Below are 102,556 nucleotides of genomic sequence, written 5' to 3'. Positions count from 1 at the left end.
ACCGACGAGACCTGGTTGAGGAACGCCAGCTCCTCGGTCTTCTTCCACGCCGTCAGCATCGCCGACGTAGCGTTGTAGTTGACCCGCTCCTGCCGCACCCATGCCTCCGTGCGGGCGGCGAGCGCCAGGTTGTAGACCTTCCGCACGCAACCGAACGTGCGCGACAGCTCGGCTGCCTGCGCATCAGTCGGATAGAAGCGGTACTTGAACGCCCGCTTCACACGGCTCGTGGTCACGCTCACAAACTAGTGATGCTGCGAGTTAAGATCAAACCTGCGGGTCACAGCACGGCCTTTCGCCCTGGGGGCGAAACTCCGCTCCTTGCCCTGCTCCGCAGGAGTCCGTTTCCTCTCCGCCCTGGAGGGCGGAGTATCCACGGAGGAATCCGATGAAACGGGTCGTCGAGCGCCTCTACGCCTGTTCCAGCATCCTCAACGACAAGGACCAGTACGCGTACTACGGCCGGGTCGGCGGCTGTCTGATCACCGGGAACGAGGACGGGGTTAAGCACTGTGCCATGAACCTGCTCTACAGCCTCCAGCACCTGGGCTACACGATCCCTCCGCAGGCCGACGCGGGCTGGATCGGGGAGGCGGGGCCCGGCCCCTCGTACCTGGACCCGGGATCGGGCGGTCCGGAGAACGACTTCACCAACCGCAACACCTCGTTCATGGCCTGGAACCTGATGCACCTCGCCGCGATGCTGAAGCGTGCGGGCGGCATCCCGGCCCATGGCAATCAGCGCTCGGCGTGGGATGCGGGCTGCCGTTCGGACGCTCCCAATCCGGAGCACCGCTGACCGTGCCCCGGCCGCGTGCGGGGGCGCGGGCGGGCCGGCCCGCGCCCCCCCCCCGGCGGTCGTCAGTGCTGCCCGGCCGCCGGCTCGAGGACGAAGACCGGGATCTGCCGGTCGGTCTTGCGCTGGTAGTCGGCGTAGTCGGGAAACGCCTCGACCGCCCGCCGCCACCACAGGGCCTTCTCCTCGCCCGTGGCCTCACGGGCGTTCATGTCCCGGCGGTCCGGGCCGTCCTGGAGTTCCACCCGGGGGTCGGCCACGATGTTGTGGTACCAGACGGGGTGCTTGGGGGCGCCGCCCTGCGAGGCGACGACGGCGTACGTGCCGTCGTGCTCGACCCGCATCAGCGGGGTCTTGCGGATCTTTCCGCTCTTGGCCCCGCGGGTGGTGAGGATGATGACGGGCATGCCCCGCATCATCGTCCCCTCCGTCCCTCCGGAGCTCTCGAACAGCTCGACCTGATCGCGGACCCACTGCGCGGGGCTCGGCTCGTACTCTCCCTGGAGAGGCATGGAATCTGTCCCATCGTCGACGTTCGGACACGCGGGCGCGCAGGCTCACGGGCCTGCGGACACCCGCGTGTCCTGCTGCTCGAAACTCTCGCACCATTCCGGCCGGAAGGCGCCCGGGACGGGCCCGCGTGCCGCGGCCACTAGGGTCTTTCGTTCGGATCAGGCCGGATCAGGGAGCGTGCGCACCAGACCCCGCGAGCCCGGCGTGATCCAAGCGAGAGGCCCTGGGTGGCGTCCTCAGGGGTGCGGCGGCCGCAGCCGCAGTTGCAGCATGGCCTCGAACCGTGCCTCCGGGTCGTTGAGATCGATGCCCGCGACCACGGCCAGCCGCTTGAGCCGGTAGCGGAAGGTGTTGGGGTGGATGTGTACGGCGGCAGCGGCGGCAGCCACATCGCCGAAGGTGCTCAGCCAGGCGTCCAGGGTGTCCGTGAGGGCCGTGTTGTGCCGGGCGTCGTAGGCGCGCAGCCGTATGACGGGGCCGTCCGGCAGATCGTCCTCGGCGGCCATCCGGTCCGTCAGCTCCTCCAGCAACGAGGCGGCGTAGACGTCCGACAGCCGGGCCGCCCTGCGCTGCGTACGGCCGGAGCCGAGGACCCGCAGCGCACGGTCCGCGTCGGCGCGCGAGCGGCGCAGCTCCACCGGGCGGGCGGCGAGCCGGCCGATCCCGATGACGGCGGGCACTCGGGCCCCGATGCGGCCGAGGAACGCCTCGGCCACCCGTAACCCCTGTTCGTCCGAACTGGCGGGCAGGACCGCGTAGGTGACGGGGCCGAGTGTGGCGGCGGCGGTACGGGGGTGGATCGCGGCCAGGTGCAGGGTGAGCGCCTCGGCGACGCGGTGGCCCGCGGCCACCCGGTCGGGCGCGTACTGCTCTCCGGTCACCGCGAGCGCCAGTACGCAGGCCGGCTGCGCGGACAGGCCGAGCCGTACGGCGGCCTGCGGTGCGTGCGTACCGCCCTCCAGGACCGTGGCGAGCAGATCCGCGCGCAGCCGGCGTTCGACGTCCTCGCCCGTGCGGCGGCGCAGCAGGTGCAGGGCCGCCACCTTCGCCGCCTCCTGGAGGGCCTGTGTCCGGTCCGCGCTCAGCGGTCCGTCGACCACGACCCAGATCGAACCCAGGATCTCGCCGCCCGCGCGGACGGCGATCGCGACCCGGGGCTTGTCCGAGATGCCGTCGACGTAGACGGGTTCCTCCTTCCGGTAGAGGGCCTGGAAGGCACCGCGTTCCTCCAGGGCGCGCAGTTTCTCGGCGGGTACCTGGCGGTCGAGTACGGTCGCGATCCGGTCGTTGTCGCCCTCGTCCTGCCGGCTGGAGAAGGCCAGCACCCGCCCGCCCCGGTCCTCCACGGTGACCGGGCCGTCCAGCAGCCCGGCCGTCGCGTTGGCCAGGGCGAACAGGTCCCCGGCGAGCGGCTCGGCGCCGTCGGCCTCGTCGGGGCCGCCCACCGTGCCCAGTTCGTCGACCGCGAGCAGCGACCGCAGCAGCGCGGCCACCTGGGCCCAGGACGCGCCGGGCGTCAGGCCGAGCACGGTCAGGCCGGTGCGGGCGGCCGCCTCGGACACGGGTCCGTCCACCGGGACCGGGGAGCGGACCACCACGGCCGCCGCGCCGAGCCCGGCGGCCGTGTCGACCAGGGCGGCGACCGGCCCGGCACCGTACACACCGACGCCGAGCACGACCGCTCCGGGCAGCCGCGCCGGTTCGTCCAGGGGGTCCTGGATCAGCACCCCGCTGACGGTGCGGGCCGGGTCGGCCTCCCCGGCCACCACTTCGATCAGGGTCGACCCGAGATCGTTGAGGATCCGGCCGAGCACGGCCCGCGGCTGCTCCGTCATCTTCACAAGGTAATTGATCGGATTCCGTGGACGGCGGGGCCGGCCGGCCGGGGGCCGGGGCCGGTCATCGGCCGATCCATTCCGTCGACGCGGTCACCTCGGCCAGTTGCCCGGGGACCGGGGAGATTCCGAGGCCGGGTCCTCGCGGCACGTCGAGATGGCCGTCCCGCAGCACGAACGGCTCGGTGATGTCGGTCCGGTAGTACCGGTCGGACGCCGAGGTGTCGCCGGGCAGGGTGAAGCCGGGCAGCGCGGCGAGGGCGACGTTGGCGGCCCGGCCGAGGCCGGTCTCCAGCATCCCTCCGCACCAGACGGGGACGCCGTTCGCGGCACACACGTCGTGGATCCGCCGGGCCTCCAGATAGCCGCCGACCCGGCCCGGCTTGATGTTGACGACCGAGCAGGCGCCCATCGCGATGGCGTCGGCCGCCGAACGGGCGGACACGATCGACTCGTCCAGGCAGATGGGGGTGCGGACCTGCCGGGCGAGTTCCGCGTGGCCCCTGATGTCCTCCTCGTCCAGGGGCTGTTCGATCAGCAGCAGCCCGTACGGGTCGAGCCGGGCCAGTTGTGCGGCATCGGCGAGGGTGTACGCGGTGTTGGCGTCCACCTGGAGCAGTACGTCGTCGCCGAAGCGTTCCCGGACCGCGCGCACGGGGGCCACGTCCCAGCCGGGCTCGATCTTCAGCTTGATCCGCAGATAGCCCTCGGAGAGGTAGCCGTCGACGGCATCGAGCAGTGCCGGGATCGAATCCATGATGCCGACCGACACCCCGGCCGGCACCCGGTCGGCCGTCGCGCCCAGCCACTGGCCCATCGACAGGTCGTGGGAGCGCAGCCAGGCGTCGAGGACCGCGGTCTCCAGGGCGGCCTTGGCCATCCGGTGGCCCTTGAACGCGGCCAGTGCCGGGGCGACCGCCCAGGGGTCCAGGTCCGGCGGGGCGGCGAGCGCGGGGACGAGGTAACTGCGCAGCACGTCCGCGGCGCCCGCGGTGTACTCCGAGGAGTACAGCGGATCGGCCATGGTGACGCATTCGCCGTAGCCCTCGTGGTCCTCGGTCTCGACCCTGACCAGCAGGATCTCCCGGGTGGTCATCGTGGCGAACGAGGTCCGGAACGGTGCGACCAGCGGCATCGCGATCCGGCGCAGTTCCACACCGACGAGTTTCATGCCTGACTCTCCTGATGTCTGTCGATCACGTACCAGCCGTCCCGGGTGAATCCGGTGACGGTGTGCCCCTCGGCCATCAGGCCGCCGAGTACCTCGCGCAGCGCGTACCGCCATTCGCGGGCCAGGGGCGGGTCGGTCCGGCGCAGTTCCTCGGCCTCGGCGGGGATCCGGACCAGGACGGTGTCGCCGTCCTGCCGCCCGACGACGGGGCTGCCGTCGGGTTTGGCGTCCAGTCCGACCACGGTGCGGGCACCCGCGCCGTCGACGGTGACGATGTGGGGTGTGCCCGCGGCGGATCCGACGGCGTGCTCGCCGGTCAGTTCCCAGCGCACCATCAGCCGGTCCGTCTCGGTCCCGGCGTTGACCTCGTCCCGCATGGCCCCGTAGAAGTCGGCCAGGTACTCGCTGGGTGCCGCGCCCAGTTTGGCCAGGTTGAAGTAGGCGTTGCGGCTGATCAGCGGGTCGAAGGTCCAGGTGACGGTGGTGATGGAGCGGGCCAGGGCCCAGGCCCGCTGATGCTGTTTGACCGCGAAGCCGACACTGCGGCCCCGGACGCTGTCGTCCACCCCGGCGATGTGCGAGTGGAGTCCGGCACTGGCCAGGAAGCCGAGGCAGAATCCGATCATCCGGCCGCCCCGGCCGACTCCGACGACATAGCTGCCGGAGTGGGCGAAGACCCGCAGCAACTCCGGGGTGATCAGCGGGTTTCCGGGGTCGGGGCGCCAGATCCGGTCCAGTACGCGGCAGGCCTCGTGCATCTCGTCCAGGCCGTGCAGCTCTCTGATGGTGACGCCCGCGCGCTCGGCGGCCAGGTCCGCGGCGGCCGTCGCGGCGGCCGCCTGCGCAGCGTTCACGGTCCCACCTTGCCGGGGCCGGCCGGTGACTTGCGCAGTAGCGAGGCCACCAGGGAGGCCACGAGTGCGGCGCGACGGGGCAGTTCGGCGACGATCACATGCTCGTCGTCGGCGTGTGCCCCGCCGCCCACCGCCCCCAGGCCGTCGAGCGTGGGCGTGCCCGCTCCGGCGGTGAGGTTGCCGTCGGAGCCGCCGCCGACCGCTACGCCGCGCAGGGCGCCGAAACCCAGCTCCGCGTAGTGGTCGCGGGCGAGTCCGAACAGCTCGGCCGAGGCCGTCGCGGGCAGCGGCGGCCGGTCCGGGCCGCCGGAGAACGTGAGCGAGGCGCCGTCGAGCACCGGCCGGAGGGCGTGCACGGCACGGTCCACCCGGTCCTGTTCGGCGGGCGTCGCCACGCGTACGTCGACCATCAGCCGGGCCTCGTCGGGCACCGTGTTGCGCGTGGTGCCGGAGGAGGCCACGGTCGGTGTCACGGTGGTGCCGGCCGCCGGGTCGGCGAGGGCGGACAACGCGAGGACCTGGTGGGCCAGTTCGGTGGTCGTGTTGACGCCCTTGTGGGGTTCCAGGCCGGCGTGCGCGGCGCGTCCGGCGATGGTCAGCCCGTAGCCGGACATCCCCTTGCGCTCGGTCTTCAGCGCGCCGCCCTCGCTCGCCTCCAGGACGAGCACGGCCCGGGTGCGGCGGGCCTCGGCCTCGATCAGGGCGCGCGAGGTGGGGGCGCCGATCTCCTCGTCGCCGGTGAGCAGTACCGAGACCCCGTCCAGGTCGTCCAGCACCGACAGGGCGTGGAACAGCTGCGCCACACCGGCCTTCATGTCGAAGCAGCCGGGTCCGGTGAGCCGGCCCCCGGCGACCTCGAAGGGGTGGCCGGCCAGGGAACCCACCGGCCACACCGTGTCGAAGTGGCCGAGCAGCAGAACCCGGTCGCCGGAGCCGAAGCGCCAGCGCAGGGCGGGCCGTCCCGAGCCGTCGATCCACTCGGGCGCCGCGCCGGTCAGCCGGGTGCCGATCCCGGCGGCGACGCGGGCGCACTCGGTGACCGCGGCCAGGTCCTCGCTGGGCGACTCGGTGCGGACCAGCTGCTCCATGTCGGCCAGCAGGCCGGGCAGTCCGGCCTCCAGGGCGGAAACGATCGCGGTCACGTCAGCCCACCTTGGGAGTGGCGCGGCCGCCGTGGTGGATGTACGGAGTGCCGTCGTCGAGTGTGTAGAAGACGACCGGGACCCAGAGCTCGAATCCCGGCCGCTGCACGACGAACAGGCCCGGCTCGACGGGGTGCAGCTCGTACTCCTTCTCCGTGTCCGGGGCCAGCTCGGCCAGCGGTCCGGTGATCCGGTCCACCATCACCAGGCCGCCGTCCCGCTCCACGATCTCCACCCGGCTGGAGAGCCGCTGGTACACGCCGACGTAGTCGGCGGGGTCCACCGCCACCGGTTCCGTCGCGGGCTCGATGGTGGTGCGCATCGTCACCCCGGCCAGCTCCCGGACGATCTCCGCGTACACGTCCCGGTAGAGGCCCGAGGTGTCGCCGCCATTGGTGAGCAGGCAGATCGCCAGCTCGGCCTCGGGCAGGACCCGCAGGTAGGCGTTCTGCCCGATCGTGCCGCCGTCGTGCCCGTACACCCGGTGTCCGTCCCAGGTGTCGAGGAACCAGCCGAGTCCCCAGGCGTCGCCCAGGATGTGCGGGTCGGGGATCTCGACCTGCGGAGTCTGCATGGCGGCGACGGACTCCTCCGAGAGGAGCTTGGTGCCGTCACCGGTGACGCCCTTGTCGAGGTGCAGCCGGGCGAACTCCAGTACCTCGCGCGGTGTGGAGCAGATCAGCCCGGCCGGACCGGCCGAGCGCATCAGCCCCCACATCGGTGCCTGTGCCGGCGGGCTCCCCAGGTGCCCGATGGCGGCGCGGAAGCGCAGCACCTCCTCCGGCAGGGTCGCGGTGTGTGTCAGGCCGAGCGGCCGGTACAGGCGCTCGCGCATCAGCTCGTCCCACTGGACGCCGGTGACGACCTCCAGCACCCGGCCGAGCAGGGTGAAGCCCGCGTTGCAGTACGACATGGTGGCGCCGAGCGGGTGGTTGGGGGTGACGTCGCCGAGGAGGGCGACGTACTTCTCCAGGCAGTCGTCGCCCCGGCCGGTGTCGGTGAAGAGGTCGCCGTCGATACCGCTGGTGTGCGTCAGCAGATGACGGAGCGTCACACCCTGGGTCAACTCATCGTTCGCTAGCCTCAGTTCGGGAAGTACGGAGACGATGGGGGCGTCCAGTTCGAGCACGCCCTCATCGACCAGGGCCATGGCCACCGTGGTGGTCCAGACCTTCGAGATCGAGCCGATCTGGAAGAGGGTGTCGGTGGTCGTCTCGATCCCGGCCTCGGTGTTGGCCAGGCCGGCGGCGGCCTCGGCGACGATCTCGCCGCGGTGCAGGATCGCGAGACCGGCGCCGGGGACGGAGTGACGGGCGGCGAGTTCGGTGAGCCGGGTGGTCCAGCGGGCTGACAGCTCGGTGGTGTCGGTCATGTCGTGCTCCGATTCCGTTTCGTTCAGCGGTTGGTGTGCATGGTGACCCATTCGACAAGCCTGCGGGAGTAGTCCTCCCGGTGCGAGGGCCGGCCGTCCAGGAGGAAGAGATGGGAGCTGCCGGGGTACACGACCAGCCGGGCCGGTACGTCCCGGGTGCGCAGCGCGTGGAACCACTGTTCGGCCTGGCCCACCGGGCAGTTCGCAGACCTGGGCGACGACGGCGAGGTCGTGGGAGATCAGCAGCAGCGCGGCGCCGGAGTCCTCGCGCACCTCGGCGAGCAGATCGAGGACCTGTTGCTGGACCGCCACGTCGAGCGCCGTGGTGGGCTCGTCCGCGATGATCAGTTTCGGCTTCCCCATCAGTCCCATCGCGATGACGGCGCGCGCCGCGGCCTGCGCGCGGCCCGCTCCCAGGTGGACCTCGGCCACCTCGGCGAGCTGCCGGCCCACGCGCAGGGCCGGGTTCAACGAGGCCATCGGGCGGGGGCGATCTCGCCTATGCGGGTGGCCGGCCTGCCCTTGCCGCCGGTGGCGACGTTCCCCAGCTGCCGGAGATCGAGTACGGAGACCAGGGCCTTGCGTGCTGCGAGGTCGGCGGTCGGGCGGCCGACCGCCGGCACCGCCGGCGGACGTGCCGCCGCCGCACGCGGTCGCGGTGCCGACCAGGCCGAGCGCCGTGACCACCGCGGCCGCCGCCCGGGTCCTGCGGGCCCTTCTGTTCCTGGTCTCCGTGCCTGCGGTGCTGGCCATGGTCACCTCCGAGGGAGCGGCACTCCGCTGCCGAGTGAGGGAACATTAGGCAGCGCCGGACCGGCTCCGAGTGGTGGCGCCGCACGAAAAAAGGGGCCTCCGACGGTGCGCCGCGCCGAAGACGGACCCGAGGACCCGGTGATCGCGGACGGAGTGGTTCCGGCGGCGGGAAAACCGATCGCGACGAAGATCCGTTACGTGAAAATCTGTGGCGCATGACTGCACAGCACCAGATCCGGGCCGACTACGACGCCCGGACGGTCGTCGTCTACCAGGCGTACGCTCCGACGGTCGCCGGTCCGGCCCTGCGGGAGAACAGATTCGTGCCGCCGTTCTCGTTCAACCGGATGACCTGGATCAAGCCGTCGTTCCTCTGGCTCATGCACCGCAGCAACTGGGCACAGAAGTCGGGCCAGGAGCGGATTCTCGCGGTACGGATCACCCGGGCCGGATGGGAGGAGGCGCTCTCGCAGGCCGTGCTGACGACGGCCGACCCGTCAGCTGTCGCCAAGTCTCCCGTGCATGTCCAGTGGGATCCCGAGCGCTCGCTGCGGGGAGCCGCGCTCAACCACTACAGCATCCAGGTCGGGGTGGGACGCGGTCTGATCCGTACGTTCGCCGAGGAATGGGTCGTCGACCTCACCGACGTGACGCCCCGGGTCCAGAAGATCGCGGCGCTCAGACAGAGCGGCCGGTCCGCGCAGGCCCAGCGGCTGCTTCCGCCCGAGCGGATCTACCCGGTGCCCCCGGCCGTGGCGAAGAACCTTCGTATCGACGCCTGAGACCGCGACGCCCCGGTACGCACACCCAAAGGCACTCGTCGGCCTCACCGGGCTACTGCATCACCTGGAGCGGGTGTGCGCGAAGGAACGGTCGCAGGAGTAGACCTGCATGGTGCAGCCGCGGCCGATGGTGATCCACGTGGGCTCCTGCGGCTGCGGGTAGACCGCTCCGGGCGCCATGGCTGCGGCTTCGTCCTCGACGGGGCACCAGTACCGTTCGTTGTCCGGGAGCAGCGTAGTTGCCGCTGCCCCGGCCCGGCCCACCGGCCCCGTCCCGCCGAATGCCCCTACAACGGGGGCTCGGCGAAGAGTTCGAGCAGCCAGCGCGCACCCTCCGCGTCGCCGGCACCGCTGGACGCACCGGGAAAGAGCCGTCCCCAGGAGCAGGCCCGGCCGATCGCCCCGAGCCGCCAGGCCAGACTCAGCCCACGACGCAGCTCGGCCGTGGTGCGGCCGTCGCCCGTCCACTGTTCGAGGTAGGCGTCCCGCAGCCGGGGCAGCGCCTCGGGCCCGAACCGCTCGCGGGCCGCGCGGGCGGGGACGAGGAAGCTGCAGAAGGGGTGGGCGACGGCCGCGTCGCCCCAGTCGAAGAACGTGAAACGGCCCGGTTCCGGCGCGAAGAGCTGACCGTCGTGCAGGTCGGAGTGGTCGAGCGTGTCCGCGATGCCCACTTCCGCGAGCTCCTCGCACCACTCGACGAGCCGGGGCCGCAGCTCGCCCAGGGCCCCGCGGTCGGCGGGCTCCAGTGCGGTGTTCCCGGCCACGATCCGGTCGAAGGTCTCCGGGAGTGCGGCGGTGCGCGCGCCGGGGACACCGAGCCGTTCGATCTCGTCGGCGTACGGAACGAGTGCGCGCTGCATCCCGGCGTACTGCCGCAGCGGTTCCTCCCAGGCACGCGGATCGACCGCGGTACGGTCCGCCGCCGAGTCGAGTGCGTCGCGGAAGATCGTGCCGCCGTCCGGCAGCAGCGACCAGCCCCGGTCCGTGTCGACGGCGAGCGGCCGCAGTACGTACCCGGGCACCCAGCGGGCTAGTGCCTCGGTCAGCCCCGCCTCGAAGGCGCTGGCGGGCGGGTTGGCCTTGAACCACACGGCTTCGCCGCCCGCGACGGACATCCGCACCAGCACGGACCACGGCCTCAGTCTCACCTTCCGTGGACCGGATTCGCACAGCCCGTGTGCGACGAGCCCGCGCTCCGCCCATCCGAGGGCGTCCGCCCGCCAGTCCTCCCGCTCCCAGGGCGTCACCGCGTCCGGGTACTGCCCTCGGTCCACCACCGCCGTATCACTTCGCATCGCGCCATCCCATCACCGGGCCGGTCCGGCCTGCATCCGGGTTTCCGGCGGTGGTGCGCGGTGCGGCGGTGGGCGACCGGCCCGCTGCCGCACCCACTATTGCGCGCCGATCATCGCGAGACCGTCGATCGCCGCCGGGGACAGCAGTGACTCCTCCGGTCCCGGCAAGGGCATCCAGCTGACGGCGGAGGTGGAGTCGTCGGACTTGGTGACCGCGAGCGGTCCCGGTTTGAGGTCGACCAGGTAGAAGAGCCCCACGAGGTGCCAGTTCACTCCGAGCCGGTGCGCGCTGTACGAGCGGGCGTCCACCAGCCGGGCCTCCAGGAGTTCGAGGCCGGTCTCCTCGTACAGTTCACGTGCCAGCGTCTGACGCGGCTGCTCACCGGGATCGATGCCTCCGCCGGGCAGGTGCCACAGCCCGGGCATGAAGACCGGTGAGCTGTCCGAGAGCCGGGTGAGCAGCAACTGATGCTCCACGACAGCGATCGCATACGCCGATATGCGTGAACGTACGTCACTTCCCATGCGTGCCCTCCGGCCATCGAGGTCCACGGCCCCGGCCGAGCCGTACGGATCAGCCTATCGATCACGCGGCGGAGCCCGGAAGGGGCGCCTGTCGGCTCTGCCGACTACCGACGCTCCAGCGCTCCCCGGACGAAGGCGGCCTGCCCCGCGTGCTGCAGATCGTCCGAGATGACGCTGATCAGACGCACCCCGAGACTGACCGGTGGCGACCATGCCTCGTCGACGATGCGGTCCAGGGCCCCGTCGTCGAGCCCCCGCACGAACTCGACGGTCCGGTCGTGTACCGCGTCGTGGTACCCGAGCAGCAGCTCCGCCGAGCGCACCTGCACCGACGCGACATCGGCGCTGCTGTGTCCGTACCCGGTGGCTTCCTTCGCGAAGGGCAGATCGAAGCGGGAGGCCCAGTCCTCGGAGAACCAGACCTGCTCGACACCGGCCGCGTCGGAGACGTGGTCGTCCTGGATCCGGGTGAGATGCCATACGAGCCAGCCGATCGAGTTCGCACCGTCGTCAAGACGAGCATGGAGGTCGGCACGTGAAAGGCCCTCGACCGCCGAGTGCACCGTCTCCCGGACGCGGGTGAACGCGTCGGTCAAAAGGTCAGCACTGTTCATGCCCTCACCATCACCGCTGCGGGCTCTCTCCCCCGCCATCGACACGCACCGTGCGCCGCCATCCGCGTAGGGTGGCCGCATGCTCTGACACCTGCCCGGAAGCCGGGCGCCGCCATGGCCTCCCTCGTACCCGCACCATTCCGGAACCGACGAAGGAGAGACCCATGAACGGCTCCCGCCCCATCGACGTCCCCGACGCGTTCGCCGCGTCCTACGGCGAGAACGGTGGTGCGTCGGCCCGTGCCTGGATCGCCGCGCTGCCCGGACTGGCCGCGGACTTCCTGGACCGTTGGAGCCTGCGGCTGGACGGCGCCGCGGCACACGGCATGGCCTCGCTCGTGCTGCCGGTGACCCGCGCGGACGGTACGCCCGCGGTGCTGAAGCTCCAGCAGGTCACCGAGGACAACATCAATGCCGCGCCGGGCCTGCGGGTATGGAACGGCGACGGCGTGGTGCACCTGCTCGACCACGACCCGGGCACCGGCACCATGCTGCTCGAACGGCTGGACGAGGCGCGGCCGCTGTCGGCGGTGGCCGAAGACACGGCCGCCGTGCAGATCCTCGCCGAGCTGCTGGCCCGCCTGGTCGCGGTGCCCGCTCCAGCGGGCTTTCGGCAGCTGGCCGACATCGCCGCGGCCATGCTCGACGAGGCACCGCGCGCCGTGCCGATGCTCCACGACCCGGCCGAACGGCAACTGGTGCGCACCTGCGCGTCCGCGGTGAGCGAACTCATCGGCGAACCGGGCGACCGCCTGCTGCACTGGGACCTGCACTACGACAACATTCTCGCCGGACAACGGGAACCGTGGCTGGCCATCGATCCCGAACCCCTGGCCGGTGACCCCGGGTTCGAGCTGCTGCCGGCAATGCACAACCGCTGGGCCGAGGTGGTGGCGACCGACGATGTGACAGGCGCGGTGCTCCGCCGCTTCGACCAGCTGACGGAGGTGCTGGACCTGGACCGGCAGCGGGCGACCGGCTGGACCCTGGGCCGTGTTCTGCAGAACGCGCTCTGGGACATCGAGGACGGGAAGACCGCCCTGGACCCTGCTCAAGTCACCATCGCTACGGTCCTGTTGAACCGGCAAGGGCAGGGACATCACCGCTACTGAACCTGATTGGGTGATGTCGGGTCGTTCGCCTCACAGCGTCTGAGTGGGGTCGGTGGCTGTGGGGTGTGAGATACGCGCAGGGCGGCGGCTCGACCGATGCCAAGAGTGCTGCGAGGGAGCGGATCCGGCTGGATGCGGTCGGTCGCTCCGAGAGCGGAGCGACCGACCCGACATCGCCCAATCAAGTTCAGAAGCGGCGTTCCTTCTCCGTCATGGTCCGTGCCTCGATCCGCTCGGCGGGGGCGAGCGGCGGGAAGACGCCGTGGGTCCGGGAATGGGCCATGGACCACGCTTCCGGGACCAGGATTCGCCGGGCCTCCTCGGCGCTCCCGGCGAGCGCGATCGTAGCGGCCACGACGACATAGGGTTCCGCGGCCCAGGGACTGAGCTCACATCCTTGTTCCGCCCGGGGCGCGTCAGGATTCCCCCGGCTCCCGTACCGTGTCCTGCCGGTACGGGAGCCGGGGGAACGGAAGCGGGCCCTCGCGGGCTCACTTCAAGGGGTAGATGTCCCCACTCGCCATGCCGCTGACCTGCTCACTCTCCGATTCGATCCGGCGGGCCTTCTCCGTCAGGCGCCGACGTTCCTCGGGGTCGGTGGCGCGCTCGGCTTCGTCCTTCAGGCCTTTCGCCTTGGCCCGCATCTGCTGCACGCGACTGCTGAGTTCGTCCGAATCACTCATGGTCACTCCTTGTATGTGCGGGACCCCTCACGGGTCCGGGCCCCGCCTGTCCGGCCCCCGGCCGGTGGGTCAGCATCGGGACCGGTGCCATGGACACCTGGACACCTCGGCGCGTGACCAGCGGGTCCTGGCGCTCAGGAAGCCGAGACCGATGCCCATCATCCAGAAGTCCTTGGCCAGCGGGGTACCGGCCTCGGTGGGCCGGAGGCTTCCGGGCTCCCGCATTCCGGGAACCCGCAGATACAGACCGATCAGGCCTCCGGAGAACCCGGTCAGCGCCAGCCCGGCCAGCCGGGTCGGCACAAAAGGGGCGAGCAGCGTTCCGCCGACCGCGATCTCCGACCAGGCGAGCAGCCGGGTGAATCGCTCGGGTTCGATCTTCTTGAGGAAGGGGTAGGCGACACAGGCCATGCCGTGCAGGCCCTCGGCCGTCTCCGCGTCGGCCTTCAGTATGCCCAGACCGGAGTTCAGGATGAACGCCCCGATGGCGAGGCGAGGGGGCACATCACGCGGTTCGAGAGTCGTCATGGGAGCCTCCGTCCCGTACTGGGCCCCTCGTCGAGCTTAGCCAGTAGGTGCCGGTGGCGCTTCACAAGAAGTGGGGCCCCGACTGCGGGCCCGGCGTCGCCCCGTCCGCCGGACGTGCCCCGGATCAGGCGCCCGGGCCTGATCCAGGGCTTCGGACGAGCCGTGGTTCCGGATTCAATGATTCAGTCCGCAGTGGGCGCTTCCGCCGCGGCCGCGTTGCCCACCACCGTGACCTGCTGTCCCCTGCTCGTGGTCCGCGAGGTGGTGCTCAGGCAGCTTCCGGACGACGGGTCGGTGACCGCGGGAAGGCCCCCCGTATGGGCCACGCCCGCCTCGGCGCCGACCGGCTTGCCGTACGTCACCGTGATCCGCCGGCCGCAGCCCGCCGAGAGGTAGGGCTCGATGAAACCCTGATCGACTTCCGTTGATCACGGAGCAACCTCGGACGCGCGACCGTCGTCTTGATCCACAGCGAAGCGGTTCACCGCGAGCGACAAGCCACGTCCGTCCCCTCACGAGCAACCCGGGTCCGTCCACCAGGTAACTATGCATTGCATGTATACATTGAGTGCATAGTCGTTCCTGTACCGGTCGATCCGATCCGGCCGCGCACGAAAGGCCCCCATGCACAGCAAGGCACTGGCGCCCGAGTACCAAGGCGCCCTCACCAAGATGTCGGTGAACTCCTCTCTCACAGACGTACTGGCAGAAGGGGTACGTCACTTGAGGGAGGCCGAGCTCTCCGGTTCGCCACAGGAGGTGGCCCGGTGCGGGCTCGCCGTCGCCGAGGCGCACCGCCGGCTCGGCAACGTGGCGGAGGCCGATCGGGCCTGGAAGGCCAGCTACCGGTCCGCCCGCTCGGCCGGTGACCTCGGGGCGATGGCCTGGGCACTGTGGAGCGGCGGGACGCTGGCCAGGCAGCGTGGTGAACTCAGGCTTGCCTTCAGGCTGTTGGGGCTCGCGGCCGACATGGGCAAGCGCGGCGGGGACATCGTCGCCCGCGGCTACTCCCTCGCCGGCCTTGCCGAGACCGGCCGAATACAGGGCGACTACGAGACCGTCGCCACGCTCCACGAACAACTGCTCGCCGAAGCACGCGCACGCGGCGAGGCACGGCACACCGTGTGGGCGCTGGAGGGAATCGCGCAGATCCACCGCAACACCGGCTCGCTCGACACCGCCCTGGCCATGTTCGAGGAGGCGGCCGAGCTGGCCGGCAACGCGGACGACCGGCGCGGCCGGGCATGGGCGCTGCGCGGCATGGCCGACATCATCTCCCTGCGGGACGGCGATCCGGAGCGCGCCCTCGCCCTGCTCGCGGAGGCCGAACTCACCTGCCGCGAGATGAACTTGTCCAGTGCGCTCGCCTACAACCACAAGATGCGTGCCAATGTCCTCTTCCGCGCCCACCGGTACGAGGAGGCGCGCGAGATGTACGAGGAAGCGCTCGCGGAGTTCCGCGCCATGACCGAACCCCGGGGTGAGGCGCTGGCCCGGCTCGGCCTCGTCAAGTCGCTCGCCCGGCTGGGCCGCGACCGGGACGAAACCGCGGCCGATCTGCACGAGTTGCGCCACACCCTCAACCGGATCGGCCTGCTCAACGCCCGGGACATGGTGGACAAGGCGTACGCCGAACTCGGTGTGGCGCCGGTCGACGGCGACACGGGCGGGGAGAGCTGACGACGATGACACCACCGCCCGCAACCCAGCAGGCCGCGGCGCCGGAAGTGCTCGCCCGCTGCCGCGACCTCGTGCGCCCGGCGCTCGCACAGGCCGTAGGGCGCCTGCATCCGTGGCACGCGGAGATGGCCGCCTTCTCCCTCGGGTGGGACGCGGCGGACGGCAGCCCCGCCCCGGGGTCACAGGGCAAGGGGATCCGCCAGGCCCTCACCCTGCTCAGCGCCGAGGCCGCCGGGGCACCGGCGCAGGACGCGGTGGTGGGAGCGGTCGCCGTGGAGCTGATCCATGTCTTCTCCCTCCTCCATGACGACATCATGGACGGCGACGAGACCCGCAGGCAGCGCGCCACCGTGTGGAAGGCGTACGGCACCGGCCCGGCGATCCTCGCGGGCGATGCGCTCTTCGCACTGGCCGTGCAGACCCTGGCCGACTCGCCCGGGAGGTACAGCGCGACGGCGGTCCGGCATCTCGCCGGAACACTGACCGACCTGGTCCGCGGTCAGGCCGACGACCTGCTCTTCGAGTCCCGGCCGTGGAACGGGCCCGAAGCGGTGCAGCCGCACGAGTACCGGTGGATGGCCGAACACAAGACCGGTGCGCTGCTCGGCTGTGCGGCGGGCCTGGGCGCGGTGCTCTCAGGCGCCCAGGCCCCCACCGTCGACGCGCTCGCCCGTGCGGGCCGGCACCTCGGGGTGGCGTTCCAGGCGGTGGACGATCTCCTGGGGATCTGGGGCGACCCCGAGGCCACGGGCAAGCCCGTGCACAGCGATCTGCGCCGGCTGAAGAAGACATACCCCGTCCTCTCGGCCCTGGCCACGGACGGTCCCGCCGCACGGCGGCTCGCCACGCTGCTCGGCACCGGGAATCCGCTCGACGACGCCGACGCCCGGCGGGCGGCCGAGCTCGTCGAGGAGGCCGGCGGACGCTCCGCCACCCTGGCCGAGGCCCACCGGCAGCTGGACAGCGCTCGGCGCAGCCTGGAGAGCGTTCCCCTCGCCCCGGCCGCGCTCGGCGAAATCCTCGCGCTGCTCCCGTTTCTCATCGACCGCACCCGCTGACCCGCCGCCTGGCTGCCCCGGGCCCGGCCGCCGGTTCCGTCGCCTGCTCGTCGTCAGCCGGTGAGCCTGCCGACGAGCTCCTGCGCGACGGCCGCCGGGGCCCGGGGATGGAGCACCTCGACGCGATGGACCAGACGAGGCGCGGAGAGCCGGATGCCGACCGTGCCCGGCAGTGCGGCGGCGAGGGAGAGGGGCAGGGCGGCCAGACCGTGACCTGCGGCGACGAGCACCCCGAGGCCGTACACATCGGTTCCGCCGTACGTGAGGTGCGGGCGGAACCCGTCGGTGTTGGCGGCGGCGCGCAACTGGCCGAGGGAAACAGCGGTGTCGGGGGCGTCGATCCAGTGGGCGTCGGCGAGGTCGAAGAGGCGCAGGGAGCCCCGATGTGCCAGCGGGTGGCCCGCGGGAAGGAGGACGGCGAGGGGCTGCTCGGCCACGGCCAGGCCGGTCATGGGCCCTGCATCGGGCACCGGCAGCGGGTCGCTGGGGGCTGCCGCGCCGTCGATCAGGCCCAGGTCCGCGGCGCCGGTGAGCACCGCCTGCGCCACCGCTGCCCGTCCGAGTACCTGGACGTCCACCGCGAGGCCCGGCGTGTCGGCGCGCAGACGGGCCAGGTCCCCGGCGACGGAGGGCGTGAGGGCCACGGGGCCGCAGGCCAGGGTCAGCCGGGTGGGGTGCGCCCGCCCGACCCGGGCGACATCGGCGCGGGCCGCGTCGATGCGGAGCAGCAGCGGTGCGGCGTGTTCCATGAGCCGTTCGCCCGCCGCTGTCGGCCCTACGGGGCGGCGCTCCACCAGCCGGGTGCCGAGATCGTTCTCCAGGGCGGCGATGTGCTGGGACACGGCGGACTGGGTGTATCCCAGTGCCCGGGCGGCGGCGGAGAAGGAGCGGTGTTCGACGACGGCGACGAAGGTACGCAGCAGATGCGGATCCATGTGCATCAGTATCGCTAATGCTGGATGCACTGATCATCGTTGGACGTGATGCGGAAGCTGCGTTTCGATGGGGCTCATGACCCACACCGCACGTATCGCTCTGGTCGGCGACCGGGATCCGGCCGTCCGCTCCCACACCCGCGTCCCCGTTCTGCTGGACTCCCTGCGCAACCGCGACGGCCTGGACCTCGACGCCTACTGGATCCCCACGCAGGAAGCCGCGGAGGGCGTCGAGGGGTTCGACGCGGTCTGGATGCTGCCCGGGAGCCCGTACCGCAGCGAGGCGGGGGCGCTCGCGGCGATCCGTACCGCCCGCGAGGAAGGCATTCCCTTTCTGGGCACCTGCGGGGGCTTCCAGCACGCCCTGCTCGAGTACGCCCGCAATGTGTGCGGCCTGGCGGGCGCCGGTCACGCCGAGAACGCGCCGCTGACGGCCGCCGAGGACGCGGTGGTCGTCCCGCTCGCCTGCTCGCTGGTCGGCCACGAGGGTACGATCGAGCTCACCGGCGGCTCGCGGGCCGCCCAACTCCTGGGCGCCGAGCGCACGATGGAGCGCTACTACTGCAATTACGGCCCCAATCCGCACCATCTCGACCTGCTGCGCTCGCACGGGCTGCGCTTCATCGGCATCGACGACGCGGGCGAGGTCCGGATCGCCGAACTGCCAGCACACCCCTTCTTCCTCGCCACCCTCTTCCAGCCCGAACTGCACGGCGACGGCACCCGGCCCCACCCCCTGATCAGAGGACTGGCCGAGGCCGCTGTCCGGCATGCGGAGGGCTCGCTCTGATGTGGAGTACGGAAGGCACCTCACGGAGCTGGAGAACGCGTGCGACGGCCGTGGTCGCCGCCTATCTGCGGGCCTGCACGGTCCGCGACGCCTACGCCACGAGCCCGCTCGCGCCGGCTCCGGACGCCGCGCTGACCGCCGCCCGCACCGATGCGCCGCTCGTCGGGCGTTGCCCGTGAGCGCTGTTCACCGGGCGTCGTGGAAGACGAGGCCGAGGGTGCGGCGCCGGCCGGAGCGGACGGTGCTGACGCCGTGCCGCATGGGCGCCTTCGACCAGCCGCGCCGGGCGGCGACCGGCCGGTCACGGGTGGTGAAGACCAGCCCGTGGCTCTGGAGCAGAGCGGTGGCCGATCCACGTGACTGTGCGCGGGGGCGCTGTTCGGCCATGGCGGCAGCCGGTCGGATTCGCATGCCCGTTCACGTATCCGCACACGTGTGATCGCCACTTCCTGAAAGAGGATCAGGAGCCTATTCTGCTGCGTCGACCGCAAGAACGACGGAATGGATGTGGGCATGAGGGAGCAGTTAGGGGCGGGGGACTCCCGTCGGGCCGGCCCGTACCGGCTCGTGGCCGCGCTGGGACGCGGCGGGATGGGCCGGGTGTTCCTGGGGCGGTCCCGCGGCGGCCGGCTCGTCGCCGTGAAGGTCGTCGACGCCGGACTCGCGGGGGACGAGGAGTTCCGGCGCCGGTTCGCGCAGGCCGCGCAGGAGGCCCGCAGGGTCGGGGGTTTCTACACCGCCCAGGTGGTGGACGCGGACCCGGACGCCGACCCGCCGTGGCTGGCGTCCGCCTACATCCCGGGCCCTTCCCTGGATGAGGCGGTACGCGCGCACGGCCCGTTGCCGTACCAGGCTGTGCGGGTGCTCGGCTCCGGTCTGGCCGAGGGACTTGCCGCGATCCACGCCGCGCGGCTCGTGCACGGCGGCCTGAAGCCGAGCAACGTGATCCTGGCCGACGACGGTCCGCGGATCACCGACTTCGCCCTGGCGCGGGCCCTGGACGCCGCGCATCCGTCGATGACGGTCAGCGCCGAGCACGGTGCGTTCCTGTCGCCCGAGGCGGCGCGCGGGCAGCATGCCGGGCCCGAGTCCGACATCTTCTCCCTCGCCGGGGTGCTCGTCTTCGCCGCGACGGGACGCGGTCCCTTCGCGGGCGCGGTGGGGGCCGAGGTGCTCCATCGCATCGTCAATGCCGAGCCGGACCTCACCGGTGTCCCGGAACCGCTGGCCGGGCTGCTCGCGGCGTGTCTGGCAAAGAGTCCCGAGCACCGGCCGGGCCTGGACCGCCTGCTTGAGCAGCTTGCCCCGGCCGGCACGCAGGGCCCCGGGTGGCTGCCGCCGCCGGTCGCGACCATGGTGGACGAGCAGCGGACCGTCCCGGCGGCGGGCACCATGCGGCGGCGGGCGTTCCTGGCGGGTGGAGTGGCGGCGGCCGCGGCCGCGGCGGTCCCCGTGGGGATCTGGCTCGGCTCCGACTCCGGTTCGGGCTCCGGTGACGGGAAGGGGGCGCCGGGGAGCGGGGCGAAGGACGGGGAATCGGCCAAGGGGAAGCCGGCCGCCGGCCCGAAACTCACGCCGACCGAGACCATCGACATCGGCAAGACCGACGCCTCCATCCACCTCGCCTACAGCCAGGACGGCAAACAGCTGGCCACCGGCCTCAAGAGCAGCGTGACGCTGTGGGACTCGGCTTCCCGGTCGAAGATCGCCACGCTGACGCCGAAGGCCGAGGGGTTGCTGGCCCACTGCGTCGCTTTCGGCGGCGACGGCCTGCTCGCCCTCGGGTATCTGAAAGCACCGGCCCGGGACAACGACTTCCAGACGGGCGCCGGCGGGGTCACGGTCTGGGACATCGCCTCGCGCGAGGAGGTCGCGGTGCTCACCGCGCCCGCCCTGGGCAGCAGCCTGTACCCGATGCAGTCACTGGCGTTCAGCCCGGACGGCAAGACACTGGCCGGAGCCCGGAGCGGGCCGCCCGACAGCTTCGGCGAGGTTCCGCTGTGGGACGTACGCTCCGGGAAGAGAATCGAGGACCTGGTCGTCGGAGCGGGGAAGGGCAACCGGTACTTCGCGGTGCGGAGCGTCGCGTTCAGCCCGGACGGCAAGATCCTGGCCGCGGGCTACGGGGGCGGTCTCAAGGGCGGAGTCGTCCTGCTCGACACCTCGTCCTGGTCGCCGATCGCGACGCTGCCGCTGGACGGCACGGATGCCTTCGGGGTGACCACCGTCGCGTTCGGCCCGGACGGCAGGACGCTGGCCGCGACCTTCGGCGGTCTCGCTCTGTGGGACGTCGCCGCACGGAAGCTGACCGCCAGGATCGGCACCGCAAACGACCAGATCCAGAGCCTGGCGATCAGCCCGGACGGCTCCGTCGTGGCCGGGGCCGGCGGGGCCGGCGCGGTGCAGGGGCACATCGGTCTGTGGGACCTGGCGTCCGCCAAGGAGATCGTCTCCGTCCCGGCGGGCCGCAGCGGCGTCGGCGACGTGGTCTTCCACCCCGACGGCCGTACCCTCGCCACGGCCTACACCAATGCCAAGATGCTCTCCACCGTGCAGTTGTGGGCCGTCGGGTGACCGACCCGATGGCGACCGGGGACCCGCGCCGTGTCGGCCCCTACCGCCTCGTGGGCAAGCTCGGACGCGGCGGCATGGGGCAGGTGTTCCTCGGCCGGTCGCAGGGCGGCCGGATGGTCGCGGTGAAGCTGGTGAACCCGGAACTGGCCGAAGACACGGAATTCCGGCGGCGGTTCGCCCTGGAGGCCGAGGCGGCCCGGAAGGTCGGCGGCTTCTACACCGCCCAGGTCGTGGACGCGGGCGTGGACGACGACCGGCCGTGGCTGGTCACCGCCTACATTCCCGGGCCGTCCCTCCAGCAGGCGGTACGGACACACGGCCCACTCCCGTACTCGGCGCTGCGGGTGCTCGGCTCGGGCCTGGCCGAGGGCCTCGCCGCGATCCACGACTGCGGCCTCGTCCACCGTGATCTGAAGCCGGCCAACGTGATCCTGGCGGACGACGGGCCACGTGTCATCGACTTCGGCATCGCCCGTGCCCTCGACTCGGCGCACCTGACGGCATCGGTGATCGGCACGCCGGGCTTCATGTCGCCCGAGCAGTGCCTCGGCCGTGAGACCGGGCCCGCCTCCGATGTGTTCGCCCTCGGCTGCGTCCTGGTCTACGCGGCCACGGGGCACAGTCCGTACGGGCAGGGCAGCGCGGCCGCGATCCATTACCGGACCGTGCACGAGGCCCCTGACCTGACAGGCGTGCCGCCCGAACTGGTCCCGTTCCTGACGGCCTGTCTGGCCACGGAGCCGGAGCTCCGCCCGACCGTCGCCAAGGCCCTGGAGCACCTTGCCACGTCGACGGACGACACGGAGTGGCTCCCGGCGGGTGTGAGCGCGATGGTGCGCGAACGCCGCGAGGAGACGAAGGTGCTGCCGCCCGACGAGATCCCCTCGGATCCCGGGACCGGCGGCCCGTCCCGGCGGCGCGGACGGATCGCCCTGCTCGCCTCCGGCGGCCTGGTGCTGGCCGCGGCCGCCGTCTGGGGTGCGGTGGCCTGGCTCGGCGGCCCGGACCGGTCGGACGACAACGCCGCCGGCCACGGCAGCCCCCGGGCCACAGGCAGCAAAGGACCGTCCGCCGGAAGTACCGACCCCTGCGACATCATCGACCGCGACATCATCCAGGAGAGCGTGCTCGTGGACACGGGCACGCCGGGCGGGTACAGCAGCGGCTCGGAGACCATGAGGTCCTGCAAGTGGCAGACAGCCCAGTTCGGCGACCCCGACACCGACATGGACGGCTACTACACGCTGGTGTACGCACCGAGCCGTATCGAGGTGATCAGCAAGGACCGCCGCCGCGACTCGGTGGACCTCTCCGGCATCCCGGACGCGCAGGCCTACTCCAACGCGGCGGAGACCGGCTGCGAGGTGTCGTGGCCGACGTCCTTCGGCTACGCCGTCGTCTTCGGCACCGAAGGGGACAACATCCTCGGCGGGGACTGCGTCTTCGTGGCGAGGTTCGCCCAGGCGGTCTATCCGAAGGTTCCCGAGTAAGCGTCCACCTCGGCCAGTTGGCACACTTGGCCGCCCCGACTCGGCCGATCCGTCGGCGGGCCGGTCCCCCGTATCCCCGGGGCGGCCGCCGCCTGTGCCGCCTGCACCTACTAATTCGTATTAGTACCTTGACTTTCTTCATCGGCGGGTTCGAAGCTGAGCGCCACCCACCGTGAGCACGCATGAGTGAGGACGCCATGAGTGAGATCACCCGCAGAGGGTTCGGCCGCATGGCCGGACTGGCCGTGCTGGCCGCAGGATTCACCGCCGGGACGGGAGCGCCGAGCGAAGCATCTGCCGCTCCCGCCCCCGCTGCGACCCAGGAGCCGTTCGAGTTGCGCCGCCTCAGTTCGTTCGATCAGCGGCGCTACTTCACGTACCCCACCCACAACGGCTTCGTCGACGCCGACCGCATCGTGCTCGGTCAGCGCGAGACCGGGGCCACGAGTCTGTGGGAGGTGAATGTGCGCTCCGGTGAGGAGCGGTTCCTGGCGCGGTTCGCCACCTCGGCGGGCGACCGGAATCCGTTCGTCTGGTGGAACATCCACTCCGGACGCCTCGTCACCTGCGCGGAGAACGCGGTCTGGCTGATCGATCTCGACCTGGCCGATCCGGCGCCCGTGAAGCTCTACTCACCGCCGCCGGGCCGCGCGCTCAGCGTCGTCGTCAATCTGCATCCGGCGGGCGACCGGGTGCTGTGCAGCCACTACCCGGCACCGATCACCGCAGGCCCGACCGCAGCGGTGGAGATCGAGCTCGGCGACGGCCGGGTCAGAGAGGTCTTCTCGGGGGAGGTGTTCGCCACGCACTTCCAGTACAGCGCCCACGATCCGGAATGGATCGGCTACGCGCTCGGCGGCAGCATCCACTCCTGGGCCCTGCATCCGGTCCACGCGCCGCACGGCAAGATGATCTGGGACCAGGCCGCTGCCGGCGTCCCGGTCGGCACTCACGGCGTGTGGAAGTCCCGCGCCGATACCGGGTGTCTCGTCGTGGGCATCGGCGGCAGCTCGTCGGGGTTGTGGATGGTCCACCCGGACGACCGGCCGGACCGGCTGCTGGCGCCGGGGCCGTCGGGCGCGAACGGTGCGTACAACCACTGCGACATCTCCGCCGACGGCCGCTGGGCCGTGACCGACACCAACGGTCGCAACGGTTCGGCACTCGGGCAGGTGGGTTCGGTGGCGCTTGTCGACCTGACCGGCGTGCACCCACCGCGCACACTCGGCCTGGCGGGCTGGGGCTCCGCTCATCCCGGCCATCCCCATCCGGCCTTCTCGCCCGATGGCCGCATGGTCGCCTACACCGACACGGAGGCCGCCACCGACCGCACCCGCGTGGTGCTCTGCGACTCGCGCGGCAGTTGGACGCCACGTCCGCTGGACTGGACGGCGGAGGCGGAGGAGCTCGCCCTCACCGTGTCGGGCGGCCGCGCCGAGGTCTTCGCCGACGCCCAATGCGGCGCCGGTCATGGGCTGTTGTTCACGCCGGCCGCCACCGGCAACGCACTGACCGTCGAATTCCGGCAGCCGGGACCCGGTCTGCGGACCCTGCGCCTGCGGGTGAAACGGCACTATTCCCGGGGCATCTACCGGCTGTCGGTGAACGGCACCACGATCGGTGATCCGATCGACCTCTACAGCCCGGTCATGACCTACGCCGAGCCGGAGTTCACCCAGGTACCCCTGCGGGCGGGAACCAACACACTCCGCCTGACCCACCTCGGACAGCACCTCGACAGCACCGGCGTCCCCGGGTCGTGTGCCATCGACCGGATCGGCGTGCGGCGACCCGACTAGGACGTGTCCGGCCGGTCATGTTGCTGGTCAGGGGTGCGAACGTGTCCAGGACAAGCGTGAGTAACCATCGGTGCCGCAGGACCGGCGCTCAAGCGCGGCGTCCAAGCCTTCGGACGCGGCATCCGGACCTGGCCGGCCGACTGGAACGAGCAGCCACGGCCCTGCGCCCGGACGGAGGCCGCAGACGAGATCATCGGCAAAGTCGCCCACCACTGCCGACGAATCCCTGACTCGGGTCACCAGCTGCTCAGGCCGGGTTCGAGGGGGCGCGGGCGGCGATGGCGTCCAGCATCAGGTCCAGCGCGAAATGGAAGTTGGCACCGTCCTCCACCGAGGCCAAGTAGGGCGCCGCCGCCGCGATATGGGGGTGGGTGGCGGCAGGTACGACCGCGTACTCGCCGGACCAGGCGGACTCGTCGCCGCGGCGGGTGTGCGCGTCGAGCGTGCAGTACGTGGCGTCCATGCACGACCAGGCCAGGACGGAGTCCACCAGCGCACGGTAGTGGCGCACCGCCTCCTCGGGTGAGAATCCCGCGTCGGACAGCGCGGTGAGGGTCATCTCGATGACCCTCATCTCGGCCGGGCGCCGCGTGATGCGCACCGTGGCGAGCACGGCGGCCCGCGGATGCGAGAGATAGACCTTGTGGATGCGGATGAACAGGCCGCGCAGCGTCTGCCGCCAGTCGTCGGAGGGTTCGAGACCTTCGAGCCCCTCCTCCAGCAGATGGTCCGCCACCGCGAGCAGCAGATCGTCCTTGTTGCGGAAGTGCCGGTAGAGGGCAGTGGGGTCGGCGCCCAGCTGGGCGCCGATCCGGCGGAACGTCAGGGCGTCAGCTCCAACGGTGTCCATCAGTTCGAGGCACGCCTCCACGATCAGCCGAGGGCTGAGCGACGGCCTCGGACGGCCGGATTCGGCGCGCTTCCCCCCGGCCGCCGCGGCCCGTTTCCCCGTACGTGACTCCACTGCGCACTCCCCTCGTTCCGGTCGGCCCAGCCCCATTCTGCCGCCCGTCGCACCCCGGTACGCCATACCCTCGGAACCCATGAGTCAACCGCGTTGTCATCACCGTTGACTTTGCTGTCGTTTCCCTGCCACGCTGCCGCCACCCGTACCGCACCCGGCACATCGCACCGCCCTGTCAGAGGCAAGGAGACACCCATGCCCGGTCACCCGCCCCCATCGCCCGCGCCCGGCACCGCGACCGCGGCCGCCCCGTCGGGACACCCCGTGGCACTGCCCAAGGTGCTCGGGGTGCTGGACGGGGTCGTGCTCTCCCTGTCCAACATCAGCCCGACCTTCAGCATCGGCGTCGGTCTGGGCATGATCGGCGCCTCGGTGGGCGTGGGAATCCCGGCGGCCTTCCTGCTGGGTCTGCTGCCGATCCTCGGCATCGCGCTCGCCTACACCAAACTGAACCAGCGCGAGGCCAACTGCGGCACGGCGTACGTGTGGGTGGGCAGAGCGGTCGGGCCGATGCCGGGATACATGATCGGCTGGGTCACCGTCGTCACCCAGGTGCTGTTCCTGTCCTACGCCATCCCGCTGATGGGGCAGTACACACTGCTGGCGGTCGACTCGATGGGACTGCACCGGGTGGCCGGTGTGAACCTGGCCGACGCTCCGGTGTTCGCCTCGATGGCGGCGGGACTGGCCCTCGCCGCCGGTCTCACCGCGCTGGCGATCCTCGGCGTCGAGGTCGCCGCCCGATTCCAACTGGTCCTCATCAGCCTTGAGTTCGTGGTGCTCCTCGCCCTCTTTCTGTGGGCCGTCGTCGCCGGGCACGCGGCCTCCTTCGACCTCGACTGGTTCTCCCCCACTGTCTTCTCCTCGCCCTCGGTGATGGCGATGGGGATCCTGCTGGCGGTGTTCATGTACTGGGGCTGGGAGACCGCGTTCTCGGTGACGGAGGAGAACGCCGACGCCCGCACCTCGGCGCGGGCCGGGATGTGGTCGCTCGCGGCGGTCGCCGGACTGTTCCTGTTCGCGGCCGTGGCCTTCCAGCGCGCCCTGACTCCCGAGGAGCTCGTGGCCAACGGGGAGCGCGGCCTGCCCTACATCGGGGAGATGGCGGCCGGGGGTGTCGGCCGGGCGGTGACCACCCTCGTCCTGCTCTGCTCCATCATCGCGTGTGTACAGTCGGTGCTGATCGGCTCCGCACGCCAGACGCTCGCGATGAGCCGGGACGGAGTGCTCGGTGCCGGCTGGGCGGCGCTGCACAACCGCCGCCGTACCCCGCACGTGTCGACCCTGCGGATCGCCGCCGTGTCCGCGGTTCTGGCCCTGCTGTCGGCCGGTCTGGGCAGTCTGCAGGACATCATCGTCGGATCCGTCACCTCCGTCGGCATCCTGATCTCCCTCTACTACGCCTTCGCCGCGCTGGCCTGCGCGATCACCTTCGCCCCGGACGCACGGCGGAACCCGCGCATGCTCGTCGTCACGGTGCTGGTGCCGGTCGTGTGCGGGCTCGCGCTGCTCGGGCTCGGCTGCTACATGGTCTTCAGTCTGTGGACGTCCTGCGACCACTTCGCGTTCGCCGCCGACAACGGCCGCTTCCTGACGCTGGTGCCGATGGTCATCCTCGTCACCGGAGTCCCGGCCGCCCTGTGGGCCAAGTACCGGCGGCGCGCCCCCTACTTCTACCGCGATCCGGCGTCCGCACCCCGGACGCCGGAGGCACCCGTGCCAGCCGGAGGCTCCGCGCCGGCCATGTGACGCACCGGCGCACCACACCCCACCGTGCGGAACGGGTCCGCCCGCCTCCGCCGTTGCCCGACCATGAACCAACACCGCAAGGAGTACCACCCGATGAGCCACGCAGATCTCGTCTTCACCTCAGGCTCCGTGATCACCATGGATCCCTCGCGCACCGGCGCCACGGCTCTGGCGGTGACCGGGGAGCGGATCAGCGCGGTCGGCGGTGAGGAGGTGCGCGAGCTGATCGGCCCGGACACCCAGGTCGTCGACCTGGCGGGGCGGGCGCTGCTGCCGGGCTTCCAGGACGCCCATGTCCACGCCGTGTTCGGCGGCCTGGAGCTGGGCACCTGCGATCTGACGGGAACGACGGACCCGGCCGAGTACCGCCGCAGGATCGCAGAGTACGCGGCCGCCCACCCCGATCGGCCCTGGATCACCGGTGGCGGCTGGTCGATGGAGAGCTTCCCCGGTGGCCTGCCGACCCGGCAGATGCTCGACGAGATCGTGCCCGACCGGCCCGTACTGCTGGCCAACCGGGACCACCACGGCGCCTGGGCCAACACCCGGGCGCTGGAGCTGGCCGGTGTGACCGCCTCGACCGCCGACCCCTCGGACGGACGCGTCGAACGCGAAGCCGACGGCACCCCGTCGGGCATGCTCCAGGAGGGCGCGGTGGAACTCGTCGGACGCGCCGCGCCCCGGCCCACCGTGGACGACCTGGTCGACGGTCTGCTGCGTGCCCAGCGGCTGCTGCACTCGTACGGCATCACCGCCTGGCAGGACGCCCTGCTCGGCGAGTACGGCGGGCACCCCGATGTCTCGGCCGCCTATTTCACGGCGGCCGGGCGCGGGCTGCTGACCGCCCGGGTCAACGGCTCCCTGTGGTGGGACCGGGACGCCGGCGCCGAACAGATCCCCCGCCTCGTCGAGCTCCGCGAGACCCTGCGCGAGGGCCGGTTCCGTGCCGACACCGTCAAGATCATGCAGGACGGCATCGCCGAGAACCACACCGCCGCCATGACCGCCCCGTACAAGGACTCCTGCGGTTGCGCCACGGCCAATTCGGGCCTCAGTTTCGTCGACCCCGGGGCGCTGCGCGGGTACGTCACCGAGCTCGACTCCCTGGACTTCCAGGTCCACTTCCACGCGCTGGGCGACCGGGCCGTCCGCGAGGCGCTCGACGCGGTCGAGGCCGCGCTGGAGGCCAACGGGCCGCGCGGCAACCGCCACCACCTGGCCCACCTCCAGGTCGTGCACCCGAACGACGTGCCGCGCTTCGCGCGGCTCGGCGCGGTCGCCAACCTCCAGCCGCTGTGGGCGGCCCACGAACCGCAGATGGACGAGCTCACCATCCCGTTCCTCGGCGACGAACTCGCGGCCTGGCAGTACCCCTTCGGCGACCTGCACCGCACCGGTGCCCCGCTGGCCGCCGGCAGCGACTGGCCCGTCAGCTCCGCCGACCCCCTGGAAGGCATCCATGTGGCGGTCAACCGGATCGTTCCCGGCGGGGACCGGCCGCCGTTCCTCCCCGCTCAGCGACTCGACCTGACGACCGCCCTGCGCGCGTACACAGCGGGCTCCGCGTACGTCAACCGGCTCGACGACACCGGCGTTCTGCGGGCCGGCCATCTCGCGGACCTGATCGTTCTCGACCGCGACCCCTACTCCGTGGACCCGGCCGAACTCGCTTCGCTGCGCGTCGAGGCCACGTACGTCGGCGGGCAGCGTGTCTTCGGCGCCCCGGCCCAGGAGTGAGGCGAGAGGTGGTGAGGGGCGAGGTGGTGAGGGGCGAGGGCCTGGCGTACCTCGTCGAGGGTGGTGCACCCGGACGGGTCCAGGCCGTGGGTGAGTTCGGCGCCCATGACGGGGTGGATGTGGCCGTCGACGAGCCCGGGCGTCACCACGGCGCCCTTGAGGTCGATCACCGTGGTCGCCGGGCTCCCGGTCGGCATGGCGGTCGCCGCCACCGTCTACGCGGTTCCGATGCGCCGCCGCCTCGCTGCGGCCGTCTCCCGGGCCACCGACCGGACGTAAGCGATACGCTCGTTGTGTAAGGCACGCGTTCCGATCGCGGAGGCTGCCATGAGGGAGAACATCGAGTACCCGACTCCATCCCAGGCCGAGGGCGAGAGGCTGGACGAGGACCGGGATCCCGCCGACGAGCGACACCCCGCCACCATGCGCACCCAGCCGTCCCAGGCGGAGGGCGAGCGCCGCGCGGAGGACGAGGAGTCCTGACAGGGCCGGATTCCGTACGCCATCCCTTCCGGCCGACCGACCGGACCGGTCAGTCGGCCGGACCTCGGGGCCCTGACCCTGGCCCTCGGCGGGCAGGCGCGGCACCTGTCCGGCCATGGCGAGCTCGACGAGCTGCCGCACCGTGTCCTCGGGCGCGGGCGCGGGGACAGGCCTGGGAACAGGGCCTCCCCGGCGGCCGGCCGACCTGGGGACGCGCGGGCCGGGCGGCGCTCGACCGTGTCATGGCCTCCGGCGGTTAGGGTGCCTCGCCCGCGCGGTCGACGGCGGCCCTGGTGAGGACCGCGGAGGTGCCGACGACGGTTCCGGCCGGGCCTGCGTCACCGGCTTCGGCGAGGACCGTGCGTTCACCGAGGAACGCGTACGTGGTCCGGTCGAAGACCCACTGCGTCTGCTGCCCCTGTGCCGTGCGGGCGACGGCGACGCCTTCGCGTCCCGTGGCGTCGTCGGCCGCGCGGATCACCGTGACCCCGGGGATCTTCGCGGCGGCCCGGTAGAGCGCGGCGCCGACCTTCGGCGGCGCCCAGGTCTCGGCCAGCAGGTCACCGATCGCGGTGAACGCCCGCTGGTCCGGGTCCTGGCCCTGGCCCCGGGTCTCGTCCCGGATCAGTTTCAGCAGGGCGTCGGGGTCGGTGGGCAGCGATGCGACGTAGGTGTGGGTGGGGTTGCCGACCGACGGGCCGGAGGCGTGCAGGGTGCCGGGGCGGGGCGTCGCCCCCGGGCCGTCGAGGGTGCCGACCGGTCCGTCGGCGCCGAGCCGGGTGCCGGGCTCGTCCGCCTCGCGCAGCAGGCCGGGGCGGCTGCCGTCGGCGGAGAGCCACACCTGCCGTGTGTGCACGGGAGGCATCGTCACGGGGCCTCCCCCGGCGCTCTGCGCGGCGTAGGCGACCTTGCTCTCGATGTACACGAACTGGTCGGTGCGGACCGCCGTCCGCTGCTCGGTGGCGGCGGCGAGTGCGATGCGGTCGAGGAGGCGTGTCGCTTCGGTCGTACGGGGGGCGCCGCCGCCCACGACCCCGGCGGGGCCCCGCCGGGGTGTGTCCGGGAGGTTCACCACCACGACGCCGCCGACCGCCAGGGTGCAGACGACGGCCGGTGCCAGGACCCGGAGCAGCCGTCGGCGCGGGCGCGCGGCCCGGCGAGCGGGCCTGGCGGACGGTTCGGTGCGGGCGGCCTCGGCCAGCAGTGCCTGCTTCAGCAGCAGTTCACGGTCGGGGGTCAGGCCGGGGACCGGCGGCGGGGGCAGCAGACCGGTGAGGGCGAGGCGCTCGTTCTCCTCGGAGGCGTGGTCCGTGGGGTGTCGCGGGGTGGCGTTCATCCGTGGTTCTCCTGGCGGGGCGAGCGGGCCGCGGGGATGCGGCCCGGTACGGGCTTGTCGGGGGTGGCACCGGGTGCGCTGCCCGCCGCCGCGGCCGGGCGGCCGGCTGCGGACCGCCGGGAACGCGCGCGTGTGGATCGGGCCTCGGCGTCGGCGAGTTCGCGCAGTCGGGTGCGGGCGCGGGAGAGGCGTGACCGGACGGTGCCGACCGGTACGCCGAGTGCCTCGGCGGCGGCCGCGTACTCCAGGCCTTCCCACACCACGAGGGTGAAGACCTCCCGGTCGTGGCGGCGCAGCCGGGCGAGTGCGGTGTGGGCCGCACGCAGTTGCTCGGAATCCGCGAGGTGTGTGACGAGGTCGTCGACGAAGTCCGGCACGGAGCCGCGTTCCGGGACGCGGGCGAGTGCGATGTCCCGGAGCCGGCGTGAGCGTGCGCTGCGGCGCATGATGTTGGTGGCGATGCCCAGCAGCCAGGGGCGCAGGCTGTCCCCCTCGGGGTTCAGCTTCTCCCGGCTGCGCCAGGCCTCCAGGAAGGTCGTCGAGACGACGTCCTCGGCCTCCGCCCAGTCGCCGGTCACGCGAAGGGCATAGCGGTACAGCACCCGGGAGTGCTCGTCGTACAGCTCTCCCAAGGCGCCGCGGTCCCCGCGGCGGAAGCGATTCCTCATGAGTGATTCCACACTCTGCTCTGCCACGTCCGTTGCGCCGGTTCCCGTGACGTGCACCACACGGGCTGTCCCGGGTCCGTGACCTCGCATCCGATGTGACGCGGCTCACGGGAACTCCGTCCCCCGGCGGCGCAGTGCAGGTCATGAACAATTCTTCCCTGCCCCGCCGCAGCGTGCTGCGGACCATGGCTCTCGCCGTGGCCGTGGTCGGCAGCGCGACCCCCGCACTGGACACCGCCGCTTTCGCCGCGGAGCCGCAGACGTACGCCCTCACGATCAAGCACCTCGACCGCACCGGCCGGCCGACGGGGTCGTACGAGACCACCGTCACGGGGATCTCCGGTGCGGGTGCCGACGAGGCCGTCCAGCCGTACGACGCCTCCGGCACGGTCACCGTGCGCCTGCCCAGGGGCCGTTATCTGCTGAACAGTTCGCTGACCTCCGGCGACGGTGCGGGCGGAACGGACTGGATCGTGCAGCCGCGCCTGGACCTGGACCGCGACACCACCGTCACCGTCGACGCGCGGACCACGGCCCCCGTCGACGTACGGCCGCTCGACTCCTCGGCCCGCTTCCTGCACAGCGCGATGGTCGTCGAGGTCAGGCACCAGGGCACCGAACGGCTCGTCAACCTGATCTCCTCCACGGCGAATCTGCGCGTCGCCCACCTGGGCCCCGCCGCCGAGGCCGGTTCGGTGAGCCAGTGGTTCGACGCGTACTGGACGTCCGCGAGCGCCGACTACGCGCTCGGCTACGTCTTCACCGGCACCCGCGCCCTCACCGGGCTCACCCGGCACCCTTCTGCCAAGGACCTCGCCACCGTGAAGGTCCTCGGCGCGGCCCGGCCGGGCACCGCGGGGACCGGCTCCGTCGGCCTGCAGCCGAGTACCGGACTGACCGTCGGGGTCTCCCAGGCCCTGGCCACTCCCGGCACCGCCACCTACCTCGTGACCCCTGAACGCGGCGCCTGGGACATCACCTACATGGCTCCCCGCGCGCCCGGCACGGCGGCGAACCGCTACTCCGCCGAGGGCGTCGTCGTGCGGGCCGGAAGCACCACCACCCACGTCTTCGACAACGCCGTCTTCGGCCCCGGCCTCACCGACCGCCCCGGCGTCGTGCGCGACGGCGACAAACTGACCCTCGACGTACCGCTGCTCATGGATGGCGGCGGCCATGTGCCGTCGTCTCCGCCGTACGCCTCTGCCTCGACCACGCTGCACCGCAACGGCGTGCTCGTGGGTACGCAGGCCGACGCGCCCGGGCGGGCCGAGTTCACCGTGCCGCCGGGGCAGGCGACGTACCGGCTCACCAGCACGGTGAAGCGCACCGGTGCGCCCGGCACCGCCACCCGTGTGACCACGTCGTGGACCTTCGCCTCGGCTACGACCGCCGGTCCGGCACCGGTCCCGGTGAGTGCCGTTCGGTTCTCCCCCGCGCTCAGCCCCACCGGCACCGCCCCGGCGGGCACGGCGCTCCGTGTCCCGGTCGCCGTGCAGGGGGCCGCCGCGAACGGAAACGTCCGCTCGCTGGCCGTCTCGGTCTCCATGGACGGCGGCTCCTCGTGGACCCGGGTGCCGGTCGAGCGCGACGCCGTCACCATCCACAACCCGGGCACGGGCACCGGCGTCTCGCTGCGCGCGGAACTGACCGACACCGGCGGGCGCACCCTCACCCAGACCGTCGTCGACGCGTACCGCACGGAGTGATTCCACCACCCGGGGATCTTGACTGAGGCCCGTCAAGGGCTGACCATCGCCGGGCCGGACAGTTTCTCCGGCCACACCCACTGGGACCTCAACCTGTCCGACCGGGTGGTGCGCCGGGTCGTCCCGGGCACCGGCAACCTCGAAGGGTTCACCGTGGTGAACACCTCGGCCGCCCAGGTGCGCTGGATGGACGACGGCAAGGGCGGCGAGGTCTCCCTCGGCGGTGCCTTCGACCAGGGGCTCCAGGTCGAGGTCGGTCCCCACTCCGTCGTCATCGAGGCCCGTGACTTCACCACTGGCACCTGGCTGAAGCAGCTGACGGTTCCGCTGCACACCAGCGCCTGATCCGGGCATCGGGGCCTGACGCACCGTTGGGCGGATGCCGGGCCGACGACCGGCCCGGCATCCGCCCGGGTGCCCGAACCCGGTGCTCAGTCCGGCAGCCACGCCCGCCAGACGGACTCGTTCTTCCTCACCCACCGTTCCGCCGCTTCCTCGGGCGACAGTTTCCGGTCCGCGATCAGCAGCGCCACCTCGTTCTGTGCCTGTGTCGTCCAGCGGAACTTCTTCAGGAACTCGGCGGCACTGCCGCCCCCGTCCGCGAACCGGGCATTGAGGAACTTCCGCAGCGGAGTGTGCGGGTACGCGCACGCCACCTTCTCCGGGTCGGCGTCGCAGCCCTCCTTGTACGCGGGCAGCTCCACCTCCGTCATCGGGACCTGCTCGAACAGCCACTGCGGCTTGTACCAGTAGGTGAGGAACGGCTTCTTCTCCTTGGCGAACTGCTTGATCTGCGTGATCTGCGCCGCCTCGGAGCCGGAGAACACCACCTGGTAGTCCAGGTCCAGATTCCTCACCAGCGCCTTGTCGTGGGTGACGTACGAGGGCGAGCCGTCCAGGAGCTGGCCCTTGCCGCCGCTCTCCGCGGTGCGGAGCCGGCCGGCGTACTTGTCGAGGTTCTTCCAGTCCGTCACGTCCGGGTTGGCGTCGGCGAAGTACTTCGGTACGAACCAGCCGATGTGGCCGGTCACTCCGAGTTCGCCGCCCGGCGCGATGGTCTTCTTGTCCGCGACGTACCGCTGCTCCTGCTCCGGGTGGCCCCAGTCCTCCAGGATCGCGTCGACGCGGCCCTGGCTCAGCGCGTCCCAGGCCGGGACCTCGTCGATCTGGACGGTGTCGACGCGGTATCCCAACTCGTGCTTGAGCAGGTATCCGGCGACGGCCGTGTTGGCCTGCGCGCCCACCCACGACTGGACGGAGAGGGTCACGGTCCTGGTGCCGTGCGCGTCGGCGTACGGGGACGACTGCCTGGTCATGTCCGCCGCGCCGCAGCCCGTCAGGGCCAGCAGCCCGAAAGCGGTGGCGGCGGCGATGGTGCGTCTACGCATTCCGGCTCTCCTTCCCGGCAGGCTGTGTGACCCGGTCCAGCATCAGCCCGAGGCACACGATGGCCGCGCCCGCGACGAGACCGGCCGCCAGGTCGCCCTGGGCCAGCCCGAACACCACCTCGTAGCCGAGCGCACCGCCACCGACCAGGCCGCCGATGATGACGACGGCGAGGACGAGGACCACGCCCTGATTGACGGCCAGCAGCAACGCTGGCCGGGCGAGGGGGAGTTGGACCTGGCGCAGCTGCTGCCAGCCCGTCGCTCCGAGCGAGCGGGACGACTCCATCGCGACCGGGTCCACGGCGCGCATGCCCTGTGTGGTGATGCGGACGACGGCGGGCAGTGCGTACACCACGGCCGCGGCGGTGGCGGGTGCCCGGCCGACGCCGAACAGCGCGACCACCGGGATGAGGTACACGAACTGCGGCATCGTCTGGAAGACATCGAGCACGGGCCGCAACAGCCGCTCCAGGCGGGGGCTGCGGGCCGCGGCGACACCGGTGGCGACACCGGCGAGGAGTGTGACGGCGACCGCGGCCAGCACCTGCGAGAGGGTGTCCAGCGCCGGTTCCCACACCCCGAGCACCCCGATCGCGGTCATCGCGAGCACGGCGGTCAGCGCGGTGCGCCAGGTGCCGATGAGCTGGGCGACGACCCCCACCAGGAGCAGTACGGCCCACCACGGCAGCCACTGCAGGCCGTCGCGCACCGGGTCGAGGACCCCATGGGTGAAGCGGGCGGCCCAGTCGGCGGTGCCGCCGATCACGGGGATCCCTGAGTACAGATGCGCGGTCATCCAGTCGACGGCGCGGTTGACCGAACCCGCGATGTCCACCGTCCAGTCGTCCGGCCACGACAGCCGGCCGGTGAAACGGCCGACGAGCGCGACGGCGACCGTACCGGCCGCGGCGACGGCCCAGCCCAGGCCGGTCCCCCGGGCGGGCGCGGCACCGATCCGCTCCCCCGCCGCGCCGGTGACACGGTCGAGCACGACGGCGAGCAGGACGACCGGCACACCGGCGGCGAGCGCCGCGCCCACATCGACGGAGGCGAGGGCCTGGTACACCCGGTCGCCGAGACCGCCCGCGCCGATCACGGACGCGATCACGGCCATCGAGAGCGCCATCATGATCGACTGGTTGACGCCGAGCAGCAGTTCCTTGCGTGCCAGCGGGAGCCGGGCGGTCAGCAGCCGCTGCCGGCCGGTCGCGCCGAGCGAGGCGGCGGCCTCCATCACCCCGGCGTCCGCGCCGCGCAGGCCGAGCGCGGTCAGCCGGGCCATGGGCGGGGCCGCGTAGACGACGGTGGCGAGGACCGCGGCCGGCACGCCGATGCCGAAGACCAGCACGACCGGGAGCAGATACGCGAACGCGGGCAGCACCTGCATGGTGTCGAGCACCGGTCGCAGTGCCCGGTGCACACGGTCGAAGAGTCCCGCGGCGAGCCCGAGCACTGCTCCGAGCAGCACGGACGCGGCGACGGCGACGACCATCAACGCGAGGGTCTGCATGGTGGGGACCCACATGCCGAGCAGCCCGCACACGGCGAACGCGGCGACGGCGGTGAGCGCCGGGCGGAGGCCCGCCAGGCGCCAGGCGACGAGGCCGGCGGCGGCCGTGACCCCGGCCCAGCCGGCGGCGAGGAGCACCAGATAGACGGCACGCACGGACAGCACGACGGCGTTGCTGATGTGGCCGAAGAAGTACAGGAAGAGCGGGTGGCTGTCCCGGTTGTCGATGATCCAGTCACTGGCGTCGCCGAGCGGTCCGGACAGGTCGACGGCGAGGCGTGCGGGCCAACTGCCGCCGCCCAGGAGTACGGCGCCGAGGAGGAGCGCGACGAGGGCGGCGCCCCCGATGAGTGCGCTGCGGTGCCGGGCGACGACACCGGTCAGCGCCGCGCCGGCTCCGGCGGCAGGAGTGGCGGTGGTGCTCATCGGGTCCGCCTCCCCGTCGTGTCCGCCGTACGGGCAAGCACGCTCGTCCGCGCGGGGCGCGGGCCCGGCGGGCCCCAGGTGGTGTGCGCGGACATCAGGCCGCCTCCTTCTTCGGGGCGAGCCCCGCGACCACGCCGAGCAGGTCCGCGTGGCCGACCACGCCCAGGCAGCGGCCGTCCTCGACGACACGGGCGGTCCCGCCGCTGCGGACGACGGCCTCGATGGCCTCGTGGACCGTCGCGTCGGGGGCCAGCTCCGGGCCGTTGTCCGTCTCGGCGGGGCCGGCCGGGCGCATCGCCGACCGCACGGTCATGACCTGTTCGCGCGGCACGTCGCGGACGAAGTCGCGTACGTAGTCGTCCGCGGGGGCGCCCACGATCTCCTCGGGTGTGCCGAGCTGCACGATCCGGCCGTCCCGCATCAGCGCGATCCGGTCGCCGAGTTTCAGCGCCTCGCCGAGGTCGTGCGTGATGAAGACCATCGTGCGGCCCTCCTCTCCGTGCAGCCGTACGATCTCCTCCTGCATGTCGCGCCTGATCAGTGGGTCCAGTGCGCTGAACGGCTCGTCGAACAGCAGCACTTCGGGGTCCACGGCCAGGGCTCGGGCCAGCCCGACCCGTTGTTGCTGGCCGCCGGAGAGCTGGGCGGGGCGGCGGTGTTCCATGCCTTCGAGGCCGACCTTGCTCACGAACTCCGCTGCCCGTTGCCGCCGTTCGACGCGCGCGACTCCCTGGATCTCCAGCCCGTACGCGACGTTGTCCAGGACCGACCGGTGCGGCAGCAGCCCGAAGTGCTGGAAGACCATCGCGGCGCGGTGGCGGCGCAGTCGGCGCAGCCGGGACGCGTCCATCGACAGCACGTCCTCGCCGTCGATGGCGATCGAGCCGGCGGTCGGCTCGATCAGCCGGGTCAGGCAGCGCACCAGCGTCGACTTGCCGGAGCCGGACAGGCCCATGACAACGAAGACCTCGCCCTTGCGGACGTCGAACGACACATCGCGCACGGCGGCGGTGCAGCCGGTGCGTTCACGCAGGGCGGCCGGGCCGAGTGCGGCGAGGTCCGGATCCGCCGGCACGCGGTCGGACTTCGGGCCGAAGACCTTCCACAGCTCGCGTACGGAGAACACGGGCGGCCCGGAGGGAACAGGCGGCTCGGAAAGGACCGGTGGCTCGGTGTTCATCAGGCGTTGCCTCCCAGCAGGTCCGCGCACTTCTCCCCGATCATCAGCACGCCGATCATCGGGTTGACGGTCGTCATCGTCGGGAAGACGGAGGCGTCGGCGATCCGGATGCCGTCCAGGCCGCGGATCCTCAGATCGGGTGACACCACGGCCAGTTCGTCGTCCGCAGCACCCATCCGGCAGGTCCCGGCCGGGTGGTAGACGGTGTGCGCGACCTTGCGCGCGTACTCGCCGAGCTCCTCGTCGGAGGTGAGCCCGGGCCCCGGGCAGACCTCGCGCCTGAGCCAGCCGGCGAGCGGTTCCTGCGCCGCGATGCGACGGGCGATGCGAATGCCGTCGACGAGGGTGCGGCCGTCGTAGTCGTCCTCGTCGGTGAAGTACCGGAAGTCGAGGGCGGGCTTGACCTCGGGGTCGGCGCTGGTCAGATACAGCCGCCCGCGACTGCGCGGCTTGGGGATGTTGGGGGTCATCGACACTCCGTGCGGCGGCCGCCGGTAGCCCAGCCGTTCGGGGTTGTCGGTGAACGGGATCTGGTAGAAGTGGAACATCAGGTCCGGCCCGTCGGCCTCCGGGTCCCTGCGTACGAACAGACCCGCGTCGCTGTCCATCGCGGAGTTCTCCGGTATCGGCCCGTCGGTCTCCCAGACGATGACCGACTCGGGGTGGTCGAGGAGGTTCTCGCCGACGCCCGGCAGGTCGTGCACGACGGGGATGCCCAGCCTCTCCAGGTCGGCGCGGGGCCCGATGCCGGAGTGCAGCAGCAGCCGGGGCGTGTCCACGGCGCCCGCGCACACCAGCACCTCGCGCCCGGCCCGTACGAGGTGCTCCGCGCCGTCCTTGGTGCGCACCCGCACACCGGTGGCCCTGGTCCCCTCCAGCTCAAGGCAGAACGCCCAGGTCTCCAGGGCGATATGAAGGTTGGGACGGTCCAGGAACGGGTGCAGATACGCCACGGAGGCCGAGGAGCGCTTGTTGTTCTCCGGGTGGTAGGCGAGGTCGAAGAAGCCGACGCCCTCGTGGAACGGCTCCTTGTTGAAACCCTCGACGCGCGGTACGTCCAGTGCGGCCTGTGCGGCGTCGACGAAGTCGCGGGCGATGGCGTTCCGGTCGGCCTCGTCGACGGGGACGATGTTGTTTCGGAGCCTGGCGAAGTACGGGTCCATCGACGCCGCGTCCCAGCCCTCGGCGCCCGCGTCGGCCCACTCGTCCCAGTCGGCAGGCAGGGGCTTGAAGGCGATGAGGGTGTTGTGGGACGAGCAGCCGCCGAGCACCCGGGCGCGGCTGTGGCGGATGTGCGAATTGCCGCGGGGCTGCTCGGTCGTCGGGTAGTCGTAGTCCAGTTCACCGCCGAGGAGGCCCATCCAGCGGCGCAGGGTGAGGACGTCGTCCCGCCCGACGTCGGTGGGGCCGCCCTCGATGACGGCGACGGTGGTGTCCGGGTTCTCGGTGAGCCGGGAGGCGATCACCGATCCGGCGGTGCCGCCGCCGATGACGACGTAGTCGTAGACGTGGTTCTCGTTCATGTGCTCGTTTCCCTCTGCTCCGTTGGGCGCGGTTGCTTCGGTTGCGTGCGTTGCTTCGGTTGCGCGCGTTGCGCCGGTTGTCTGCGTTGCGTCCGTCGCGTCACGTGCGACATGTGCGTGGCGTCCGACGCCTGCGCCTCAGCCCGCGAACCAGCGCACGGGGCGCGGAGCGAGGTTCTGGTAGATGTGCTTGGCCTCGCGGTACTCGGCGAGTCCGGTCGGGCCCAGTTCGCGGCCGATGCCGGACTTCCCGAAGCCACCCCATTCGGCCTGCGGGAGGTAGGGATGGAAGTCGTTGATCCAGACGGTGCCGTGGCGCAGCCGGCCCGCGACGCGCCGGGCGCGGCCCGCGTCGGCGGTCCACACGGCGCCCGCGAGCCCGTACTCGGTGTCGTTGGCGAGGGTGACGGCCTCGTCCTCGGTGCGGAAGGTCTCGACGGTCAGTACGGGGCCGAAGACCTCCTCGCGGACGACGCGCATCCGGCGGTCGCACCGGTCGAGGACGGTGGGGCGGTAGAAGTAGCCTGGGCCGTCGGGCCGTTCGCCGCCGGCCCGGAGCACGGCTCCCTCCGCGAGGGCGGATGCGACGAAGTCCTCGGTCTTCGCGAGCTGTTGCGCGGAGACGAGCGGCCCGCACTCGACGCCCGGGTCGGTGCCGCGGCCGAGGCGGATCTTCCCGGCGCGGCGGGCGAGTTCGGCGACGAAGCGCTCTCGCAGCGGCTCCTCGACGATGAGGCGGGATCCGGCCGAGCAGACCTGGCCGCTGTGGATGAAGGCGGCGTTGAGCGCCTGGTCGACGGCGGTGTCGAAGCCCTCGTCGGTGGCGCAGGCGTCGGCGAAGACGACGTTGGGGTTCTTGCCGCCGAGTTCGAGGGCGACCTTCTTGACGGTTTCGGCGGCGGCACGGGCCACCTTCGTGCCACTGGCCAGACCGCCGGTGAACGACACGAGGTCGACGTCCGGGTGTTCGGCGAGACGGGCGCCGACGGTGTCACCGGCGCCGGTGACGATATTGGCGACGCCCTGGGGCAGTCCGGCCTCCATGAGGAGCCCTATCAGCGCGACGGTGGTGAGCGGGGTGATCTCACTGGGCTTGACCACGAAGGTGTTCCCGGCGGCGAGCGCCGGGGCGATCTTCCAACTGGCCTGAAGCAGTGGGTAGTTCCAGGGGGTGATGAGCGCACACACGCCCACGGGCTCGTGGACGACGACGCTGTGGATCTCGTCGGACCCGGCGTCGACGACGCGTCCGCCGCTCTCGTTCATGACGAGGTCGGCGAAGTAGACGAAGGCGTCGCGCACACAGTCCACGTCGACGCGCCCCTCTTCGAGGGTCTTGCCCGCGTCCCGGCTCTCCAGGGCGCCGATCCTCTCCCGGTCCCGCTCCAGCAGTGCCGCGACGCGGCGCAGCAGGGCGGCCCGCCCGGCAACGGGCGTACGCGGCCAGGTACCTTCGTCGAAGGCGGCCCGCGCCGCGGCGACGGCGTCATCGGTGTCGGTGACGCCGCCCTCGGACACAACGGCGAAGACGTCTGCGTCGACGGGGTCGATGATTTCGCGCGTGGCACCGGAGACGGCCGAACGCCACTCTCCGCCCACGTGAATGGTCTGTTGTGGTGCCGACACGTCGTGTTTGGCCCTTCGGTTCCGGTTTGCTCTGCGCGCCGGTAACACCCCGGCGAGCTGGCCGCCTGCCCCGGGTCCGAAGAACCATGCCCTGATCACGACGGAAAGTGACCCGCCTCACCTCGCACCCGGGTCCTGGCCCGTCGCGCAGTTCGGGTGCGCGCAGCCGCAGGTGAGCCGCGCGATCGGCACCGGGGGCGGTCCTCGGCCGCCCCCGGGAACCGGCCGGCTCGGCTCCGCCGTTCCCCCGGAGTTGCGCGGTGGGCCATGGACGCCGCCATCGCGACGACTGCCGCTGTGGCCTGGCCGACTCCGAGCGCTGCCAGGTGCCGAGGCACGCCGGAAAGGTCCTGCTGCCACGATGGACAGGATCACTGCGCCGAACCGACATCCGTTGGGCTTTCCACCGTGGACAGATTCGTCCTGAAGGACACGGACTTCGCCGTCGACCGATCGGAGTCATCGGTTCAGGTGGCACCGGACGGCACGGTGACGATCGAGCTGTGGGGAGCCGCCGAGGCCCTCGACGCGCAGTGTGACACGAGCCCGTTCGCCTGCGCGATCCATCCGTCCCGGCTCTGCCTCACGGCGGTTCCCGTCACCTGGACCGGTGACGTGGCCACCGTGAGGTTCGACGACAGCATGGCCGACCTGTACGACATCGGGCTCTACCTCCATGAGCACGGCGACATCGTCGGCGAACTGACCCTCGACCCGGCCCGCACTCTGCGCATCAGGGGTTCGGCGCAGGTCAACGGACGCGCGGAATCAATGGATGTGCAGGTGGGCCTCCCCATGCCTCCCGAGTAGAGGGAGGCCCGGGGGCCGCCGCTCCGCCGACCGCCCCAGGCCGACAGGGCCTAGCGTCGCGGGTCCGAGGCAACGGCGGCGGAGTCGACCGCGGCGAGCCAGGCGTCGGCGATGATCCGGTGGCCGAGGGGGGTCGGATGAACCCCGTCCCGGGCCAGCTCCGCGGCTTCCTTCGTCTCCGCGGCGTGGCGCAGCGCGAGGTCCGCGCGGACCACCGTGGCTCCGTTGGCCGCCGCGGCGCGAAGGACGGCGTCGGTACGGGGCGTCAGGTCTTCGAACCAGCTTTCCTGGTCCGGGGTGACCGGGAGCAGGAAGGGGGTGATGACGACCAGTTGTGCGGACAGCTTCCGCACGGTGTCCGCGAGGAGTCCGTCGAGGCACGCCTCGAACTCGCCGATGGGACTGGCGAGTTGGCTGTCGTAGAGCCGCCAGGTGTCGTTGATGCCGATCTTGACCGTGACCACGTCGGGCCGGTGGTCGATGACGTCGGTGGCCCAGCGGGCTTCGAGGTCGTACACGCGATTGCCGCTGATGCCCCGGTTGAGGACAGCGGGGACGGGGCCGTCGCCCGCCCTGGCGCGCAGGGTCCGGGCGATCTCGTTGACATAGCCGCCACCGAGCGATGCGGAGTCACCGCGGTCGCGGCCCGCGTCGGTGATGGAGTCACCGACGAAGAGGAGTGTGTCGGTTTCCTTGATGTGCATGTGTGCCGTCCTGATATCGGGTGTCGGTAGGGGCGCCGCTCAGCGGTGAGCCGCGACGCGCCGCAGCGTATCGGCCTCGCGCGAGAGCACGTCCGGGTCGTCGCCGGGCACGAACTCCAGAAGCGCCTCCATGGGGACACGCCGTTCGTTCAGCAGGCCGAAGACCCCGGCCCACAGGCCCTCGCGGTCTGCCAGCCGAAGTCGGTGGTTGCCCGGCCACCAGGAGAAGACGTGCACCGCGCTGACCCGGTCGACGAGCGCGGCGAGGCCCGCCAGTGCCTCCTCGTCGGGAACGTCCTGCGGCGGCTGCCAGTAGGTACGGAGGTTGTCCGAGCCCACCTCGTCCAGCAGCCGGACGGTGGATTCGACGGTGTCGGTGAGGGTCTTCGAGTGGAACTCCAGCGCGAGCTCCAGCCCGTGGTCCGCGGCGGTCCGAGCCGCTTCCCGCAGGCGGGCGACGGTCCCGCTCCGCTCCTCGGGTGTGGCGTCCCGCGAGCCGGCCCCGCCCGCCCAGACCCGCACCCGCGGAGCCCCGAGGAGCACCGCGGCGCGGGCTGTCGCGGGAAACTCGGCCGCCTCGTCCTGTGTGGCGCGGAAGTAGGAGCCGTACGAGCAGCAGGTGAGCCCGTATCCGTCCGAGGCCTCGCGGGCCGCGCGGACGGCGTCGGGGTCCTCCGGGGGCGCGTGCACGTCCGCTCCCCACTCGATCACTTCCAGGCCCGCGTCGGCGGCGCGGCGTGCGAGTTCGGGCGCGGGCAGCCGCCGGAAGGTGACCGAGCACAGCCCCGGCCTGATCACGGGCGTACCCGGCCCGGTCGGTGGACCGCCCGGAACGCCGTCCGCCATGCCGGACCCCCGCTCCTCGTGGCCGTGGCTCCCCCTGCCTGTCACAACGCTTCCTTCCTTCGGCCGTCTCGCGGCGTCTCCTCCCCCGCCCTTGCCGGGCGGTTCCGGTCCGCCCGCCCGGGCGGGCGGACCGGATCACCGGTGAGTTCTCACGATGCGTTCGGACCCACGTCCGCGGTCGTGAGGGGGTGACGGAGCGCGGCCGCGGTCGAGTACTCGTCGGCGCCGATGTCCCGCGTGGTGCCCCGCGAGTCGCCGTCGATGTCGTCGGCCACGGCCGGGCTCGCCAGCGTGGCGGCGCCGATCGCCGGGCTGCCCGCCGACAGCCGGGCCACGCCGTCCTGGCCCGTCGCCAGCTTCGGGTCGACGCGGGTGTAACCCCCGGACGGGATGTTGCCGTTGGCCGCCGCACCCCACAACATGTTGGTCTGCCAGGTGAAGTTGGTGGTCGTCCCCATCGCGACGAGGCTGCCGGAGTCGCCGGCCAGCAGGTTGTCGGCGATGACCACGTCCCGGGGCTCGTACGTCCGGGTCTCGCCCGAGAGTGTGCTGGAGTTGCCGATCAGGGTGTTGTGCACGATCACCGCGCGGTCGCAGGCGTCGTTGCCGCGCCGCTCGTCCTGCGTCTCGCCCGAGTTGTGGTCGCGGGTGGTGCCGCTGCCGACGACCAGGGCCCGGCCCGACAGCCCGCTGAGGTAGTTGTTGACGATCAGGTGGTCGTTCCCGTACAGCCGCACACCCTCGCTGCCACCGATCAGGTAATTGCCCTCCACCCTGGAGCGGTTGCCGTGGCGGAGCACGATTCCGCCGCGGCTGTCGCGGATGGTGTTGTAACGGATGGTGTTGTCGGAGGACTTGACCGAGATGGCCTCGGGGTCACCATTGGCACGCTCGAACAGGTTGTACTCCACGACCGCGTGGGCGCCGGACAACGCCCGACCGCTGACGCCGAGGCGGATCGACTCGCCGCCGTTGTCCCCGGAGAAACTGTGGTCGGAGAAGTGGTTCCTGAAGATGTGGATGTTCTGGGCCATGGCGGTCGAGCCCGGGCCGTCGACGACGAGGAAGATGCCTGCGGTGGTCTTGTCGTGGAAGTGGTTCCGGTCGATCTTCGTGTCGTTCGCCCGTACGACGAGCCAGTACGGGTCGCCGGAGTCCGCGTGCTGGAAGTCGTTGCGGGTCAGCCGGATCGACGAGCAGTCCGCCGGGATCTCCATCGTGGTGCTCTGCCGGAAGGCGAAGCCGCTGACGGTGACGTTGCTCGAATTGGCGAAGACGAAGCTGCGTTCGCCGCGCAGCACCGCGCCGCCGCGGCTCTTCGAGACGATGGTGATCTGCGCGGCGCTGGTGCCGTTCTTGCCGGAGACATTGATCGCGCCGCCCGCCGGAACGGTGTAGGTGCCGTCGGCCACGACGATCCGGTCGCCGGGTGCGGCGCCGTTGATCGCGCTCTGGAGTTCGGCCAGGGAGCCGACCGTTGTGTCGGCCGCCGAGGCGTCGGCCGACATCGAGGTGCTGAGGGGCACGGCGGCGAGTGCTGCCACCGCGGTGCCCCTGAGGAACGTGCGTCGTTGCATGATGCCTCCTGTGGCGACAAGTACGTGACGGGCCGGTCCGTACAGCCCCCGCGCTGGACGTTGCCGGCCGACCGGTGGTGGTGGGGACAGCCGGTGGCGGACCGGACCGGCCGTCCCGCTCGGGCGGGTGATCAGCGGGCGTGCGGACCGACGTCGGCCGGGGTCAGTGGCCGGTGCCTGGGTGCCCGCTTCGCGTACTCGTCCGCGCCCACGTCCCGGTGCCGGCCGCGCGGGTCGCCGTCGATGTCGTGGGTGACCGGTGACCGCCTGAGTGTGGCCGCGCCGATCGCCGGGCTGTCCGCGGCCAGCCGGGCCACGCCGTCCGGGCCCGTCACCAGCTTCGGGTCGACGCGGGTGTAGCCACCGGCGGGGATGTTGCCGTCGGCGGCGGCACCCCACAGGATGTTGCCGGACCAGGTGAACCGTACGGTGTTCGCCATCGCGACCAGCTCGCCCGAGTCCCCGACGAGCAGATTGTCCGCGACGGTCACATCGCGCGGCTCGTGGGGGCGCTGACTCTCGCCGGAGAGTGTGCCCTTGTTGTTCACCAGGGTGTTGTACGCGATGAGGACCCGGTCGGGTGCGTCGTTGCCGCGGCGCGCGTCGGGCGTCTCGCCGGGCAGGTGGTCGCGCTCCGAACCGCTGCCGATCACCAGGGCCCGCCCGGACAGACCGGCGAGATGGTTGTTGACGATCACATGGTCATTGCCGTAGATCCGCACCCCTTCCGTGCCGGCGACGAGGTGGTTGGCCTCCACCCGGTTGCGGTTGCCGTGCCGCAGGACGATCCCGCCGAGGCTGTCGCGGATGGTGTTGTGCCGGATGACGTTGTCCGAGCTCTTGACGGAAATGGCCTCCGGGTCGCCGTTGGCGCGCTCGAACAGGTTGTACTCCACGACCGCGTGGGCGCTGGACAGCGCCCGGGGGCTGACGCCGAGCCGGATCGGCTCTCCGCCGTTGGACCCGGCGAAGGTGTGGTCGGAGAAGTAGTTCCTGAACACATGGACGCGCTGTGCCATCTCCTCCGTACCCGCGCCCTCGATGCCGAGGTAGATGCCGAGCGTGGACTTGCCGTGGAAGTGGTTGTGGTCGACCTCGCTGTCGTCCGCACGCACCATCACCCAGTGCAGGCCCTCGATGTCGGCGAGCTGGAAGTCGTTGCGGGTCAGCCTGATGTGCGAGCAGTTCGGTGGGATGTCCAGGGTGCTGCTCTGGCGGAAGGAGAAGCCACTGATGGTGATGTGGCTGGACGTGTCGAGGACGAAGCTCTGTTCGCCGTCGAGGACGACGCCGCCGCGGGACCGGGCGACGACGGTGATGGGCGCGCGCTCGGTGCCCTGCTTGTTCCGGATGGTGAGGGGGCGGCCCGACGGGACGGTGTATCTGCCATCGGCCACGACGATGCGGTCACCCGGTCGTGCCCGGTCGATCGCGGCCTGGAGCTCCTCCAGCGAACCGACGGTGGCCGGGGCCGGGGCCGCCGTCGCGCTCGCGGTCAGGAGACCGCCGGTGGGGACGACGGTCAGCGCCGCCCCTGCCGCGGTGGCCATGAGGAACGTGCGGCGTTGCATGATGCCTCCGTGAGTGTGGTGGTGGATCGGGAGCCGGGCCCGTCCCGGCGGTCGGCCGCATCGGCCGACCGCCGGTGAGTGGTCGGTGGGCTCAGCCGTCGGCCGGGTCGGCCGGAGTGTCCAGGAACAGCTCGATGACAGGCACGGCGGTGTCGGGGCGCTGGACGGGGATCTCCAGCGTGAGCGTTCCGACGGGCTGCCCGCCCATTTCGGTGTTGAGCGCGGCCCGGTCCGGGTCGATGTGGACCTGGGTGATCTCGGAGGCGTCGTTCAGCAACTGGGCGTAGCGCACCCGGCCGGCGAGTCCCGGCAGGTGCAGATGGCGCAGCGGCCAGGCGAACAGGTGGACGTAGAGCCGGTCGCCGCGCTGGGTGTAGCGGCATTCGGCGGGTGCGGTGTACGGGGACGGGCCGCAGCCGCGGACCGACCGCTCGTGCAGGTCCATCCACCGGCCGATCTCCCCGAGGACGGCGACGGCACGCGGTTCGAGGTCTCCGCGGCCGGTCGGGCCGACGTTGAGCAGCAGGTTGCCGCCCTTGGAGACCCCGTCGACCAGCATGCGGATCAGCAGGTCGGCGCTCTTGTGGTCCAGGTTGTCGCGGTCGTAGCCCCAGCTCCCGTTGAGCGTCTGGCATGCCTCCCACAGCACGGGGCGGCCGTCCTTGGTCATGGGGCCCGAGGGCTGGTATTGCTCGGGGGTGATGAAGTCGCCGGGCAGGCCGGTCCGGTCGTTGACGAGGATGTGCGGCTGGAGTTCGCGGACCATCGACAGCAGCTTCGGGGAGTCCCAGTCGTCCGCTCCCTTGCCGCCCCACCAGATCCGGCCCGCGTACGAGAAGTCGAAGAACAGGTAGTCCACGCGGCCGAAGGACGTCAGCAGCTCGCGGACCTGGCCGTGCAGGTAGCGCTGGTACTCGCGGATGTCCCGGCCGGCGGCCGCGGCCTTGAACTCCTCGTCGTCGCGCTGCGGATGGGTTCCGTCCACCGGAAACGACGGGTGGTGCCAGTCGATGAGGGAGTAGTAGAGGCCGACCTTGAGCCCTTCGGCGCGGCACGCCTCGACGAACGGTCCGACGAGGTCGCGGCCGTGCGGGGTGTTGGTGACCTTGTATTCGGTGAGGGCGCTGTCCCACAGGCAGAAGCCGTCGTGGTGCTTGGTGGTCAGGACGACGTACCGCATGCCCGCCGCCCTCGCGGCCCTGGCCCACCGGACCGGGTCGTAGCGGTCGGGGTCGAAGTGGTCGAAATAGACCTGGTACTGCTCGTCGGTCAGCTTCTCGCGGTTCTTGACCCACTCGTGCCGTGCGGGGAGCGAGTACAGGCCCCAGTGGACGAACATGCCGAACCGGTCGGTGGTGAACCAGGTCGTGTCCGGGGCGGGCGCGGGAGCCGGGGTCTCGGCGCTCGGGGTCATGGGGGCATCGTTCCTTGTCGTCGGCGTCCGGTGGCGTGTTCGGTGCGCCGCCGGAGGGCTGGTGGTACGGGGGTTCGTGTGCGGACGGCCTGCCGGTCAGCCCTTCAGGGCGCCGGAGGACAGACCGTGCACGAAGGAACGCTGGAAGAACAGGAAGACGATCACGGAGGGGAGCAGCGCCAGCAGGGAGGCGGCCATCACCACTCCGGGAGTGACGGCGGGGTCGATCCGCAGGGTCCGCAGCGCCAGCGGGAGCGTGTACGAGGAGGAGTCGGTGGAGACCAGGAGGGGCAGCAGGTACTGGTCCCAGATCATGGTGAAGCCGAAGACTCCGATGACCCCGAGTGCGGGCTTGCACATCGGCAGGATGATCTGGGCGAAGATGCGCAGGTCACCGGCGCCGTCGATGCGGGCGGCCTCTTCGAGTTCCCGGGGCACGTCCTTCATGAACTCGGTCATCACGAGGATGGAGAATCCCCAGGCACCCAGCGGGACGATCATTCCGGCCAGGGTGCCGATGAGGTTGAAGTGGACGACCGGCAGGTCGGAGAGGATCACGGACAGCGGGAGGGCCAGGATCTCCTCGGGCAGCATCAGCGTCGCCAGGATGGCGACGAGCACCAGCGTCATCCCCGGGAAGACCTTCCTGGCCAGGGCGTATCCGGCCAGTACGGAGACGGCCACCTGGAGCAGCAGGCCGAAGCCGACCACGAAGAAGGAGTTCAGCAGGTACGCGAGCACGCCCTGGTCGAAGGCGATCCGGAAGTTGTCCAGGGTGGCGCCCGAGGGGATGACGCTCAGCTGTGTCGGGTCCTTGACCTGGCTGAAGGCGCTGACCAGCAGGGCCAGCAGGGGCCCTGCGAAGACGATCAGGACCAGCAGGTAGGTGACGGCCTTCAGGATCCGCCCGCCCGGACTCCTGCTCTCCGTCAGGCCCAGCGCGGTCTCGGTCGGCGCGTTCATTTGCTCTCTCTCCGTCGCAGCAGGTGGACGACGACTGTCAGGATCAGCGTCGCGATGAACAGCAGGACGGCTCCCGCCGCGCCGACGCCGAGTCTGTTCTGCTCCAGCCCGAGCTTGTAGATCAGAGTCATCACGACCTCGGTGGAGCCGTCGGGCCCACCGTTGGTGAGCAGGAAAACCTCGGTGAACACGCGCAGTCCGCGGATCGCGGCGAGGATGAACAGGATCGAGAACACCGACCGCAGTCCGGGCACCGTCACATGCCAGACCCGTTGCAGTCTGGAGGCGCCGTCGACCTTCGCGGCCTCGTACAGACCGCGGTCCACGCTGGTGAGGCCGGCGAGGAAGATCATCATGTCGTAGGGGGCGCCCCGCCAGATGCCGGTGAGCATGATGGAGGCCATCGATGTGTCGGGGTCGTTGATGAATCCCGAGGGGCCCAGTCCCACCAGACCGAGGATGGAGTTGAGCATGCCGTCCGACGTCGGGTGGTACATGATCCGCCACAGTTCGGCGACGACCGCGATCGGCACCACGACCGGCAGGAACGCCGCGGAGCGCACGAATCCCAGCCGGCGCCCCTGGCCCTCCATCAGCAGCGCGAGTACGAGGCCGAGGGCCATCGAGCCGGCCGTCTGCCCGGCGGCGAGGACCACGGTGTGCCAGGCGGCCTCGCGGAAGCCGTCGGACTGGAGGACCGTGGAGTAGTTCTCGGTGCCGACCCACTTGTTGCCGAGGTAGGGCTGGACGTCCTGGAAGGACATGGTCAGCGCGCTGACCATGGGGATGAACTTGAAGTACAGGAAGAGGAGCAGTGCCGGGGCGAGGAACAGCCACGGCGTCCACCACCGGCCCGCCCGGCGGTCGTGCCCCCGGCGGCCGGCGGCCCCGCCGGCCGCGCGGCCCGATTTCCGGGTGGCGGGCCCGGCCGCCGGGGGGGCGGCCGGATCCGCCTGGTCAAGACTCATGACGCGGCGATTCCCTGTTCCTTGAGGATGTCGGCGAGCTGCTTGTCGAGCTCCTTCAGCTTGGTCCCGGTGTCCAGACCGCAGTCGGCCATCAGCGCGTTGACGCTCTCGGCGGTCGTCTGCCGCACCGGGGTCCAGTTCGGAATGGACGGCGCGTACCGGCCGGATTCCTGGTAGATCTCGGCGTAGGTCTTCCAGCGGGGGTCGGGGCGGACCTTGGAGATGTCCACCGTCTTGTTGACGGGCAGCTGCACGGTGAAGCCGGTGTCGCCCGCCATGCCGGTCTTCTGGCCCTCGGCGGAGATGGCGAAGTCGGCGAAGGCGTCCTGGCCCACCATGTTCTCGGAGCCGGCCATCAGGTAGACGGACCCGCCCTCGGCGAGCACGGTGGCGTCCGTCGGCCCCTTGGGCATCGGCACCACCTCGTACTTGTCCTTGCCGAGGGTCTCGTCGAAGCGGGGCAGCAGGTACGGTCCGACGACGAACATGCCGGTCCGGCCGGCCTCGAAGGTCTCGTTGGTGGGCGGGGTCTCCATGGTGACGGCGCCCGGCTGGATGACCTTGGACTTGCAGCCGAGGTCGCGGAACCACTGCACGGCCCGGACCGATTCCTCCGTGGTCATCGCGGGCTTGTACTTGCCGTCCCCGGTCTCGGTGATGAAGTCTCCGCCCGCGGCCCAGAGGAAGTTGGAGAAGTACCAGGAGGCGTATCCGCGCTTGGTGGACAGCGGGGCGGCGAGGCCGTACGTGTTCTTCTTTCCGTCGCCGTCGGGGTCCTTGGTGGTGAACGCCTCGGCCATCGCGGCGAAGTCGTCCCAGCTCCTGGGGACTTCGAGCTTCAGCTTCTCCCGCCAGTCCTTGCGGATGAGCAGCGCGGACGCCTGTGCCGAGTACGGCAGGCCGAACTGCTTCCCGTCCACGCTCTTGCCGGAGTCCAGCCCCTGGCCGACCGCCTGCTTGCTGTTCTTGATCTTGTCCAGGTCGATCTCGCGCAGCAGGCCCTGGCTGTGCATGGCACCGAGCTGCGTCACATCGTTCATGACGATGTCAGGCAGGTTCTTCTGCGCGGCGCGCTGCTGCAGCTTGGTCTCGAAGTCGTCGAAGATCGCAGTGACCTTGACCTTGTAACCCGTGGCCTTCTCGAAGGCGGCAGCGAGTTTGATCGCTCCCTGCTCTCCCGGTCCGCCCGGTGTCGTCCGGGTCCACAGTTCGAGCGGTGCCTTCGAGTTCTGCTTGGCATCCACTCCCGCAGGCCCCGATGTACAGCTGGTGAGGACCAGTGCGGAAGCGAGAACACCCGCACCGATCCACCGCGATCTCTGCATGACAACTCCTGTTTTCGCCGCATCACAGCTGGCCTGGAAAGCGCTTGCTGGGACGCTAGCTGTGCCCGAATCCTTCGGTCAATAGTCCGATGAATGCAAAAGTCTCGCACCGACCCACAAGAGCCTTGCCGGGCACATCCCCGCGCTCGACCCCCACCACCCGACACCTCCACAGCAGGACCGAACACCATCGACCACACTGCGAAAGCACCTGGTGTACCGGTAGTTTGGACGTCCAGGGAGAAGACTGGCCGCCCGCACGCCGAGCACATCCGAATGCGACAGCGGCCGGGACAGCAAGCACCGGATGACCGAGCTTCACCCGAGGCCCTTTCAATCATCCGATGTATCGTGCTGCAAGCACGCTGGCCAAGGCAACGAACAAGCAGCGCCAATCTTCAACATCCGGTCAGACATTTCCCCACGCGCCCGATCAGGGCTCACGGGTCGATTCGCTGATGGTCTGTCAGCGAGGAGCTGAGGAGCGTTACGTCATGAACGAGCCGGCACGCAGGCCGACAGCCCTGTTGGTCATGGAGGAAGAACGCAGGGCGGACGTCTACCCCCCTGAGGTCCTGACCGAAGTCGAACGTCTCGTACACCTGCAGGGCCCTCCCCTCACGCGGGAGCAACTCGACGCGGATCCCGATGTGTTGCGGCAGGTGGATGTCCTGCTCACGGGCTGGGGTGCGCCCGTACTCGATGCCGCCCTCCTCTCGCACGCCCCTCGGTTGCGGGCGGTCCTCGTCGCCGCGGGTTCCGTGCGGCACCTGACCACACCCGCGTTCTGGGCGCGTGGCATCCCGATCGTCTCCGCCGCCCCGGCCAACGCGATCCCGGTGGCGGAGTTCACCCTCGCCCAGGTCCTCCTCGGGCTGAAGCAGGTCCACCGCATCACCCGGGAGGTGGCGAACAGTCGTCGCTTCCCCCACAACCCCCAGGTGCCGGGGGCCTACCGGTCACGCGTGGGCCTGCTGGGGCTCGGGCACATCGGCCGTCTCGTCGCGTCCCACCTCGGCCGTTTCGACATCGAGGTCCTCGCCACGGATCCCCTCGCCTCCCCGGACACCGCCCGGCGGACGGGCGTCCGGCTCGTCGGTATCGAGGAACTGTTCGCCACCAGCCAGGTCGTCAGTCTCCACGCCCCCCTCCTGCCCGAGACCCGCGGCACGATCGGGGCACGGCTGCTGAACTCCCTGGGGCCGGGCGCGACGCTGATCAACACCGCGCGTGGCGCGCTCGTCGACGAGACCGCCGCGGCGGAGGTCCTGCGCGCCAGACCCGACCTCACCGCCGTACTCGATGTCACGCACCCGGAGCCTCCCGCCCATGACTCGCCACTCTTCACCCTTCCCAACGTGGTCCTGACACCCCACCTCGGCGGTGCCCTCGGGGCCGAACGTCATCGTCTCGGAGAGCTTGTGCTCGACGAACTCCGACGCTTTATACATGACCAGCCTCTCCAGTACGCCATAGACCCCGCCCGCGCGGCATCGCTGGCCTGAGGCCGCGGAGGCCGTCGCCGCAGGTGCGGCCCCGGTGCGGCGGGGCCGCACGCGCGACGTCAGCGAAACGTCAGCGAAACGTGCGTGGAACGTCAGCGCGGGACGGGAGAGTTCGGGGCCGGTCGAGCCATCGGCTCCGGCTCATGACGGCGCGCCCGGGTTCGCCTGTCGGTGTGTTCACGTGCCGGTGTTTTCGTACGTCGGTGTGTTCACGCGTCCCGGCGGGTCGGCCGTCGGCACAACGCCGAAGGAGTCGGTCATCGACCTCAGGAATTCGCGATCGGCACCGACCGGGCGGTGTGGACGCGCTGGAACGACACCTGCCGGGCACTGGACCACATGGTCGTCCATGGGTGGAGTGGCGACGAGCGGGGTCACCGTGGAACCACTCCCCCACGACACCTTCTCCGCCGTCCTCACCAGCACCGACGGCCGGCGGTGGGAACGCCTGCGCCACAGCCATCCCGACGGTGTGTGGTCGGACAGCTGGGAGCCGTACCGGGGCTGACCAGTGGCCCGGCGCGACGGTGTCCGGACCACTCGGCCGTGTCGCGCACGGTCGGCTACGGAAGATCTGTCAGTGCGGCCTCCAGACATATTTGCCGCCGCCCACCCACCGCACCACGTCGAGGTCGTCGAGGTCGTGGACCTTGATTCCTGCGGCCGATGCGGCGCTGAGCACATCCATCATCGATGTTGCGGCGCTGACAACCTCCCCGTCGATCTCCACCAGACGGAAGGGCGGATCACCGGGCTGCACTCCCAGCACGGTGATCCTGGGCATCGAGATATGAGGACTGCCACTTTCGGTCATGCGTAGATCGCTTCCACGTCACGGGCGACACTATGCCCGGCGGCGGTGTCCTCGGCGCCGTGTCACTCGTACACACGCTTTCCCGAGCGGCAGCAGGAAACAACCGAGTACGGCGATCGCCGCCATCCGGGGCACAAGGATGTGGGCCGGCACGAAGAACAGCCGGACGGCGGCCGGGCCCCGGCCGCTGCTGCGGCCGGGGCCCGGTCGTATGCCGCTGTCGGGTGGTCCGGTCCCGGGAGGTCAGTCCTCGCCCTCCAGGTTGCCCTCCGTCTCCAGGTACGCCTGGCGCAGCGCTTCGAGGACCGCCGGGTCGGGCTTGGCCCACATGCCTCGGGACTCCGCCTCCAGGAGGCGTTCCGCGATGCCGTGCAGGGCCCAGGGGTTGGCCTGCTGGAGGAACTCGCGGTTGGTCGGGTCCAGGACGTACGTCTCGGTGAGCTTGTCGTACATCCAGTCGGCGACCACGCCCGTCGTCGCGTCGTAGCCGAAGAGGTAGTCGACGGTGGCGGCCAGCTCGAAGGCGCCCTTGTAGCCGTGCCGCCGCATCGCCTCGATCCACTTGGGGTTCACGACCCGGGCGCGGAAGACCCGTGAGGTCTCCTCCACCAGAGTGCGGGTGCGGACCGTCTCGGGGCGGGTGGAGTCGCCGATGTACGCCTCCGGGGCGGTGCCGCGCAGGGCGCGGACGGTGGCCACCATGCCGCCGTGGTACTGGAAGTAGTCGTCCGAGTCGGCGATGTCGTGTTCGCGGGTGTCGGTGTTCTTGGCCGCGACCGCGATCCGCTTGTACGCCGTCTCCATCTCCTCGCGGGCCGGGCGTCCGTCGAGTTCGCGTCCGTAGGCGTAGCCGCCCCACACCGTGTAGACCTCGGCGAGGTCCGCGTCGGTGCGCCAGTCGCGGGAGTCGATGAGCTGGAGCAGACCGGCGCCGTACGTACCGGGGCGGGAGCCGAAGATGCGGGTGGTGGCGCGGCGTTCGTCGCCGTGGCCGGCCAGGTCGGCCTGGGTGTGGGCGCGTACGTGGTTCTGCTCGGCGGGCTCGTCCAGGGAGGCGACGAGGCGGACCGCGTCGTCGAGCAGGCCGATGGTGTGCGGGAAGGCATCGCGGAAGAAACCGCTGATGCGCAGGGTGACGTCGATGCGCGGGCGGCCGAGTTCGGCCGGCGGGATCGCCTCCAGGCCGGTGACGCGGCGCGAGGCGTCGTCCCAGACCGGGCGGACGCCGAGCAGGGCGAAGGCTTCGGCGACGTCGTCACCGGCGGTGCGCATCGCGCTGGTGCCCCACAGGGACAGGCCGACCGAGGTGGGCCAGTCGCCGTTGTCGGTGCGGTAGCGCTCCAGGAGCGAGTCGGCCAGGGCCTGGCCGGTCTCCCAGGCGAGGCGTGAGGGTACGGCCTTGGGGTCGACGGAGTAGAAGTTGCGGCCGGTCGGCAGGACGTTGACCAGGCCGCGGAGCGGGGAACCGGAGGGTCCGGCGGGGACGAATCCGCCGTCCAGCGCGTGCAGGGTGTGGTCGAGTTCGTCGGTCGTGGCGGCCAGCCTCGGCACCACCTCGCGGGCCGCGAAGCCGAGGATGTCGGCGACCGCCCGCGGGTGACCGGCGGCCACCTCGGCGACGGCGTCCGGGGACCAGTCCGCGTCCTCCATCGCCTGGACCAGCGCGCGGGCCCGCTCCTCGGCCTCGTCGGCGGTGACGCGGGTCGCGGCGGACTCGTCGAGTCCCAACGCCTCGCGCAGGCCCGGCAGGGAGGCCGTGCCGCCCCAGATCTGGCGGGCGCGCAGGATCGCGAGGACGAGGTTGACCCGGTCGGCGCCGGCCGGGGCGCCGCCCAGGACGTGCAGGCCGTCGCGGATCTGGGCATCCTTGATCTCACAGAGCCAGCCGTCGAGATGCATGATGAACTCGTCGAAGCCCTCGTCCTCCGGGCGGTCTTCGAGTCCCAGGTCGTGGTCGAGCCTGGCGGCCTGGATCAGGGTCCAGATCTGTGCGCGGATCGCCGGGAGCTTCGCCGGGTCCATCGCCGCGATCTGGGCGTGCTCGTCCAGGAGTTGTTCGAGGCGGGCGATGTCACCGTAGCTGTCGGCGCGTGCCATCGGCGGTACGAGGTGGTCCACGAGGGTGGCGTGGACGCGCCGCTTGGCCTGCGTCCCCTCACCCGGGTCGTTGACCAGGAACGGGTAGATCAGCGGGAGGTCGCCGAGGGCGGCGTCGGGGCCGCAGGCGGCGGAGAGGCCGGCGTTCTTGCCGGGCAGCCACTCCAGGTTGCCGTGCTTGCCGAGGTGGATCACCGCGTCGGCGCCGAAGCCGTTGTCGTCGGCACGGGCGGCGATCCAGCGGTAGGCGGCCAGGTAGTGGTGCGAGGGCGGCAGATCGGGGTCGTGGTAGATCGCGATCGGGTTCTCGCCGAAGCCGCGCGGCGGCTGGATGAGGATGAGCAGATTGCCGTGGCGCAGGGCGGCGAGCACGATGTCGCCGTCCGGGTTGCTCGACCGGTCCACGAACATCTCGCCCGGGGCGGGGCCCCAGTGCTGCTCGACGGCTTCGCGGAGCTCGGCCGGGAGGGTCGCGTACCAGCGCCGGTAGTCGGCGGCCGGGATGCGGACCGGGTTGCGGGCCAGCTGCTCCTCGGTGAGCCACTCCTGGTCGTGACCGCCCGCCTCGATCAGCGCGCGGATCAGCTCGTCGCCGTCGCCCGACACGAGGCCGGGGACCTCCTGCGTACCGAAGTCGTATCCCTCGGCGCGGAGTCGGCGCAGCAGGGCGACGGCGCTGGCCGGGGTGTCGAGGCCGACGGCGTTGCCGATCCGGGAGTGCTTGGTCGGGTACGCGGACAGCACGAGCGCGATCCGCTTCTCGGCGGCCGGGATGTGGCGCAGCCGGGCGTGGCGCACGGCGATCCCTGCGACGCGGGCGGCGCGCTCGGTGTCGGCGACGTACGCGGGCAGGCCGTCCTCGTCGATCTCCTTGAACGAGAACGGCACGGTGATCAGGCGGCCGTCGAACTCGGGGACCGCGATCTGGCTGGCGGCGTCGAGCGGGGAGACCCCCTCGTCGTTGTCTTCCCAGTCGGTGCGTGAACCGGTGAGGCAGAGGGCCTGGAGGATGGGTACGTCGAGGCCGCTGAGGACGCCCGCGTCCCAGGACTCGTCGTCGCCGCCGGCCGAGGCCTCGGCGGGCCGGGTGCCGCCCGCGGCGAGGACGGTGGTCACGATCGCGTCGGCGGCGCGCAGCTCTTCGATGAGCTCGGCCTCGGGGGTGCGCAGCGAGGCGACGTACAGCGGCAGCGCGCGGGCGCCCGCGTCCTCGACGGCGCGGCAGAGCGCCTCGACGAACGCGGTGTTGCCGCTCATGTGGTGGGCGCGGTAGTAGAGCACGGCGACGACCGGGCCGTCGGTGCGCCGGGGGGTGCGCTCCAGCGGGCCCCAGGAGGGTGCCGGGGCGGGCGGTGCGAAGCCGTGGCCGGTGAGCAGCACGGTGTCGGAGAGGAAGCGGGCGAGCTGGTCCAGGTTGGCGGGCCCGCCGTGGGCCAGATAGGCGTGGGCCTCGGCGGCGATGCCGATGGGGACCGTCGAGGCGGCCATCAGCTGGGCGTCGGGGGCCTGTTCGCCGGTGAGGACGACGACGGGGCGTCCGGTGGCGAGCACTTGGTCGAGGCCGTCCTGCCAGGCGCGTACGCCGCCGAGGAGGCGTACGACGACCAGGTCGACGCCGTCGAGGAGCTCGGGCAGGTCCTGGAGCGGGAGCCGGGAGGGGTTGGCGTAGCGGTAGGAGACCGGGCCGTCCGAGGCGCGGGCACTGAGCAGGTCGGTGTCGGACGTCGACAGGAGCAGGATCATGCGGCGTCGGGCCTTCCTCGGGGTGTCCACGCCCCGGGCGGTGTCGGAATGAAGCTCCCCTGCTCGAACGGGTTCGAGGGTTCGGGGAAGGGAGTTCCTGACTTGCCAGGCCGTGGCCGGGCTCACAGTGGCGGGACCGTGCCGGAATCGCACCGGACTTCCTCCCCTGTCGCCGTCTGTGGCGACGACGTGCCGGATGGCTCGTCAGTAGGCATAGTAAGGGCCGGTCAACTGATGGAGGACATACGGATCCGGTCGGATGGTCGGTATGCTCGCCGCCATGCCCCGACCTGCCACTTCGCCTTCACCGCCGGGAGACGCGTCTGCCCGGGACCGCGGTGACGCCTGCCCCGGCACGCTGCGGCTGCACCGGGCGGACGACGGCGCGCTGGCCCGTGTCCGGGTTCCCGGCGGTCTGCTGACGGCGGTGCAGGCGCAAGCGCTGGGGGCGCTGTCGGAGAGTCTGGGCGATGGTGAGTTGCATCTCACTTCGCGCGGCAACGTCCAGTTGCGCGGGCTGGGCCCGGACTGCGGAGCCGAACTGGCCGACCGGCTTGGCGAGGCGGGGCTGTTGCCCTCCCCACGCCACGAGCGGATACGCAATATCGTGGCCTCGCCGCTCTCGGGGCTCGACGGCCTGGGAGCGCGGGACGTCGGCCCCTGGCTGTCCGAGCTGGACGCGCTGCTGTGCGCGGGCGACGGGACGGCGGGCCTGTCGGGCAGGTTCTTGTTCGTGCTCGACGACGGCCGTGGCGATGTGGACGCGCTGGGCGGCGATGTGACGCTGCTGGCGCAGGGCGACGGAACGGCGCTGCTGCGGATCGGCACGGCCCCGACCACCGCACGGATACCGGGCGCACGGGCGCCGCGGGCCGCCCTCCTGGCGGCCGAGACCTTCCTGGAGCAGGCGTCGGGCACCGGCGCCTGGCGTGTGCCGGACCTGCCCGGCGGCGCCGGATCCCTCTTCGACGAGGTCGTACGACGGTTGCGGGAGGCGGGGCCCGGCACCGTATCCACCGAGGACCGCGCCTGTCCGCGGAGCTCGGACGGCCCCGCCCCCGGCGTCGTGACCGGCCCGCAGGACGGGGCCGCGCTGTCGGTCGGCATCCCCCTGGGGCGTATCGCCCCGGCGCAGTGGCGGTCGCTGACGGAAACGGCCCGTCACCGGGGCGGCGGTGCATTGCGGCTGACACCGTGGCGCGGGGTCGTCGTTCCGGGGGTGGAGCGGCGGCAGGCCGCCAGGTCGCTGGAAGAGCTGGGGGCCACCGGTCTCGTCGTCGGACCCGACTCCCCCTGGACAGGGGTGGGTGCCTGTATCGGCCGGCCCGGCTGTGCGAAGTCACTGGCCGATGTGCGGGCCCAGGCCGCGGCCCCGGTGGGGGACGCGGGGCTGCTGCCGGTGTACTGGTCCGGTTGCGAACGCCGCTGCGGGCACCCCCGCGGCGAGTGGGTCGATGTCGTCGCCACCCCCGACGGGCACCGGATCTCCCTCGTTCGGGGCGAGGAGCGGGGCGCCCCCGTGAGCGTTCCCGACAACCCCGGCGTTCTCGCCGCCGCGGTGGCCGCGGCCCGCCGCACACACGGCTGACCCCGTACGCCCCACTCCCCTGTACCCGACGTTGCACGCCCGAGGAAGAGAGCGAAAGCACTGTGCACCAGTACGAGAAGGACGGACCGGCGATCTATCGCCAGTCCTTCGCCACGATCCGCGCGGAGGCGGATCTCGCAGGCCTGCCCGCCGATGTGAGCCAGGTCGCGGTCCGCATGATCCACGCCTGCGGGATGGTCGACCTCGTCCGTGATCTCGCTTTCACTCCGGACGCCGTCGCCCGCGCCCGCGCCGCTCTGCGGGCCGGCGCGCCCATCCTGTGCGATGTGGCCATGGTCGCCAGCGGTGTCACCCGCAAGCGGCTGCCTGCGGACAACGAGGTGGTGTGCACCCTGTCCGACCCGGCGGTGCCCGGGCTCGCGAAGGAGTTGGGCACCACGCGCAGCGCAGCCGCCCTGGAGCTGTGGCGCGACCGGCTGGAAGGCGCGGTCGTCGCTGTCGGGAACGCACCGACCGCGCTGTTCCGGCTGCTGGAGCTGATCGAGGAGGGCGCGCCGCGCCCCGCCGCGGTCATCGGCGTGCCGGTCGGCTTCATCGGTGCCGCCGAGTCCAAGGACGCCCTGGCCGCGCACCCCTCCGGGCTGGAGCATCTGATCGTCCGAGGCCGTCGCGGCGGCAGCGCCATCGCGGCCGCCGCCCTCAACGCGATCGCCAGCGAGGAAGAGTAGACGTGAGCGAGCAGAAGACGGGCCGGCTGTACGGGGTCGGGCTCGGCCCCGGCGATCCGGCTCTGATGACCGTACGGGCGGTGGAGATCATCGCCGAGGCCGATGTCGTCGCGTACCACAGCGCCCGGCACGGACGGTCCATCGCCCGGTCCATCGCGGCGAAGCACATCCGTGCCGACCATGTCGAGGAGCAGCTGGTCTACCCCGTCACGACGGAGACCACGGACCACCCTGGCGGGTACCGGGGGGCGATGGAGGAGTTCTACGCCGAGGCGGCGGCCCGTCTGGCGGCGCACCTGGACGCCGGGCGCACGGTCGCGGTGCTGGCCGAGGGCGACCCGCTCTTCTACGGCTCGTACATGCACATGCACAAGCGGCTCGCCGACCGCTACCCGACCGAAGTGATCCCGGGCGTCACCTCGGTGAGCGCGGCCGCCGCGCGGCTCGGGACCCCGCTCGTCGAGGGCGAGGAGGTGCTGACCATCCTGCCCGGCACCCTGCCTCAGGAGGAGCTGACCGCCCGTCTCGCCGCCACCGACGCCGCCGTGGTCATGAAGCTGGGACGTACGTTCCCCGCCGTGCGCCGCGCCTTCGAGACGTCCGGTCGGCTGCCCGAGGCGCGTTACGTGGAGCGCGCCACGATGGCCGGGGAGCGCGTGGGCGAGCTGGCCGAGGTCGACGCCGGCTCGGTGCCGTACTTCGCGGTCGCGGTCCTGCCCAGCAGGGTCGGAGCGGCGCGTCCCGAACGCGCCCCGGAGGGCGGCGAGGTGACCGTGGTCGGCACCGGACCGGCCGGGCCGCTGTGGCTGACCCCCGAGACGCGCGGGGCGCTGGCCGCCGCCGACGACCTGGTCGGCTACACCACTTATCTGGACCGGGTGCCGGTCCGGCCGGGGCAGGTGCGCCACGGCTCGGACAACAAGGCCGAGTCGGAGCGTGCCGAGTTCGCCCTCGACCTGGCCCGGCGCGGACGGCGGGTGGCCGTGGTGTCCGGCGGCGACCCCGGGGTCTTCGCCATGGCGACGGCCGTCCTGGAGGTGGCCTCGCAGGACGAGTACGCGCAGGTGCCGGTGCGGGTGCTGCCGGGGGTGACGGCCGCCAACGCCGCCGCCGCCCGGGCGGGTGCGCCGCTGGGCCACGACTACGCGACGATATCGCTCTCCGACCGGCTCAAGCCGTGGGAGGTGATCGCGGAGCGGCTGCGCGCGGCGGCGACGGCTGATCTGGTGCTCGCGCTGTACAACCCCGGTTCGCGCAGCCGTACCTGGCAGGTCGGCAAGGCCCGCGACCTGTTGCTCGAACACCGCTCGCCGGACACCCCCGTGGTTCTCGGCCGCGATGTGGGCGGGCCCGCCGAGAGCGTGCGGACCGTACGGCTGGGTGATCTCGACCCCGCCGAGGTCGACATGCGCACGATCCTGCTCGTCGGGTCCTCGCAGACCCGCTGGGTGCGGCGCGGTGACGGGCAGCAGATCGTCTGGACGCCCCGCCGCTATCCGGAGGCCTGAGCCGGGGCGGCCGCCGGCTACCTGCGGTGGAGGATGTGCTCGCGGAGCCACTCCACAGCGGGTTCCGGGCCCTCGACGACCGGGACGCCCTCGGGCACGGGCGGCCGCCGCACCACCACCACCGGGATCCGCGCCTCGCGGGCCGCGGTGAGTTTGGGGGCCGTGGCGGCGCCTCCGCTGTCCTTCGTGACGACGACGTCGATGCGATGACGGCGGATCAGCTCGCGCTCTCCGTCCAGGGTGAACGGGCCCCGGTCGAGCAGGACCTCCATCCTGGCGGGGTACGGCGGTTCGGGGGCGTCCACCGAACGCATCAGGAACCACAGCTCGTCCAGTCCGGCGAAGGCGGCCAGCCCCATCCGGCCCGTCGTGAGGAACACGCGCCGCCCCAGCGCGGGCAGGGCCGCCGCCGCCTCGGCGAGGGAACCGGCCGCATGCCAGTCGTCGCCCTCGCCGGGCACCCACCCGGGCCGGCGCACGGCGAGCAGGGGAACATGGGCGGCAGCGGCGGCAGCGGCCGCGTTGAAACTGATCGTCCCGGCGAAAGGATGGGTGGCGTCGATGAGCGCGTCCACCTGGTGCGTGCGCAGCCATGCGGCGAGCCCGTCGGCTCCCCCGAAGCCACCGATGCGGACCTCGCCCGGCGGGAGCCTCGGGCCAAAGACCCGTCCGGCGAGCGAACTCGTCAGCCCGACGCCGGCCGGGAGCACCTCCACCAGCAACTCGGCGAGGCGACGGGCCTCCGTCGTGCCGCCGAGTACGAGTACATGCATCGGATCCATCCATGGGTGAGACTGAGGGCGGGCGCAGCGCCCAGTTGAAACACACCGGTCTGCGGCCCGGCTGGACCACCGGCGCCTGTGCGACCGCGGCAGCGACTGCCGCGTACACGGCCCTGCTGACGGGCGACTTCCCCGACCCGGTGACGATCACCCTACCCAAGGGGCAGACGCCCGCTTTCGCGCTGGCGGTGGAGGAGCTGGCCGAGGGGCGGGCGACGGCCGGGGTGGTCAAGGACGCGGGCGACGACCCGGACGTGACGCACGGCGCTCTGGTCCGGGTGACCGTACGGCGGCTGCCGCCGGGATCGGGTGTGGTGTTCCGGGCCGGGCCCGGCGTGGGCACGGTCACCCTTCCCGGGCTGCCGCTGGACGTCGGGGAACCGGCGATCAATCCCGTGCCGCGGCAGATGCTCCGCGACCACATCGCGCGGGTCGCCGCGGAGCACCGGGGTTCGGGGGACGTCGAGGTGACCGTGTCGGTGGACGACGGCGAGGAGATCGCCCGCTCCACCTGGAACCCGCGCCTGGGCATCCTGGGGGGTCTGTCGATCCTCGGCACGACCGGTGTCGTGGTGCCGTACTCCTGCTCGGCGTGGATCGACTCGATCCGTCGCGGTGTGGACGTGGCCCGCGCCGCCGGGCACACCCACGTGGCCGGGTGCACGGGTTCCACCTCGGAGAAGACCGTGGTGGCCGAGTACGGGCTGCCGGAGCTCGCGCTGCTCGACATGGGGGACTTCGCGGGCGCGGTGCTGAAGTACGTGCGCCGTCACCCGGTGGACCGGCTGACGGTCTGCGGCGGGTTCGCGAAGCTGTCGAAGCTCGCCGCCGGACACCTCGATCTGCACTCCGCGCGGTCCCAGGTCGACAAGCCCTTCCTGGCCGAGCTGGCCCGGCGGGGCGGTGCGGACGAGGCCCTGGCCGCCGAGGTGGCGGTCGCGAACACGGGTCTCGCGGCGCTCCGGCTGTGCCTCGCTCGCGGTGTGCCGCTCGGGGACCTGGTGGCCGTGGCGGCGCGGGACCAGGCGCTGTCGGTGCTGCGGGGTGCGCCGGTCGCCGTCGACGTCATCTGCATCGACCGGGCGGGCGTGGTCGTCGGGCGCAGCAGCGTGCGCTGACCGGCCGCCCGGCCGATGCGGTGGCGCCGTCAGCAGACGTGGCGTTCGCGTCCGGGTGAGTAGAGGTGGCTGTCGCGGAACTGCTCGGCGCCCAGGGTGCGGCCGACCATGATGACAGCGGTACGGATCACGCCCGCCGCCTTCACCTGCTCGGCGATGGTGCCGAGGGTTCCGCGCAGGACGACTTCGTCCGGGCGTGAGGCCAGCGCCACGACGGCGGCCGGGCAGTCGGCCCCGTAGTGCGGCACGAGTTCCTCTACGACGCGGTCCGCGTACCGGGCGGCTAGGTGCAGCACGATCAGTGCACCGCTGCGGCCCAGCGTGGCCAGGTCCTCGCCCTCCGGCATCGCGGTCGCGCGATGGGCGATCCGGGTCAGGATGACGGTCTGGCCGACGGTCGGCACGGTGAGTTCCCGCTTGAGCGCCGCCGCGGCGGCCGCGAACGCGGGTACGCCGGGCACCACTTCGTAGGGCACCCCGGCCTCGTCGAGCCGGCGCATTTGCTCGTTGACCGCGCTGAACACCGAGGGGTCGCCCGAGTGCAGCCGGGCCACGTCGTGGCCGGCCCGGTGCGCGGCCGTCAGCTCGGCGGTGATCTGGTCGATGTCGAGCTGGGCGGTGTCCACCAGGCGGGCGTCCGGGGGGCATTCGGCGAGCAGTTCCCGGGGCACCAGGCTGCCCGCGTACAGGCAGACCTGGCAGGAGGCGAGCGTGCGGGCGCCGCGCACGGTGATCAGGTCGGCGGCCCCCGGGCCAGCGCCGATGAAGTACACGGTCATCTGTTGTCTCCTGGGTCTTGCGCGGGCTCTGTCGAGCGTTCCGCTTCGGTACTGACTGAGGGTTTGCGTACGGACCACTGGGTGACGGGCATGGCCTGCCGCCAGCCGGTGAAGCCGCCGACCGGCACGGCGTGCGCGACGGCGAGCCGGACCAGTTCGCCGCCGTACCTGCGGTGCGCCCCGGCGAGCAGTGCCTCGGACTCCAGCGTGACCGTGTTGGCGACCAGGCGTCCGCCGGGCGGCAGGGCATCCCAGCAGGTGTCGAGGAGGCCGGGCGCGGTCAGTCCGCCGCCGATGAACACGGCGTCGGGTGTGGGCAGTTCGGCCAGGCTGCCGGGGGCCCGGCCGGTGACCACACGCAGGGCGGGTACGCCGAGGCGGCCGGCGTTGCGCTCGATGCGTCCGGCCCGTGCCGGGTCGCGTTCCACGGTGATCGCGCGGCAGGACGGGTGGCTGCGCATCCATTCGATCGCGATGGATCCCGAGCCTCCGCCGATGTCCCAGAGGAGTTCGCCGGGTGCGGGGGCGAGCACCCCGAGGGTCGCGGCCCGGATGTGCCGCTTGGTGAGCTGGCCGTCGTGTTCGTACGCCTCGTCGGGGAGGCCGGGGACGGCGCCGAGACGCAGTGCTCCGGGCGTGCGCCGGCAGTCGATCGCGATGATGTTCAGCGGGTCGCCCGGTGGGTGCGGCCAGTGGTCCGCGGTGCCCTCCACACACGCCTCGTCCGCTCCGCCGAGCTGTTCGAGCACGAGCAGCCGGCTCGGGCCGAAGCCCTGTTCGCGCAGCAGTCCGGCCACCGCGGCCGGGGTGCCGGCGTCCGCGCTGAGGACCAGTACCCGTCGGCCGTCGTGCAGCGCGGCGGCCAGCCGGGCGGCGGGGCGGCCGACCAGGGTGACGACCTCGGTGTCCTCCAGCGGCCAGCCGATCCGGGCACAGGCGTAGGACACGGACGACGGGTGGGGCAGGATCCTCGGCACACCGGCGCCGAGCACCTCGATGAGGGCCCGGCCGATGCCGTAGAACATCGGGTCGCCGCTGGCGAGTACGGCGATCCTGCTCCCGGCGTGTGCGGCGAGCAGGCCGGGGACGGCAGGCCGCAACGGCGAGGGCCACGGCACCCGTTGTCCCCGGCAGGCCTGCGGGAGCAGGGCCAGTTGCCGCGCACCGCCGATGAGGACCTGTGCTTCGACGAGCGCCGCGCGTGCCGCGCCGGTCAGTCCCGCCCATCCGTCGGCGCCGATTCCCACGACGGTCACCGCAGGTGGGAGGGGTTGTTCGGGTGGAGCGAGAGTCACGGCCGGTACCTCGGTGTTCAGGGAATGACGCAGCCGAACTCTACTGTCCGGCCATGATCGGGCATTGGCCAGGTGGCCACCCCCGTACTCTTATTGCATATCACTCGCAATTAGCCATGAAGTGCAGGAGTGTGCTGTGGGGTCTCCGGTGGTGCTCGGGATCGAGTCGTCGTGCGACGAGACCGGGGCGGGTCTCGTCCGTGACGGGCAACTGCTCGGGCACGCGGTGGCGTCGAGCATGGACGAGCACGCGCGGTTCGGCGGAGTCGTTCCGGAGATCGCGGCCCGTGCGCATGTCTCGTCGCTGACCCCGGTCGTGTCCCGGGCCCTGACCGGGGCGGGGCTGCGCATGCGGGACATCGGCGCGGTCGCCGTCACCACGGGCCCCGGTCTGTCGGGGGCGCTCCAGGTCGGCCTGGCCGGTGCGAAGGGACTCGCGTACGCGCTGGGCGTGCCGCTGTACGGGGTACACCACCTGGCCGGGCATGTGGCAGCCGACACCCTGGAGCACGGCCCGCTGCCCGATCCGTGTGTGGTCCTGATCGTGTCCGGCGGGCACACCTCCCTGCTGCTCGTGCGCGACCTGGCCCGCGATCCGATCCTGCACCTCGGGGACACCCTCGACGACGCGGCCGGCGAGTGCTTCGACAAGGTCGCCCGGGTCTTCGGACTGCCGTATCCCGGTGGTCCGGCCATCGACCGGGCGGCGTGCACCGGCGACCCGGGCGCGGTGGCCTTCCCGCGTCCGCTCACCGGGCCGCGCGACGCCCCCTATGCGTTCTCCTTCTCCGGTCTGAAGACCGCGGCCGCCCGCTGGGCTGAGCAGCACCGGATCCGCGGGGCGCGGCTCCCGCTGGCGGACGGGGCCGCCGCGCTCCAGGAGGCCGTCGCGGATGTGCTGACCCGAAAGGCGGTGGCGGCCTGCCGTGTGTACGGCGTGGGCACACTGGTCGTGGTCGGCGGTGTGGCCGCCAACTCCCGCGTACGGGCGCTGGCGGAGGAGCGGTGCCGGGAGGCGGGGATCACCCCGCGCGTGCCGCCGCTGCGGCTGTGCACCGACAACGGCGCGATGATCGCCGCGGTCGGGGACCTGCTGGTCCGCGCGGGTGCCCGGCCGGCGCCGCTGGATGTGTCCGTCGATCCGTCGGCCCCACTGGAGTACGCCGCGCTGCATCCGGTCGCCCGCGCCGGTGCCGGGGCGGCGTGACGCCCGGACACCGGTGCGCGGGGACGGGTCAGAGACCGACGTTCCTCAGGTACGCGGCAAGTGAACTGATCGCCGCCGGATTGCGCGGGCTCTCCACCAGGTCGGCGTAGTCGAGGACGACGATCCGGTCGTTCTTGATGGCCGAGACGTTCGCGAGCGGCGGATAGGACTTCAGGAACTTCTCCTTCTGCGCCGCGCCGGTGTCACCGTAGTCGTTGATCACGATCACCTCGGGGTCACGGTCGACGACGGTCTCCCACCCCACCGTCACCCAGCTGTCCTTGAGGTCCTTCATGACGTGATCACCGCCCGCCTTGGTGATGATGTCGTGCGGCCCGGCGAAAGCACCGGAGGTCAGCGGCTTGTCCCGCCCGTCGTCGTAGAGGAAGACCCGCGGCCGGTCGTCGCCCTTCGGTGCCTTCGCCCGGGCTTCGGCCACCTGCTTGCGGAATTTCGCGACGAGGGCCTCCGCGCGGTCCTCCACATCGAATATCTTTCCCAGGTTCCGCAGATCGGTGTAGAGCGCGTCGAGCGGTGCCATTACCCCGCGTGCTTTGCCCTGGCCGTTGCGGCAGGACTCGCTCAGCAGATACGACCCGATGCCCACTCTCCGGAGCTCGGCGGGAGTGAAGCCGTCTCCCTCGTTGAATCCGTAGTTCCAGCCGGCGAAGACCAGGTCGGCGCGGGCGTCGAGGACCAGTTCCTTGTTGATGCTCTCCTTGGAGAGCCACTTGGTCTTCTGGTATCCGTCCTTCCAGGGCACGGACGTGAGGTCGCCCTTGTCCTCGGGCATGACGTATCCCGCCATGTGGTCCTCGAGTTCGAGCGCGAACATGATCTCGGTGATGCCGACGTCGTTGGTGACCACGCGCTGCGGGGCCTTGTCGAAGGTCTTCTTCTCCCCGCAGTTCTCGATGGTCACCGGATAGTGGCCCGCGCCGGCCCGAGCGCCGCTCTCCTCTCCTTGCCCGGAGGGCATTTCGGCACCGCAGCCGGTGAGGACCAGGGCGGCGGCGAGGGCGAACACGGCAGGGCGTACAGGGTTCGGCATGACAGCGGTGACTCCTCAGGAATCGGATCGTGCGGGACGGAGACGGTCGAAGAGCAGCTGTACGGCGCCGGTCTCCGGATGCGGGACGCGGTGTGCCCGTACGCCGAAGACCTCCGCCAGCAGGTCGGCGGTGAGCACGTCGTGCGGAGCGCCGGACGCGACGATCCGACCGCCGTCGATGACATGGAGGAGGTCGCAGTGGAGTGCGGCGAGGTTGAGGTCGTGCAGCGCGGTGAGGACGGTCAGTCCGCTGTCGCGCACCAGCGCCAGTACTTCCAGCTGCTGGGCGATGTCGAGGTGGTTGGTCGGCTCGTCGAGCACCAGCAGCCGAGGCCGCTGAGCCAGCGCGCGGGCGATCAGCACCCGCTGCTTCTCGCCGCCGGAGAGCGTGAGGAAACCGCGGTCGGCAAGGTGGCCGGCGCCGACTCCCGCCAGCGCGGTCTCGCACGCCTGACGGTCCTCGTCGGTGGCCCGGCCCATCGACGACTGGTGCGGCAGCCGCCCCATCGCCACGACCTCGGCCACCGTGAAGTCGAATTCGGTGGCCGCCTCCTGGGGAAGCGCGGCCAGCCGACGGGCGCTTTCGCGTGCGCTCATGGCGTACAGGTCCTCGCCGCCGAGCCGTACGGTGCCGCCCGAGGGGCGCAGGGCCCGGTAGACGCAGCGCAACAGGGTGGACTTCCCACTGCCGTTGGGCCCGACCAGGCCGACGAGCTGCCCCTCCCCCGCTCCCAGCGTGGCCTCGTCCACCAGTCGCGCACCGGCGATCTCGACCGTCAGGGCATCGATGTCGATCCGCATCACGCGCCTCCGAAGGTGTACGAGCGGCGGCGCATCAGCAGGACGAAGCACGGTACGCCGATGACCGCGGTCAGCACGCCGACCGGCAGTTCGGCGGGCGCCAGCACCACACGGGAGAGGATGTCCACCCAGATCAGCAGGACGGCGCCCGCCAGTGGTGCGACGGCCAGCAGCCGACGGTGGTCCGCGCCGACCAGCATCCGTACGGCGTGCGGCACCATCAGTCCGACGAAGCCGATCGCACCGCTCACCGCGACCACCGCCCCCGTGACGGCCGCGGAGACCAGGAACAGCTCCTTGCGCAGCCGTCCCGCGTCCACTCCCAGCGCGGCCGCGGTCTCGTCGCCCATGGCCAGGGCGTTCAGCCTGCGCGCCGACCAGGCAAGATGGGCGAGACCGCCGAGTACGGCACCGGCGGCGATCGGCACGGAGGCCCAGTTGGCTCCGCCGAGGCTGCCGAGCATCCACATCATCGCGGAGCGGGCGGCTTCACCGCGCTCGGCCGCGAACACCATGAACGTGGTGACGGCCGAGAAGCCGTAGTACATCGCGGTGCCCGTCAGCACGAGCCGCAGCGGGGTCAGACCACGGGCGGTACGTGCGATCGCGTACACCAGCATCATGGCGAGGAGCGCGGAGAGGAACGACGCCGTGGACAGCGCCCAGATGCCCAGTGTCCCGAAGGCGCCGAAGATGAGCACGGCATTGGCGCCGACGGCCGCGCCCGAGGAGATGCCGAGGACGAAGGGGTCGGCAAGGGCGTTGCGGACCATGGCCTGCACGGCGACGCCGATGGCCGACAGACCGGCCCCGACGACCGCGGCCAGTACGGCACGCGGAAAGCGCAGTTCCCAGACGATGGTGTACGCCGGGACCTGGTCGGGGGCTATCCGGCCGCCGGTCAGCCCGGCCCACAGACAACGCAGCACTTCGCCCCAGGAGAGCCCCGACGCCCCGATCCCCGCTCCGCAGACGAGGGAGGCCAGGAGCACGGCACACAGGGCGGTCAGGACCAGCGGCAGTGACACGCGCCGGCACGGCGGCGCGGGCCCGGCTCCGACACGGGCCGTGCGAGACGGCACGGCGGTTCTACGGACGAGGGGTGTGGCCACGGGCGGATCGCTTTCGCCTCGGGCCGTGCACCTACGTGATCAAAGGAGCAGCCCGGACGCGGAGCGCCCTGTGCAGCACCACTCGCAGTCCACGGCGAATCGACAGGAGCCTTCACCGCCGCGGGTAATCGGGCTTACGGGTCCACGTATCGGGCTCCGCCTACCGTTGCGGGTCAGCGCCGGATTTCGACCGGACTTCCCCCGCGGGGCGCTTGCAGCTTAGCGCGAATGGGATGACGCACCGTCAGAGGGAGGCCCCGCTGCCGCCTCCCGCGTGGGTCTGCTCGGCCGCGACGTCTGCTCACCTGCCTCACGCGCCCTGCGCGCCGTACGGTGCGCCCGGTCCAGCACCAGCATCAGCAGCGCCGCGCCCCCCCGCGAGACCGGCCCCGGCGATCTGCTGCGCCCCGCCGCCCCCGGCCTCGGCCATCGCACCGGCGTAGCCGATACCCGTCATGCTCAGCAGGCCCGCGGACGCGGACCCCCGACGCGCCCCGGACGGCACACCGCCCAAGGACCGGGAAGCGGGACAGGATCGCCGTCCCGTACTGACGGCGGGGATCGCCGGCCTGCTCCGGGTCCAGATCGAGGTTGGCCCCGTAGACCACGTGCATGTGCAGCCGGTCGGCGAGCCATTGGGCCTGATCGGCGAAGTCGCTGCGCGAGGACCAGTGCCGGTCGACCTCCTGCCGGTCGACCTCCTGCAGGCCGATGACGTCGGCGCCGGTGTCCTTGACGACGCCTGCGATGCGCTTGAGGTCCAGGACGTCGTCGGTCCCGGCACCGTGGTGGATGTCGTAGGTCGCGACCGTGAGGTTCCGGCCGGAGGGTGCCGCCCAGGACGCGGGGCGACGACCGTCGAAACAAGAGCCACAAGGGCGATGAGCACGGATGAACTGCCACGCAGGTCCTACGTCGTCTGCGCCGCGGCGGGCCGGGCGGGGGCCCGCTCGATCACGACGTGGACGATCAGGGCCACGGCGAGGCCGCTCACCGCGTCGGAGAACTCCGGTGCGAACCAGTGGACGAGTCCGCCCGCGGCGGCGCCCGCCGCCCAGGCGATGAAGGCCACCTGGCGCACCGCGGCCTCCGGGCGGCCCGCCAGGTGGCGGCGCGGGACGACCTGGTCGCGGACATGCTGGTGATAGTCACGGATGGTGACTTCGTCAGCGAGAACTGGAGGGATGCCCGAGCAGCGGGACATTCTCACCGCATCACCGGAGGAGATCTCCCGGCTGGCCTTCGCCGAAGGGCCGATGAAGCCGAAGGTCGACGCCGCCGTGCGGGCCGCCCCGGCCGGTGCTTGAAGGGCCGCCGGGGCCCGGGGTCCGGCCTGCCTTGATCCGCCGGCCGGGCCGTACCGCTCAGCCCTGGTGCTTGCGTCGCACGGCTGCCGCGTTGCGACCCGTCACCAGGTGTTTGCCTGCCAGCTTTTCAACCCGAGCGACATCACGCTCCGCGATCGCCTTGTACAGGCCCTCGTGCTCCTGCGCGACGCCCGTCAGGTCGTCGTGCTGCCCCAGCAGCCAGCGCATCCTGCTGCGGAGGGCGGCCTGGAGCTCGTTCAGGAGTTCGTTGTCGGCCAGCGCGGTGACCGTCTCGTGAAAGTCGGCGGCGGCCCGGTGGGCACATACGGCATCACCCTTCTCCGCCGCCTTCAGCTCCGCTTCGAGATCCGCGCGGAGCTTCTCCAGCCCCGCACGGGTGCGCCGTTGGGCGGCGAGCCGGAAAGTCAGCGTCTCCAGGGCCGCACGGACCTCGTCGAGGTCTTCGACGTCCGCCGGTGTGAACTCCCGTACGACGGCCCAGGTTCGCGGCCTGGGTGTGACCAGCCCCTCGGTGACCAGCGCCTTCAGAGCCTCTCGGACGGGCAGCCTGCTCACACCGAGCTCCGCGGCGAGCTCGCGCTCGACGAGTTTGCTGCCCGGCTCACGCACACCCTCGATGATTTCGTCACGCAGCTGGCGCGTGACCCGCTCCGACTCGGGCTCGAAGTCCCCAGACCCTGTCATGTCCTCAATTCTCTCATCACTTGACGTCCGTATTCGGCATGCCGACGGCGGCGCTCTCGTAGGTGCTCCCCCTGTGCAGCAGGGTCGCGACACGGGCGGGCAACGGAGGGTCGAGGGGAATGGCAGGCTGGGTGTGGCGAGCACGCATCGAACCGGCAGGGGGAACGGATGTCGGGATCGGAATTTCCGCCTACGCGCGTGGCGGGCCGGGGGCGCGGTTGGTACCGGGGCGACTGCCATGTGCATTCGGTGCACTCGGACGGCAGGTTGACACCGGAGCAGCTCGCGGCCGGTGCCCGTGCGGCGGGGCTGGATTTCCTGGCGACCACCGAACACAACACCTCCGAGGCGCACGGCGTCTGGAACCGGCACATCGGCGACGATCTGCTGGTGATCCTCGGCGAAGAGGTCACCACCCGGACCGGGCACTGGCTGGCGTTGGGTATCCACCCCGGACAGGTGGTCGACTGGCGGTACGGCCTGCGGGACGAGCGGGTCGGCCGGTGTCTGGACGAAGTCCATCGGGCCGGTGGGCTGTGCGTGGCGGCCCATCCGCACGCACCGTACGCCTCGGGCACGTTCATGTACCCGTACCAGGGGTTCGATGCGGTCGAGGTGTGGAACGGGCTGTGGAGCTCGGACGAGCCGTGGAATGCCGACAACGAGGCGGCCCTGGCCGAGTGGGGTCGCGGCCTGGCCGCGGACGTCCACCGGGGACGGTGGCGGCCGGCGATGGGCAACAGCGACACACATCTGGAGGACCGGATCGGCATCCCGCACACCGTCGTGCTGGCCGAGGATCTGAGCGTCGACGCGATCCTCGCCGGAATCCGGGCCGGCCGGAGCTGGATCGCCGAATCGGCCGCTGTCGAGCTGTCGTTGACGGTCTCGGCCGGTGGCCGTAGCGCCGGGATCGGCGAGCGGCTGAAGGCGGGAGACGCACCGGCCGAGGTACGGGTGGACGTACGCGGTGTGCCCTCCGGGACCGTCAGTTTTCACACCGAGCGGGGGAGGGCGCACCACGCGTCGTTGCCCGCATCGGGACCGGGCACCGTGGAGTGGCGCACCGATGCGGCGGCGTCCGCTTTCGTCCGGGTCGAGGTACGCCGTCCCGACGGGCGCATGGCGGCGCTCGGCAATCCGGTCGTCCTGACCTGAACGAGTCACACGGTCCGGCCGATCGGGGGGCGGACCGTGCCCGGTCAGTCCATGGCCGGTCGCTCCGCCCGGGTGAGGTGTCGCCACAGGAAGGTGTGCACCAGGGCCTCGTTGTGGGCGGACTCTTCGTTGTTGCTGGCGCCCGCGTGGCCGCCGCCGGTGTTCTCGTGGAACAGGACCGGGTGACCGAGCTCGCGCAGCCGTGCGGCCGCCTTGCGGGCATGGCCGGGGTGGACGCGGTCGTCACGGGTGGAGGTCGTCAGCAGAACGGGCGGGTAGTCCCGGTCCGCGGTGAGCTGGTGGTACGGGGAGATCTCGCGGAGATGGGGACGATCGGCCCCGGTGTCCGGGTTGCCGTATTCGGCGGTCCAGGATGCGCCTGCGAGGAGCTTGTGAAAGCGGAGCATGTCCAGCAGCGGCACCTGAACGACGATCGCGCCGAACAGGTGCGGGTAGCGGGTGAGCATCGCGCCCATGAGCAGCCCGCCGTTGCTCGCTCCCGTGGCGCCCAGCATGGCCGGGGTGGTGATGCCGCGCGCGACGAGGTCCGTGGCGACGGCCGCGAAGTCCTCGTAGGCCCGAGGCCGGTCCGCGCCCAGCGCGGCCTGGTGCCAGTCCGGTCCGTACTCGCCGCCGCCCCGGATGTTCGCGACCACGTACGTGCCGCCGCGCTCCAGCCACGCCCGGCCCGTCACCGCGTCGTAGGAGGGGGTGAGGGAGACCTCGAAGCCGCCGTAGCCGTAGAGCAGGACGGGGCCGGGGCCGCCGGGGGAATGAGCGGGGCCGATCACGAAGTACGGCACCCGCGTGCCGTCCAGGGAGGTCGCGAAGAACTGCTCGACCGCCAGACCGGCCGTGGCGAAACGAGCCGGAGTCTGCTTGAGGATCTCCGAGTCGGCGCCGATCCGCCCGTGGTGGAGCGTGGGCGGCTGCAAGAACCCCGACACGTCCAGGAAGTACTCGTCGGAGACGTCCGGGTCCGTGTCCACGACCGTGACCGCGGACAGCGCCGGGACGTCCGCGAGCGGGCTGCGTGCCCACGCGCCTCCGGGACCGGGGGTGAGGACCTCGATGCGGGTGCTGACGTCTCTCATCGTCTCCAGGACCAGATGGCGGCGGGTCCAGGAGTACCTGGACAGAGCCGTCCGCTCGTCCGGGGTGAACAGCACCTCCACGGTGCGGTCGCCCGCCAGGAAGGCGTCGAAGTCGAACGCCAGCAGGGAGCCCGCCGGCTGTCCGAGCCAGTCGGACTTCGGATGCACGACCAGATGGCGGCGATGGGCGTGGGCATCCGCGTCGTCGGGGACGTCGATCCTGACGAGCCCGGCGTCCGGGGTCAGCAGGAACATCTCGCTGCGGAAGAAGTCCAGCCACCGGGCGACGAAGTCCCGCTCGAAACCGGGTGTGGTGTCGTGCCGGCTCCAGGCCGCCACGTCCCCCGTCCCGGCCTCGAAGACCTGGGCGGCCTCTTCCAGCGGCGTGCCGCGTCGCCATGTGCGGATCGTACGCGGATAGCCGGCGTCGGTCAGTGAGCCCGGCCCGAAGTCCGTGCCGATGAAGACGGTGTCGGTGTCGGCCCACTCGATATGCGTCTTCGCCTCCCCCACCTGGAATCCGCCTTCGACGAAGGACCGGGCGGCGAGGTCGTACTCACGGACCACGACGGCGTCACCGCCGTCGCGCGACAGACACACCAGTGCCCGGCCGTAGTCCGGGTGGCGCACCCGCGCACCCGCCCACATCCACTTCTCGCCCTCCGCCGCGGCGAGCGCGTCGACGTCGAGAAGGACCTCCCACTCGGGGGCATCCTTGCGGTACTGCTCCGGCGTCGTACGCCGCCACACCCCGCGTACGTGCTCGGCGTCCTTCCAGAAGTTGTAGAGGAACGCTCCGCGGCGGACGGCGTAGGGGATGCGGTCCGAGGCGTCCAACACCTCCCGCAGGCGCTCCTTCAGGGGCGCGAACCCGGAGTCGGCGGCCAGTGCCGCCTCCGTCTCGTTGTTCCGCTCGGCCACCCATTCGAGCGCGGCTTCGCCCTCGACGTCTTCCAGCCACAGGTACGGATCTTCATCAATCACAGACCGCATTGTGCAGGCACGCGGCGCGCGCCGGAACCACATCCCCTCGTGCCGCGCCGGGCGCGAGGGCTCACAGCCAGCCGCGACGGGCCGCGATCACACCGGCCTGGAAACGGTTGGCGGCGCCGAGGAGCTCGTGCAGACGGCTGATGCGGCGGCGCATCGTGCGGACGGACCAGCCGAGCTGGCGGGCTATCGCCTCGTCCTTGAGGCCGCTGACCAGGAGGGTGAGTACGAGTCGGTCCTCCTCGCTCAGGGGGTCCTCGGCGGGGGCGTCGAGGGGCAGGGCCTGTTTCCAGCACAGCTCCCAGTAGTCGGTGAGGGCGTCGAGCAGGGTGGACGGCCGGATCACCGCGGCGCGGACGTCGTCGAGGTCGAGGGAGAGCGGCATCAGGGCCAGCCTGCGGTCGGCGATGGCGAGTTTGATGCCGAGTCCGGGCAGGACGCGGGCCTGTTCGCCGTGCCGGACCAGTTCGCGGATGTCGCCGAGGACACCCGGCCACTCCAGGGCCTCGGGGGCGTAGACCGCACGGTAGCGCACGCCGCGGCCGAGCGCCGTCGCCTCCACCGGGTTGGAGGTGGTCAGGGCGTACGGCGGCCGGTCCAGGGTCATCACGTCCTCGTGGGCCTCCTGCTGGAGGCGGACGAACCAGCGGCCGAGCGCCTCGCTGCCGGTGGTGATCTCCACCTCGTCCTCGTCGCTCGCGCCGGTGCGCGCGGCGGCGAACAGCCGGGACAGCTCACCGGCCGCCGAACGCACCCGCTCCAGCTCGTTGCTCCTGGCCCGCACCAGGGCCTCGACGGCGGCCCCCGGCTCGATCGCGGCGTACCGGCGGCGGGTGCCGGCGAGCCGGCCGACCAGCCCGTGGTCGCGGAGCCGGTCCAGCGCGCGGGCGATGCGCTCGGCCGAACAGCCGAGATCCGCGGTGAGTTCGGCGGGCGCCGCCGTACGCCGGGTCAGGACGGCGCGGTAGACGCTCTCGTCGAACGGGTCGATGCCTGCCGCCGTGAGTTCCGGCGTTTCGGGAGTCATGGACGGATGGTGGCCCAGTTGTGCCAGCGGCAGCAATGGGCCACGAAGATCAGTTGTGCGGCAAGTGCCTTCACCACTAGGACCTTTACGCATGGCAATGAAGTCACGAAGACCACGTCATGCCGCTCTCGCCGCCGTCGTGCTCGCCGGCACGCTGGCGGCGACACCGGGTGCCGCCGACGCGTCCGCCCACGACCCGTCGCAACGAGTGCTCGTCGAACTGTCCCGGAACCCCGCGGTCACCGCCGCGCCCGGTGGTTCACTGCTGTCCGCCGGGGCCGCCCGCGACATCGGTGCCGCCCGCCGGGCGATCGACGCACGACAGGAGACCTTCCTCGGCTCGGCGAGACGTGCCGGGCTGCACCCGTCGGCAACCCGCAGGCTGAGCCTGCTCGTCGATGCCGTGGCGATGACGGTGCCCGCGTCCGAGGTGGGGCGGCTGTCCGCACTGCCGGGCGTCACCGCCGTCCGCCCCGACACCCGGGTGCTGACGAAGACGGACGCGAGCGTGCCGCTCATCGGCGCACCCGGCGTCTGGCAGCGCCAGGACCCCGCCGGAAGCCGCGTCAACGGCAGGGGCACCACCGTCGCGATCCTGGACAGCGGGGTGGACTACACCCACCCCGACCTGGGTGGCGGACTCGGCAAGGGCCACAAGGTCGTCGGCGGGCACGACTTCGTCAACGGCGACGAGGACCCGATGGACGACAACGGCCACGGCACCCACGTCGCCGGCATCGTCGCGGGCAAGGCCGCAGGGAAGGGCGGCGTCACCGGTGTGGCGCCCGGCGCGAATCTGCTGGCGTACAAGGTGATGGACGCCGACGGCTCCGGCTACACCTCGGACATCATCGCCGGAATGGAGGCGGCCTCCGACCCGGCCAACCCGCACCGCGCCGACGTCATCAACATGAGCCTCGGCGGCCCCGGCGACGGAACCGATCCGCTGGGCAGGGCCGCGACGGCGGCCGTACGGGCCGGTGTCGTCGTGGTGGCGGCGGCCGGGAACGACGGGCCGGGCGCGGGTACGGTCAGCAGCCCCGGCACGGCCGACGGTGTGCTCTCGGTCGGCGCGTCGACCAGCAATCTGCGGCTGCCCAGCGCCTATCTGGCGGGCCGGAAACCCGAGTTGATCCAGAGCTACCGCGGCGTGCTGTCCGCGAACCCGCCGAAGGACGCGGTCACTGCGCCGCTCGTCGATGTCGGCGAGGGCACCCCCGAGGACTGGGAGCGGGTCGGCGACGTACGCGGAAAGATCGTACGGGCCCAGATGCTCGTCGCCTCCGACGCGCGGTACCTGACGGCGAGCGCCGTGGAGTGGGCGCGGGAGGCGGAGAAGCGCGGTGCGATCGCCGTGCTGGCCGGACTGCCCTCCAACGACGGCCCGGTCCTCGCCGCCGGTGCGCCGGACGGGGTCCGGCCGCCGGAGGTGAACCCCGAGCCGGGAGTGACCGAAGTGCCGTCGTCGCCCGCTCGGATCGACGCCTCCGGCGACTCGCTGCGCATGGACCGCCTGGTGGTCATGGGCATCGACTCGACCCAGTACCAGGAGCTGAGCAGCCGGCTCGCCGCCGGGAAGGTCTCGGTGACACTGCGGGGCACCGACACCACCGACCGGATCGCCTCCTTCTCTTCACGCGGCCCCACACAGGGCTTCGGTCTGAAGCCCGATCTGGTCGCGCCGGGCGTGGAGATCCGCTCCACCGTGCCCAAGTCCCTTTACGGGCCCGGCCAGTACCGCATGTCGGGTACGTCGATGGCGGCCCCGCACGTCGCCGGTGCCGCGGCCCTGCTGCGCCAGCTGCACCCCGGCCGGACGCCCGCCGAGATCAAGGCGGAGCTGATCGGCACCGCGAAGCCGCTGAGCGGCACCGGGCCCACGACTCGGGGCGCGGGCCGGCTCGATGTGGCTGCGGCCGCCTCGGCCACGGTCAGCGCCTCACCGGCCTCGGTGTCGTTCGGACTCGCGGACCTGTCCCGGCGTCAGGTCGGCGGCACCGCGAAGGTGACGCTGCACAACCCCGGCAAACGGCCGGTCACCACCTCGCTGCGGACCGACGGTCCGGCCAAGGTCTGGCCGAGGCGGGTCACCGTACCGGCCGGGAGGACCGCGACCGTCACGGTGTCGCTGCGCGTCGCCCGGCCCGCCGCCGACACCGAGATCGGCGGCCGTCTCACGGCGACCCCCGACCGGGGACCGGCGATCGGGGTGCCCTATCTGCTCGCCGTCCGGCATCTGGCCGTCCAGGCCGCACCCGACCCGAGCGACGGCCACTCGACCGTGCACATCGCCCCGCCGACCCGGCTGGCGGCACCGCCGGTCGTCACCGTCACCCCGCCGCGCGGCGAACCCGTCGAGCTGGCCTCCACCCTCGACGCCGCCACCGGCTACTACCGGGCCCAGGTGACCGGCAGCGTGGCCGGCGCCTACCGGGTCTCGGTACGCGGCACCGCCGCCACCGGGCAACTGCTCACCGGCGCCAGTGCCTTCGAGGTCACCCCGGTCGACAGCCGCGAGGACCGCTGGGAGCCGGTCGGCCCCAACAGCGAGGCCGGTTCCGTCGCCCTCTCGTCGAACCGGCCGCAGCAGGCCGTCCTCACCCAGTACCAGAAGGCGGCTCCCTGGCTGACCACCGACAACGGCGCCTCCTGGCGCCAGCTGGGCCGGCTGCCCGTCGCGGACGGCACGGGTCCGCTCGTGGTGGACGCGGAGAATCCCGACCGCTGGTGGTACGCGGTGAACAGCGTCCATGACGGCAGCCGCCGGGGCGCCGTCCTGCGCACCGACGACAACGGGCGCACCTGGCGCACACTCGACGTCCCGGACACCCGCATCGTGACGCTCGTCGCCGATGAGCGGACCCGCACCCTGGTCGCGGTCACCTCGGACGCGCTGCTGGTCAGCACGGACGCGGGCGACCACTGGACGACGTATCCGACCGGTGTCACGGGCGCCGTCACGGCCGCCGCGGTCACCGGTGACACCCTCTACCTGACGACGTACCACGGTGTGTGGGCCCGCTCCGGCATCGGCTCGGGCGACCCCGGCGAGGCACGCCTGCTCTTCGAGCCGTCCGAGGGGACGGTCAGCGGGCCGGCCGCGGACGCCTCGGTCGTGGCGGTGTACGTCACGGACCGGGGAGTCGTCGGCTCCCATGACGGCGGGAAGACCTGGGACACTCTGCTGCCCATGGCGGAGGGCGGCCTCCGTCCGACCGTCTCTGGTGGCGACCTGTACCTGAGCACGCTGTCCGGCGGTGGCCGGCTCAGCCGCGACCACGGGCGGACCTGGACCGAGGTCGCCGGGCCGTCGCGGGCGGCGGTACCGGTGGACTACGACCGCTGGGCCGATGGTTCCGTGACCGTCGCCGGCGAGCAGGACGGCCTCTACCGGGGGACCGCGGACGGCACCGGTTACCGGCGGATCGGCGTCCAGGGACTGACCGTCAACGATCTCGCTGTCAGTGACGGCCGACTGCTCGCCGCCACCGACAGCGCGGTCTTCCGTACCGCCCTTCCCGTCGCGGGCCCGGAATGGGGCCGGTCGGGCGGCGAGGGCAAGCGGGGCGTCGGCGTCCCGCAACTCGCCGTGTCGGCCAAGGATCCGAAGGTGGTCTGGAAGGTCCGGCGCACCGCGTCCGGCGCGTTCACCGTCGAGCGCAGCAGCGACGGCGGCAACAGCTGGGAGAAGAGGGGCAGTTCGGCGGAGGTGCCGACGGCGCTGCTGGTCCACCCCGCCGACCCGGACCGGGTGATGGTCGGTTTCCGGAGCCTGCTCGGCGAGGGGCTGTTCGCCACCGGTGACGGCGGCGCGACATGGAAGAACCTCTACCACGACCGCTCCTTCGACACCATCGTGGGCGACCCCGCCGATCCGCGGCGCCTCTGGCTCGGCAACACCGCCGGTCTCTACCGGTCGGACGACGGCGGGGTGACCGTCACCAAGGTCGCCGACGGCCCGGTGACCGCGATCGACCTCGACGGCCGGCGTCTCGCCGTCGGCGGCGAGAGCGTCCGCGTCAGCACCGACGGCGGCCGGACCTTCCGCACCTCGGACACCGGCGCTCCGGCGATCCATGTCTCCGACCTGCTCCGGGTCGGGGACACGCTCTACGCGGCCACCACGAGCTCCAGGGCAAGCGGCCTGCTGCAGGGCGGCCGTGGCGTACTGCGCAGCACCGACCACGGCCGGAGCTGGCAGAACATCTCCACCGGCCTCCAGAACACCGACACCACCCGACTGGCCGCCGACCCCGACGGCCGCACGCTCTACGTCGGAACCGTCGACGGCGGTGTGCACCGTCTCGACCTGCGCCACTGATCACCACGGGCGGGGCGCCCGGACGGAACCTCTGTCCGGGCGCCCCGCCCGTGCTCTCCCGGGCCACCGGGCCGGGTCCCGGCTACCGCTTCCGGCGGCGGAGGAGCATCGTGGAAGACGGACCCCAGGAGGCTCGCATGTCCGGTCTCCCCCTGCGGGACGGAGTGGCTGTGGCCGCTGCCCTGGTCTGACCCGGCTGCTCGGGCTGAAGGGCTGCCGGTTCGAGTACGGAACGCTGTTGGGGCACCCGCCGCGGCTGGAGCAGGACGGCGACGTGGTGGTCGGGCGGCGGACGTGGGACGTGGAGCGCAAGGGCTGGCCGCAGGAGGAGATCGAGCTGCGCGCCACCGGGAACGGCCACTACTACGGCCGGTTCATGCCGGCGCCGGCGCCCGGCGCGGAACCTGCCTCGTTGCAGGCGCGGCTGGTGGCGGTGACCCTGGCCGACCAGGCGGGGGCCGCCATGGCGACGGTCGGCACGAAGAAGCACGGCTGACGAGGGAGACGCCGCCCACCGCGACATCACCACGGGGGCGAGCCGACGTCCCCGTTGGCGGCCCCTTGATCCCGGACCCATGACTCTTGACGCACGGTTGACGGCGGCGTCGCCGTCCGGCCCTCCGCCCCACCGACGACGAGTGTGACTTTGGGTGCCCGTTTCGGTACTTTGAGTCAATGCTCGGTGCGGCGTCGTTCTCCCCGGCAGATCGCCGCACGCGGGACAGCGGCGTGCTGCTCGTACTGCTCTGGGTGGCCTTCCACCTCCTGGGCTGCGCACACAGCCATGGCCCGGCTTTCGGCGCCCACCACGACCCGATGACCGCGATCGCCGCGTCCGCCGCCCCTGCGGCGGCGGCGCCCGGTCCCACCGCGGCGTCGTCTCCCGATCCGTCCCCGGGCTGTCCCGAGCCGGACCACGCGGCGGACTGGATCCGCGTGGACACCCCGCTCCCTCCCGCCCCGGGCGGGGCGCTCCCGGCGGAGGTCGGGCCCTGGGCATCACCTGCCGCCCTCTCGGGCGGCGGAACGGCGCGGGCACCCGGTCGCGGTCCGCTCGGCGGGCGGTGCATTCTCACGGCTCTGTGCGTGGCGCGGACCTGACCGGGCCCGCACAGCCGCCCGCCGGCCCCGCGCCGCCCCGGCACGCGCCGGACCCGATCCGGGCTGCTGTGTGTCCGCGCCCTGATCCCCCGATGCCCCGACGGCCGCTGCCGGCCCGGGGCGAGGAGCCGTGACACCTTCATGAACATTCCCTCGTACGCCCCTGCCCCGATGTCCGCCCGTGGGCCTTCCGAGCTGGTGGGCCACACGCCGGTGCTGTGGATCGGTGAACCCTTCGCCGGGGCCGGCCGCGGTTTCTGGGCCAAGCTCGAAGGCGCCAACCCGGGCGGCATCAAGGACCGCCCCGGCCTGCACATGGTGGCCCGCGCCCGGGAACGCGGCGATCTGGCCGACGGTGCCCCGATCGTCGAATCCTCCAGCGGCACCCTGGGACTGGGCCTCGCCCTGGCGGGGATCGCCTTCGGGCACCCGGTCACCGTGGTCACCGACCCCGGGCTCGAACCCGCAATCCGCCGGGCGCTGACCGCCTACGGCTCCCGCGTCGAGACCGTCACCACCGCGCACCCGACGGGCGGCTGGCAGCAGGCCCGGCGAGAGCGGGTGGCCGAACTGCTCGCCGGGACCCCCGGGGCGTGGTGCCCCGACCAGTACAACAACCCCGACAATGTGGCGGCCTACGCCCCGCTGGCCGCCGAACTCGTCGCGCAGCTGGGCCGCGTCGACCTCCTGGTCGCCTCCGTCGGAACCGGCGGTCACTCCGCGGGAATCTCCACCGCGCTGCGTCGGACTTTCCCCGACCTGGCGCTGATCGGCGTGGACTCGACCGGTTCGACGATCTTCGGGCAACCGGCCGGACCGCGCCTGATGCGCGGGCTGGGCTCCAGCATCCATCCGGGCAATGTCGCCTACCCGGCCTTCACCGAGGTCCACTGGGTGGCCCCCGCCGAAGCGGTCCGCGCCTGCCGGTCGCTGGCCCGTCACCACTACGCCTCGGGCGGCTGGAGCGTCGGGGCGGTCGCACTGGTCGCCGGATGGGCGGCCCGCACCTACCCCGCCGGGACAAGGATCGCCGCGATCTTCCCCGACGGACCCCATCGCTATCTCGACACCATCTACAACGACGGCTGGTGCCACGGCCACAAGCTCCTGGACACCCCGGCCCCGCCGCCGGGCGAGCCAGACGAGATCACCGACCCGGGCGAGCGCACCGTGACGTCCTGGACGCGGTGCCGAACGGTCAGCGGCCCGGCCGCCGCCGCTGCCGTGCTGGCGGGTGCCCGGTGAGGCGGCTGCGCGCCCAGGTGCGCTCCTTCGAGCCCGGCGTCCAGCTGCTGATGGTCAACCAGTTCGGCATCAATCTCGGCTTCTACATGCTCATGCCCTACCTCGCGGACCATCTCGCCCACGGCCTGGGCCTGGCGGCGTGGGCGGTCGGCCTCGTCCTGGGCGTACGCAACCTCTCCCAGCAGGGCATGTTCTGGCTCGGCGGGACCCTGGCCGACCGGATCGGCTACAAGCCCGTGATCCTGGCCGGCTGCGCCCTGCGGACCGGTGCGTTCGCACTGCTGGCCTTCGCCGACACCTTGCCCGCCCTGATCGCCGCCTCCGCCGCGACCGGCTTCGCCGGAGCCCTGTTCAACCCCGCCGTCCGCGCCTACCTCGCGCAGGGCGCCGGAGAGCGCCGGGTGGAGGCGTTCGCCGCCTTCAACGTCTTCTACCAGGCGGGCATCCTGCTCGGCCCGCTCGCCGGGCTCGCCCTGCTCACCCTCGACTTCCCGGTGGTGTGCGGCGCCTCCGCGGCGGTGTTCGGGGTGCTGGCCGTCGTCCAGGCCCGTGCTCTCCCGGCGCGGCGTCCGACAGCGGACCCGGAACGTACGAGCGGCTGGCGGGGCATCGCCACGGACTGGCGGACGATTCTCCGCAACCGGCCCTTCGTCCTGTTCTCCGCCGCGATGGCCGGCTCCTACCTGCTGGCCTTCCAGACATACCTCGCCCTGCCCCTTCAGGCCCGCACCCTGCTCGGCGACGGCAACGGCACCGCGATGGGTGTGGTGTTCGCCGTCTCCGCGCTGGTCGCGGTCGCCGGTCAGCTCCGGCTGACCGACTGGGCCAGGAAACGCCTGGACCCGCCGAAGGCGATCGCGCTCGGCCTGGCCATGATGGGCGCCGCGTTCCTGCCGCTGCTGCCCGGCCCGCACCACCGCGTCCACGAACTGACCGCCGTACTCGGGCTCGGGGGCCTGGTGGTGTGCGCGGCGCTGCTGGCCGCGGGCTCCGCGCTGCTGTACCCGTTCGAGATGGACACGCTGGTCCGCCTCTCGGAACAGCGGCTGATGGCCACGTACTACGGCGCCTACAGCACCGTGGCCGGCCTGGCCGTGGCCGTCGGGAACCTCGCCGTGGGCGGCCTGTTCGATCTGGCGGCCCGCGCCGGTGTCCCCTGGCTGCCGTGGACCGCGCTGGCCGTGCTCGGCCTCGCCTGCGCCGCCGCCCTGACCGGCCTGCGCCGCACCGGACACCTGTGCCTCGCTCCCACCACGGCACCGGCCACGGCCTGAGGGCGCGGAGCCGGTCGGCGTCTCACGCCCCGCGTGTCCGGTCCGGGGCGTCCCGAACGGCCCGTGCGATCAGGTCGTGGATCAGGAACTCTCCCGGCGCGCGGTTCTCCTTCAGACGCTCAAGGTCGCCGGGGCCGAACCAGCCGAAGGCGGAGTGCTTGGACCATTCCAGGTCCAGGTTGCCCAAGTCGCCGTCGACCTCGACGAGATGGTCCGCCTCGTGGCGGAGGCCGGCGCCGTCGTCCCCGGTCCAGGTGCTGGTGCTGGTGCCGAGAAAGGGAAGCCCGACGGCGCGCCCGGCGGAGCTCCGCCGGCCGCTGCGGGGCGTGGGCGAGACCCGACTCCGTCGCTCGCCACAGTCCGCCGAGTCGGGGAGGCATCGCGGCAGGGAACATGCGCAAGACCCTACAGCGCGGGCCGGGCCGACAGACCGGACGAGGCCCTGCCGACAGGATCGTCAGCGCAGGTCAGCGCACCCGTCCCCGCGGTTTCAGGGCGACGGGCGGCAGTTCGGGAGCGGGCAGCCGGTCGCCGTCGTAGCCCATCACCTCACCGAAGCGGGAGCTTTCCATCCAGCCCTGTCTGGCCTCTTCGATCTCCTCGTGGGACCGCCCGATGAAGTTCCACCACATGACGAGCTCCTCCTCGAACGGCTCGCCACCCAGGAGCATGAGGCCCGCGTCGGTGTCCGCGCGCAGCGGCAGTTCGGTGCGGCCGCAGCCGAGGTAGAGCATGGAACCGGGAAGCACGGGCACTCCGTCGACCTCGGCCTGCCCGGACATGGAGAGCACCGCGTACTCGAAGTCCGGGTCGAGCGGCAGTCGGGCCTCGGCGCCGGCGGCCAGGGCGATGTCGGCGCCGACGATCGGGGTGTACGTGGTGCCGGGCGAGGTGGCGCCGTCGAGTTCGCCCAGGATCAGGGTGGCGGTGAGGCCCGGCGCCGAGACGGCCGGCAGGTCGGTGTGGTGCTGGAAGTGGGGCTCGACGTGGCGGTGGGCGTCGGGCAGCGCGACCCAGAGCTGGGCGCCGTGCAGAAACCTCGCGTGGGACTTCGGGCTCTCCTCGGAGTGGCTGATGGCCCGGCCGGAGGTCATCAGTCCCAGTTCGCGCGGGCGGATCGTACGGAGGCTGCCGAGGCTGTCCCGGTGCAGGACCTCGCCGTCGTGCAGCCAGCTGACCGTCTGCAGACCCATGTGCGGGTGGGGCGGCACCTGCATCCCCGGCTCGCCCGCGATGTCGTCGGGGCCGTAATGATCGACGAAGGCCCAGGCGCCGACCATCCGGCGGCCCAGGTTGGGCAGCAGCCTGCGGACCTCGGTGGACTCGCCCAGCCGGACACGGCGAGGGGCAAGGAGTTCACGTACGGGCTCGGCGACGACGAAGCCCCGTCCCCCGCAGACGGAGAGTTCGGCCTGGCGATCGAGATTGCTCATGGCGCTCAACCTATTCCCGTGCGGGCCCGGGGGTGCCGGTACCCACGCCGACAACTTAGTGGAATATTCAACCACCAGGCCGTGTTCCGGCCATTGTCACGATGACTGAGCGGCAGCTGGGTCAATGGCTGGACGGAGCCGGGCGCGATCCGGGGACGGTCCATGACGGAGGAGGTCAAGTGAGCGACACCTACTACGAGTTCGGCACGACTGCCGACCGCTGGGACCGTGCGCAGATGTTCTTCGAGGCGAAGGAGTACATGTCCGCGGCCCGGATCCTGGAGGGGCTGGTCGAGGAGGTCCCGGAGCAGGTGTCGCCGCGTCTGCTGCTGGCCCGGACCTACTACCACTCGGCCCGGCTCGCGAAGGCCGAGGCGGAGCTGCGGGCGGTACTGGAGCGCGACCCGGTGGAGCACTACGCGCGGTTGATGCTCGGGCGCACCCTTGAGCGCCAGGGCCGGAGCGCGGAGGCGGCCGGTCATCTGCGGATGGCGGCGGCGTTCTCCGGGGACTTCGACTTCGGCTCCGGGCCCGGCTCCGACCAGGGCTCCGGTTCGGATTCCGGCCGGGCGGTCTCCCGGGAGCCTTCGGCCGGGTGAGCCCCGGGCGAGCCGGCAACGCGGTCGGCCGGGTCCTTCGCGGACCCGGCCGGGCCGTTCAATTCGGGTGCCGGCCACCCGCCCCTCGTGATACTTCACTCGCTCATGACCGACCTCGAAACTCCTCGCCTCCTGCTCCGCCCGATGAATGCCACCGACGCCCTGCGGGTGATGGCGGGCACGCCGGGAGACGGCGCACACTGGGCGACCGGATACCCGTCCCCCGGCGAGAGGGCCGCGGCCGAGCGCTTCCTCGACACCTGCGCGAGGAGCGGTGATCCCAGCCCCTTCGGCTCGTACGAGATACAGCGCCGCGAGGACGGACAGGTGATCGGCGGGATGGGATTCCACGGCAACCCGGACGAGAACGGGCACGTCACGATCGGCTACGGCCTCGTCCCCTCGGCGCAGGGGATGGGTTACGCCTCCGAGGCCCTGCACGCCCTGCTCCGGTTCGCCCGCGATCAGGGTGTGACCTGCGTGCACGGCGACACCGATCTGGACAACATCGCGTCCCAGCGCGTCATGGAGGCCGTCGGCATGCGCCTGGTGAGGGAGGACGAGAAGTTGAAGTACTACCGGATCGACTGGGGCCCGCGAGCCGAGGAGTGAACCGGTGGAACGGCTGAACCCCGCCGGGTGCTCCCGGCGGGGTTCAGGTCGTCGGACGGCCCGCATACGGCGTGCCGGTCAGCCGGCCGCCGTGGCCGCCCGTCCCGCGCCGCTGTTCCCGGCCGTGACGGCGTCGGCACCCGGTACGAGAAGCCGTTCCGTCAGATGGCCGAAGACAAGGCCGAAGGTCACCCAGAGGGTGGCCTGCACGGCGAGGGTGCTCAGCCGGAACTCCCACAGCAGGGTGGCCGGGAAGTCCTTGCCGACCTCGTTGAACGAGGGCAGGAACGCGTAGGCGAGGCCGATCACCAGGAAATAACCGGCGGAAGCCGCGATCGTCGCGTTCCAGTTGCCCAGACGGGGAGCCAGTCGTCTGCCGAGGATGACCGCGGCGACGGCCAGCAGCACGCTCAGGGCGACCATCAGGAAGAACAGAGCGGTACGCCGGCCGATGGTGTCGGGGTTGCCGACGGCCGGCGGGTTGGCCGGGTACTTCAGGAACGGCACGACGTACACCGTCAGCAGCGCCGCGCCCGCGATCAGAGCGGCCGTGGCCCGCGGGCCGAACCTGCCGATCCGGCCGAGGGCGCAACAGAAGACGAGGGCGGCGATGCCGCCGATCGCCACGCCGAAGACGAGCACACCGGTGGCGAGGCCGGCGGTGGACTGCATGGTGCGGCTGACCAGTTCCTCGCCGCCGTCGTGGTGATGACTGTGCGACTCCTCCAGGGCGATGGCCGCGTCCACACGCGACTCACCGAGGAAGTGGGCGACGAGCAGGGCGAGCACACCCGCGACGAGGCCGGCCAGCATGCCGCGTACGAGCAGGGCTCTGACAGATATGGAGTTCATGGGGCTTCCCCTGGATCGGACGGTACGTCAGTGGCAGGGGAAACCGAGGAGGTGGCGGCCGTCGTGGACCCACTCGTGGACACCTTCGCCGGAGATGACCGCGGTGGCGCCCTGCTCGGCGCCGACGAAGTACAGCAGTACGAGCATGAGGATGCCGAAGAAGACCGCCCAGGGGGCGATGGCCTTCAGGGAGATGGGGGTGATCGCCGGTACGGCGGTGGTGGCGGGGGCAGCGGTCTGTGCCATGGCAGAACCTCCTGAGGGAACACGCGTCCCGATCGTGGTGCCTGAGACGTGGGTGCTGGGTCTGACTTCCCGCACAGGTACGGGTTCACAGTGGCGCGACCGTGCCGGATTCTCACCGGACTTCCGTCACACCTACGTCATGTTCGCCGTGACCATACCTCTTGGGGACAAGTGCCGCCATGGTGCCGGTGACCGGGCCGGACCACCCTGATGCCATGGTGGGCACGGAGGGGCTGGAGTTCAGGGAGTTGACTGGGTCATGGCAGTACAGGTGATGTTGATCTCGCCGGCGCTCAACGCCGCGCTGCGCGAGGCGCGTTTCGACGGCGACGCACCGCTCGACGCGGCCGGGGTCCGCCGGGCCCGGGCCGTCGCGACGGCGGTGCCCGAGGCCGACCGGCTGCTGCGCGGACCGTCCGCGCGATGCGCCGCGACCGCCGAGGCGCTGGGACTGCGGGCCGAGCCCGAACCGGCCCTCCGCGGCTGGGACATGGGCCGGTGGAGCGGTCGACGGCTGGCAGCGGTGAGCGCGACCGAGCCGGAGGCGGTGTCGGCCTGGCTGACCGACCCTTCGGCGGCTCCCCACGGCGGCGAGTCGCTGCTGGAGCTCTGCGCCCGGGCCGGACGCCGACTGGAGACGCTGACGTCCACCGAGGGAGTGGAGGGCGCAGGAGGCCACCGCGTGCTGGGCGTCGTGGAGCCGGCGGTGGTGCGGGCGGTGATCGTGGGGGCGCTCGGCCTGCCGCCGGAGGCGTTCTGGCGGCTGGATGTCGCCCCACTGACGCTGACCGGGCTCAGCGGCCGGTCCGGCCGGTGGAACCTGCGGTGCGGACAACCACTGTCCCCGGCGCCGGCCGACTGACCCCGTCCGGACCTGTGTACTCCCGTCCGAAATCTCCGTTGGATGCAAGAACTGTGGTCCGTACCAAGGCCTTGACACGGTGTTGCTTCACTTCTTAAATCGCATATAGAACCAAGACCTCTCCCTGCTCCCCCACAGCGATCGCTTGTCATACGCATGACAAACACTGACCGCTCCGTTCCGCACGGGAAGGACCCCCATGACCTCCCCCCATCTCCCCCGGCGCCTCCTCGCAGCCGCGCTCTGCACACTCTCCGCGCTCGCCCTCGTTCCGGCCTCGTCCGGCCTCGCGGCCGGGGCGCCCGCACCCGGGCCGCACACCGCCACGGCGACGGCGGCGACCTTCACCGACGGCTTCGACGGCCCCGCGGGCTCCGCCGTGGACGGCGCCAAGTGGCAGATCGAGACCGGTGACAACGTCAACAACCATGAACGGCAGTACTACACAGCCGGGAACAGTAACGCGGCACTCGACGGCCAGGGTCATCTGGTCATCACCGCACGCCGCGAGAACCCGAACACCTACCAGTGCTGGTACGGGACTTGTGAGTACACCTCGGCACGTCTGAACACCTCCGGCAGGTTCACCCAGACGTACGGGCACGTCGAGGCGAGGATGAAGGTGCCGCGCGGCCAGGGCATGTGGCCGGCCTTCTGGATGCTGGGCGACGACATCGGCCAGGTCGGCTGGCCGAACTCGGGCGAGATCGACGTCATGGAGAACGTGGGCTTCGAACCGTCCACGGTCCACGGCACATTGCACGGTCCGGGCTACTCCGGCTCCGGCGGCATCGGCGCCGCGTACACCCTGCCCGGTGGCCAGGCGTTCGCCGACGACTTCCACACCTTCGCCGTCGACTGGGCGCCCGGCTCGGTGACCTGGTCGGTGGACGGCAACGTCTACCAGCGCCGTACGCCCGCCGATCTCGGCGGCAACACCTGGGTGTTCGACAAGCCCTTCTTCCTGATCCTCAACCTCGCGGTCGGCGGCTACTGGCCCGGCGACCCCGACGGCAGCACCACCTTCCCGCAGCAGCTCGTCGTCGACCACGTACGGGTCACCACCAGCGACCTCCGGCCGCCGGCCTGACCGTACCGCCCGCCCCGGGCCGTCGGCCCTGCCGGTGAGTCCTGGTCACAGCATCCGCAACGACTGGTTGCGGCCGCCCCGCCCGCCGAGGATGGCGATCGACTCGGGGAGGTGGCGGGAATGGCTGCGAAACGTGTGCTGGCCGGGGACGATCCGGTGCTGCGATTCCGCGGGGCGGTGTCGTTGCAGCACGGACCGGGCCGGGTCGCGCCCCGGCGGGTGCCGCACCGGGAGGCGGAACTGCATCTGCCGGAGGCAGGGGCGCCTGTTCACCCGCCGGGGCCTGGCCCGCGCTGGTGGCCGGGCACGCCGGTCTCGATCTGACGTCCGTCACGCTCGGCGCGCGGCGTGCTGTCTCCAGCCGATGACGGCCCGGCTCATGCGGGATCTGCCCGCCCTGGTCGGTTTCGTGGCCACGGTCCGCGAGCGGCATCCGACGACACCGTTCGCCCTGATGTCGACGATCATCGCGCCGGACCGCGAGACGGTCCCCGGGCCCTCCGGCCCGACCGTCCGGGGCTGCCTCACACGCACCCGCGAGGCCGTCGGACTCCTGCGCAGGCACGGCGACACCTGGGAACGGCCCTGTTGTTCGTCTCGCACGACCTGCCGGTGATCCGGCGGATCAGTGACCGGGTGCTGGTGATGAAGGACGCGGAGGTGGTGGAGGGGGCACGGCCGAGGAGGTGTTCGACCGGCCCCGGCACCCGTACACGAAGTCGCTGCTCGCGGCCGCCCTCACGGCCGGCCCGCCTCGGGGGGCTATGCGTCCCGGTACGCCTCCAGCAGCCGCAGCCAGACCTCGCTGATCGTCGGATACGCGGGTACGGCGTGCCACAGCCGGTCGACCGGGACCTCGCCCGCGACCGCGATCGTCGCCGAGTGCAGCAGCTCACCGATGCCCGGTCCGACGAAGGTGACGCCGAGCAGGATCTCCCGGTCGAGGTCCACGACCATGCGGGCGCGGCCCCGGTAGCCGTCCGCGTACAGGCCGGAGCCGGCCACCGCGGCGAGGTCCTGGTCGACGGCGCGTACCCGGTGGCCGGCCCGCTCGGCCTCGGCGAGGGTGAGGCCGACCGAGGCGGCCTCCGGGTCGGTGAAGACGACCTGGGGGACGGCCGCGTGATCGGCGGTGGCGACGTGGGCGCCCCAGCGGCCGGTCTCCAGCGGCGGTACGCCGGCCGCGCGGGCGGCGATCGCGGCGCCCGCGATGCGTGCCTGGTACTTGCCCTGATGGGTGAGGAGCGCCCGGTGGTTGACGTCACCGACCGCGTAGAGCCAGGTGGTGCCCTCGACCCGGCAGCTGTCGTCGACGGTGAGCCAGGATCCGGGCTCCAGGCCCACCGTCTCCAGTCCGAGGTCGTCGGTGCGCGGGGCCCGGCCGGTGGCGAAGAGGATCTCGTCGGCCTCGACCTGCTCACCGTCCGCCAGTTCCACGGTGACCGGGCCGTCCGGGACCGCGCGTCGTACGGCGGCGACCGAGGCCCGTGTGCGGATGTCGGCGCCCGCCTCGGTGAGGGCCCGGCCGACCAGTTCGCCGGCGAAGGGCTCCATCTTCGGCAGGAGCCCCTTGCCCCGGACCAGCATCGTCACCCGGGCGCCGAGGGCCTGCCAGACGGTGGCCATCTCCACCCCGACCACGCCGCCGCCGACGATCACGAGGCGGCCGGGCACCTTCTTGGCGCTCGTCGCCTCCCGGCTGGTCCAGGGGCGGGCCCCGTCGATGCCGGGCAGGTCGGGGACGACGGCGCGGCTGCCGGTGCAGACAGCCACGGCCTGGCGGGCGGTGAGCCGGTGCTCGGTGCCGTCGGGCGCGGTCACGGCCACCGTCTTCTCGCCGGTGAGCCTGCCGCGGCCGCGGTAGATGTCCGCGCCGATGCCCTCCACCCAGGCGGCCTGTCCGTCGTCCTTCCAGTGCGATGCGTACGTGTCACGGTGGGCGAGGACCGCCGCGGTGTCCAGCGGCCCCTGCACGGCGTCGCTGAGGCCCGGGACGCGGCGGGCGTCGGCGCGGGCGACCACCGGGCGCAGCAGGGCCTTGCTGGGCATGCAGGCCCAGTAGGAGCACTCGCCGCCGATGAGTTCCACCTCGACGACCGCGGCGCTGAGCCCGGCGGCGCGGACCCGGTCGGCGACGTTCTCGCCCACCGGCCCCGCTCCGACCACCACGACGTCGTACTCGGCGTTCAGGGAAGCATCTGTCATGGGGACAGTCTGGTCGCGGGTGTGCGCGGCGGCCACATGGGCAGGCGGAATAGTGCGGAAGCAGGCACCGTTGTGCGGACAGGTCCGAACGGGCACAGGAAGAGGTAACAGAGAATGAGCACCGTTGAGCTCACCAAGGAAAACTTCGATCAGGTCGTCAGCGACAACGACTTCGTCCTGATCGACTTCTGGGCTTCCTGGTGCGGCCCGTGCCGGCAGTTCGCCCCGGTCTACGACGCGGCGTCGGAGCGCCACGACGACCTGGTCTTCGCCAAGGTCGACACGGAGGCGCAGCAGGAGCTGGCGGCGGCCTTCGAGATCCGCTCCATTCCCACGCTGATGATCGTCCGGGAGAACGTGGCGGTGTTCGCGCAGCCCGGGGCGCTGCCGGAGGCGGCGCTGGAGGACGTGATCGGGCAGGCGCGGAAGCTGGACATGGACGAGGTCCGCAAGTCCATCGAGGAGCAGCAGAAGGGGCAGCAGTAGGGCCTGTCCCGTGGGTGAGGGGCCCGGCCCGGGCGGGTCGGGCCCCTCACCCGTGTCCGGGGCCGGGCGGCGCGGCCTCAGCGGTCGGCGTCGGCCTCGGCGTCCCTCTCCTTGATCCGGGCCGAGAGGCCGAAGGCCAGCTCGGCGCCGTCGACCAGCAGGGCCTCGACGGCGTGCGTAGCGGGGTCGATGTCCGCGACGATGCCTTCGCCGGAGTACCGGGGGTAGCCGGACGCCCCGGTCTCCCCGGTCGCCGACACGACCGCCGAGCGGACGGCGCCGCCGGGCTCGGCGGCCTCGCCGGTGTCGGCGGTGCCCTCGGCCTCTGCGGTGTCCTCGGCCTCGGTGGTGTCCTCGGCGAACCGGGGGATCAGCAGGATCTCGTAACTCTGCGGATGACTCATGGTCATGACGCTAGGCAAGCGGCACCCGGAACGCACCTTGCCGCGCTGCCGCACGGTGCGGTCCGCGCGGCGCCCGGCCCCGGCCCTCAGCCGGATTGACGCCGGACCACCCCTACCCGCAACAGGTCGTGGTGTTCGGGCGCCCCGCCGGGATCCCGTACCAGCCGGTCCACGAGGTCCGCCAGCGGCTGCGCGGTGGCCAGCTCCATCCGTACGGTGCTGAGCCGGGGCCGCAGCAGCCTGCCCAGCATCAGGTCGTCGGCACCGACCACAGCGGTCTCGCGCGGCACATCGATGCCCGCGTCCTGAAGGGCCCGCATCAGGAGCATCGCGTATTCGTCGTTGTAGGCGAACACCGCGTCGAGGTCCAGGGTGCGCCAGCGGGTGGCCAGCCGGGCGGCGGACTCCTCGTCGTACCGCAGCGGCAGTGGTTCCACCCGGGCGCCGTGGAGCCGGGCGGCCTGCCGGGCCCCGGTCAGCCGGGGTTCGGCGAACGGGGCGAGTCCGCACTCCTCGGGCATGACCACGCCGATACGGCGCCGTCCGCTCTCCAGCAGATGTCCGACCGCGCAGCCTCCGACCTCCCGCTGGTCCATGACCAGCGCGTGGGCGCCAGGCACCGGCCGCGGGCCGAGGGTGATCACGGCCTTGGCCCCGGAGCGCCTGAGCACGGATATACCGTGCGGGGTGAGGTCGATCGTGCCGGGGGCGATCACGGCGACCGGGCGGAGTTCGGCCCAGGCGCGGGGCGCGTCGTCGGAGTCGAGTCCGGTGCTGCCGTACTGGACGACGGTGTAGTCGAGCCGGCGCAGCCCCGATTCCAGTTCGTGGAAGAAGCGGTGGTGGAGCGGGTCGGTCGGGAAGTTCACGGTGGGCAGCAGCACCATGCGGGTGTGTCCGGCGCGCAGGCTGCGGGCCGCGGCGTGCGGTACGTAGCCCAGTTCGGTGGCGGCTTCTCTGACCCGGCGGCGAGTGGTCTCGCTGATCCGTACGGAGGCGTTGTTGTTCAGCACGTACGACACGGTGGCCCTGGAGACCCCGGCGAGCCGTGCAACATCGGCACTGGTGGGGACGGGGGGTTCGGTGGGCTGGTTCGGTAACTGGCTCATGGCGTCCGGCAGTCTTCCAGACCCGCGGTGTGTGGGTACGCTCCGGGGCATGGATGAATCCTCGATGGTGGGGCTGCTCGGCCGGGTGACCGGGACGGTGGGGCCGGGACTGGTCGGCGAGGTGATGGTCCGGATCCGGGGCGGCGCCGAGCACTTTCTCGCGCATCCGGCCCAGGCGAAGGAGCGCATCGAGGTGGGAACGGTGGTGACAGTGATCGAGCATCTGCCGCCGCGCACGGTCTATGTGGCGCCCGCATACGGGAGTTGAGGCCCGCGCGGGGGTTTCTTGACGGATTTCGTCGTCAAGAATTCGGCAAGGATCGGCACACGTCTTCTGCCCGGTCGCGAGCAGGAGAAGACTCCCCCGTGTTCAGCGGTGCCGACGGGGTGCCGCGATAAGGGGGCGCATGCCGATGGTCATCGGCGTCACGGCGGGTCTCGTACTCGCCGCCATCATGGCGTTGTTCGGCCTGTTCAAGTTGATGTGGCGGGTGGCCGAGCCCAACGAGGCACTGGTCATCTCGGGTTCCAAGCACAGGACCGAGGGCCTGGGACAGGGCATGGGGTTCCGGATCGTCACCGGTCACGGCACTCTCGTCCTGCCCGGGGTCCAGGCGGTGCGGAAGATGTCCCTGGATCTCAACGAGACCGAGCTGTCCGTGGATTGCGTCACGCACCAGGGGATTCCCCTGCGGGTGCGGGGCGTCGTCATCTTCAAGGTGGGCGACGACTTCGTGTCGATCGCCAACGCGGCCCGCCGCTTCCTCGATCAGCAGAAGCTGATGTCGGAGCGGGTGCACAACGTCTTCGCCGGTCATCTCCGTTCCATCGTGGGCGGGTTGACGGTCGGGGACATGATCCGGGACCGTGAGAAGCTCACCGGGCAGACCCGGGCCGCGTGCGGGACCGAGATGGAGAAGCTCGGGCTCATCGTCGACTCGCTCCAGATCCATGAGATCGAGGACCCGACGGGCTACATCAAGAACCTGGCGATGCCGCACGCGGCGGCCGTGCAGCGGGACGCCCGGATCGCGCAGGCCGAGGCCAACCGCCTGGCCACCGAGGCGGAGCAGCAGGCCGCGGCCCGTATGTCGGAGGCGACCAGGGACAGCGAGATCCTGCAGGCCGGGTATCAGGCCGAGCGCGACAAGGCGGCGGCCAGCTCCCGGCAGGCGGGTCCGCTGGCCGATGCGGCGGCCCGGCAGGAGGTCGTGGTCCAGGAGACCAGGGTCGCCGAACTGGAGGCGCAGCGGCGTGAGCAGCAGCTCCAGGCCGATGTGCGCAAGCCTGCGGACGCCCAGGCGTACGAGAAGCGCACCCTGGCCGAGGGTGAGCGCGACGCCCGGATCTCGGCCGCCGAGGCGAAGGCACGGGAGACGGAGCTCGCCGCGGTCGCGGAGGCCAACCGGGTGAAGACGGCGGCGCTGGCCGAGGCCGAGGCGACGAAGGCGCGCGGTGCCGCCTCCGCGACGGCGACCAGGGCGACGGGTGAGGCGGAGGCCGCCGCCGCCCAGGCCAAGGGGCTGGCGCTGGCGGAGGCTGCCCGTGCCAAGGGCCTCGCCGAGGCGGAGGCGATCAAGGCACGGGCAGCGGCCCTGGCGGAGAATCAGGAGGCGGTCGTGGCCCAGCAGTTGGCCGAGAAGTGGCCCGAGATCGTCCAGGCGGGCGCGGGCGCCTTCGGCAGCGTCGACCACATGGTGCTGCTGAACGGGGCCGACGGCATGTCGGACATGTTCGCGAAGGCACTGACCATGGGCGGCACGGGCCTGGGGCTGGCCCGGCAGTTGCTGGCCACGATGAGCCAGGGCGACCAGGCGGAACCGGTGCCGCAGGTGAACGGGGTGGCTCCGGCCACCCCGCCCTCGCCGCGCAAGGAGCGGATTCCGGTGACGGGTGATCAGGAGGACGGCCCGGCCGTCTGACCGGTCCGGCGGTGGCCGGTGCGCGCTCCTCGGTCCGGGGCGCGCACCGGCCACCGCTCCATGAAGTCGGCCCTCCAGGTCCTACGGTGTTGGGGATGACCATCCAGCACCGTGACGACACCATCGACAGCTCGACGGACTTCCCGGGCCGCACCGGCCCGGCCGCCACCACCGAGGCCGACCCGCGCAAGGCTGGTCGCGCCGCACACGCATCGCACTAGCCGAACGCCCGATCGAAGGCAGACCGGGTGGTGGATTCGGGGCTGCGGTCGAGGATGCCGAAGACGATCTGCTCGAAGTGGCCGGCGAACCTGCCGCCGTCGAGGAGCAGCGTCCGGAACGCACCGGCCACCTGCGCCGGATCGTTGCGGAACACACCACAGCCCCAGGCGCCCAGCACCAGCCTGCGGTACCCGCGCACCGCGGCGACCTCCAGCACCCGTTCCGCCCGGGAGGCGAGCACGGCGGGGATGCGGTGGGCCTCCTCGGGGGTGCGGCTGCGGATGACTCCGGCGTTGGGCGCCGGGGAAGTCAGGAAGCCCGCGGTGTACGGGGTGTCTAGCAGCCGCCCCCGGTCGTCGCGGAACACCGGTACGCCCGGTGAGTGAATCACCCGGTCGGTGTAGAAGGCGCTGCGTTCGGCGCGGTGGTGGGCGTAGTAGCCGGGGGCGCGCAGCAGCGTGGCGTAGAGGGCGGAGCCCCGGCACAGGGCTTCTTCCTGGGCCTGCGCGCCGTTGAGGTAGCCGCCGCCGGGATTGCGGGCGGAGGCATAGTTCAGCACGGCGACCTTGCCGGGGTCTTCGCCGGTCATCCGGCACGCCGCCTGCAGGCTGCTCTCGCCGGTGACCTCGACCACCGGTGTGCGGTCGGAGTCGAGCGCCGCGACCGGCACCGGCTCCGGGCCGTACAGCCTGGTCCCCGAGAGTGCGGTGGTCAGCGCACGCTCGATGCTCACCTCGCGTCCGTCATTCGTACGGTAGTGGCCGGCCTCGACGATGGCCTCGGTCTCACGCGCGATGCCGCGCAGTCGTGCGCTCATCGGTACTCCCCCGTGTGGTGCATACGGGGCATGCTCGGCGGTCCGGCGGCATGGACGCAACCGGATTTCCGTCGCAGAGGGGCACCCTTGTGCGATCCATCCGTAAGGGTTTGGGTGATGGGGAGGCACCGAGAAAAGGAGGCCCGGCATGTCGTACGACACACCCGGCGGCCACGGTCCGCCCGGCCAGTGCCCGCCCCTGGGCGAGGGCGAGGCCGAGGATTTACTGCGCTGCATCTGTTTCAAGACGGGACCGCCCCGCAAGGTCGGCGTCGAACTCGAATGGCTCATCCACGACCGGGATCATCCCCGCGTTCCCGTCCCGCACCACCGTCTCGAAGCGGCCGCCGGCATCCTCCGGGCCCTGCCCCTGAGCGCGGCGCTCACCTTCGAACCCGGCGGCCAGCTGGAGCTCAGCTCGCGCCCCGCCGACTCCCTCATGGCGTGTGTCGAAGCCACCGCCGCCGATCTCACCGCGGTACGTGACGCCCTGCATCGGGTGGGGCTCGCGCCGGTCGGTATCGGCGTCGACCCGTGGCACTCCCCGCGCCGGCTGCTGCGCGAGCCCCGCTACGACGCCATGGAGGCCTCGTTCGACCGGTCGGGCCCGGCCGGTCGCGCCATGATGTGCACCACCGCGTCCGTCCAGGTCTGTCTGGACGCCGGAGAGGAGGAGCCCGGTCCGCTCGGGTACGGGCGGCGCTGGCAGCTGTGCCATCTGCTGGGCGCGGTCCTGGTGGCGGCGTTCGCGAACTCGCCCCTGCGGCTCGGACGCCCGACACCGTGGCGGTCCACCCGGCAGTCGCTCTGGGCCGACCTCGACCCGTGGCGGCCCCTGGCACCGTCCGGCGGTCTGCCGCCGCGCGAGGCCTGGACCGCGCATGTGCTGGACACCCCGGTGCTGTGCATCCGGGACGACGCGGGCCCATGGGCCGTGCCGCGGGGGCTGACGTTTCGCGACTGGATCCGCACCGGCGCGCCCAGAGCACCGGTGCGCGCCGATCTCGACTACCACATCAGCACGCTCTTCCCGCCCGTGCGCCCGCGCGGTCATCTGGAGCTGCGCATGATCGACGCACAGCACGGTGCGGACGGGTGGCTGGTGCCGCTCGCCGTCACCACTGCCCTGTTCGACGACCCGGAGGCCGCCGAGACCGTGTACCGCACCGTGAAACCACTGGCCGAGACGGCCGGGGCACAGCCGGCGCCACGCAATCCGCTCTGGGTCGGCGCCGCTCGTGACGGCCTGGCCGACCCCGAGCTGCGGGCGGCCGCGGCCACCTGCTTCCGGGCCGCGCTGGAGGCGCTGCCCCGGATCGGAGCCTCGACGGCCGTGCAGGACGCCGTGGCCGGCTTCAACGACCGCTTCGTGGCCAGGGGCCGATGTCCGGCCGACGATCTTCCCGAACTGCTGGCGCCGGTTGTGCCCGGCGGTCCGGGCCACCACTGCGATGGGCCCCGCTCATGACCCACTCCCCCACTCCCTCCGGCTCCGCGCCCCGGGAGGCGGACGCCGAGGCGCTCCGGCAGCGCGCCCTCGCCGCACTGCTCACCGCCCGCGAACGTACCGCGCTGCTCACCGACAGCGTGGACGACCACGAACTGACCGCCCAGCACTCGCCGTTGATGTCCCCGCTGGTCTGGGACCTCGCGCACATCGGCAATCAGGAGGAGCTGTGGCTGCTGCGCGGGGTGGCCGGGCGGGAGGCGATGCGCCCGGAGATCGACGGACTGTACGACGCCTTCGAACATCCCCGGGCGACCCGCCCCTCGCTGCCGCTGCTGGCCCCCGCCGAGGCACGTGCGTACGCCGCGGAGGTACGCGGCCGGGCCCTGGACGTACTCGACGGCACCGCGCTCGACGGCGGCCGCCCGCTGGTGCGGGCCGGGTTCGCCTTCGGCATGATCGCCCAGCACGAACAGCAACACGACGAAACGATGCTGATCACCCATCAGCTCCGATCGGGGCCGGCCGTGCTGGCCGCACCCGTACCGCCCGCCCCCACCGACGCGGCGGGCCTGCCCGCGGAGGTCCTGGTCCCGGGCGGCCCGTTCACCATGGGGACCTCCGCCGAGCCGTGGGCCCTGGACAACGAACGCCCGGCGCATGTGCGTGACGTGCCGGGTTTCCTCATCGACACGACCCCGGTCACCTGCGGCGCGTACCAGGAGTTCATCGAGGACGGGGGCTACACCGAGCGGCGCTGGTGGGCGCCCGAGGGGTGGGTGATGGTCCGTGAGCACGAACTGACCGCTCCGCTGTTCTGGCACCGGGACGCCGGTCAGTGGCTGCGCCGCCGCTTCGGGGTCACCGAGGTGGTGCCCGGCGACGAGCCGGTGCTCCATGTCAGCTGGTACGAGGCGGACGCGTTCGCCCGCTGGGCCGGGCGCCGGCTGCCCACCGAAGCGGAGTGGGAGAAGGCGGCGCGCCACGACCCGGTGTCGGAGCGTTCCCGGCGCTATCCCTGGGGCGACGAGGACCCGGCACCCGAGCTGGCCAACCTGGGTCAGCGCCATCTGCGCCCCGCGCCCGTGGGGACGTATGCGCAGGGCCGGTCCCCCTACGGTGCACGGCAGTTGATCGGCGACGTGTGGGAGTGGACGTCGAGCGACTTCCTTCCCTATCCCGGCTTCTCGGCGTTCCCGTACCGCGAGTACTCCGAGGTGTTCTTCGGGCCGGCCCACAAGGTGCTGCGCGGTGGTTCGTTCGCCGTGGACCCGGTGGCGTGCCGGGGCACGTTCCGCAACTGGGACCTGCCGGTACGGCGCCAGATCTTCTCCGGTTTCCGCACCGCGAGGGATGCCTGATGTGCCGTCATATTGCTTACCTGGGACCGCCGGTGCCGCTCGGGGAGCTACTGAAGCGACCGCCGTACTCACTCGTGCGCCAGTCCTGGGCGCCCAGACACCAGCGGTACGGGACGGTCAACGCGGACGGCTTCGGCGTCGGCTGGTACGCGGACGGCGATCCGGTGCCCGGACGGTACCGGCGCCGGGGCCCGGTCTGGGGCGACGAGACCTTCGCCGACCTGGCCAGGGTGGTGCGCAGCACGGCGCTGCTCGCCGCCGTCCGTGATGCCACCGAGGCGGGCGCGGACGGTGAGGCGGCGGCCGCGCCGTTCGCCGCCGGGCCGCTGCTGTTCAGCCACAACGGTGCGGTGAAGGGCTGGCCGCACTCCGTGGCCCCGCTCGCCGCGGCGCTGCCGCCGGCCGAGCTGCTCGCCCTCACCGCGCGCTGCGACTCGGCCCTGGTCTGGGCCCTCGTCCGGCACCGTCTGGCCGACGGCGACGCACTGCCGCAGGCCGTCGCCGACACCGTGCTCGACGTGGCGGCCGCGGCGCCGGGTTCCCGGCTGAATCTGCTGCTGACCGACGGTTCGACGATCGTCGCGACGGCCTGGGGCGACACACTGTCGTATCTCGCCGAGCCGGGCGTGCGCACGGTCGTGGCCTCGGAGCCCTACGACGACGATCCGCGCTGGCGCGCGGTTCCCGACCGCACCTTGTTGACGGCGACCCGCACCGACGTTCTGCTGACCCCGCTCAAGGAGCCCGCCGAGTGAGTCCCTTTCTGCTGACCCGTACCCTGCCGGTGGACGCGACGGACGCGGCGCTGCGCGCCGATGTCCTGCACGGTCTGACCCGGTACCCGAAGACACTGCCGCCCAAGTGGTTCTACGACGCGCACGGCAGTGAGCTGTTCGAGGAGATCACCCGGCTGCCCGAGTACTACCCGACCCGCGCCGAGCGCGAGATCCTGATCGACCGCGCCGACGAGATCGCCCGGGTGTCCGGGGCGCGGACTCTGATCGAGCTGGGGTCCGGATCGTCCGAGAAGACCCGGCACCTGCTGGACGCGCTGCCCGCACTGCACAGTTACGTACCGGTCGATGTGAGCGAGAGCGCGCTGCGCGGTGCCGCCGAGGCCCTCCTCGCGCAGCGGCCCGAGCTCTCCGTGCACGCCCTGATCGCCGATTTCACCGGCGGACTCGCGCTGCCGGGAACGCCGGGGCCCGGACTGATCGCGTTCCTGGGCGGCACGATCGGCAATCTGCTGCCCGACGAGCGGGCGGTGTTCCTGAAGTCCGTACGGTCACTGCTCTCCCCGGGCGACGCGCTGCTGCTCGGCACCGATCTGGTGAAGGAGGAGAAGCTGCTGGTCGCCGCGTACGACGACGCGGCCGGGGTGACCGCGGAGTTCAACAGGAACGTACTGCGGGTCGTGAACCGGGAGTTGGGCGCGGACTTCGACCCGGACGGTTTCGACCATGTGGCGCTGTGGGACCCGGAGCACGAATGGATCGAGATGCGGCTGCGGGCCCGTCGGGCGCACGCCGTGAAGATCCCGGACCTGGATCTGGTGGTGTCCTTCGAGGCCGGTGAGGAGCTGCGGACGGAGGTGTCGGCCAAGTTCCGCCAGGAGGGGGTCCGGGCGGAACTCGGCTCGGCCGGTCTGCGGCTGGATCAGTGGTGGACGGATTCCGGCGGCCGGTTCGCGCTCTCGTTGGCGACGGCGGTCTGAGCGCGGCGGGCCAGGGCACGGCGGTCGGGCAGGCCACGCGCCGGGATCGGCGGCAGGACGCGGATCTCGGCGGTCAGGCCGGCCGCCGTCACCACCCGCCACAGTGAGGCGATGAGCGGATCGTCGCCGACGAAAGCGGCCGCACCGGCCGGGGCAGTGTGTTCCGCCGGTGCGGTGTCTTCCGCCGGTGCGGTGTCTTCCGCCGGTGCGGCGTCTTCCGCCGGTGCGGCGCGGTAGCTGATGCGTACCGGACGTACCGTGGCGTCCGCGTCGATCGCGGCCTGGAAGGCGGCGGGCCCGAACCGGCCACCGCGGCCGCGCCCGCACCAGGTGGTGCCCTCCGGGAAGACGACCACGCGTGAACCGCCGTGCAGCGCCGCCCCGATGGTGCGCACGGTCGCGGGCAGCGCGCGCAGGCGGTCGCGTTCGACGAAGAGCGTGCCGCCCCGTGCCGCGAGCGGGCCGAGCAGCGGCCAGTCGCGGATCTCGCTCTTGGCCAGCATCCGGCCGGGAAACACGGCCGCGACGAGCGGGATGTCCAGCCAGGAGATGTGGTTCGCGACCACGAGCGCGCCCGGTGCCCCGGCCGTCGCGTCGGGCACCGCGGGTGTGCCGACGATCCGCACCCGCACCCCGAAGGCGCGCACGACGCCGTGCGCCCAGCGCCGGATCAGCCGTTCCCGCCGTGCCGCGCCGAGCATCGCCGCGAACGGGGCACCCAGCGCACCGGCCAGGATGCAGGCGCATCCGGCGAGCAGCAGGGCCACGGCGGCCGGGCGGCCCCGCACCCGGCCCTCGTGGCCGGCGCAGTCGCGCGGGGTACAGGGTGCGGTGGGCAGCCAGGGGTTCATCGCAGCGGTGCGAGGGCGAGGAAGTGGCGCAGGTAGCGCGGGTCGGTGCGGCGCAGCGACAGCAGTACGTACAGGTCGGCGACGTTGAAGTCGGGGTCATGGGCGGGCGCCCCGCACACCCGGGCGCCCAGGCGCAGATAGCCGCGGAGCAGCGGAGGGAGCGCGGCGAACCCGGTGGGTGCCGGGGCTCCTGCCCCGGTGGGCTGCCAGAGGCGGTGCGGGGTGACCCAGTGGTCCTCGGGAGCCAGGTGCTTGGTCCGTACGGTCTCCCATGCGCCGGCTGCCGCGGCGCCGCCGTCGGCGAGGGGGATCGAGCAGCAGCCGGCCAGCCAGTTGTGCCCGGTGCGTTCCATGTAGCGGGCGAGTCCGGCCCAGATCAGCGCTATGACGGCGCCGTCGCGGTGGGCCGGGTGGACGCAGGAACGTCCGACCTCGACCAGGTCGTCGCGGATCGGGCCGAGCCGCCGGAGGTCGAACTCGCTCTCCGCGTAGAGGCGCCCGGCGATCCGTGCCCGGTCGGGCGGCAGTACCCGGTAGGTGGCGACGACATCGCCGGTGGACTCCTCCCGTACCAGCAGATGGTCGCAGTACGCGTCGAACTCATCGCTGTCCAGGCCGGGTTCGGGTCCTTCCAGCCTGGCGCCGAGCTCACCGGCGAAGACCAGGTGGCGCAGCCGCTGGGCGGCGCGGACCTCGTCCCGGCCGGCAGCGAGGGAGACCCTGTAGCGCGGCGGGGAGGGGGCGACGGGCTGCGCGGGAACGGCGGGGGCGACGGGGAGCGGGGTGACAGGCAGCGCGTTCATGACAATCTCCGGGGACGGATCGACAAGGGCGGCCGCCGGGCCACCGCACTGCGTGCGAAGGCCCGGCCCCTTAGCTTGACGTTTATCCTCGCCTGTCACCCAACCTGCTGATCTGCGGTTCTTCCCGGGACAGCGGAGGCGGCCGTTCTCCACGCTTCGAGATGTCGAGTCACGAAGCACGAGAGAACGGCCGCTGCGTATGAGTCTCCCTCTCCCAGGGCCCGCAGGCGAGGCGTTGGATGTCTTGTCCCGCTTTCGGGTCGAGTTCTACGAGTGCCTTTACGCCCGCGCGGATGCACTCTTCGAGCTCACGGACGCGGTGCTGTGCGCGGACGGGCCGGTGAAGACCCTGGTCGAACTGTCGCTGGCCCTCGAGCACCGGCGTGGGCATGGTGCTCTGTACGCAGCGTTGGACCGGGGCTGGGCCGAGCC

At 71.9% G+C, this 102,556-nt stretch carries 99 protein-coding genes, 5 pseudogenes and 2 riboswitches; of the genes and pseudogenes, 47 read left to right on the top strand and 57 right to left on the bottom strand.

Features of this window, described 5'->3' with window-relative positions; translation table 11 throughout:
* On the bottom strand, positions 1–242 hold a 242-nt coding region (locus tag BT364_RS30875; RefSeq protein WP_218172466.1), incomplete at its 3' end, for a helix-turn-helix domain-containing protein.
* 146 nt (positions 243–388) lie between these two features.
* Here BT364_RS30875 and BT364_RS30870 point away from each other — a divergent pair.
* Positions 389–799 (top strand): annotated as a pseudogene (locus BT364_RS30870) (flavodoxin family protein); the annotation flags it as partial.
* A 62-nt stretch (positions 800–861) separates the two neighbouring features.
* Here the strand turns inward: BT364_RS30870 and BT364_RS30865 are convergent.
* The 6 genes from BT364_RS30865 to BT364_RS30840 form a co-directional block, all read right to left on the bottom strand.
* On the bottom strand, positions 862–1,308 hold the full coding sequence (locus BT364_RS30865; RefSeq protein WP_072488526.1) for a nitroreductase family deazaflavin-dependent oxidoreductase: 447 nt from the start codon (positions 1,306–1,308) through the stop codon (positions 862–864).
* 237 nt (positions 1,309–1,545) lie between these two features.
* Positions 1,546–3,144, bottom strand: coding sequence for a PucR family transcriptional regulator (locus BT364_RS30860; RefSeq protein ID WP_072488537.1), 1,599 nt, complete (start codon positions 3,142–3,144; stop codon positions 1,546–1,548).
* 64 nt (positions 3,145–3,208) lie between these two features.
* The gene (menC, locus tag BT364_RS30855; RefSeq protein ID WP_072488525.1) at positions 3,209–4,315 is read right to left on the bottom strand and encodes an o-succinylbenzoate synthase; all 1,107 of its coding nucleotides are present in this window, start codon (positions 4,313–4,315) and stop codon (positions 3,209–3,211) included.
* Complete coding sequence (locus BT364_RS30850; RefSeq protein ID WP_072488524.1) at positions 4,312–5,169, bottom strand: GNAT family N-acetyltransferase; 858 nt, start codon at positions 5,167–5,169, stop codon at positions 4,312–4,314. Before BT364_RS30850 ends, menC begins: the two co-directional genes overlap by 4 nt.
* A complete protein-coding gene (locus tag BT364_RS30845; protein ID WP_072488536.1) occupies positions 5,166–6,257 on the bottom strand; it encodes a M20 family metallopeptidase in 1,092 nt (363 codons plus the stop codon). The genes BT364_RS30850 and BT364_RS30845 overlap by 4 nt, the downstream gene beginning before the upstream one ends.
* A gap of 55 nt (positions 6,258–6,312) precedes the next feature.
* Positions 6,313–8,163, bottom strand: a complete 1,851-nt coding sequence (locus BT364_RS30840; RefSeq protein ID WP_256260288.1) for a serine hydrolase — start codon at positions 8,161–8,163, stop codon at positions 6,313–6,315.
* 488 nt (positions 8,164–8,651) lie between these two features.
* Between BT364_RS30840 and BT364_RS30830 the strand changes: the two genes are divergently transcribed.
* Positions 8,652–9,218, top strand: a complete 567-nt coding sequence (locus tag BT364_RS30830; RefSeq protein WP_072488522.1) for a DUF4291 domain-containing protein — start codon at positions 8,652–8,654, stop codon at positions 9,216–9,218.
* Positions 9,219–9,278: 60 nt separating this feature from the next.
* Here BT364_RS30830 and BT364_RS41145 read toward each other — a convergent pair whose 3' ends face one another.
* The 4 genes from BT364_RS41145 to BT364_RS30815 form a co-directional block, all read right to left on the bottom strand.
* The gene (locus tag BT364_RS41145) at positions 9,279–9,482 is read right to left on the bottom strand and encodes a hypothetical protein (RefSeq protein WP_143166573.1); all 204 of its coding nucleotides are present in this window, start codon (positions 9,480–9,482) and stop codon (positions 9,279–9,281) included.
* Between the two features lie 23 nt (positions 9,483–9,505).
* Positions 9,506–10,513 carry a phosphotransferase gene (locus BT364_RS30825; protein ID WP_107408341.1) on the bottom strand — a complete coding sequence of 336 codons (1,008 nt, stop codon included), beginning with the start codon at positions 10,511–10,513 and terminating at the stop codon, positions 9,506–9,508.
* A gap of 96 nt (positions 10,514–10,609) precedes the next feature.
* Positions 10,610–10,990 carry an NUDIX hydrolase gene (locus tag BT364_RS30820; RefSeq protein ID WP_371268667.1) on the bottom strand — a complete coding sequence of 127 codons (381 nt, stop codon included), beginning with the start codon at positions 10,988–10,990 and terminating at the stop codon, positions 10,610–10,612.
* Positions 10,991–11,142: 152 nt separating this feature from the next.
* Positions 11,143–11,652 carry a mycothiol transferase gene (locus tag BT364_RS30815; RefSeq protein ID WP_072488519.1) on the bottom strand — a complete coding sequence of 170 codons (510 nt, stop codon included), beginning with the start codon at positions 11,650–11,652 and terminating at the stop codon, positions 11,143–11,145.
* Positions 11,653–11,816: 164 nt separating this feature from the next.
* Between BT364_RS30815 and BT364_RS30810 the strand changes: the two genes are divergently transcribed.
* Complete coding sequence (locus BT364_RS30810) at positions 11,817–12,764, top strand: aminoglycoside phosphotransferase family protein (RefSeq protein WP_072488518.1); 948 nt, start codon at positions 11,817–11,819, stop codon at positions 12,762–12,764.
* 190 nt (positions 12,765–12,954) lie between these two features.
* On the opposite strand, the pseudogene BT364_RS30805 reads toward BT364_RS30810, so the two are convergent.
* The 4 genes and pseudogenes from BT364_RS30805 to BT364_RS41140 form a co-directional block, all read right to left on the bottom strand.
* Positions 12,955–13,149 (bottom strand): annotated as a pseudogene (locus BT364_RS30805) (LLM class flavin-dependent oxidoreductase); the annotation flags it as partial.
* Positions 13,150–13,255: 106 nt separating this feature from the next.
* Complete coding sequence (locus BT364_RS30800; protein WP_072488517.1) at positions 13,256–13,447, bottom strand: DUF6381 family protein; 192 nt, start codon at positions 13,445–13,447, stop codon at positions 13,256–13,258.
* Between the two features lie 69 nt (positions 13,448–13,516).
* The gene (locus tag BT364_RS30795) at positions 13,517–13,975 is read right to left on the bottom strand and encodes a hypothetical protein (protein WP_072488516.1); all 459 of its coding nucleotides are present in this window, start codon (positions 13,973–13,975) and stop codon (positions 13,517–13,519) included.
* 182 nt (positions 13,976–14,157) lie between these two features.
* Entirely contained in the window at positions 14,158–14,337 is a 180-nt protein-coding gene (locus tag BT364_RS41140) for a hypothetical protein (RefSeq protein ID WP_143166572.1), read from the bottom strand.
* A 262-nt stretch (positions 14,338–14,599) separates the two neighbouring features.
* On the opposite strand from BT364_RS41140, the gene BT364_RS30785 reads away from it, so the two are divergent.
* A complete protein-coding gene (locus tag BT364_RS30785) occupies positions 14,600–15,655 on the top strand; it encodes a tetratricopeptide repeat protein (RefSeq protein WP_072488514.1) in 1,056 nt (351 codons plus the stop codon).
* Positions 15,656–15,660: 5 nt separating this feature from the next.
* Positions 15,661–16,713: a polyprenyl synthetase family protein gene (locus BT364_RS30780; protein WP_072488513.1), complete on the top strand. Its 1,053-nt coding sequence runs from the start codon at positions 15,661–15,663 to the stop codon at positions 16,711–16,713.
* A gap of 53 nt (positions 16,714–16,766) precedes the next feature.
* Here BT364_RS30780 and BT364_RS30775 read toward each other — a convergent pair whose 3' ends face one another.
* Positions 16,767–17,648: a LysR family transcriptional regulator gene (locus BT364_RS30775; protein ID WP_072488535.1), complete on the bottom strand. Its 882-nt coding sequence runs from the start codon at positions 17,646–17,648 to the stop codon at positions 16,767–16,769.
* A gap of 76 nt (positions 17,649–17,724) precedes the next feature.
* Between BT364_RS30775 and BT364_RS30770 the strand changes: the two genes are divergently transcribed.
* Together BT364_RS30770 and BT364_RS41135 are read left to right on the top strand one after the other, a co-directional pair.
* The gene (locus BT364_RS30770; RefSeq protein WP_072488534.1) at positions 17,725–18,438 is read left to right on the top strand and encodes a CTP synthase C-terminal region-related (seleno)protein; all 714 of its coding nucleotides are present in this window, start codon (positions 17,725–17,727) and stop codon (positions 18,436–18,438) included.
* Positions 18,438–18,617 (top strand): hypothetical protein, encoded by a 180-nt coding sequence (locus tag BT364_RS41135; RefSeq protein WP_143166571.1) that lies wholly within the window; start codon positions 18,438–18,440, stop codon positions 18,615–18,617. Before BT364_RS30770 ends, BT364_RS41135 begins: the two co-directional genes overlap by 1 nt.
* 7 nt (positions 18,618–18,624) lie before the next feature.
* On the opposite strand, the pseudogene BT364_RS30765 reads toward BT364_RS41135, so the two are convergent.
* Positions 18,625–18,825: pseudogene (locus BT364_RS30765) on the bottom strand (2OG-Fe(II) oxygenase); the annotation flags it as partial.
* A gap of 126 nt (positions 18,826–18,951) precedes the next feature.
* Here BT364_RS30765 and BT364_RS30760 point away from each other — a divergent pair.
* The 3 genes from BT364_RS30760 to BT364_RS30750 all read left to right on the top strand — a co-directional run bounded on the left by BT364_RS30760 (position 18,952) and on the right by BT364_RS30750 (position 24,301).
* Positions 18,952–21,012 (top strand): WD40 repeat domain-containing serine/threonine protein kinase, encoded by a 2,061-nt coding sequence (locus BT364_RS30760; RefSeq protein ID WP_177328296.1) that lies wholly within the window; start codon positions 18,952–18,954, stop codon positions 21,010–21,012.
* Positions 20,997–22,502 carry a serine/threonine-protein kinase gene (locus BT364_RS42355; RefSeq protein ID WP_256260287.1) on the top strand — a complete coding sequence of 502 codons (1,506 nt, stop codon included), beginning with the start codon at positions 20,997–20,999 and terminating at the stop codon, positions 22,500–22,502. The genes BT364_RS30760 and BT364_RS42355 overlap by 16 nt, the downstream gene beginning before the upstream one ends.
* A gap of 197 nt (positions 22,503–22,699) precedes the next feature.
* Positions 22,700–24,301 carry a TolB-like translocation protein gene (locus tag BT364_RS30750; protein ID WP_072488510.1) on the top strand — a complete coding sequence of 534 codons (1,602 nt, stop codon included), beginning with the start codon at positions 22,700–22,702 and terminating at the stop codon, positions 24,299–24,301.
* A 247-nt stretch (positions 24,302–24,548) separates the two neighbouring features.
* On the opposite strand, the gene BT364_RS30745 is transcribed toward BT364_RS30750, so the two are convergent.
* Positions 24,549–25,265, bottom strand: coding sequence for a TetR/AcrR family transcriptional regulator (locus BT364_RS30745; RefSeq protein ID WP_072488509.1), 717 nt, complete (start codon positions 25,263–25,265; stop codon positions 24,549–24,551).
* Between the two features lie 195 nt (positions 25,266–25,460).
* Between BT364_RS30745 and BT364_RS30740 the strand changes: the two genes are divergently transcribed.
* Together BT364_RS30740 and BT364_RS30735 are read left to right on the top strand one after the other, a co-directional pair.
* A complete protein-coding gene (locus BT364_RS30740; RefSeq protein ID WP_072488508.1) occupies positions 25,461–27,014 on the top strand; it encodes an APC family permease in 1,554 nt (517 codons plus the stop codon).
* Positions 27,015–27,107: 93 nt separating this feature from the next.
* A complete protein-coding gene (locus BT364_RS30735) occupies positions 27,108–28,751 on the top strand; it encodes an amidohydrolase (RefSeq protein WP_072488533.1) in 1,644 nt (547 codons plus the stop codon).
* On the opposite strand, the pseudogene BT364_RS40460 reads toward BT364_RS30735, so the two are convergent.
* A pseudogene (locus BT364_RS40460) lies at positions 28,742–28,930 on the bottom strand (amidohydrolase family protein); the annotation flags it as partial. The gene BT364_RS30735 and the pseudogene BT364_RS40460 sit on opposite strands and share 10 nt — an antisense overlap.
* On the opposite strand from BT364_RS40460, the gene BT364_RS43455 reads away from it, so the two are divergent.
* Positions 28,908–29,030: a hypothetical protein gene (locus BT364_RS43455; RefSeq protein ID WP_256260291.1), complete on the top strand. Its 123-nt coding sequence runs from the start codon at positions 28,908–28,910 to the stop codon at positions 29,028–29,030. The pseudogene BT364_RS40460 and the gene BT364_RS43455 sit on opposite strands and share 23 nt — an antisense overlap.
* 48 nt (positions 29,031–29,078) lie before the next feature.
* Positions 29,079–29,234 (top strand): hypothetical protein, encoded by a 156-nt coding sequence (locus tag BT364_RS41835; RefSeq protein WP_177328295.1) that lies wholly within the window; start codon positions 29,079–29,081, stop codon positions 29,232–29,234.
* Between the two features lie 256 nt (positions 29,235–29,490).
* On the opposite strand, the gene BT364_RS30725 is transcribed toward BT364_RS41835, so the two are convergent.
* Positions 29,491–30,570: a CU044_5270 family protein gene (locus BT364_RS30725; RefSeq protein ID WP_072488507.1), complete on the bottom strand. Its 1,080-nt coding sequence runs from the start codon at positions 30,568–30,570 to the stop codon at positions 29,491–29,493.
* Positions 30,567–31,238: an RNA polymerase sigma factor gene (locus BT364_RS30720; RefSeq protein ID WP_072488506.1), complete on the bottom strand. Its 672-nt coding sequence runs from the start codon at positions 31,236–31,238 to the stop codon at positions 30,567–30,569. The genes BT364_RS30725 and BT364_RS30720 overlap by 4 nt, the downstream gene beginning before the upstream one ends.
* 143 nt (positions 31,239–31,381) lie before the next feature.
* Here BT364_RS30720 and BT364_RS30715 point away from each other — a divergent pair, with 143 nt between their 5' ends.
* Positions 31,382–32,947, top strand: coding sequence for a serine protease (locus tag BT364_RS30715; RefSeq protein WP_072488532.1), 1,566 nt, complete (start codon positions 31,382–31,384; stop codon positions 32,945–32,947).
* Positions 32,948–32,965: 18 nt separating this feature from the next.
* Complete coding sequence (locus BT364_RS30710) at positions 32,966–33,292, top strand: DUF4073 domain-containing protein (RefSeq protein ID WP_371268666.1); 327 nt, start codon at positions 32,966–32,968, stop codon at positions 33,290–33,292.
* A gap of 86 nt (positions 33,293–33,378) precedes the next feature.
* Here BT364_RS30710 and BT364_RS30705 read toward each other — a convergent pair whose 3' ends face one another.
* From BT364_RS30705 to BT364_RS30685, 5 genes are all read right to left on the bottom strand, one after another.
* Positions 33,379–34,335: an ABC transporter substrate-binding protein gene (locus tag BT364_RS30705; RefSeq protein ID WP_072488505.1), complete on the bottom strand. Its 957-nt coding sequence runs from the start codon at positions 34,333–34,335 to the stop codon at positions 33,379–33,381.
* Positions 34,328–36,271, bottom strand: coding sequence for an ABC transporter permease (locus BT364_RS30700; RefSeq protein WP_072488504.1), 1,944 nt, complete (start codon positions 36,269–36,271; stop codon positions 34,328–34,330). The genes BT364_RS30705 and BT364_RS30700 overlap by 8 nt, the downstream gene beginning before the upstream one ends.
* 94 nt (positions 36,272–36,365) lie before the next feature.
* The gene (locus BT364_RS30695) at positions 36,366–37,451 is read right to left on the bottom strand and encodes a quaternary amine ABC transporter ATP-binding protein (RefSeq protein ID WP_072488503.1); all 1,086 of its coding nucleotides are present in this window, start codon (positions 37,449–37,451) and stop codon (positions 36,366–36,368) included.
* Positions 37,451–38,974: a GMC family oxidoreductase gene (locus BT364_RS30690; RefSeq protein ID WP_072488502.1), complete on the bottom strand. Its 1,524-nt coding sequence runs from the start codon at positions 38,972–38,974 to the stop codon at positions 37,451–37,453. Before BT364_RS30690 ends, BT364_RS30695 begins: the two co-directional genes overlap by 1 nt.
* 138 nt (positions 38,975–39,112) lie before the next feature.
* A complete protein-coding gene (locus tag BT364_RS30685) occupies positions 39,113–40,600 on the bottom strand; it encodes an aldehyde dehydrogenase family protein (RefSeq protein ID WP_072488501.1) in 1,488 nt (495 codons plus the stop codon).
* A 408-nt stretch (positions 40,601–41,008) separates the two neighbouring features.
* On the opposite strand from BT364_RS30685, the gene BT364_RS30680 reads away from it, so the two are divergent.
* Positions 41,009–41,410 (top strand): hypothetical protein, encoded by a 402-nt coding sequence (locus tag BT364_RS30680; RefSeq protein WP_072488500.1) that lies wholly within the window; start codon positions 41,009–41,011, stop codon positions 41,408–41,410.
* Positions 41,411–41,460: 50 nt separating this feature from the next.
* Here BT364_RS30680 and BT364_RS30675 read toward each other — a convergent pair whose 3' ends face one another.
* The 8 genes from BT364_RS30675 to BT364_RS30640 form a co-directional block, all read right to left on the bottom strand.
* Positions 41,461–42,114 (bottom strand): SGNH/GDSL hydrolase family protein, encoded by a 654-nt coding sequence (locus BT364_RS30675; protein ID WP_072488499.1) that lies wholly within the window; start codon positions 42,112–42,114, stop codon positions 41,461–41,463.
* A 39-nt stretch (positions 42,115–42,153) separates the two neighbouring features.
* Positions 42,154–43,005 (bottom strand): sugar phosphate isomerase/epimerase family protein, encoded by an 852-nt coding sequence (locus BT364_RS30670; protein ID WP_256260286.1) that lies wholly within the window; start codon positions 43,003–43,005, stop codon positions 42,154–42,156.
* Between the two features lie 104 nt (positions 43,006–43,109).
* Entirely contained in the window at positions 43,110–44,537 is a 1,428-nt protein-coding gene (locus BT364_RS30665) for a polysaccharide lyase 6 family protein (protein WP_072488498.1), read from the bottom strand.
* A 131-nt stretch (positions 44,538–44,668) separates the two neighbouring features.
* Positions 44,669–46,108: a polysaccharide lyase 6 family protein gene (locus BT364_RS30660; protein ID WP_072488497.1), complete on the bottom strand. Its 1,440-nt coding sequence runs from the start codon at positions 46,106–46,108 to the stop codon at positions 44,669–44,671.
* Between the two features lie 91 nt (positions 46,109–46,199).
* A complete protein-coding gene (locus BT364_RS30655) occupies positions 46,200–47,522 on the bottom strand; it encodes an alpha-L-fucosidase (RefSeq protein WP_072488496.1) in 1,323 nt (440 codons plus the stop codon).
* A 96-nt stretch (positions 47,523–47,618) separates the two neighbouring features.
* The gene (locus tag BT364_RS30650; protein WP_072488495.1) at positions 47,619–48,485 is read right to left on the bottom strand and encodes a carbohydrate ABC transporter permease; all 867 of its coding nucleotides are present in this window, start codon (positions 48,483–48,485) and stop codon (positions 47,619–47,621) included.
* Entirely contained in the window at positions 48,482–49,453 is a 972-nt protein-coding gene (locus tag BT364_RS30645; RefSeq protein ID WP_072488494.1) for a carbohydrate ABC transporter permease, read from the bottom strand. Before BT364_RS30645 ends, BT364_RS30650 begins: the two co-directional genes overlap by 4 nt.
* Positions 49,450–50,778: a sugar ABC transporter substrate-binding protein gene (locus tag BT364_RS30640; RefSeq protein WP_072488493.1), complete on the bottom strand. Its 1,329-nt coding sequence runs from the start codon at positions 50,776–50,778 to the stop codon at positions 49,450–49,452. Before BT364_RS30640 ends, BT364_RS30645 begins: the two co-directional genes overlap by 4 nt.
* A 494-nt stretch (positions 50,779–51,272) precedes the next feature.
* Between BT364_RS30640 and BT364_RS30635 the strand changes: the two genes are divergently transcribed.
* Both BT364_RS30635 and BT364_RS43450 read left to right on the top strand, forming a co-directional pair.
* Positions 51,273–52,283, top strand: a complete 1,011-nt coding sequence (locus BT364_RS30635; RefSeq protein ID WP_072488492.1) for a hydroxyacid dehydrogenase — start codon at positions 51,273–51,275, stop codon at positions 52,281–52,283.
* Between the two features lie 379 nt (positions 52,284–52,662).
* Entirely contained in the window at positions 52,663–52,791 is a 129-nt protein-coding gene (locus BT364_RS43450; RefSeq protein ID WP_256260285.1) for a hypothetical protein, read from the top strand.
* A 69-nt stretch (positions 52,792–52,860) separates the two neighbouring features.
* Here the strand turns inward: BT364_RS43450 and BT364_RS30630 are convergent, their stop codons facing one another.
* Together BT364_RS30630 and cobN are read right to left on the bottom strand one after the other, a co-directional pair.
* Complete coding sequence (locus BT364_RS30630) at positions 52,861–53,097, bottom strand: hypothetical protein (RefSeq protein WP_072488491.1); 237 nt, start codon at positions 53,095–53,097, stop codon at positions 52,861–52,863.
* Between the two features lie 243 nt (positions 53,098–53,340).
* Complete coding sequence (gene cobN, locus BT364_RS30625) at positions 53,341–56,937, bottom strand: cobaltochelatase subunit CobN (RefSeq protein ID WP_072488490.1); 3,597 nt, start codon at positions 56,935–56,937, stop codon at positions 53,341–53,343.
* An 87-nt stretch (positions 56,938–57,024) separates the two neighbouring features.
* Positions 57,025–57,105, bottom strand: a riboswitch (adenosylcobalamin (AdoCbl) riboswitch).
* Between the two features lie 100 nt (positions 57,106–57,205).
* Here cobN and cobG point away from each other — a divergent pair.
* The 3 genes from cobG to BT364_RS30610 all read left to right on the top strand — a co-directional run bounded on the left by cobG (position 57,206) and on the right by BT364_RS30610 (position 60,722).
* Entirely contained in the window at positions 57,206–58,525 is a 1,320-nt protein-coding gene (gene cobG / locus BT364_RS30620; RefSeq protein ID WP_177328300.1) for a precorrin-3B synthase, read from the top strand.
* A gap of 62 nt (positions 58,526–58,587) precedes the next feature.
* A complete protein-coding gene (locus BT364_RS30615) occupies positions 58,588–59,214 on the top strand; it encodes a precorrin-8X methylmutase (protein WP_072488488.1) in 627 nt (208 codons plus the stop codon).
* A gap of 2 nt (positions 59,215–59,216) precedes the next feature.
* On the top strand, positions 59,217–60,722 hold the full coding sequence (locus BT364_RS30610) for a precorrin-2 C(20)-methyltransferase (RefSeq protein WP_072488487.1): 1,506 nt from the start codon (positions 59,217–59,219) through the stop codon (positions 60,720–60,722).
* A 17-nt stretch (positions 60,723–60,739) separates the two neighbouring features.
* On the opposite strand, the gene BT364_RS30605 is transcribed toward BT364_RS30610, so the two are convergent.
* The gene (locus BT364_RS30605; RefSeq protein ID WP_072488486.1) at positions 60,740–61,495 is read right to left on the bottom strand and encodes a cobalt-precorrin-6A reductase; all 756 of its coding nucleotides are present in this window, start codon (positions 61,493–61,495) and stop codon (positions 60,740–60,742) included.
* 11 nt (positions 61,496–61,506) lie between these two features.
* Between BT364_RS30605 and BT364_RS30600 the strand changes: the two genes are divergently transcribed.
* Entirely contained in the window at positions 61,507–62,622 is a 1,116-nt protein-coding gene (locus BT364_RS30600) for a cobalt-precorrin-5B (C(1))-methyltransferase (RefSeq protein ID WP_072488485.1), read from the top strand.
* Positions 62,623–62,651: 29 nt separating this feature from the next.
* Here the strand turns inward: BT364_RS30600 and cobM are convergent, their stop codons facing one another.
* Together cobM and cbiE are read right to left on the bottom strand one after the other, a co-directional pair.
* Entirely contained in the window at positions 62,652–63,401 is a 750-nt protein-coding gene (gene cobM, locus BT364_RS30595) for a precorrin-4 C(11)-methyltransferase (RefSeq protein WP_072488484.1), read from the bottom strand.
* Positions 63,398–64,657 carry a precorrin-6y C5,15-methyltransferase (decarboxylating) subunit CbiE gene (gene cbiE / locus BT364_RS30590; protein ID WP_072488483.1) on the bottom strand — a complete coding sequence of 420 codons (1,260 nt, stop codon included), beginning with the start codon at positions 64,655–64,657 and terminating at the stop codon, positions 63,398–63,400. The genes cobM and cbiE overlap by 4 nt, the downstream gene beginning before the upstream one ends.
* 175 nt (positions 64,658–64,832) lie before the next feature.
* On the opposite strand from cbiE, the gene tsaD reads away from it, so the two are divergent.
* Positions 64,833–65,903: a tRNA (adenosine(37)-N6)-threonylcarbamoyltransferase complex transferase subunit TsaD gene (tsaD, locus tag BT364_RS30585; RefSeq protein ID WP_072488482.1), complete on the top strand. Its 1,071-nt coding sequence runs from the start codon at positions 64,833–64,835 to the stop codon at positions 65,901–65,903.
* A gap of 28 nt (positions 65,904–65,931) precedes the next feature.
* Here tsaD and BT364_RS30580 read toward each other — a convergent pair whose 3' ends face one another.
* The 5 genes from BT364_RS30580 to BT364_RS30560 all read right to left on the bottom strand — a co-directional run bounded on the left by BT364_RS30580 (position 65,932) and on the right by BT364_RS30560 (position 70,071).
* Positions 65,932–66,954, bottom strand: a complete 1,023-nt coding sequence (locus tag BT364_RS30580) for an ABC transporter substrate-binding protein (RefSeq protein WP_072488481.1) — start codon at positions 66,952–66,954, stop codon at positions 65,932–65,934.
* A gap of 15 nt (positions 66,955–66,969) precedes the next feature.
* Positions 66,970–67,755, bottom strand: coding sequence for an ABC transporter ATP-binding protein (locus tag BT364_RS30575; protein WP_072488480.1), 786 nt, complete (start codon positions 67,753–67,755; stop codon positions 66,970–66,972).
* Positions 67,755–68,867 carry a FecCD family ABC transporter permease gene (locus BT364_RS30570; protein WP_072488479.1) on the bottom strand — a complete coding sequence of 371 codons (1,113 nt, stop codon included), beginning with the start codon at positions 68,865–68,867 and terminating at the stop codon, positions 67,755–67,757. The genes BT364_RS30575 and BT364_RS30570 overlap by 1 nt, the downstream gene beginning before the upstream one ends.
* Positions 68,868–68,969: 102 nt before the next feature.
* Positions 68,970–69,115, bottom strand: a riboswitch (cobalamin riboswitch).
* A gap of 108 nt (positions 69,116–69,223) precedes the next feature.
* Complete coding sequence (locus BT364_RS40450; RefSeq protein ID WP_177328299.1) at positions 69,224–69,760, bottom strand: endonuclease/exonuclease/phosphatase family protein; 537 nt, start codon at positions 69,758–69,760, stop codon at positions 69,224–69,226.
* Between the two features lie 17 nt (positions 69,761–69,777).
* Positions 69,778–70,071 carry a hypothetical protein gene (locus BT364_RS30560; RefSeq protein WP_072488477.1) on the bottom strand — a complete coding sequence of 98 codons (294 nt, stop codon included), beginning with the start codon at positions 70,069–70,071 and terminating at the stop codon, positions 69,778–69,780.
* On the opposite strand from BT364_RS30560, the gene BT364_RS43445 reads away from it, so the two are divergent.
* Positions 70,052–70,174: a hypothetical protein gene (locus BT364_RS43445; protein ID WP_256260284.1), complete on the top strand. Its 123-nt coding sequence runs from the start codon at positions 70,052–70,054 to the stop codon at positions 70,172–70,174. The two genes, BT364_RS30560 and BT364_RS43445, sit on opposite strands and share 20 nt — an antisense overlap.
* Before the next feature lie 57 nt (positions 70,175–70,231).
* On the opposite strand, the gene BT364_RS30555 is transcribed toward BT364_RS43445, so the two are convergent.
* Positions 70,232–70,879, bottom strand: coding sequence for a GntR family transcriptional regulator (locus BT364_RS30555; protein WP_072488476.1), 648 nt, complete (start codon positions 70,877–70,879; stop codon positions 70,232–70,234).
* 168 nt (positions 70,880–71,047) lie between these two features.
* Between BT364_RS30555 and BT364_RS30550 the strand changes: the two genes are divergently transcribed.
* Positions 71,048–72,037, top strand: a complete 990-nt coding sequence (locus tag BT364_RS30550; protein WP_177328294.1) for a CehA/McbA family metallohydrolase — start codon at positions 71,048–71,050, stop codon at positions 72,035–72,037.
* A 44-nt stretch (positions 72,038–72,081) separates the two neighbouring features.
* On the opposite strand, the gene BT364_RS30545 is transcribed toward BT364_RS30550, so the two are convergent.
* Together BT364_RS30545 and BT364_RS30540 are read right to left on the bottom strand one after the other, a co-directional pair.
* Positions 72,082–74,124 (bottom strand): prolyl oligopeptidase family serine peptidase, encoded by a 2,043-nt coding sequence (locus BT364_RS30545; protein ID WP_072488475.1) that lies wholly within the window; start codon positions 74,122–74,124, stop codon positions 72,082–72,084.
* Between the two features lie 61 nt (positions 74,125–74,185).
* Positions 74,186–75,148, bottom strand: a complete 963-nt coding sequence (locus BT364_RS30540; protein ID WP_072488529.1) for a helix-turn-helix transcriptional regulator — start codon at positions 75,146–75,148, stop codon at positions 74,186–74,188.
* Positions 75,149–75,239: 91 nt separating this feature from the next.
* Between BT364_RS30540 and BT364_RS30535 the strand changes: the two genes are divergently transcribed.
* From BT364_RS30535 to BT364_RS30515, 5 genes are all read left to right on the top strand, one after another.
* A complete protein-coding gene (locus BT364_RS30535; protein ID WP_177328293.1) occupies positions 75,240–79,469 on the top strand; it encodes a S8 family serine peptidase in 4,230 nt (1,409 codons plus the stop codon).
* 238 nt (positions 79,470–79,707) lie between these two features.
* The gene (locus BT364_RS30530; protein ID WP_177328292.1) at positions 79,708–79,965 is read left to right on the top strand and encodes a hypothetical protein; all 258 of its coding nucleotides are present in this window, start codon (positions 79,708–79,710) and stop codon (positions 79,963–79,965) included.
* A 179-nt stretch (positions 79,966–80,144) separates the two neighbouring features.
* A complete protein-coding gene (locus BT364_RS30525; RefSeq protein ID WP_072488473.1) occupies positions 80,145–80,570 on the top strand; it encodes a hypothetical protein in 426 nt (141 codons plus the stop codon).
* Positions 80,571–80,711: 141 nt separating this feature from the next.
* The gene (locus tag BT364_RS30520) at positions 80,712–81,815 is read left to right on the top strand and encodes a PLP-dependent cysteine synthase family protein (protein WP_072488472.1); all 1,104 of its coding nucleotides are present in this window, start codon (positions 80,712–80,714) and stop codon (positions 81,813–81,815) included.
* The gene (locus BT364_RS30515) at positions 81,812–83,089 is read left to right on the top strand and encodes an MFS transporter (protein ID WP_072488528.1); all 1,278 of its coding nucleotides are present in this window, start codon (positions 81,812–81,814) and stop codon (positions 83,087–83,089) included. Before BT364_RS30520 ends, BT364_RS30515 begins: the two co-directional genes overlap by 4 nt.
* Positions 83,090–83,111: 22 nt before the next feature.
* On the opposite strand, the gene BT364_RS30510 is transcribed toward BT364_RS30515, so the two are convergent.
* Positions 83,112–83,276 carry a hypothetical protein gene (locus BT364_RS30510; RefSeq protein ID WP_256260283.1) on the bottom strand — a complete coding sequence of 55 codons (165 nt, stop codon included), beginning with the start codon at positions 83,274–83,276 and terminating at the stop codon, positions 83,112–83,114.
* A 280-nt stretch (positions 83,277–83,556) separates the two neighbouring features.
* Entirely contained in the window at positions 83,557–84,522 is a 966-nt protein-coding gene (locus BT364_RS30505; RefSeq protein WP_072488471.1) for a pirin family protein, read from the bottom strand.
* A 179-nt stretch (positions 84,523–84,701) separates the two neighbouring features.
* Here BT364_RS30505 and BT364_RS30500 point away from each other — a divergent pair, with 179 nt between their 5' ends.
* Together BT364_RS30500 and BT364_RS30495 are read left to right on the top strand one after the other, a co-directional pair.
* Complete coding sequence (locus BT364_RS30500) at positions 84,702–85,121, top strand: tetratricopeptide repeat protein (protein ID WP_072488470.1); 420 nt, start codon at positions 84,702–84,704, stop codon at positions 85,119–85,121.
* 105 nt (positions 85,122–85,226) lie between these two features.
* Positions 85,227–85,733, top strand: a complete 507-nt coding sequence (locus BT364_RS30495) for a GNAT family N-acetyltransferase (RefSeq protein WP_072488469.1) — start codon at positions 85,227–85,229, stop codon at positions 85,731–85,733.
* 78 nt (positions 85,734–85,811) lie between these two features.
* On the opposite strand, the gene BT364_RS30490 is transcribed toward BT364_RS30495, so the two are convergent.
* The gene (locus tag BT364_RS30490; protein ID WP_072488468.1) at positions 85,812–86,585 is read right to left on the bottom strand and encodes a CbtA family protein; all 774 of its coding nucleotides are present in this window, start codon (positions 86,583–86,585) and stop codon (positions 85,812–85,814) included.
* Positions 86,586–86,612: 27 nt separating this feature from the next.
* Positions 86,613–86,831, bottom strand: a complete 219-nt coding sequence (locus BT364_RS30485) for a CbtB domain-containing protein (protein WP_072488467.1) — start codon at positions 86,829–86,831, stop codon at positions 86,613–86,615.
* Positions 86,832–87,090: 259 nt separating this feature from the next.
* Between BT364_RS30485 and BT364_RS30480 the strand changes: the two genes are divergently transcribed.
* The 5 genes and pseudogenes from BT364_RS30480 to BT364_RS43440 all read left to right on the top strand — a co-directional run bounded on the left by BT364_RS30480 (position 87,091) and on the right by BT364_RS43440 (position 89,592).
* On the top strand, positions 87,091–87,693 hold the full coding sequence (locus tag BT364_RS30480; protein WP_072488466.1) for a histidine phosphatase family protein: 603 nt from the start codon (positions 87,091–87,093) through the stop codon (positions 87,691–87,693).
* A 199-nt stretch (positions 87,694–87,892) separates the two neighbouring features.
* Positions 87,893–88,765 (top strand): annotated as a pseudogene (locus BT364_RS30475) (glycoside hydrolase family 16 protein); the annotation flags it as partial.
* A 138-nt stretch (positions 88,766–88,903) separates the two neighbouring features.
* Positions 88,904–89,107 carry a hypothetical protein gene (locus tag BT364_RS41130; protein ID WP_143166570.1) on the top strand — a complete coding sequence of 68 codons (204 nt, stop codon included), beginning with the start codon at positions 88,904–88,906 and terminating at the stop codon, positions 89,105–89,107.
* A 40-nt stretch (positions 89,108–89,147) separates the two neighbouring features.
* Complete coding sequence (locus BT364_RS42350) at positions 89,148–89,399, top strand: SGNH/GDSL hydrolase family protein (protein ID WP_218172468.1); 252 nt, start codon at positions 89,148–89,150, stop codon at positions 89,397–89,399.
* Positions 89,400–89,469: 70 nt separating this feature from the next.
* Positions 89,470–89,592, top strand: a complete 123-nt coding sequence (locus BT364_RS43440) for a hypothetical protein (RefSeq protein ID WP_256260282.1) — start codon at positions 89,470–89,472, stop codon at positions 89,590–89,592.
* On the opposite strand, the gene BT364_RS30455 is transcribed toward BT364_RS43440, so the two are convergent.
* Complete coding sequence (locus BT364_RS30455; RefSeq protein ID WP_177328291.1) at positions 89,546–90,988, bottom strand: dihydrolipoyl dehydrogenase family protein; 1,443 nt, start codon at positions 90,986–90,988, stop codon at positions 89,546–89,548. The two genes, BT364_RS43440 and BT364_RS30455, sit on opposite strands and share 47 nt — an antisense overlap.
* Before the next feature lie 114 nt (positions 90,989–91,102).
* Here BT364_RS30455 and trxA point away from each other — a divergent pair, with 114 nt between their 5' ends.
* On the top strand, positions 91,103–91,474 hold the full coding sequence (gene trxA, locus BT364_RS30450) for a thioredoxin (protein WP_072488462.1): 372 nt from the start codon (positions 91,103–91,105) through the stop codon (positions 91,472–91,474).
* Positions 91,475–91,551: 77 nt separating this feature from the next.
* Here trxA and BT364_RS30445 read toward each other — a convergent pair whose 3' ends face one another.
* Both BT364_RS30445 and BT364_RS30440 read right to left on the bottom strand, forming a co-directional pair.
* On the bottom strand, positions 91,552–91,878 hold the full coding sequence (locus BT364_RS30445) for a hypothetical protein (RefSeq protein ID WP_177328290.1): 327 nt from the start codon (positions 91,876–91,878) through the stop codon (positions 91,552–91,554).
* A gap of 86 nt (positions 91,879–91,964) precedes the next feature.
* Positions 91,965–92,987, bottom strand: coding sequence for a LacI family DNA-binding transcriptional regulator (locus BT364_RS30440; RefSeq protein WP_072488460.1), 1,023 nt, complete (start codon positions 92,985–92,987; stop codon positions 91,965–91,967).
* Between the two features lie 49 nt (positions 92,988–93,036).
* On the opposite strand from BT364_RS30440, the gene BT364_RS30435 reads away from it, so the two are divergent.
* From BT364_RS30435 to BT364_RS40440, 3 genes are all read left to right on the top strand, one after another.
* Positions 93,037–93,255 carry a hypothetical protein gene (locus tag BT364_RS30435; protein ID WP_072488459.1) on the top strand — a complete coding sequence of 73 codons (219 nt, stop codon included), beginning with the start codon at positions 93,037–93,039 and terminating at the stop codon, positions 93,253–93,255.
* A gap of 139 nt (positions 93,256–93,394) precedes the next feature.
* Positions 93,395–94,909 carry a flotillin family protein gene (locus tag BT364_RS30430; protein WP_072488458.1) on the top strand — a complete coding sequence of 505 codons (1,515 nt, stop codon included), beginning with the start codon at positions 93,395–93,397 and terminating at the stop codon, positions 94,907–94,909.
* 95 nt (positions 94,910–95,004) lie between these two features.
* A complete protein-coding gene (locus tag BT364_RS40440) occupies positions 95,005–95,130 on the top strand; it encodes a hypothetical protein (protein WP_256260281.1) in 126 nt (41 codons plus the stop codon).
* On the opposite strand, the gene BT364_RS30425 is transcribed toward BT364_RS40440, so the two are convergent.
* The gene (locus tag BT364_RS30425; RefSeq protein WP_072488457.1) at positions 95,127–95,948 is read right to left on the bottom strand and encodes a TIGR02452 family protein; all 822 of its coding nucleotides are present in this window, start codon (positions 95,946–95,948) and stop codon (positions 95,127–95,129) included. The two genes, BT364_RS40440 and BT364_RS30425, sit on opposite strands and share 4 nt — an antisense overlap.
* A 148-nt stretch (positions 95,949–96,096) precedes the next feature.
* Here BT364_RS30425 and egtA point away from each other — a divergent pair, with 148 nt between their 5' ends.
* The 4 genes from egtA to egtD are packed head-to-tail and all read left to right on the top strand — an operon-like array spanning position 96,097 to position 100,470.
* Positions 96,097–97,416 (top strand): ergothioneine biosynthesis glutamate--cysteine ligase EgtA, encoded by a 1,320-nt coding sequence (gene egtA, locus BT364_RS30420; RefSeq protein WP_072488456.1) that lies wholly within the window; start codon positions 96,097–96,099, stop codon positions 97,414–97,416.
* A complete protein-coding gene (egtB, locus tag BT364_RS30415; protein WP_072488455.1) occupies positions 97,413–98,756 on the top strand; it encodes an ergothioneine biosynthesis protein EgtB in 1,344 nt (447 codons plus the stop codon). Before egtA ends, egtB begins: the two co-directional genes overlap by 4 nt.
* Positions 98,756–99,511 carry an ergothioneine biosynthesis protein EgtC gene (gene egtC, locus BT364_RS30410; protein ID WP_072488454.1) on the top strand — a complete coding sequence of 252 codons (756 nt, stop codon included), beginning with the start codon at positions 98,756–98,758 and terminating at the stop codon, positions 99,509–99,511. Before egtB ends, egtC begins: the two co-directional genes overlap by 1 nt.
* Positions 99,508–100,470, top strand: coding sequence for an L-histidine N(alpha)-methyltransferase (gene egtD, locus BT364_RS30405; RefSeq protein WP_072488453.1), 963 nt, complete (start codon positions 99,508–99,510; stop codon positions 100,468–100,470). The genes egtC and egtD overlap by 4 nt, the downstream gene beginning before the upstream one ends.
* Here the strand turns inward: egtD and BT364_RS30400 are convergent.
* Both BT364_RS30400 and BT364_RS30395 read right to left on the bottom strand, forming a co-directional pair.
* Positions 100,413–101,321: a lysophospholipid acyltransferase family protein gene (locus tag BT364_RS30400; RefSeq protein ID WP_072488452.1), complete on the bottom strand. Its 909-nt coding sequence runs from the start codon at positions 101,319–101,321 to the stop codon at positions 100,413–100,415. The genes egtD and BT364_RS30400 overlap by 58 nt on opposite strands.
* Positions 101,318–102,124, bottom strand: a complete 807-nt coding sequence (locus BT364_RS30395; protein ID WP_072488451.1) for a GNAT family N-acetyltransferase — start codon at positions 102,122–102,124, stop codon at positions 101,318–101,320. Before BT364_RS30395 ends, BT364_RS30400 begins: the two co-directional genes overlap by 4 nt.
* A gap of 199 nt (positions 102,125–102,323) precedes the next feature.
* Between BT364_RS30395 and BT364_RS30390 the strand changes: the two genes are divergently transcribed.
* On the top strand, positions 102,324–102,556 hold a 233-nt coding region (locus BT364_RS30390), incomplete at its 3' end, for a transposase (protein ID WP_072486033.1).

The sequence above is a fragment of the Streptomyces atratus genome, assembly GCF_900119365.1.
Classification (GTDB): domain Bacteria; phylum Actinomycetota; class Actinomycetes; order Streptomycetales; family Streptomycetaceae; genus Streptomyces; species Streptomyces atratus_B.
This window is presented reverse-complemented; position numbering and strand designations above follow the sequence as displayed.

Excerpts from the sequence above, each read along its gene's own strand:
- BT364_RS30655 (WP_072488496.1), bottom strand. The coding sequence starts at position 47,522 with ATGACCCCGAGCGCCGAGACCCCGGCTCCCGCGCCCGCCCCGGACACG.
- BT364_RS30725 (WP_072488507.1), bottom strand. The coding sequence starts at position 30,570 with ATGAACGCCACCCCGCGACACCCCACGGACCACGCCTCCGAGGAGAAC.
- BT364_RS30455 (WP_177328291.1), bottom strand. The coding sequence starts at position 90,988 with ATGACAGATGCTTCCCTGAACGCCGAGTACGACGTCGTGGTGGTCGGA.
- BT364_RS30635 (WP_072488492.1), top strand. The coding sequence starts at position 51,273 with ATGAACGAGCCGGCACGCAGGCCGACAGCCCTGTTGGTCATGGAGGAA.
- BT364_RS30775 (WP_072488535.1), bottom strand. The coding sequence starts at position 17,648 with ATGGATCCGCATCTGCTGCGTACCTTCGTCGCCGTCGTCGAACACCGC.
- egtC (WP_072488454.1), top strand. The coding sequence starts at position 98,756 with ATGTGCCGTCATATTGCTTACCTGGGACCGCCGGTGCCGCTCGGGGAG.
- BT364_RS30760 (WP_177328296.1), top strand. The coding sequence starts at position 18,952 with ATGAGGGAGCAGTTAGGGGCGGGGGACTCCCGTCGGGCCGGCCCGTAC.
- cobN (WP_072488490.1), bottom strand. The coding sequence starts at position 56,937 with ATGATCCTGCTCCTGTCGACGTCCGACACCGACCTGCTCAGTGCCCGC.
- BT364_RS30575 (WP_072488480.1), bottom strand. The coding sequence starts at position 67,755 with ATGCGGATCGACATCGATGCCCTGACGGTCGAGATCGCCGGTGCGCGA.
- BT364_RS30705 (WP_072488505.1), bottom strand. The coding sequence starts at position 34,335 with ATGCGTAGACGCACCATCGCCGCCGCCACCGCTTTCGGGCTGCTGGCC.
- BT364_RS30540 (WP_072488529.1), bottom strand. The coding sequence starts at position 75,148 with ATGACTCCCGAAACGCCGGAACTCACGGCGGCAGGCATCGACCCGTTC.
- BT364_RS30555 (WP_072488476.1), bottom strand. The coding sequence starts at position 70,879 with ATGACAGGGTCTGGGGACTTCGAGCCCGAGTCGGAGCGGGTCACGCGC.
- BT364_RS30660 (WP_072488497.1), bottom strand. The coding sequence starts at position 46,108 with ATGCAACGCCGCACGTTCCTCATGGCCACCGCGGCAGGGGCGGCGCTG.
- BT364_RS41135 (WP_143166571.1), top strand. The coding sequence starts at position 18,438 with ATGTGGAGTACGGAAGGCACCTCACGGAGCTGGAGAACGCGTGCGACG.
- BT364_RS30830 (WP_072488522.1), top strand. The coding sequence starts at position 8,652 with ATGACTGCACAGCACCAGATCCGGGCCGACTACGACGCCCGGACGGTC.
- BT364_RS30490 (WP_072488468.1), bottom strand. The coding sequence starts at position 86,585 with ATGAACTCCATATCTGTCAGAGCCCTGCTCGTACGCGGCATGCTGGCC.
- BT364_RS30395 (WP_072488451.1), bottom strand. The coding sequence starts at position 102,124 with ATGAACGCGCTGCCTGTCACCCCGCTCCCCGTCGCCCCCGCCGTTCCC.
- BT364_RS30770 (WP_072488534.1), top strand. The coding sequence starts at position 17,725 with ATGACCCACACCGCACGTATCGCTCTGGTCGGCGACCGGGATCCGGCC.
- BT364_RS30505 (WP_072488471.1), bottom strand. The coding sequence starts at position 84,522 with ATGAGCAATCTCGATCGCCAGGCCGAACTCTCCGTCTGCGGGGGACGG.
- BT364_RS30785 (WP_072488514.1), top strand. The coding sequence starts at position 14,600 with ATGCACAGCAAGGCACTGGCGCCCGAGTACCAAGGCGCCCTCACCAAG.
- BT364_RS30600 (WP_072488485.1), top strand. The coding sequence starts at position 61,507 with ATGGGTGAGACTGAGGGCGGGCGCAGCGCCCAGTTGAAACACACCGGT.
- BT364_RS30840 (WP_256260288.1), bottom strand. The coding sequence starts at position 8,163 with ATGGCCTCGTTGAACCCGGCCCTGCGCGTGGGCCGGCAGCTCGCCGAG.
- cobM (WP_072488484.1), bottom strand. The coding sequence starts at position 63,401 with ATGACCGTGTACTTCATCGGCGCTGGCCCGGGGGCCGCCGACCTGATC.
- egtA (WP_072488456.1), top strand. The coding sequence starts at position 96,097 with ATGTCGTACGACACACCCGGCGGCCACGGTCCGCCCGGCCAGTGCCCG.
- BT364_RS30535 (WP_177328293.1), top strand. The coding sequence starts at position 75,240 with ATGGCAATGAAGTCACGAAGACCACGTCATGCCGCTCTCGCCGCCGTC.
- BT364_RS30520 (WP_072488472.1), top strand. The coding sequence starts at position 80,712 with ATGAACATTCCCTCGTACGCCCCTGCCCCGATGTCCGCCCGTGGGCCT.
- BT364_RS30715 (WP_072488532.1), top strand. The coding sequence starts at position 31,382 with ATGAACAATTCTTCCCTGCCCCGCCGCAGCGTGCTGCGGACCATGGCT.
- BT364_RS30425 (WP_072488457.1), bottom strand. The coding sequence starts at position 95,948 with ATGAGCGCACGACTGCGCGGCATCGCGCGTGAGACCGAGGCCATCGTC.
- BT364_RS30740 (WP_072488508.1), top strand. The coding sequence starts at position 25,461 with ATGCCCGGTCACCCGCCCCCATCGCCCGCGCCCGGCACCGCGACCGCG.
- BT364_RS30735 (WP_072488533.1), top strand. The coding sequence starts at position 27,108 with ATGAGCCACGCAGATCTCGTCTTCACCTCAGGCTCCGTGATCACCATG.
- BT364_RS30825 (WP_107408341.1), bottom strand. The coding sequence starts at position 10,513 with ATGCGAAGTGATACGGCGGTGGTGGACCGAGGGCAGTACCCGGACGCG.
- BT364_RS30750 (WP_072488510.1), top strand. The coding sequence starts at position 22,700 with ATGAGTGAGATCACCCGCAGAGGGTTCGGCCGCATGGCCGGACTGGCC.
- BT364_RS30485 (WP_072488467.1), bottom strand. The coding sequence starts at position 86,831 with ATGGCACAGACCGCTGCCCCCGCCACCACCGCCGTACCGGCGATCACC.
- BT364_RS30645 (WP_072488494.1), bottom strand. The coding sequence starts at position 49,453 with ATGAGTCTTGACCAGGCGGATCCGGCCGCCCCCCCGGCGGCCGGGCCC.
- BT364_RS30580 (WP_072488481.1), bottom strand. The coding sequence starts at position 66,954 with ATGCCGAACCCTGTACGCCCTGCCGTGTTCGCCCTCGCCGCCGCCCTG.
- BT364_RS30695 (WP_072488503.1), bottom strand. The coding sequence starts at position 37,451 with ATGAACACCGAGCCACCGGTCCTTTCCGAGCCGCCTGTTCCCTCCGGG.
- BT364_RS43445 (WP_256260284.1), top strand. The coding sequence starts at position 70,052 with ATGCCCGAGCAGCGGGACATTCTCACCGCATCACCGGAGGAGATCTCC.
- BT364_RS30690 (WP_072488502.1), bottom strand. The coding sequence starts at position 38,974 with ATGAACGAGAACCACGTCTACGACTACGTCGTCATCGGCGGCGGCACC.
- BT364_RS30480 (WP_072488466.1), top strand. The coding sequence starts at position 87,091 with ATGGCAGTACAGGTGATGTTGATCTCGCCGGCGCTCAACGCCGCGCTG.
- BT364_RS30605 (WP_072488486.1), bottom strand. The coding sequence starts at position 61,495 with ATGCATGTACTCGTACTCGGCGGCACGACGGAGGCCCGTCGCCTCGCC.
- BT364_RS30560 (WP_072488477.1), bottom strand. The coding sequence starts at position 70,071 with ATGTCCCGCTGCTCGGGCATCCCTCCAGTTCTCGCTGACGAAGTCACC.
- BT364_RS30550 (WP_177328294.1), top strand. The coding sequence starts at position 71,048 with ATGTCGGGATCGGAATTTCCGCCTACGCGCGTGGCGGGCCGGGGGCGC.
- BT364_RS42350 (WP_218172468.1), top strand. The coding sequence starts at position 89,148 with ATGACGGCCCGGCTCATGCGGGATCTGCCCGCCCTGGTCGGTTTCGTG.
- BT364_RS30810 (WP_072488518.1), top strand. The coding sequence starts at position 11,817 with ATGAACGGCTCCCGCCCCATCGACGTCCCCGACGCGTTCGCCGCGTCC.
- BT364_RS40440 (WP_256260281.1), top strand. The coding sequence starts at position 95,005 with ATGACCATCCAGCACCGTGACGACACCATCGACAGCTCGACGGACTTC.
- BT364_RS30525 (WP_072488473.1), top strand. The coding sequence starts at position 80,145 with ATGCTCGGTGCGGCGTCGTTCTCCCCGGCAGATCGCCGCACGCGGGAC.
- BT364_RS41835 (WP_177328295.1), top strand. The coding sequence starts at position 29,079 with ATGAGGGAGAACATCGAGTACCCGACTCCATCCCAGGCCGAGGGCGAG.
- BT364_RS30495 (WP_072488469.1), top strand. The coding sequence starts at position 85,227 with ATGACCGACCTCGAAACTCCTCGCCTCCTGCTCCGCCCGATGAATGCC.
- BT364_RS30630 (WP_072488491.1), bottom strand. The coding sequence starts at position 53,097 with ATGACCGAAAGTGGCAGTCCTCATATCTCGATGCCCAGGATCACCGTG.
- BT364_RS30440 (WP_072488460.1), bottom strand. The coding sequence starts at position 92,987 with ATGAGCCAGTTACCGAACCAGCCCACCGAACCCCCCGTCCCCACCAGT.
- cobG (WP_177328300.1), top strand. The coding sequence starts at position 57,206 with ATGCTCGCCGCCATGCCCCGACCTGCCACTTCGCCTTCACCGCCGGGA.
- BT364_RS30800 (WP_072488517.1), bottom strand. The coding sequence starts at position 13,447 with ATGAGTGATTCGGACGAACTCAGCAGTCGCGTGCAGCAGATGCGGGCC.
- BT364_RS30640 (WP_072488493.1), bottom strand. The coding sequence starts at position 50,778 with ATGCAGAGATCGCGGTGGATCGGTGCGGGTGTTCTCGCTTCCGCACTG.
- BT364_RS30400 (WP_072488452.1), bottom strand. The coding sequence starts at position 101,321 with ATGAACCCCTGGCTGCCCACCGCACCCTGTACCCCGCGCGACTGCGCC.
- BT364_RS30865 (WP_072488526.1), bottom strand. The coding sequence starts at position 1,308 with ATGCCTCTCCAGGGAGAGTACGAGCCGAGCCCCGCGCAGTGGGTCCGC.
- BT364_RS30650 (WP_072488495.1), bottom strand. The coding sequence starts at position 48,485 with ATGAACGCGCCGACCGAGACCGCGCTGGGCCTGACGGAGAGCAGGAGT.
- BT364_RS30720 (WP_072488506.1), bottom strand. The coding sequence starts at position 31,238 with ATGAGGAATCGCTTCCGCCGCGGGGACCGCGGCGCCTTGGGAGAGCTG.
- menC (WP_072488525.1), bottom strand. The coding sequence starts at position 4,315 with ATGAAACTCGTCGGTGTGGAACTGCGCCGGATCGCGATGCCGCTGGTC.
- egtB (WP_072488455.1), top strand. The coding sequence starts at position 97,413 with ATGACCCACTCCCCCACTCCCTCCGGCTCCGCGCCCCGGGAGGCGGAC.
- BT364_RS30860 (WP_072488537.1), bottom strand. The coding sequence starts at position 3,144 with ATGACGGAGCAGCCGCGGGCCGTGCTCGGCCGGATCCTCAACGATCTC.
- trxA (WP_072488462.1), top strand. The coding sequence starts at position 91,103 with ATGAGCACCGTTGAGCTCACCAAGGAAAACTTCGATCAGGTCGTCAGC.
- BT364_RS30545 (WP_072488475.1), bottom strand. The coding sequence starts at position 74,124 with ATGCGGTCTGTGATTGATGAAGATCCGTACCTGTGGCTGGAAGACGTC.
- BT364_RS30815 (WP_072488519.1), bottom strand. The coding sequence starts at position 11,652 with ATGAACAGTGCTGACCTTTTGACCGACGCGTTCACCCGCGTCCGGGAG.
- BT364_RS30665 (WP_072488498.1), bottom strand. The coding sequence starts at position 44,537 with ATGCAACGACGCACGTTCCTCAGGGGCACCGCGGTGGCAGCACTCGCC.
- BT364_RS30675 (WP_072488499.1), bottom strand. The coding sequence starts at position 42,114 with ATGCACATCAAGGAAACCGACACACTCCTCTTCGTCGGTGACTCCATC.
- BT364_RS30845 (WP_072488536.1), bottom strand. The coding sequence starts at position 6,257 with ATGGAGCAGCTGGTCCGCACCGAGTCGCCCAGCGAGGACCTGGCCGCG.
- BT364_RS30430 (WP_072488458.1), top strand. The coding sequence starts at position 93,395 with ATGCCGATGGTCATCGGCGTCACGGCGGGTCTCGTACTCGCCGCCATC.
- BT364_RS30795 (WP_072488516.1), bottom strand. The coding sequence starts at position 13,975 with ATGACGACTCTCGAACCGCGTGATGTGCCCCCTCGCCTCGCCATCGGG.
- BT364_RS30445 (WP_177328290.1), bottom strand. The coding sequence starts at position 91,878 with ATGAGTCATCCGCAGAGTTACGAGATCCTGCTGATCCCCCGGTTCGCC.
- BT364_RS41130 (WP_143166570.1), top strand. The coding sequence starts at position 88,904 with ATGGCTGCGAAACGTGTGCTGGCCGGGGACGATCCGGTGCTGCGATTC.
- BT364_RS30700 (WP_072488504.1), bottom strand. The coding sequence starts at position 36,271 with ATGAGCACCACCGCCACTCCTGCCGCCGGAGCCGGCGCGGCGCTGACC.
- BT364_RS30780 (WP_072488513.1), top strand. The coding sequence starts at position 15,661 with ATGACACCACCGCCCGCAACCCAGCAGGCCGCGGCGCCGGAAGTGCTC.
- BT364_RS30435 (WP_072488459.1), top strand. The coding sequence starts at position 93,037 with ATGGATGAATCCTCGATGGTGGGGCTGCTCGGCCGGGTGACCGGGACG.